The organism is Streptococcus zalophi (genome assembly GCF_016481285.1).
Taxonomy (GTDB): domain Bacteria; phylum Bacillota; class Bacilli; order Lactobacillales; family Streptococcaceae; genus Streptococcus; species Streptococcus zalophi.
In genome coordinates this window covers 1-82,499 of sequence record NZ_JAENBP010000007.1, presented here as the reverse complement: position 1 = coordinate 82,499, position 82,499 = coordinate 1, and the positions used below count along the sequence as shown (strand labels likewise).

The following is an 82,499-nucleotide window of genomic DNA, read 5'->3' as shown; positions in this document are numbered from 1 at the left end:
AAGTAGTTGGGGGTTGCCCCCTGTGAGATAGGGTAGTTGCTTAGCTAGTATCCGGCATAGCTCAGTTGGTAGTAGCGCATGACTGTTAATCATGATGTCGTAGGTTCGAGTCCTACTGCCGGAGTATCTCAACTAGCGTGAGCTAGTTTTTTTATTGTCTTTGTTTCTAGCTCGGTTGATTCTTCAATCTTTTTGTGATATTATTAGTTAGCAATGAAATTAACTGGTTAAGCATAAAGGAGAATTCTATGAAACATTTATCACAGAGTATTGATAAAGCGATTAATAAAATTTTATTATTTTCAGAGAATCAACATGAGTTATTACTTGGATCTTGTCAAAGTGATATTAAATTAACCAATACACAAGAGCATATTTTAATGCTTTTAGCAGATGAACAATTGACAAATTCTGATTTAGCCATTAGATTAAAGATTAGTCAAGCTGCAGTAACTAAGGCTATTAAAGGTTTGGTAAAACAAGGGATGTTAGCTTCTTCAAAAAATAAAGAAGATGCAAGAATTACCTATTTTGAGTTAACTGAGTTGGCTAAACCTATTGCAGTTGAACATCAGCTTCACCATAACAAGACGTTATCTTTTTATGACCATTTGTTAGAGGAATTTTCAGCAGATGAACAACTGGTGATTGAAAAATTTTTAGATCAGTTGTCTGACACATTAGAAAGAGAAAAATGAGATATATTACAGTTAAGAATTTGGCTTTTCAATATGATGCTGAGCCAGTTTTGGAGGATATTAATTATCATTTAGATAGTGGGGAATTTGTTACCTTAACTGGTGAAAATGGTGCTGCCAAATCAACATTGATTAAGGCTACCTTAGGTATTTTAAAACCAAAAATTGGTACAGTTGAGCTTTCTAAAGTTAATAAAGATGGCAAAAAACTGAGAATTGCCTATTTACCTCAACAAATTGCGAGTTTTAATGCTGGTTTTCCAAGTACTGTTTATGAATTTGTCAAATCAGGTCGCTACCCTAGGGAGGGTTGGTTTAGAAGACTTAATGCTCATGATGAAGAACATATTAAAGTCAGTTTAGAGTCAGTTGGCATGTGGGAAAATCGTCACAAAGCTATAGGTAGTTTGAGTGGTGGTCAAAAACAAAGAGCAGTGATTGCTAGAATGTTTGCTAGTGATCCAGATATTTTTATTTTAGACGAACCAACTACGGGAATGGATATAGGTACAGTTGAAACTTTTTATGAGCTGATGCACCATAGCTCGCATCAACACGGTAAAGCGGTGTTGATGATTACGCATGATCCTGAAGAAGTTAGAAAGTATTCGGATAGAAATATTCATCTCGTGAGAAATCAAAATTTACCTTGGCGTTGTTTTAACGTTCATAGTGATAATCAGGGGGTAGAACAAAATGCTTGAGATATTATCCTATGACTTTATGCAAAGAGCCTTTCTTGCTGTTATCGCCATCAGTATTTTTTCACCTATTTTGGGTATTTTTTTAATTCTTCGTCGTCAAAGTTTGATGAGTGATACACTAAGCCATGTTTCTTTGGCAGGTGTTGCCTTAGGTGTATTCATTGGTATTTCACCAACCTGGACAACTATTTTAGTGGTTAGTTTGGCAGCCATTGTTTTAGAATATTTGCGGACTGTTTATCGCCATTACATGGAAATCTCTACAGCTATTTTGATGTCTTTTGGTTTAGCTATTTCACTGATTATTATTAGTAAAGCTAATAATTCTAATGGTGTTGGTTTGGAACAATATTTGTTTGGTTCTATCATAACGATTACGGCAGAACAAGTTGTTGCATTATTTACCATTGCTTTAGTAGTTTTAATGTTAACCATCTTATTTATTAGACCAATGTATATTTTGACGTTTAATGAAGAGACAGCTTTTGTTGATGGTTTACCTGTTAGATTAATGTCAATTTGTTTTAATTTGGTTACAGGTGTGGCTATTTCTCTTATGATTCCAGCTGCTGGAGCCCTCTTAGTTTCAACGATTATGGTTTTACCAGCTAGTATTGCTATGAGAATTGGTAAGAGTTTTAAAGCAGTCATTACTTACGGGATTTTAATTGGTTTCTTTGGTATGGTACTTGGTATTTTTATTTCATTTTGGGCTAAAACTCCAGCGAGTGCAACCATTACCATTATCTTTATCATCATGTTTTTAGTGGTTAGTATTATTAGAGTCATTGCTAAACTTATAAGAAAATAATGAAAATAAAAACCAGTTTAAGGCTTTAACCTTAAGCTGGTTTTCTTATTTTGTTTTAGTAGGTTAGAACGAAGTATTTTTTCTTACCGCGTCTAATAACTGTTAGCTCACCATCAATTTTATCTACATCTGAAAGAATGTAATTGACGTCTTGTACTCTGTCACCATTGATATAAATGGCACCATTAGTAACGTCTTCACGTGCTTGACGTTTTGAGGTCACAACATTAGCTGTCACGAGTAAATCGACAATGTTTAGGTTGTCTTCTTTTGTCACGTGATAGTTTGGTACGTTATTTAGACCTTGTTTTAACTCGTTAGCTGATAGGTTCTTAATGTTCCCTGCAAAGAGTTGTTCGGTAATATTAATAGCTTTGTCAAAAGCTTCTTTACCATGAACAAGAGTTACTACTTCCTTAGCTAAGATTTTTTGAGCTAAACGTTTGTGTGGTTCTTGTTCAAATGCTACTCTAATCTCTTCAATTTCTTCAAGAGATAAGAAAGTAAAGATTTTAAGGAAACGAACAGCGTCATCATCCATTGTATTGACAAAGTATTGGTACATTTCGTATGGTGACGTTTTGTTGGCATCAAGCCAGATAGCATTGCCTTCTGACTTACCCAATTTTTTACCTGAAGAATCGGTAATTAAAGGAACAGTAATGACGTGACCTTGTTTGTTGGCTTTCCGTCTCAAAAGTTCTGTTCCAGCAGTCATGTTGCCCCATTGGTCACTCCCTCCAACTTGTAGAGTGACATTGTGAGTACGATTCAGTTCGTAGAAGTCATAGCCCTGCATGATTTGGTAGGCAAATTCGGTATAAGAAATCCCTGTTTCAATGCGTTTTTTAACGGATTCTTTACTCATCATGTAGTTGACGGTGAAGTATTTTCCAATATCTCTAAGAAAATCAATAAAACTGATAGATTGGAACCAGTCATAGTTATTGACCATTTCAGCTTTATTGTCACCATGTTCAAAATCTAGAAAGCGAGCTAGCTGTTTTTGAATACTCTGACTCCAATTTTCTACGGTTTCTTTGGTTTGAAGGCTTCTTTCACTATCTTTAAATGATGGATCACCAATCAATCCAGTCGCACCACCAACCAAGGCATAAGGTTTATGGCCTGCTAATTGCAAATGACGAATCACGATAATGGGAACCAAGTGCCCTAAATGAAGGCTATCGGCTGTTGGGTCATAACCAGAATAAAGAGCAAGGGGTCCTTCAGCTAGTTGTTTTTCTAAGGCTTCTTCATCAGTTGTTTGAAAAATCAAACCACGTTCTTTTAATTCTTTGAAAATAGTCATTATCTTACTCTCCATTATTTATAATCTTACTGGTCATTATAACAAAAAGAAGGGTTTCTATGCAAGTCTTGTTAAATTTTGTTATAATATGGGATGAGGTATTTTTATGAAACAATCAGATAAAGATAATTTAAAAGATATAATTACTAAAAAAACACAATCCTTAAAAAATAAAATGAGTGGCAAAAAAACTTCTAAATCTCCTCAATTAAGCATGATGGATATTGGCTCAGTTTTTCTTAGAACTTTGAAGTTGATGTCTGATTTTTTCTATGTTATCGTGCTGCTTTTTGCTTTCTTAGGTATGGGGATTGGTTTTGGCTATTTTGCAAGTCAAATTGATGATGTTGAGATTCCTGATAGAGAAACTTTAATTGCTGACGTCAGTAGCTTGACTAGTATTTCAAGGATGACTTTTTCAGATGATTCACTGATTTCAACCATTAACACCGATTTATTAAGAACACCTGTTGGTAGTGATGCTATTTCTGATAATATCAAAAATGCTATTATTGCTACTGAGGATGAAAATTTTATGACCCACAAAGGTGTGGTTCCTAAAGCAGTTTTTCGTGCGACTTTGACTTCTGTTTTAGGAGTAGGTGAAACAAGTGGTGGATCGACTTTGACACAACAATTACTAAAACAACAAGTGTTAGGTGATGATCCAACCTTTAAACGTAAAGCAAAAGAAATTATTTATGCCTTGTCACTTGAGCGTTATATGGATAAGGATGAAATATTAACGAAATATCTTAATGTGTCGCCGTTTGGTCGCAATAACAAAGGACAAAATATTGCAGGAATTGAAGAAGCTGCTCAAGGTATCTTTGGTGTTTCTGCCAAAGATTTAACCATCCCTCAGTCAGCTTTCTTAGCTGGTTTACCTCAAAGTCCTATTGTTTATTCTCCTTACACATCAACGGGTGAATTTAAAACAGAAGAAGATATGGCTATTGGTCTTAAAAGAGCTCAAAATGTTTTATACAGTATGTATCGAACAGGGCAACTATCAAAAGCAGATTATGAGAGTTACAAGGCTTATGATTTGAAACAAGATTTTAGACAGCCAGAAGCTATTATTGAGGACAATCATGATTATCTTTACTACACCGTATTAGCTGAAGCTAAAGATATTATGTATGATTATTTAGTTAAAAAAGATGGTGTTTCTGAACAGGACTTAAAAAATGATGACACTAAACAAGCCTATGAGGAAAAAGCTTTAAAAGCTATTCAACTTGGAGGCTATACTATCCAAACAACTATCAATAAAACAGTTCACAATGCCATGCAAGATGCTGCGAGAAATTATGGTGGGCTTTTAGATGATGGGACCGGCCAAGTTCAAATGGGAAATGTCCTCTTGGATAATAGAACGGGTGCTGTTATTGGTTTTATTGGTGGTCGTGATTATAATACCAATCAAAACAACCATGCTTTTGATACCTATAGATCACCAGGTTCAAGTATTAAGCCAATTCTTGCCTATGGTCCGGCTATTGATCAAGGATTGATGGGTAGTGCTAGTATTTTATCAAATTATCCAACAACCTTTTCAAGTGGTCAAAAGATTATGCATGGTGTCGATGAGGGAACAAGCATGGTAACCCTTCAAGAAGCTCTTAACACGTCTTGGAATATTCCAGCCTTTTGGACTTATCAAATGCTTCTTAGAGAAGGTGTTGACGTCAAAGGTTATATGGAAAAGATGGGTTACTCAATTCCTTATTATGATATAGAGAGCTTACCTTTAGGTGGTGGGATTGAAACTTCTGTTGTTCAACAAACAAATGCCTATCAAGCAATTGCTAATAATGGGGTTTTCCTCAAAGAGTACATTGTTTCAAAAATTACTGATGCAGATGGTAATGTGATTTATGAACATCAGCCAGAACCAATACAGGTATATTCTAAAGCAACTGCAAATATTATGACATCACTCCTACGTGGGCCGATCAGTTCAGGAACAACAACAACCTTTGCTTCAAGATTGAGTGGTTTAAATGGTAATCTTTTAGGAGTTGATTGGATTGGTAAAACAGGAACAACCAATGAAACGTCTGATGTTTGGTTAATGTTATCAACACCTTCGGTTTCTCTAGGTTCTTGGGCTGGACACGATGATAACAGTTCTTTAGCTGCCTTAACAGGATATAATAATCATGCTAATTATGTCGCTCATCTTGTGACAGCTATTAATAGTGCTGACCCTAATATTTTAGGATCAGCAGAGAAATTTACAATGGATCCTAGTGTTATTAGCGCCTCTGTTTTAAACTCGACAGGATTAAAACCTGGGTCTGTTTCTCTTAATGGTAGAACCATCAATGTGGGGGGTTCAACTACAACAAGTTTATGGGCTAAAAATGGTCCAGGGGTAACAACTTATAAATTTGCTATTGGTGGAACAGATAATGACTACGCTAAAGCTTGGGCAAAAATTGTCGATAGCAACCCTCAGCCAACACCAAAACCAAAAGAAGAAAAAACAACAAAAGAAGAAAAACCACAAACAGAAGAAGATGATAATGCTAATAATAATGGTAATGATAATGATAATCATGAGCCGTAATAAGTCATCTTATACCTATTAAAAAGTATAAAAAAACTTGCTTTTTAAAAGAAAATAGGGTAAAATGAGAAATGAATTTGTCGTCTGTTTTAGTTGAAATATTGTCCAACTAAGACTTACAGCAGTTAAATCACACTATTAGTCAGATTTAGCTGCTCTTTTTGTGCCCATTTTTAGGATTTTTATGAATTGTAATCTATTCTTAAATTTTCTAAAAATTCAAAAAGGACTATTATTTTGTTGACACTTGCTTGTTTAACAAGCCTATTAGAAAAAAGGAGTTGAAAACTTGGCAGGACATGAAGTTCAATACGGAAAACACCGTACACGTCGTAGCTTTTCAAGAATCAAAGAAGTTCTTGATTTACCAAATTTGATTGAAATTCAAACAGATTCATTTCAAGATTTTCTTGATCATGGGTTAAAGGAAGTTTTTGAGGATGTTCTTCCAGTATCTAACTTTACAGATACGATGGAACTAGAATTTTTAGGTTATGAAATTAAAGAGCCTAAATACACTTTAGAAGAGGCGCGTGCCCATGATGCTCACTATTCAGCGCCTATCTTTGTGACATTTCGCCTAGTCAATAAAGAAACTGGTGAAATCAAAACACAAGAGGTCTTCTTTGGCGATTTCCCGCTAATGACTGAAATGGGAACATTTATCATTAACGGAGCTGAAAGAATTATTGTTAGTCAGTTGGTCAGATCACCAGGTGTTTACTTTAATGATAAAGTTGATAAAAATGGTAAAGTTGGCTATGGTTCAACCGTTATTCCTAATCGCGGGGCATGGTTGGAACTCGAAACTGACTCAAAAGATATTGCCTACACTAGAATTGACCGTACACGTAAAATTCCATTTACAACACTGATTCGTGCGCTAGGATTCTCTGGCGATGATGAAATCATTGATATTTTTGGTGATGGGGATCTGGTTAGAAATACCATTGAAAAAGATATCCATAAAAATCCAAGCGACTCTAGAACAGATGAAGCCTTAAAAGAAATTTATGAGCGTCTTCGTCCGGGTGAACCAAAAACAGCAGAAAGCTCTCGTAGCCTTTTGATTGCCCGTTTCTTTGATTCACGTCGTTATGATTTAGCAGCTGTTGGTCGTTACAAAATCAATAAAAAATTAAATGTTAAAACACGTCTTTTAAATCAAACCATTGCAGAAAACTTAGTAGATGCTGAAACGGGAGAAATTCTTGTTGAAGCTGGAACTGTAATGACACGTGAAGTGATTGATAGCATTTCAGAGCATATCGATGGTGATTTAAATAAATTTGCCTATACACCAAACGACTATGCTGTTCTTGTTGAACCTGTTGTTCTGCAAAAATTTAAGGTTTACTCACCAATTGATCCAGATAGAGTTGTCACTATCGTTGGTAATGCTAATCCAGATGAAAAAATTAGAAATCTAACACCAGCTGATATTCTCGCTGAAATGAGTTATTTCTTAAACCTTTCAGAGGGTCTTGGGAAAGTAGATGATATTGACCACTTGGGTAATCGTCGTATCCGTGCCGTTGGTGAATTGTTAGCCAACCAGTTCCGTATCGGTTTAGCTCGTATGGAACGTAATGTGCGTGAACGTATGAGTGTTCAAGATAATGAAACTCTAACACCGCAACAAATTATTAATATCAGACCCGTTACAGCAGCAATCAAAGAATTCTTTGGTTCTTCTCAGTTATCACAATTCATGGACCAACATAATCCACTTTCTGAATTGTCACACAAACGTCGTCTATCAGCCCTTGGGCCTGGTGGTTTGACCCGTGACCGTGCTGGTTATGAAGTCCGTGACGTTCACTATACTCACTATGGTCGTATGTGTCCGATTGAAACACCTGAAGGACCAAACATTGGTTTGATCAACAACTTGTCATCTTATGGACATTTAAATAAATATGGTTTCATCCAAACACCATACCGTAAAGTTGACAAAGAAACAGGTGTGGTTACTCGTGACATTGAGTGGCTGACAGCTGATGAAGAAGATGAATACACTGTAGCACAAGCAAACTCTATTCTTAACGAAGATGGTACTTTTGCTGAGGAAATCGTTATGGGACGTCATCAAGGTAATAACCAAGAATTCCCAATAAGTGCTGTTGATTATGTAGATGTTTCTCCTAAACAGGTAGTTGCAGTTGCAACAGCGTGTATTCCTTTCCTTGAAAACAACGACTCAAACCGTGCCTTGATGGGTGCCAACATGCAACGTCAAGCTGTACCGTTAATCGATCCAAAAGCACCGCTTGTTGGAACAGGCATGGAATATCAAGCCGCTCATGATTCAGGAGCTGCTGTTATTGCACAAAATGATGGTAAAGTTATCTACTCTGATGCTGATAAAGTAGAAGTTCGTAGAGAAGATGGTGGTCTTGATGTTTATCAAATCACTAAATTCCGTCGTTCTAACTCAGGAACTGCTTATAACCAAAGAACCCTTGTAAAAGTTGGCGATGTCGTTGAAAAAGGAGACTTTATTGCTGATGGGCCATCAATGGAAAATGGTGAAATGGCCTTAGGCCAAAACCCAATTGTTGCCTACATGACATGGGAAGGTTACAACTTTGAGGATGCGGTTATCATGAGTGAGCGTTTGGTCAAAGATGATGTCTATACCTCAGTTCACTTAGAAGAATTTGAAAGTGAAACACGTGATACCAAATTAGGTGCAGAAGAAATCACGAGAGAAATTCCAAACGTTGGTGAAGAAGCTCTTAAAGATCTTGATGAGATGGGAGTTATCCGCATTGGTGCAGAAGTTAAAGAAGGTGACATTCTTGTTGGTAAGGTAACACCAAAAGGTGAAAAAGATTTATCTGCTGAAGAACGTCTCTTGCATGCCATTTTTGGTGATAAGTCTCGTGAAGTTCGTGACACCTCTCTTCGTGTCCCACACGGAGGAGATGGAGTTGTTCGCGATGTACGTATCTTTACACGTGCTAATGGTGATGAACTTCAATCTGGCGTTAATATGTTAGTTCGTGTTTATATCGCACAAAAACGTAAAGTTAAAGTCGGAGATAAAATGGCCGGACGCCACGGGAACAAAGGGGTTGTTTCTCGTATTGTGCCAGTAGAAGATATGCCTTACTTGCCAGATGGTACACCAGTTGATATCATGTTGAATCCTCTAGGGGTGCCGTCACGTATGAATATCGGTCAAGTTATGGAGCTTCACTTAGGTATGGCAGCTCGTACTCTGGGTGTTCATATGGCAACACCAGTCTTTGATGGTGCTACCGCAGAAGATTTGTGGGAAACTGTTAAAGAGGCTGGTATGGATAGCGATGCTAAGACAGTCCTTTATGATGGACGTACTGGTGAGCCTTTTGACAACCGTGTTTCTGTTGGTGTCATGTACATGATTAAACTTCACCACATGGTTGATGATAAATTACACGCACGTTCTGTTGGACCATACTCACTTGTTACCCAACAACCACTTGGTGGTAAAGCACAATTTGGTGGACAACGTTTCGGTGAGATGGAAGTTTGGGCCCTTGAAGCTTATGGTGCTTCACACGTCCTTCAAGAAATCTTGACCTACAAATCTGATGATGTGATTGGTCGTTTGAAAGCTTATGAAGCCATCACAAAGGGAAAACCTATTCCAAAACCAGGTGTTCCAGAATCATTCCGTGTCCTAGTCAAAGAGCTACAATCTCTTGGACTAGATATGAGAGTCCTTGATGAGGATGACAGAGAAGTTGAACTTCGTGATCTTGATGAAGGTGAAGATGATGATGTGATGCACGTTGATGATCTTGAAAAAGCACGTGAAAAACAAGCTCAAGAAGCAGCAGAATTTGCTAGCGAAGAAAAGAAAGTCAGTGACGAAACCTCACTAACTTAAACAATTATTAATCAATGAATATTATTCAATGTTAATATGATGAGAAGTAAAAAAGAAAGGTAATAACTAGTGGTTGACGTAAATCGTTTTAAAAGTATGCAAATCACATTAGCATCACCAAGTAAAGTCCGTTCATGGTCTTATGGTGAAGTTAAAAAACCTGAAACAATCAATTACCGTACCTTAAAACCAGAACGTGAAGGACTATTTGATGAGGTCATCTTTGGTCCTACAAAAGATTGGGAGTGTGCCTGTGGCAAATACAAGCGTATTCGTTACAAAGGGATTGTTTGTGATCGCTGTGGTGTTGAGGTCACTCGTGCCAAAGTGCGTCGTGAACGTATGGGGCATATTGAGTTAAAAGCTCCTGTATCACATATTTGGTATTTTAAAGGTATTCCAAGTCGTATGGGCTTGACACTTGATATGAGTCCACGTTCCTTAGAAGAAATTATTTATTTTGCTGCCTATGTTGTCATCGATCCAAAAGAGACACCATTAGAGCCTAAATCACTCTTGACAGAACGTGAATATCGTGAAAAATTACAAGAGTATGGACATGGTTCATTTATCGCAAAAATGGGTGCTGAAGCTATCCAAGATTTATTGAAACGTGTGGATCTTGATGCAGAAATTGCTGTCCTAAAAGAAGAATTAAAAACAGCATCTGGTCAAAAGCGTATCAAGGCTGTTCGTCGTTTAGATGTTCTTGATGCCTTTAATAAATCAGGTAATAAACCAGAGTGGATGATTTTAAATATCTTACCAGTCATCCCACCTGATCTTCGTCCAATGGTTCAATTGGATGGTGGTCGCTTTGCAGCCAGTGACTTAAATGACCTCTATCGCCGTGTTATCAACCGTAACAACCGTTTAGCACGTCTTTTAGAGCTTAATGCCCCTGGTATCATTGTTCAAAATGAAAAAAGAATGCTCCAAGAAGCTGTTGATGCTTTGATTGATAATGGTCGTCGTGGTCGTCCAATTACTGGACCAGGTAGTCGTCCATTGAAATCCCTAAGCCATATGCTTAAAGGGAAACAAGGGCGCTTCCGTCAAAACCTTCTTGGTAAACGTGTTGACTTCTCAGGACGTTCAGTTATCGCAGTTGGACCAACACTTAAAATGTATCAATGTGGTGTGCCTCGTGAAATGGCGATTGAATTATTCAAACCATTTGTGATGAGAGAAATCGTTGCCCGCGATTTGGTTCAAAACGTTAAAGCTGCTAAACGCTTAATCGAGCGTGGTGATGAACGTATCTGGGATATTCTTGAAGAAGTGATTAAAGAACACCCTGTTCTTCTTAACCGCGCACCTACCCTCCATAGACTTGGTATTCAAGCCTTTGAACCTGTTCTTATCGATGGTCGTGCCCTTAGACTTCACCCACTTGTTTGTGAGGCCTACAATGCCGACTTTGACGGAGACCAAATGGCAATTCACGTGCCTTTATCAGAAGAGGCACAAGCAGAAGCTCGTCTTTTGATGCTTGCAGCAGAACACATCCTTAATCCTAAGGATGGTAAACCAGTTGTTACCCCATCTCAAGATATGGTTCTTGGTAACTATTACTTGACCATGGAAGATGAAGGCAGAAAAGGCGAAGGCATGATCTTTAAAGATCGTGATGAAGCTGTTATGGCCCTTCAAAATGGTTATGTCCATCTTCATAGTCGTGTTGGGATTGCTGTTGATAGCATGACTGACAAGCCTTGGAGTGATAACCAAAAACATAAAATCATGGTAACAACAGTTGGTAAAATCTTATTTAACGATATTATGCCTGCTGACTTACCATATTTACAAGAACCTAACAATGTTAACTTATCAGAAGGAACACCTGATAAGTATTTCTTAGAACTTGGTGCAGATGTAAAAGAAACCATTAAAGCTCTTCCTTTAAATGAACCATTCAAGAAGAAAAATCTTGGAAATATCATTGCTGAAATCTTTAAACGTTTTAGAACAACAGAAACCTCTGCTTTCCTTGATAGATTAAAAGACTTAGGTTACTACCACTCAACCTTGGCTGGATTAACAGTAGGTATCTCTGATATTCCTGTTATCGATAATAAACAAGAGATTATTGATGCTGCCCATGCCAAAGTTGAATCAATTAATAAAGCCTTCCGTCGTGGTTTGATGACTGATGATGATCGTTATGAAGCAGTTACTACAACATGGCGTGAAGCGAAAGAAGCCTTAGAACGTCGTTTAATTGAAACACAAGATCCTAAGAACCCTATCGTTATGATGATGGACTCAGGAGCGCGTGGTAATATTTCAAACTTCTCTCAACTTGCGGGGATGCGTGGTTTGATGGCGGCACCTAACGGTCGTATCATGGAACTTCCAATTCTATCTAACTTCCGTGAAGGTCTCTCAGTACTTGAGATGTTCTTCTCAACACACGGTGCTAGAAAAGGGATGACCGATACAGCCCTTAAAACTGCTGACTCAGGTTACTTGACTCGTCGTCTTGTTGATGTTGCCCAAGATGTGATTATTCGCGAGGATGACTGTGGGACTGACCGTGGTTTGATTATCACTGCTATCACAGATGATAGAGAAGTGACTGAAACTCTTGAAGAACGCCTGCAAGGACGTTACTCTAAGAAATCTGTTAAACATCCTGAAACTGGTGAAATCTTAATCGGTGCAAATCAATTAATCACAGAAGACATTGCTGCTAAAATTGTTAATGCCGGTGTTGAGGAAGTGACTATTCGCTCAGTCTTTACATGTAATACTCGTCACGGTGTGTGTCGTCATTGTTATGGTATTAATCTAGCAACTGGTGATGCGGTTGAAGTTGGTGAAGCTGTTGGTACAATCGCTGCCCAATCAATCGGTGAGCCTGGTACTCAGTTAACCATGCGTACCTTCCATACAGGTGGTGTGGCTTCAAATACCGATATCACTCAAGGTTTACCACGTATTCAAGAAATCTTTGAAGCACGTAATCCTAAGGGTGAGGCTGTTATTACTGAAGTTAAGGGTGAAATTGTTGATATCGAAGAAGATGCTTCAACCCGCACCAAGAAAGTCTTTGTTAAAGGTGAAACTGGTGATGGAGAGTATGTTGTTCCGTTTACAGCTCGTCTAAAAGTTGCCATTGGTGATACTGTTCTTCGTGGACAAGCCTTAACAGAAGGGTCTATCCAACCTAAACACTTACTTGAAGTTCGTGATACTTTATCTGTTGAGACTTATCTCTTAGCAGAAGTTCAAAAAGTATACCGTAGCCAAGGGGTTGAAATCGGAGATAAACATATCGAGGTGATGGTTCGTCAAATGCTTCGTAAGGTTCGTATTATGGATCCAGGAGACACTGACTTATTACCTGGTACTTTGATGGATATTTCTGACTTTACAGATGCTAATAAGGAAATTGTAATCGCTGGTGGTATTCCTGCAACAAGCCGTCCTGTCTTAATGGGAATTACCAAAGCTTCCTTAGAAACCAATTCCTTCTTATCTGCCGCTTCCTTCCAAGAAACAACTCGTGTCTTAACAGATGCTGCTATCCGTGGTAAGAAAGACCATCTTCTTGGACTTAAAGAAAATGTTATTATTGGTAAGATTATTCCAGCTGGTACTGGTATGGCAAGATATCGTCATATTGAACCTCAAGCTATTAATGAAGTGGAAATAACAGAAAATATTACTAGTGAAGAAACAGTGGAAGTTACTGAATAATGAGAGAGATTCGCATTTTGCGAGTCTTTTTCATTACCCTTATGAGCAAATCCTTTCGTTAATCAGACACATTACTATATAATGTCTTTATAAGGAAGTGGAACTATGTATCAAGTAATTGAGATTTATGGCGATTTTGAACCGTGGTGGTTTTTAGAAGATTGGAAAGATGACATCGTATCAGAAACGACGTTTTCTACTTTTAAAGAAGCTCTCGCTTTTTATACAAAGAAGTGGGAAGAGTTTAAAAAGACTTTTCCAAGCTTCCAAAGTAGAAGTGATTTTATGGCAGCTTTTTGGGATGATGAAGAAAAGAGATGGTGTGTTGACTGTGATGAAGACCTTCAGCAATACCACTCGCTTTTATTATTAAAAGATGACCAAATAATACCTGAAACGCTTCATGATGAAAAATTTAATTTAGGTAATCAAGTAACAACACCGCCATCATGTTCTCTTAATTTTTAAGACAATAAGTCTGTTATTATTGTCTTATAAGTATTATTTATTATTAAAAACACCTATTCTTGTCGACAATTGACTAGAATAGGCTTTTTTATTGTCAAAAACTCATTCATTTTAACATTAGTCTTACGAATAACAAGATGAAGGGGAAGATAATGATACAAGAAATAGGAAAAAACATTATTAAACAAGCTGTTGAAAAACAGGCTCAGGATATCTATCTCATTCCTAAAAGTAACCAGTATGAGTTATACATGAGGATAAAAGATGATAGAAAATGGATAGCTTCTTATCCCTATGAAGAAATGGCGGGTTTGATTAGTCACTTTAAGTTTGTTTCAGGGATGAATGTTGGTGAAAAACGGCGCAGTCAACTTGGTGCTTGTGACTATCTTTATGCTGATAATGCCTCTATTTCATTAAGACTATCAAGTGTTAGTGATTATAAAGGGTTAGAAAGTCTAGTCATCCGCCTTTTATTTGAAAAGCAAGAAAATTTAGAGTTTTGGTTTGATGGTGACAAACAGATGCTTAAGGAAACGTATGTTCGAGGTCTTTATCTTTTTTCAGGACCAGTCGGAAGTGGCAAAACCACTCTCATGTATCATTTGATTAGAGAAAAATTTCCAGATAAACAAATCATGACGATTGAAGATCCGGTTGAGATGAAACAAGAAAACATGCTTCAACTTCAGATTAATAATAGTATTGAGATGACTTATGAACGTCTCATCAAATTATCACTAAGGCATAGACCCGATGTGTTAATTATTGGTGAAATTAGAGACACTGAGACTGCAAGAGCGGTTATTAGAGCTAGTCTTACGGGTGTTATCATTTTTTCAACCCTGCATGCTAAAAGTATTCCTGGGGTTTATCATCGTTTATTAGAATTGGGGATTACAAAAAAAGAATTAGCCAACACGCTTAATGGTGTTGCTTATCAAAGGCTAATAGCAGGAGGAGCGCTTATTGATTTTGCCAAAGAAAACTACCAAAACTATTCCCAAAATCAATGGAATAAACGGCTTAAAACACTTTTTACAGATGGACATATCACTAAGGAGCAAAAAGAAGCCGAAGAGATTATCACTTAAACAGCAAAAAAAGATTGTTCAATTATTTAACAATCTTTATGCGAGTGGCTTCACACTATCAGAGACCATTACTTTCTTGGAGCGAAGCCATATGTTAAAAAAGCCGATTACCAATCAAATGAAAGCAGGTTTACTTAGTGGATTAAGCCTATCACATATTTTTTCTTCGATTGGCTTTTCTGATAATGTTGTGACGCAAATAGCACTAGCTGATAGTCATGGCAACGTTCAAAAAAGTCTAAGTAAGATTGATGCTTATCTTGAAAATATTATTCTCGTAAAGAAAAAACTGATTGAAGTGGCCACTTATCCCATGGTATTACTGGGATTTATGATGTTAATCATGATGGGCCTCAAAAATTATATGTTGCTTGATGTTGAAAATGGTAATCTAGCAACCAGGATAATTTCACAGTTTCCAAACGTTTTCTTTGCTGTTTTACTTATCCTTATAGGATTAATCATTGTAGGTTATGGTCTGTCTCATCGTCTTGGGAAAATGAAACTTTATCGCTTTCTTAGTCGAATTCCTTTTTTAGGTGGTTTTATCCAGTGCTACTTAAGTGCCCTTTTTGCTCGTGAATGGGGAAATCTAATTGGTCAAGGCATTGAGCTTTCTGTTGTTGTCAAATTGATGCAAGAACAAAAATCACTATTGTTTCAAGAAATCGGTCAGGAACTAGAGAAAGCCTTGTTGTCTGGTATGACTTTTCATGAAAAAATAGCTAGCTATCCTTTTTTTGTCAAGGAACTCAGTTTAATTATTGAATATGGCCAAATCAAATCAAAGCTTGGACTAGAATTAGAGATTTATGCTCAGGAACTTTGGCGCTTATTTTTTAACAAGGTGACAAAAGCAACACAACTGATTCAACCGATTGTCTTTCTCTTTGTAGCTATCGTCATTGTGATGATTTATGCTGCTATGCTCTTACCTATTTATCAAACCTTGGAGGTTTAATTTATGAAAAAAACACTATTGACTGCTTTAAAAAAGAAAACTGTCAAAGCTTTTACATTAATTGAAATGTTAATGGTCTTATTCGTCATTTCGGTCTTGCTTCTACTTTTTGTTCCTAATTTGAATAAGCAAAAAGATAAAATTCAAGAGACAGGGAATGCCGCGATTGTTAAAATTGTTGAAAGTCAAGCAGATCTTTATGAGCTAGGGTCAAATGATACAGCTAGTATTTCCAAATTATTGGCTGATGGTAGCATCACAGAAAAACAAGAAGCAGGCTATAAGGAGTATTATGCTAATCACACAGAAGAAACCCAAAAAGTACCGAATTAAAGCTTTTACATTATTAGAAAGTCTACTGACACTTGCAACAACTAGTTTCTTGGTGCTTAGTTTATTTGCATCAGTATCAACGATTCTCACGCAAATGGAGGAACGATTGTTCTTTTTGAATCTTGAATATCTCTATCAAGACACGCAAAAGCTTAGCCTAGCCTCACAAAAAAAGAGAAGTATCACCTTTAATAATCAAACCGTTTCAACGAATAGAGCTGTTTTAAAGATACCTCAAAGTGTTCATTTAAAAGAAAATCTGATAATAACTTTTAATCAAGCTGGTGGTAATTCATCTTTGAAGAAAATTATCTTTGAAACTGACCATCAGACGATTAGATACCAATTGTATATAGGGAGTGGAAAATATAAAAAAGACATTGAAAGCCTACATTCTCCTTGAAAGTTTGATAGCTTTAGCCTTATTGGTGATGGTGACAACTGTTATTTTAGGAGAACTCAGTAAAGATAGTCAAAGAATCAAAGATAATATTAGACAAGAACAAGTTTTGAATGTGGCAAGTATGGCTGTTCAAACCCATCAAAGTGAACTGACGGTTGATGACGTAACCGTTAGTGTCAAAGAAAGCGGAAATAGTATAAGAGTCTTTCATGAGGGAGAGGAAGTGATGTCAGTTGCTGAAAAATAAGGTGAAAGCTTTTACACTGTTAGAATGTCTTGTTTCGCTTTTAGTCATTGCAGGGAGTTTGACTATTTATCAAGGACTCACAAAAAGCCTTAATAGTCATATCACTCACCTATCCACTCACGATGATGAAGAGTGGTTACTATTTTGTCAGCAATTGCGAAAAGAGTGGGAGGGTAGTCATTTTGAGAAGATAGAAAATCATAAATTATACCTCACTAAAAATCAGAAAACCTTAGCCTTTGGAAAGTACAAAAAAGATGATTTTAGAAAGACAAGTGCGAGTGGTCGTGGCTATCAGCCGATGATTTATCAAGTCAAAGAAGTGGCTATTGAAAAAAGAGAACAAATCGTCACCTTAAGACTAACTTTTAATGATGGGCAAGAAAGGAGTTTTGTCTATGCTTTTAAAGAAAAAAGTTAAGGCAGGTATTCTCATTTATGCGCTACTAATCTCGGCAATTTTTGCCATGCTTTTACAATTTTACTTAGGACGAATTGTTGCCAGTCAAAGACAACACCAAGCCCAAATCAGTCAAAGCCAGTCCTATCTCATGGCACAAATGACAGCTAGAATAGCCAGTAAAGATAAGGGTCAACTCATCTTTAAAGAAGGACAAACAAGCTATGAAAAAACAAAAGAGAACATCTCCATCCAAGTGCAACTAACGAATCAGCAGACTTTTTCCTACACTTTCTTGGCGCCCTCTTTAGAGAGTCATCAAAAAACGAAGTAAGCCACAAAAGGCTTTCTTTTCTTTTATCCTTATTTTTGATATGATTAGACAAGGAGGAAAATATGAATTTCGAGACTATTGAACAAGCCTTTCATCTTATCTGGGAGAACACTCAGGTGCTTTCAAATCAATTGAAGACAAGTCTTTATGATGCTTTAATTGAGCAAAATGGGTATTACATAGAAGGCAAAGAAGAAACACCAGCCATCAAAGAAAATAATAGCAAACTTCACCATTTATCTCTAAGTAAGGAAGAATGGCGCAAAACTTTTGAATACCTCTTTATCAAAATCAATCAATATGAAAAACTGCAGACCAACCACCAATTTACACCAGATGCTATTGGTTTTTTGATTTTGTTTTTAATGGAAACACTGACAGCTGATAAGCCATTAACGGTGATAGAAATGGGAAGTGGGACAGGTAATCTTGCTCAAACCATTGTCACTAATAGTGAGAAAGAACTCACTTACTTGGGAATAGAATTAGATGATTTATTAATCGATTTGGCAGCCAGTATCTCTGAAATTATCGATTCATCAGTGAGCTTTTTCCAAGCGGATGCCGTTCGTCCTCATATCTTAAAAGAAAGTGATGTGATTATCAGTGATTTACCAGTAGGCTATTATCCTAATGATGCTATTGCTTCAAGGTATCAAGTGGCAGCCAAAGAAGGTCATACCTATGCTCATCATTTGATGATGGAACAAGCTGTTAAATACCTTAAAGAAGATGGCGTTGCTATTTTTTTAGCACCCGTTAATCTTTTGACGAGTGAGCAGAGCGATTCTTTAAAACATTGGTTGGTGGATGCGGTGGATTTGTTAGGGGTCATCACCCTACCAGAAAATCTTTTTGGCAGTAAAGCAAATGCCAAATCACTCTTTCTCATGAAAAAGAATTCACACCAAAGCATTGAAACATTTGTTTACCCAATTTCGGATTTGCAAAACAAGGAAAATCTTGTTGATTTTATGGAAAATTTCAAAAAATGGGTTAAAGACCATTACAATTAAGCTAAATTTTGCTATAATGGAACAATAGAAAGAAAGGCTATATTGAGGTGAATTATGTCAAAAACTATTGCAATTAACGCTGGAAGTTCAAGTCTTAAGTGGCAACTTTATAGAATGCCTGAAGAAGAGGTATTGGCAAAAGGGGCTATCGAAAGAATTGGTAAATCAGATGCTATCTCTACTGTGAAATATGGAGATAATAAAGAAGAAGAGATTCTTGAAATTCTTGACCATACAGCAGCGGTTGAATTACTACTTGCTGATCTTAAAAAACATGGCATTATCCAAGAATTTGAAGAGATTACCGGCGTTGGCCATCGTGTTGTGGCTGGTGGAGAAGACTTTAGCGATTCTGTTATTTTAGATGATTCAGCGATTGAAAAAGTGGCTGAACTTGCTAAATTAGCACCTCTTCACAATGGGGCAGCTGCAGATGGGATGAGAGCTTTTAAGAAATTATTGCCAAACATCACAAGTGTAGCCGTTTTTGATACCGCTTATCACTCAAGCATGCCTGAGTTAGCTTACCGCTACCCAATTGCTGAAAAATACTACACAGACTACAAAGTTCGTAAATACGGAGCACACGGAACCAGTCATTTCTACGTTTCAAGAGAAGCAGCAAGACTTTTAGGTAAACCTGTTGAAGAGTTGAAAATCATTACGGCTCACATCGGAAACGGTGTTTCCATCACCGCTAACTTATATGGTAAGAGTGTTGATACTTCAATGGGCTTCACACCACTTGCTGGACCAATGATGGGAACACGTTCTGGTGATATCGACCCAGCCATCATTCCTTACTTGGTCAATGAAGTGCCAGAATTAAAAGATGCTGCAGCTGTTGTTAATATGCTTAACAAAGAGTCAGGTCTTGCTGGTGTTTCTGCCCTTTCAAATGACATGCGTGACATTGAAAATGCCAAAGAAAATGGTAATGAAAAAGCAACCCTTGCTTACGAGATGTTTGTTGATCGCATTAAGAAATTCATCGGTCAATACCTAGCTGTTTTAAACGGAGCAGATGCCATTGTCTTTACCGCTGGTATGGGTGAAAATGGCACAGAAATGCGCCAAGATATCATTGATGGCCTCTCATGGTTTGGTTTAGAACTTGACCCAGAAAAGAACGTCTTTGGCTATAAAGGTATTATTTCTAGCGAGAATTCTCGTGTGGCTATCTTGTCAGTACCAACTGATGAAGAATTGATGATTACACGTGATGTGGAACGCTTGAAAAATCAAAGCAAATAAGAAAATAAAAAGAAGTCGTTAGGGAACTAACGGCTTTTTTGATGATGTTAAAAAGCATAAATACCCGTATAAAACGCGCTTAAAAAGCTATTTTATGGATAATCATACTGTTTAAAGAGATAATTGACTTATTGGACGCTTCTCTTGAATCTAGATTGTACAACGGAATCTTTTCAAATGAAAAGCAAACAAATCTTGAAATATCATCAGAGAAAACGCTCTAAATATGATATAATATAAAAAAGTATAAAGATACGGAAAGAAGCAGTTATGTCCAAAACAACAAAGGAACTTGAAATTGAAAAGCGTTTGATTGAACAGCTCATCACTGGTGATAGTCAGTGGTCTTATCGTCCAGATTTAAGAACAGAAGATTCTCTTTGGGAGAATTTTTTTCAAAAACTGGAACAAAATAACCTGGCTATTCTTGGTGAGAACCTACTGACTGAACAAGAAAAAGAGCAAATCAAGGTGCAGTTGACCTTTACCAATTACTATGAGGCTGCTAAATGGCTGGCTGGGGAAAATGGTATCGCTAAGGTACAGGTGCAAAGAGAAGATGCGACGCTTGGTACCATTCGTTTAGCAGTCATTTGGCGTGATAATGTCGCTGGTGGGAAATCTTCTTATGAGGTGGTCAATCAAGTGGAAAGACCAAAGGTTAATCCTTCTGATAAAGATAGACGTCTTGATGTGACGCTACTCATCAATGGTCTTCCCATGATTCATATCGAGTTGAAAAATCATCAACATCCTTTCATGGATGCCTTTCATCAAATCAGAAAGTATGAACGAGAAAACAAACTCAAAGGCATTTATTCAAGTCTTCAAATGTTTGTCGTGTCTAATGTCACTGACACACGCTATATCGCTGCGGCCAAAGAAAGCAAACTCAACGACCAATTTTTAACCAAGTGGGTAGATACCGACAATCGACCTATCATCAATTTGTTTGACTTTGCTGATGAGGTGTTACGGATTCCCCGTGCCCATCAGATGGTGATGCAGTATTCAGTGATTGATGACGCCAAAAAGGCCTTAATCCTTTTAAGACCCTATCAAGTGCATGCGATTGAAGCGGTACAAGAAGCTAGCTATCAAGGCAAGTCTGGTTATGTCTGGCACACCACTGGTTCTGGTAAGACTTTGACCTCTTATAAGGTAGCAAGAAATTTACTGCAAATCAACTCTATCAATAAAACGATTTTTGTCGTGGATAGACGTGACCTTGACCAGCAAACGACCTCAAGCTTTTTATCCTATGCTCAAAACGACACAATTGCTATTGATGAGACGGATAATACTAAAGAATTGGTGCAACGGCTCTTTAGTGATGAAAAAACAGTTCTTGTCACCACTATCCAAAAACTAGAAGCCATGCAACGTAAGGTTGATGACGGGAAATATCAGCGTGAAGCTGAAAAGATTAGGAATTTACGAGTGGCTTTTGTTGTCGATGAGTGTCACAGGGCAGTTAGTCCTCTTGCTCAGAGAAAACTGGCGACCTTCTTTAAGCGATCTTTGTGGTATGGTTTTACAGGCACTCCTATTTTTAGTGAGAACAAGCGTCAGGCGCTGGGTGATTTACCACAAACAACCGAACAGCTTTATGGGGATAAACTCCATGAATATACGGTTAGAAATGCCATTCATGATAAGGCTGTTCTAGGCTTTAAAGTCGAGTATGTCAACACCATTCATAGTGATCAAATTGAGAGCGAAGACGATATTCTTGACCATTACTATGAAAATGAAGAGCACATGCTTCAGGTGATTGATTATATCATCAATAAATCAAGAAGCAAATTGGGTTTTCAAAAAGGTGTCGGAAAGACCTACAATGCGATTTTGACAGTCAAATCGATTACCATTGCTCAACACTATTATGATTTGATTCAAGCCGTTAAGCGTGGGGAGAAAAGCGTTCAGATTTCTAATCAGGTCAAAAAAGTTTTACCTGACTTTCCTAAGGTGGCCATCACCTACTCCGTCACAGAAAACGAAGAAAGTTCTATTGATCATCAAGAAAAGATGCAGGACTCGATTAGTGATTACAATCAAGAATTTGACACGCATTTTAGTCTGGCTGACTTACGAGGTTTTAACACTGATGTCAATAATCGCTTGGCGAGAAAACGTGATATCTATCAGCATCGCAGTGAACAGTTGGATTTGGTGATTGTGGTTAATCGCCTCTTAACTGGTTTTGATGCGCCTTGTCTGTCAACCCTCTTTATTGATAGACCGCCCATGTCGCCTCAAGATATCATCCAATCCTTTAGTCGCACCAATCGTATCTTTGATAGCAAAAAACACTATGGTCAGATTGTGACCTTCCAAAGACCAGAACACTACAAGGAAAGAGTGGATGATGCCATCAGACTCTACTCAAATAGTAAAGAAGGTAGTTCTGATATCCTGGCACCTGAGTGGAAAGACGCCAAAGCTACTTTTGATGAAAAATTAGCTATTTTTCAAGCAGAATTGACGGATAATCCTGATGTTGCAACAGACATTGAAGCAGCAAGTACTAGTTATCTGAAAACTTTTGCTAAAAACTACCAAGCCTTTGATAGAGCCTTTGCTGCCATTCAAGTATATTTTGAATATGATGAAGATAGTATTTACCAAGAAAAAAACTTGACCCAAGAGATTTTGGAAAACTACCAAGGCATTTATCAAAATGTCTTAGCAGAACTGAAACGTCGTGCCGACAATGGTGATGAGGATGAAGACGATGTTCTTGTTGATATCATGTATGAATTAGAGTCTGTCCACATCGATGAAATTAATTACGAGTACATCATTAGCCTTATCCAATCCTTCATCCCAGAAAGTGATGACGACACTAAAGAGATGACACCAAAAGAGATTGAAGCGATTGATGGCTATATCGACAATCTAGGAAAGACAAATAAAGGATTAGCTGATTTAATCTCGAACCTATGGTATCAAATCCAGATGGATCCAGAGAGCTATCGTGGTCAATCGGTTAACAATATCTTGCAACAAATGATTGATGAAGTGATTACAAAAGAAGTAACACAGCTGGCAAGAAAATGGTATATCGGTTTTGACGAGCTGATGTACTTGGTAGAACACTACCAAAAGGGCAAAAAACGCCAACTCGGAGAACAAGACCTCAACCAGAGTCAGCGCTATAAAGACTATCAAAATGAAGTCTCTGAACCACTCAACATCTTTAGCTATAAAAACGAAATCAGAAATGATTATATCAGACTGATAGAAGAGGTTATCGAGCCATTGAGAGTGGGGAGGTAGGCGAAAAGATTTATTAAAATATTCTTGGATAATAAAATTTGTAAGAAGGAAAATGTTTATGAAGGAAAAGACTTCTGTTTTTGAAATAAATGAAGAAATAAATGAAATAAAGTTGAATGAAGAAAAAATTTCTAATATTGATGAAATTTTCAAGAATATCATTGGAAATTCTTCTCAATTTTCTCATATAACAATTGATGCAAAAATACAGTCAGAAGATAGTATAGTACGAGAATATTTGAGCAACAAGGATGATTTTTTAATTAATAATTTTGCAGACAAATTACTTGATGCAGAAAAAGTAATGGATGGTAGTAAAAGGAAAAAAAGTATTACCACAGGATATTTGTTTATAAAACAAGAGAGCAATAAATTATCACTTTTAAAATTAGAAAAGACTTCTGTCGCAGATACTAATACTTTTAAACTGGTTGATCAACTTGGAACAGAAAAAAATTACTATAAAGCATGTATTATTAAAAATAAAGATTCTATTCAAGTTATTGATAAAAGTAGAAGAGTTGCAAATTATTGGATTAGAGATTTTCTAGGATTAGAAGAGATTAGGAATAATACAATAGATACTTCTGACCTAATAGATTTATTGGAAAATAAAGAATTATTTAGTGATGAAATAAAACAACATCCTACATTTAAAGAAATATTTCAAGCAACAAGAGATTATATATTTGATAATAATCGTTTTGAAAAAGATGAACTTATTCAAGTATTAAACAATAATAATTTAACGGATATAGACACTTCAGTTCCAAATTTTTCTGAAAATTTTTACAGTCAACAATCTTCCGTATTAAATTTCAGTTTTGATATTGATCCAAAAGTTTTAAAAGATAAATATAAGGCTGAGATTCAAATTTCAGAAGATACTTTTATAAAAACAAATAATTTTGAAAATTTAGTCAGAAGAAATGGTATCACATTTGATGGAAGTTTTATTCAATTACAAGTAGATGTAGATTTTCAAGAAGAAGTTAAAACTAAAATAGGTATAATTGAATGAATTATTTATGGCAAAATCACTCTATAAAGTTCAATAAAGATGATGATTACTGTGAATTTTTAAAAGAAAAGGGTTTTAAATTAGAGGAATCTAATGGTTTTAAAATACTTTATCCTTTACGTGATAGTATTGTATTTGTAGATGATTACATAGAAAAAAATTCTTTTTTTTCAATTATTAATTATATAAAAAAAATTGATTTTCTAAACCCAATTCAAGTAATTTTTAGTAGTAATCCCAAAAAGATTGAAAATTTAAATCTAAGTTCTGAAAATAATATTGTAAATAAAATTCTTGCGAAAAATAATATTATTTCTAAACATCAAATAAAAAAATTTTCTATTTTACTATTGAAAAAAATAAATGTTCAAACAAATAAGATAAAAAAACTTCGAAAAATATTTTTTCTTATACTTATTGCTAATAAAACTGAAGTAAGTGGAGATGGAGAATCAATTTCGTTTCATTTTTATCAAGATGGAATTAGTTTTAAGAAAAAATATGAACTAAAAGAAATGGATATTGATGATATTGATGCAATAGATCAAATCTATGATTGGATATTAGAAGATAGTTATAAAAATTCTTACATCCAGAAGATAGATATTATTAGAAATTTAGTATTAAGAAATAAACCAAATGATTTGCTTTTTGAAAAAACTTTTCTTTCAGCAAGTATTAGTGTTTTTCAAAGAATTGTGAAAAATGAAACATCTAAGTATTTTGAACAAGTCAATCGTTTAAAAGATGATTTTCTAATTATTTCAAAGTATGAAAATGATATTTACCAATCTCTACATTTAAAAATTCTAGGATGGTTATCAGCTTTGGGATTAACAATTTTTAATCAACTAAATAGCTATGACGGAAATAATATATTTGAACGTTTAATTTTGTCAAATTCTCAAAAAACAAAAATGATATTATTAATGCTACTCATTGGTTTATTGTATATCATGATTGTGTATATTAGTGAGGTCAGGAGAAGTAAAGTAGAATATCGGAGATTAAAAAAATTTTATACGGAAAATTTTATGTTTTTGGCTGAAGATTTTGATAACAAAGTTTCTTTTCCTAGGTTTAAACTATTTTACATATTATTTTTAGCGTTTTTAATGTTATCAACTACTCTGAGATTTTTTCTTATTGGTAAAACTTTTATAGTCTCTGAAATTTTTCTGATTTTAATTATCCTATTTATTGTATTATTAAAAGCAAATAATACTAAAGAAAATGGCATATCTGATAACTTTTAGATTTATTTATATTGTTCTTTTTGGAAGTACAAAAAAATTAAGAATAACTAAGAATTTGAATCATGTACTAAAAATAAGAAGTAAGTATGCTAGTTTTAAAACATTGTTATAGTTAAATTACAAAACCACTTGACACATACACCTAACAGGTGTATAATAGGTGTATAATAAATAGAGGAGGTTGAAGAACTGGTAAATTGGCAAAATAGAATCAAAATAGAATCAAAAGTAGATTAAAAATAGATCAAAAGTGAATTAAAAATAGAATCAAAATAGAATTAAAAGTAGATCAAAAGTGAATTAAAAATAGAATCAAAATAGAATTAAAAGTAGATCAAAAGTGAATTAAAAATAGAATCAAAATAGAATCAAAAGTAGATCAAAAGTGAATTAAAAATAGAATCAAAATAGAATTAAAAGTAGATCAAAAGTGAATTAAAAATAGAATCAAAATAGAATTAAAAGTAGATTAAAAATAGATCAAAATAGAATCAAAATAGAATCAAAATAGATCAAAAGTGAATTGAAGAAAATGAGGAATATAATGCCAAAGACAACCGCAAAAACAAGACTAAACGTGAATATTGATTCTGAATTGAAAAATGAAGTAGGCGATATTTTATCTGAAATTGGTCTTGATTATACTTCAGCAATCAATATTTATTTTAAAAAAATAAAAAAATTTAAAAAAATCCCTTTTGAACTAGGCTTGCAAGAAGAAACATATTCTATTGAAGAATTTTTAGGTGAGGACTGGAGAACAGGGTTAGAAGTAATAGGAGACGACTGGGAATGAAATATAACATTCACTTTAATGATCTTTCAATAGGCGATTTTAAAAGTTTAGATAATTCACAAGCATCTTTTGTAAGAAAAGCATTTCTGAAATTAGAACAAAAAGGAATGATGGTTGGAAAACACTTGAGTGGGGATCTTTCTGGATGTAAAAAACTGAAAAGTAAAAAAACAGGACTTAGAATAATTTTTAAGTTACATCCTAAAGATTCTCACACAATACTGATTATAGCAATTGGCAAGCGTGAGGATAAAGAAATATATAATGTTGCAGCAAGAAGATTGAAATAAAATCCAGTAGGCTCTAGCCTATTGGATTTTTTTTTAGTATGATAATATCATATTAAAAAAATTCATTTGACTATATTAGAAATATTATTTTCACAATAAAACGTAGAGGGTTAGACATATAAATTATGAAATTACGAAACGTTCAACTATAAAGAATCTGACTATTATTCTAGGTAAGGATAAAATGATAGAATTAACAGGTGAAAGAAAAATAGTATTTGTTCATAGTTTGGATTCAGATGGCTTAGCAAAAGAAATGCTTGATTAACCAGTTGTAAAATAAACACTAATCAACAAAAAAAGAAAGATAAATATGACAAAACAAACGATTCCTAAGATAAGATTTCGAGAATTTGATGATAAATGGGAAATAAAAAAAATAAAAGAAATTCTAAAAGAGAAAAATGAGAAAACCGTTGAGAATAATCAATACCCAATAATTTCTTCAACTACAAAAGGATTAATTTTGCAAAACGACTATTTTAATAGGCAAATTGCAAGCAAAGACAATGTAGGATATAAAATTATTAAAAAAAATGAATTAGTTTTTAGTCCTCAAAATATTTGGATGGGAAATCTTAATGTCAATTTTAAATTTGATATTGGAATATTGTCTCCTTCTTATAAAATATTTGAATTTATTAATACAGATGTTAATTTTCAGAGATACTATTTAAAAACACCTAAAATGTTATTCCAATATGAACAGAGTTCTGAACAAGGAGCAAGTATTGTAAGACGGAACTTGAATATGGATAATTTTTATAATATCCTTATTAATCTCCCTTCTCTCCCTGAACAAAAAGCCATTGGTTCTCTTTTTAACACGTTAGATAACCTATTAACCTCCTATAAGGACAATCTGTCTCACTATCAATCGTTTAAGGAAACCATGTTGTCGAAAATGTTTCCAAGAGATGGTCAAACAACACCTGAAATCCGTTTAGAGGGATTTGAAGGGAAGTGGGAGAAGAAAACTATTCAAGAAATGTCAGAAAGTATAGAATATGGAATTAATGCTCCTGCAAAAGAATTTGATGGAGAAAATAAGTATTTAAGAATAACAGATGTTGATGATGTTTCTAGAAAATTTTTAAAAAATAAGATTACTTCTCCAGATATTGATTTAAGTTTATTAGATAACTATCTACTTAAAAAAAATGATTTATTATTTGCTCGTACGGGAGCAAGTGTTGGAAAATCATATATCTATTCTGAGGAAGATGGAAAAGTATATTTTGCAGGTTTCTTAATTAGAGTAAGGATAAAGGAATCTTACGATGATAACTTTGTTTTTCAAAACACATTAACTGATAGATATAAGAGATATATAGAAATTACTTCTCAAAGATCAGGACAACCAGGCGTAAATGGAAAAGAATATGGAATGTTTAGCATTTTTGTTCCAGAATTTGAAGAACAAAAAATCATCGGTACTTTCTTTGCCAATTTAGACAACATCATCACCTCGTATCAAGACAAGATAGACAACTTAGAATTGCTTAAGAAAAAATTACTAAAAGACATGTTTGTCTAACTTATCAAAACATCATTAAAAACAATCAAGGAAATTAAAATGACTGAAAACATCAACTCTTCAAAAGATCTTTATCAAGCCTTGTGGAATTCGGCGGATATTTTGCGTTCCAAGATGGATGCCAATGACTACAAATCCTACTTGCTGGGGCTTATCTTTTACAAATATCTCTCTGATAAGCTACTTTTTCATGTGGCTGAGATGATGGGAGAACCCTCTGATAATCTGAGTGAGGCGTTGGAACTTTACCGCTCTCTCTACAACGATGACAGCAATAAAGAAGCTATGATTGAAGTGCTTATGCGTGAGGTGTCTTATGTGATGGAGCCTGATCTCACCTTTATCGCCCTTGTTGCCCAAATCCATGAGGAAACTTTCCAGTTGGAGAGTTTGGCACAAGGTTTTCGTAATATCGAGCAGGCAGATGAGCTCTTTGAAAATCTCTTTGAGGACATCGACCTCTACTCGAAAAAACTGGGCGCAACGCCTCAAAAGCAAAACCAAACCATCGCTAGTGTCATGAAAGCTTTGGCTAATATTGATATAGATAGTTATATTGGAGATATGCTTGGAGACGCTTATGAGTACCTTATCGGTCAGTTTGCGACGGATTCGGGAAAAAAAGCCGGTGAGTTTTATACGCCCCAACCGGTTGCCAAGCTGATGACGCAAATCGCCCTGCTTGGCCGTGAGGATAAAAAAGACTTCACCCTTTATGACCCAACAATGGGTTCTGGCTCCCTCCTCTTAAACGCTAAAAAGTACAGCCACCACCCAACAACCATTTCCTATTTTGGTCAGGAGTTAAATACAACAACCTATAACTTTGCTCGGATGAACATGATTTTGCACGGTGTTCCTGTCGGTCATCACCTCTTGAGTAATGCCGATACCCTTGATGAGGACTGGCCAACCCAAGAGCCTACCAACTTTGATGCCGTTTTGATGAATCCTCCATACTCTGCCAAGTGGAGCGCCAGTGATGGCTTCAAACAAGACCCACGTTTCTCACCTTTTGGTGCCCTAGCACCCAAGTCTAAGGCAGACTTTGCCTTTTTACTACACGGCTACTACCATCTCAAACAAGATGGTGGTATCATGGCAATTGTCCTACCACATGGTGTCTTGTTTAGAGGCAATGCCGAAGGTAAGATTAGAAAGCACCTGCTTGAAGAAGGAGCGATTGATACCGTGATTGGTCTGCCTGCCAATATCTTCTTTAATACCAGTATCCCAACCACTGTCATTATTTTGAAAAAGAATCGCACCATGCGCGATGTTTACTTTATTGATGCCTCGAAGGAGTTTGATAAGGGGAAAAATCAAAATATCATGACTGATGAGCATCTTGATAAGATACTAGAAGCCTATAAGAGCCGTGAAGATATTGATAAGTTTGCTCATCTAGCGACTTTTGAGGAGATTAAAGAGAACGACTTCAATCTCAATATCCCTCGTTATGTGGATACCTTTGAAGAAGAAGAAGTCACACCACTTGCTGAGATTGTTGCTAACATCAATCAAACCAATGCCAATATAGAACAGCAAAACAAAGACTTGATGACCATGCTTGGACAACTCAAAGGCACAACACCAGAAGCGCAGACAGAACTGGAAAACTTTTTAAAAGAGTTTAAGCTATAACAACTAACGGTTAGACTTTTTTGTCTAACCGTTTTTTTCAGTCTTAAAATCTTGACAAAACAGCGTCTAGCGATTATACTATAAATGTAAAGCGAACTATACATTTAATGTTGATAGAAAGAAAAGAGATGAAAACGAGAATTCAAGAGCTGAGAAAGGCGCAAAAGCTCAGTCAAGCGGAACTAGCGACGTCTTTGGATGTCACGCGCCAGACGATTATCTCTCTTGAGAGGGGGAGGTATACGGCATCGTTAGAATTGGCTTTTAAAATTGCCAAATTTTTTAATCGTTCCATTGAGGATATTTTTTTATTTGAGGAAGATGAGGACTAACAATGTTTTTAATCAGTTATTTTCTTTTTCAAAAGAAAACACGGAAAAAAGTGAAGCAGGTAATGTTTTGGCAGGCTTTGATAGGAATTTTACTGGGGATTGTCTTACTTTTTTTTCCAATCAACCAGCATCTATCAAATTTTTATCATAATTTTTGGTTTGGTTTTTCACTAGCTATTATCGTTGTCAGTCTCTATCAATGGTATGTGATTACCAATAAGAAAAGATTTGACGCTTTTTATGTCAAATTTGCTGATGAACGTCAATCCTATCTTCAAAATTTGGCAGCTCAAATCACTTATGTCATTGAAACGCTCTTGCTTATCGTTTTAGTTTTTTTACAGTCTTTTGCTCATTTCACAATTTCACTTCAATCACTACTCTTGGTTATCATTGCTATACATGTTTACGGATTTCTACTCATCAAATTATTATTAGAAAAATTACTTTAAGGGGTTATTATTAGAAAATGAATAAATTAAAATCAATTGCTTTTGGCATTCTTGTTTTGTTGCTTTGGACAGGGGTTCTTATTTTAGGACAGATACCGATTGGCTTTTTTGTCAGTATGAATCAACTAGTGAATAGTGATTTTGATCTTTTTCAGATTATCGTGACTGTTTTGATACAGTTGGCCACTATTTTTGCTTTTCTTTATTTTGCCATTAAAAAGCAGTTTATCTCGCTTAAGGAAAAACTATCACCCATCATAACTCTCCTTGTTGTTGCTATTGGTTATCCAGTGATATTGCTTGGTAGTATACTAGGTAGTCTTTTCATATCTGCTGATGGGCAGGCAACAACCGATAATCAGCAAATCATCCTTGATTTAATCAGTCGTGTCCCTATGGTTATCATGTTTGTCATGATTGTCCTTGCAGCACCTGTCATGGAAGAACTCTTGTTTAGAAAGTTCTTACCGCACTATCTTTTTAAAAATCGACCAACTCTTGGCTTAATCGTTGGTGGTATTTTGTTTGCACTATTTCATATGCCGACCAATCTTGGTAGTTTTATTATTTATGGACTGATGAGTACTGCTCTAACTTTTGTAGTTTATAAGACAAAGAGAATTGAATATAGTATTATTCTTCATTTTCTCAATAATCTGATTGCTTTTTTCTTAATTATGACGCAAATGGGTTAATCATTCTACGACAACAATAAAAAACATTTGAGATTGTCTCAAATGTTTTTTGTTTTCTTAGTAGCCTTTAATCGTATTGACCGTAGAGCGATCAAGGCCTTTAACGATGGCTTGCAAATAGGCTTGTGCTTCTAGAAAGTCATCCATAGCGTAAAGCGTTTGATGAGAGTGGATATAGCGGGCACAAACGCCAATGGTTGTAGACGGAATCCCGCCATTTTTGAGGTGAGCTGCTCCTGCATCTGTGCCTCCTTTTCCTGTGTAATACTGATATTTAATACCAGCAGACTCGGCAGTATCAAGGAGGAAATCACGCATGTCTTTGAGCATGATGTGTCCTGGATCGTAGAAGCGAATGAGAGTACCGTCACCGACTTTGCCTTGGTCACCATAAACATCACCTGCAGGTGAGCAGTCAACCGCAAAGAACAGTTCTGGGTCAAACTTAGTCGTTGAGACATGGGCACCGCGAAGACCCACTTCTTCTTGAACGTTAGCACCAGCAATCAAGGTATTTGACAATTTGGCATCTTTCAAGTTTTCAAGGAGTTCGGTCACCATTAAGACACCGTAACGATTGTCCCAAGCCTTACTGATGATGTTTTTTTGGTTGGCGGTAAGAATGGTTTCAGACGCTGGGACAATGATGTCACCAGGTGTGATGCCAAAGGCTTCTGCTTCTTTTTTATCCGTGAAGCCACCATCAAAGATAATGTCTGACACTTGAGGGAGGCTAGGGGTACTGCCTGCTCCTCTTAGGAGGTGTGGGGGCACTGAGCCAGAAATTAAAGGAATGGCTTGTCCACTTCTTGTGTAGAGGGTGAAGCGTTGTGAGCTAATCACAAGGGGATTCCAACCACCGATTGGAACGACACGTATGGTACCATCTGATTTAATCTCACTTACCATAAAACCAACTTCATCCATGTGAGCAGCCACCATTATGCGTGGAGCATCAGTTGCTTGACTGTTTTTGATACCAAAAATACCACCCAGACCATCTGTTTCTACGCTATCAACAAATGGTGTCATTTTTTGGCGTAAAAAGTCGCGAACAGTGTGTTCGTAGCCTGCAATACCGTCTAATTCTGTGACTTCTTTAATTTTATTAAATAAACTTGTCATATATACCTCATTTCTATAATTTCTATTATAACAAAAATTAAAAGCATTTTAAGCTTAAAAAATAAGAGAATTATGTTAGAATATAAGGTATGAATAAAAAGAAATTTTGGTTATCCACAGGCTTATTATTGGGGACACCAGCATTTTTAGGTATTGCCGCTTTTTTAGGCCATAAAAAACAAGTTAAGGATCAAAAAACGGAATCTGAGATTTTGGATGAAGTGCGCTCTTTTTTTGCTTCTTTTGGCGTGATTAAGGTGGTTTATATCAGTTCATTTAACCCTGCTAAAAAAGAAGCACAAGGGGGAGTTGTCTTTGATGATGAGATCACTTTTTTCTTTCATTATCTAGATGGCGATATTAATTATAAGGAGAGTGAACAATGATTATTCCAAAATCTTTAGAAGAAATAGCAGAACTAGTAGAAGGTCCAGACAAATTGGTCCTCTTTTTCACAGCCGGTTGGTGTGGTGATTGCCGTTTTATCCATCCTCAAATGCCAGAAATTGAAGCAGAAAATGACTCGTTTGTTTTTGTAGAGGTTGACCGTGACAAATACATGCCATTAGCTCAAAAATGGGATATTTTTGGTATTCCAAGTTTTGTTGTCACTCAAAATGGTAAAGAGTTGGGACGACTTGTTAATAAAGATCGTAAAACCAAAGATGAAATCAATCAATTTTTAGCAAGTTTAGGCTAAGGGGGAACTATGATTTTCACTTATAATAAAGAGCATGTTGGCGATGTCTTGATGGTTATTGTGGCTAATGATGAAGGAAAACGTGTCAGTTCTGAGAGAAAAGGACGTGTAGCGCGTGTCTTTTTACAAGATACTAAGGAAACAGTGGCATGGAATATTTTTGATGCCTCAGAAGTGACAGCGATTGAAGGTAGTGGCCACATCACACTTTCTGATGATCAAGTTGCTGCGTTTAATCAAGAAATAGCAAAAGCTGGTTTTTCTGAATCTTTAGAAAATCCTCAAGAACCAAGTTTTGTTGTTGGTGAAATTGTAGCTATGAAAGCTCATCCTGATAGTGACCACCTTAATATCTGCCAAGTGAAAGTTGCTGCAGATAAAGAGATTCAAATTGTTGCTGGTGCACCAAATGCTCGCGTTGGTCTTAAAACGATTGTTGCTCTACCAGGTGCAATGATGCCAAATGGCAGTCTTATCTTCTCAGGAAAACTAAGAGGTGAAGATAGCTTTGGGATGATGTGCTCACCACGAGAATTAGCCCTTCCTAATGCGCCACAAAAAAGAGGCATTATCGAGTTAGATGATAGTGCCATCGTTGGTGAAGCTTTTGATGTTAAAAAACACTGGCAGTAAAAAAGTATAAAAAGATAAGTAGAGAAGATGAAGTTCTTCTCTTTTCTTTTTTAAAGAATGGTAGGAACTAAAATGTCTCTTATTTTTCTCGTTCTATTTCGAATAAAGAGATAGGAGGACGATAAATGTACAATAAAGCAATAATGATTGGTCGACTAACGGCCACACCTGAACTGATTACCACACCCAATGAAAAAAGTGTCACAAGAGCGACTTTGGCTGTTGGCAGGCGCTTCAAAGGAAAAGATGGTGAAAGAGAGACTGATTTTATTTCAGTGGTTGTCTGGGGGAAACTAGCAGAAGTTCTTGTTAGCTACGGTACTAAAGGCAGTCTTATCGCTGTCGATGGTGAGTGGCGAACAAGAAAGTATGATAAAGACAAGGTAACACACTACGTTAGTGAACTCTTATGTTCTTCTTTCCAATTATTAGAAAGTAAAACCCAACGTGCCATGCGTGAAAACAATATTTCTAGTGACATTGCTGACCTGGTCTTGGATGAAGAAGAACTCCCTTTTTAAAATCACTAAAAAAGTAATCGTTGCGATTGCTTTTTTCTTGACTATTTTTGACCAAGTGATACAATAAGAGATGGAATTAGCACTCGATAGATAAGAGTGCTAACAAAATATTTGCGGAGGCATTATATGTTAAAACCATTAGGCGATCGTGTGGTCGTAAAAGTAATTGAAGAAAAAGAAAAAACAGTTGGTGGCTTTGTCATCGCAGGCGCTAGTCAAGAAAAAACAAAGACAGCAGAAGTTGTAGCTGTTGGTGATGGCGTGAGAACACTAAACGGTGAACTTGTTGCCCCTAGTGTTCAAGTTGGTCAAACCATCTTAATGGATAGTTTTTCTGGAACAGACGTTAAATATGACGAACAAGACTATATGATTATTCGTGAATCAGATATTTTAGCAATTGTAGAATAAGGAGAAATTCATGGCAAAGGATATTAAATTTTCAGCAGATGCGCGTGCTAGTATGGTACGTGGGGTTGATATTTTAGCAGATACCGTTAAAGTAACGCTTGGTCCTAAAGGACGCAATGTTGTTCTTGAAAAAGCGTTTGGTTCACCACTTATTACAAATGATGGTGTCACTATCGCTAAGGAAATTGAGTTAGACGATCATTTTGAAAACATGGGAGCAAAACTTGTTTCAGAAGTTGCTTCTAAGACTAATGATATTGCAGGAGATGGAACAACAACAGCGACTGTTTTAACCCAAGCAATTGTCCGTGAAGGGCTAAAAAACGTGACAGCAGGTGCTAATCCTATTGGTATTCGTCGTGGGATTGAATCAGCTGTTGCCGTTGCAGTAGAAGAACTACAAGCCATTTCTCAAGAAGTGAAAAATAAAGAAGCTATCGCTCAAGTAGCTGCAGTGTCATCTCGAAGCGAAAAAGTTGGTGAATACATCAGTGAAGCAATGGAACGTGTTGGTAAAGATGGTGTCATCACTATTGAAGAATCAAAAGGAATGGCCACAGAACTTGAAGTGGTTGAAGGAATGCAGTTTGATCGCGGTTATCTCTCACAATACATGGTGACTGACAACGAAAAAATGGTAGCAGACCTTGACAACCCATTCATTTTAATCACCGATAAGAAAATTTCAAACATTCAAGATATCTTACCGCTTCTTGAAGAAATCCTAAAAACAAGTCGTCCACTTCTTATCATTGCTGATGATGTTGACGGTGAAGCTCTTCCAACCCTTGTATTAAACAAGATTCGTGGAACCTTTAACGTGGTAGCGGTTAAGGCACCTGGTTTTGGTGATAGAAGAAAAGCTATGCTTGAAGACATCGCGATTTTAACAGGTGGTACTGTCATCACTGAAGATCTTGGTCTTGAATTAAAAGATGCGACGATGGAAGCTCTTGGTCAAGCAAGTAAAGTCTCTATTGATAAAGACAGCACCGTCATTGTTGAAGGGGCTGGTGACTCAAGCACTATCAGTAACCGTGTTAACATGATTAAATCTCAATTAGAAACAACAACGTCAGAGTTTGATCGTGAAAAATTACAAGAACGTCTAGCCAAGTTAGCTGGTGGTGTTGCTGTTGTTAAAGTCGGTGCCGCTACAGAAACTGAACTTAAAGAGATGAAGTTACGTATCGAAGATGCTCTCAATGCAACACGCGCCGCTGTTGAAGAAGGTATTGTCGCTGGTGGTGGTACTGCTCTTGTTAACATCATCGAAAAAGTCGCTGCTATCGAACTCACTGGTGATGAAAACACTGGACGTAACATTGTTCTTCGCGCGCTTGAAGAACCAGTTCGTCAAATTGCCTACAATGCTGGCTATGAAGGCTCAGTTGTCATTGACAAATTGAAAAACAGTCCTGTAGGTGTCGGCTTTAATGCTGCTAATGGTGAATGGGTTAATATGATTGAAGCAGGGATTATTGACCCTGTGAAAGTAACACGTTCAGCCCTTCAAAACGCTGCTAGTGTTGCAAGTCTTATCCTAACAACAGAAGCAGTTGTCGCTAACCAACCAGAACCAGCAAGCCCAGCCCCAGCAATGGATCCCTCAATGATGGGTGGCATGATGTAAAAATAAAAAAGAAACCCTTGTTTATCAAGGGTTTTTGCTTGTTTTGAAATCTTTTTTATAAAAAAAGGGGCAAAAAGGGGTTGTTTTTTCGAATAAACTAATGAAAGACACTAGATTTAAGTTGCCAAACTCAATTTTTAGGTAAAAAAGAAGAGTTTTTTACTAATATCATCACTTGGATTTTTCTTATAGCTTAAATTTGTTATAATGGGAATAAGTATGATAACATTAACAGTGTTATACTAAACAAAGGAGACGCAAATGGAAACTCTTAGAACGTTTCTCAAAAAGAAAAAGGTTAAAATTAGTTTACTCATCGCAAGTATCCTCATCTTTATACTAGGAGTGGCTGGATTTTCTTATTATTCCAAAGATGCCAGTATTGATAGATACATTACTGCTAGAGGTAAAGATGGTGATGTGTTTGAAAACATCAAACCTTATATCGTTTGGGCAGATGATAATACCATTATTTCGATGAATGATGCCAAATACACAACATTTACCAAGTTAGAAAACCAAGAAGAAAAAGATGCTTTAAAAAAAGAACTACAAGAAGCAGACGCATCAGCCAATCTCTATGTCAAAAGTGTTGGTAGTAAGTTTGGTATTTTCCCCGATTATAAGATAGCTGTCAAGCCTATGTCTCTGACCATTAAAACTAACGTTAATAAGATGGATATTTTATTAAATGATAAAAAAGTTGTTCAAAGTAACAGTGACGATTATAGTGTGACGCTAGATAAATTGCCGGTGGCAGATTACAAAGCGTCTATCAGTGGGTTTTATAAAGGGAAAAAAGTTGATATTAGTAAGAGCTATGATGGCGTTGAAAACACGATTGATTTGAGTGTGCGCTTTAAAACCTTCAAGGTAAAAAGCAACATCACAGCAGGTGAACTCTACTTCAGTGATAGACGAATTGGCAGTCTCAAAGATGGGGAGTTCGATGTTTCAGAATACCCTACATCTGATTCTGTAGACGTTTATGTCAAAAAGCAATTTCCTGATGGAGACTTGATATCAAATAAAGTTGCTATGAGTGATATTGCTGATAATGCTGTTGTTGAATTAAATAGCGACAAGGCTCTTGATGTTGAAAAAGCCGGTCAGGTTTTAGTGGAATCCTTTAATAAATTGCTCGTTTACTACAGTAGTGGTCAAGATGCCGCTGATATTGCTACCGTTTTTGAAAATGGTGCTAATAATGATTACTACAAATTGTTGAAAGACAGCATCAAAGCTAAAACGCAAACAGACCCAAGAAGAGCTTCAAGTTTGTCAATACCAGAGATTGTGATAAATAGTGTCACTCAAGTTGGCGTTGATAGTTATGCCCTTAACTATTCAACCACCTATGATTATTATTATGATGTATCAACGGATTCAAAAAATGGCACAACAGGACATCTCTATCAAAGCTTAATAGGTGAAGCTGTTATCAAGGTAACCAAAGATGGTATGATTTTTGCCAAAGGTGGTCATATTCCTCTAGCATTGGTGAGTGAGAATAACCAAGTGAAAAGACCAGGTATTTTCCCTAAACAACTCATCGGAATATGGCAAGTCAAAGATAAAGATTATACAGCAACGCTAACCTTTGCAGAAGATGGAACTGTTTCAAAGAAAACCGTCTTTAATGATAAAATCAAAAAAGATGAAATTGGAACAGCCAAAGTGGAAGAACTGATTGAGACGGGTGAAAACACCTACCGCTTTAAGTATGCTTCTGGTGCTGATGTTACTACCTTCACGATTTTACCAGGTTTAGGAGGTGTTAATATCGTCTATGATTATGGTATCATCATCAAGGAAAATGAGATTAATCTCGTTCTTTGGTCAGGTTCAAGAGACCAAGAAATTGATTATTCGCAAGGCTATATTAGTCCTAAGATGACTAAGATTAACTAAGTTATTAGACGAAACCCAAAAGGACTTGCCTAGGCAAGTCCTTTTTGAAAGGTTTCTGAGTCACTTTTAATACTAATTGTCTCTAGTGTTAAAGGATGTCTAAAATCCAGTTGATAGGCATGAAGCATTAAACGAGAATATGGCTGATTTGGATGATACAAGGGATCACCAACGATTGGATAGTGATGATGGGCGAGGTGAACTCTAATTTGATGGGTTCTTCCTGTTTCTAATTGACATCTAACAAGTGTTGTTTTGGGAAAATATTGAAGAGGTTCAACCGTTGTTAGAGCTGTTCGTCCATTTCGTTCATCAACCACTCGTTTTCGTCTATCGTGTCTATGGCGCCCTATTTTATCCTTAAACGTCATTCTTTTTTCAGGAAAATGATTGCAAACAAGTGCTAGATAGTCTCGTTTTATCTTTTTTTGTTCTAATAAACGGTTTAAAATAGGTAGGATAAAAGGATTTTTAGCAAACATGACAAGCCCACTCGTCTCCATGTCAAGACGATGAATAACATAACACGTTTGTCCTACAAAGGCAGAGACATGATTGAGAAGGGCTATTTCAGTAGGTTCATTACCATGAGTTTTCATTCCTTCAGGTTTATTGACAATAATGAGATGCTCGTCTTCATAAAGACAATCAACCAGCTCTTCTTGCCCAAAAGGAATCGTTTTTTCAGGATAATCCTCTTCATCAAACCATAAAAGAACGTGATCTTCTTTTTCAACCCATTCTTGCCAATGAACAGACTTGCCATTGACGAGAACATGTTTTTTCATTCGTAAAAAATGACGAATTTTCCTAGGGATTAAGCATTTTTCTTCTAACAGTTCTTTGACCGTCACTTTGCCATAGTGGTTTTTAAATGATATTTTCATAGTCATAGTTTTATTATACCATCTTCTAAGATTTTTCATAAGTAAGGTTAAGTGAAAAATGCTTCTTATCAAAAAAGAGTAGAAACAATTTTATTATGACGATTTTCCTAGAAATTGCTATAATGTGGGTATGACTATTTTAGATGTACTAAAGAAAAAATTTTTTCCAGAAGATGATAACGAATTAACCGATAAGGAAACGATAGAAGCCTCAACGACTGAAGAGGATGAGACATTAACAAGAACAGAGTCTTTTGAAAGGAGGAGCTCTTATCAACGTAGTAAACCAGTCTCGCAAAAAGAAGTAAAACCAAAAGGCTTTTTCCATCGCTTTCAATTATCACCCAATAATCCGATTAGAAAGTTTTGGCGTCGCTATAATCTTACAAAGATATTAGTAATTGTTATTTCAACGTTTGTATTACTGATTAGCGGTTATCTTTTCTATCTAGCAAAAACAGCTAATGTGTCTAACCTAGAAAGTGCTCTTAGAGCGACTACGGTGATTTATGACCGTGACGGTGAGTATGCTGGTGCTCTCTCTGGACAAAAAGGGAGTTATGTTGAACTTGATGCCATTAGTGACGATTTAGAGAATGCCGTTATTGCAACTGAAGATAGAAGTTTTTATGACAATAACGGGATTAATTTCCAAAGAACACTTCTGGCTGTTTTAACATTGGGCCGTTCAGGTGGTGGCTCTACCATTACTCAGCAACTGGCTAAAAATGCTTATCTGACACAAGACCAAACCATCAAACGTAAGGCGCGTGAATTTTTCCTTGCTCTTGAACTAACGAAAAAATACAGTAAAGATAACATCTTAACCATGTATCTCAATAATTCTTATTTTGGAAATGGAGTTTGGGGTGTCGAAGACGCCAGTCAAAAATATTTTGGCGTGTCTGCCAGTCAGCTGAGTCTTGATGAAGCAGCGACGCTTGCTGGCATGCTAAAAGGACCAGAAATTTATAATCCTTATTATTCGATAGAAAATGCAACCAATCGACGTAATACAGTTCTTCAAGCAATGGTTGATGCAGGAAAAATAGAACAAAGTGTTGCTGATGAGTATATGGCAGTTAACATGGAAAGTCGTCTTAGTGATACTTATACTGGTAAGGTTGACGATTATAGATACCCGTCTTATTTTGATGCTGTCATCAATGAAGCCATTGAAGAATACGGTTTAACTGAGAAGGACATCGTTAATAATGGTTATAAAATTTATACCGCCTTGGATCAAAACTATCAAATTGGGATGCAAGAAACTTTTAACAACGATGCACTTTTCCCTGTTTCTTATGAGGATGGAACGAGTGTTCAAGGTGCTAGTGTTGCCCTTGATCCTAAAGATGGTGGTGTGCGTGGACTTGTTGGTCGTGTTAACAGCTCAGAAGAAACAATTTTTAGAAGTTTTAATTATGCGACACAAGCCCAAAGAAGCCCCGCTTCAACCATTAAGCCTTTGATGGTTTACTCACCTGCTATTGCTTCAGGTTGGCAACCTGAAAGGGAATTACCAAATATGGTGCAAGATTTTGATGGTTATACCCCTCATAATTATGGTGGTTTTGAGTCGGAATCTGTGCCAATGTATCAAGCTTTAGCCAATTCTTATAATATTCCTGCTGTTTATACAGTTAAAGAATTAGGCATTAATAAGGCTTTCTCTTACGGTGAAAAATTTGGCTTGAATTTATCAAAAACTAAGAAAGAATTAGGGGTCGCACTTGGTTCAGGTGTATCAACAAACCCATTAGAAATGGCTCAGGCTTATGCTGCTTTTGCCAATAATGGTGTCATGCCAAAAGCTCATCTCATCACGAGAATTGAAACAGCCAGTGGCAAAGTTTTAAAAGAATTCAAAGAAAGTTCTACCAAGGTATTAAGTCAGTCTGAAACCAAAAAAATGACTAGTATGATGCTTGGAACCTTTTCAAATGGTACGGGTGTTAATGCTAATGTCTATGGCTATACATTAGCAGGAAAAACTGGGACAACAGAAGCTGACTTTAATCCTGATTTAGCAACAGACCAATGGGTTATCGGCTATACCCCAGACGTTGTCATCAGTCAATGGATTGGTTTTGATAAACCTGATGAAAGTCATTATCTGACTGACTCGAGTGCAGGAACCGCCTCGACTATTTTTAGTGTGCAGGCCAGCTATATCTTACCTTATACTGAAGGAACTAGCTTTAGTGAAAATAGTACCTATGAGGAAAATGGTATTTCTGCTGTGACCAATACAGAAATCGAAGAACAATCTCAAGGCATCATTGATAGCTTGCAAGAATCAGTTCAAGAAGCTGCAAAAAATATTAGAAGCGCTGTCGATGAGTCAGGAATTGTTGAGCGAATCCAAGACACTTGGCAAGATATCGTAGATTACTTCAGATAACTTGCATGAATGATGAAATAATGATAAAATGAATTTTACGGAGGCGTTATGGCTCAGAAAAAAGCAAGTCTAGCTTGTGTTGATTGTGGTTCTAGAAATTATTCAATCGCGATAAGTAGCACACCAAAAACGACAAGACTAGAGGTTAATAAATTTTGTAAACATTGTGGTCGCTATACACTACATAAAGAAACCAGATAAGGAGACTCTCGTGACGTTTATTAAGGGTATTTTCACATTATTAAAAGAAACAACGTGGCCTAATAGAAAACAACGTTGGCATGATTTCATTTCTATTTTAGAATACACAGCCTTTTTTGCACTAATCATATTTATTTTTGACCAACTTCTTTCTTTAGGAATTTTAGAGTTATTAAGTCGATTTTAGATTTGCAACCCTTTAGGCTTTTGTGATATAATGAGAGAAACAACAAACAAAAAGCCGATTTCGGCTTTTTTATTATGAAAGGAAGCGCTATGTTAGATAGTTTTGACAAAGGATGGTTTGTGTTACAAACTTATTCAGGATATGAAAATAAAGTAAAAGAAAATTTATTACAACGAGCACAAACTTACAACATGCTTGAAAACATTTTACGTGTTGAAATTCCAACACAGACTGTTAATGTAGAAAAAAATGGTCAAACCAAAGAAGTTGAAGAAAATCGTTTTCCAGGTTATGTCTTAGTAGAAATGGTCATGACGGATGAGGCTTGGTTTGTTGTTCGTAACACACCAAATGTCACAGGATTTGTAGGTTCTCATGGTAACCGTTCAAAACCAACACCACTACTTGAAGAAGAAATCAGAGCTATTTTAATTTCAATGGGGCAATCAGTAGATGTCATTGATACCAATATCAAAGAAGGAGATATGGTTCAAATTATTGACGGTGCCTTTATAGGTCAAGAAGGTCGTGTGGTTGAAATTGAAAATAACAAAGTTAAAATTATGCTTAATATGTTTGGAACAGAGACTGCAGCAGAATTAGAATTGTATCAAATTGCAGAACTTTAAGAGGACAATAGTCACTAATCAGTGACAAGAGAGTTAATCAAAAAAGAAAAGGATGACTAAGTCATCCTTTTTAGTGTTTTCCTTGATAAGTGATTAAGGTTCTATTGACGTTGTGGTGCCATAGCATTTAAAACATTATATTTCTTTTGAAGATAATAACGAATACCAAAAGAAATAGCAGCAATAATCAAAAGTCCTGCAAAAGACAGAGGAATATTAATACTTGCTGGTAAAAAGCTTGAAGAAGCTGAGACTACTAACCACAGAGCCATTGCTAGTGATAAAATTCCAATTGTTTTTAAAAAGCTTGGCCTTGTAGATTTTGGTTTTCCAACATGACGATAGATGCTGTGATAAACAGCATACATGGCACCCCCACCTCCGAAACCAATGAGGATGAGAGATACAATACCAGTTGTTGCCGCAGTGGGATTAACAAGATTCATGACAGCGTTGACAAAGGCCACGATGGCAATAAATAAGAGAGAGGTATCTAACCACATTAGCCATGGATTAGTATTTTTTTCAGCCAATTCTTTTTGCTTTTGAAGGGCTTGATTACTAAATTGGCTTGCCCAAACGGTTGGCGCACCAAGAAAGGTTCTGGCAGGAATACCTTTTTTTTGTTGTTCTAATATCTGAGGAATGATGTCTTCAAGAATCGTTTTGATTTCCTCATCATTTTTACCATCTTTAATCAGTTGGTTGGTAGCAATGTGAATAAATTCTTGATTTTTTTTAGTAAGGTTATTAAGCATTTGCATGTGTTTTTCTCCTGTTTTTGTTTATTAGAACCATTTTTTTCTGAAAAAATAAATGACAACGGATGCACTACCAATAGCAGCTAAGAAAACAATTATCCAAAAAGCTTGTGGTATGTCATTTAAAGGGAGATCGTTGTCTTTAAAGTTCATCCCATAGGCAGAAAAGACCACCGTTGGAATATCAAGTGCCATCGTCATCAAGGCAAGAGTTTTCATAATAGTATTTTGGTTGTTGGAAATAATTGAAGCTGTGGTTTCTGTCATAGCATTAAGGACATTTTCATAAATCCCCGCCATCTCAATCGCTTGCTGGGTTTCAATCAAGGTATCTTCAAGAAGGTCTTCGTCTTCAACATATTTTTTTAAGCTACTATTGTGACTAGCTAGTTTTTTAACAATTCGTTCGTTAAATTTTAAAGATGCTTTAAGATAGACAATAGATTTCTCAAGTTCCATCATGTCAATTAATTGTTCATTTCTTGTGGCTCGTTCTAGTCGTGCTTCAATACGATCTGATTGACGGTCAATTGTCCTTAGGGCTGATAGATAAAGCTCTGCGTTACGATATAAAATTTGAAAAACAAAGCGTGTTTTCATAAAGGTATTGAAGTTTTTAACACGTTTATTAAAGAAATTTTCAAAAAGTGTCAATTCTTCTAAACAAGTCGTAATAACAGCTGTTTTTGTAATAATAATTCCCAAAGGAATGGTAACGTAATAGGTTTTATTATTACGTTCTTCATAGGTTGGAACGTCAACTAAGATAAGAGTGTAGTCGTCTTCTACTGATACACGAGATGTTTCTTCCGCATCAAGAGGTGCGCGTAAATCAGCAACATCAATATTGAAGGTTTCAGCTATACTAACTGATTCTTCCTGGGAGGGGTTTACCAAATTAATCCAAGCGCCTGGCTCAAATGTTTGAATTTCTTCAAAATGTGTTGCTCGTGAAAGAAACATTTGTTTCATCAGTAGCCCTCCTTAATCTTTTCATGTATTGTACTATTATACTACAAAATATCGATTTTGTGGGTAACTGATTAATAGAAATTTTGTTATAATAAAGACAATGCGATTTAAACGCATTGTGAGATGAAAGAGAGTCAAATCATGCAAAACAAATTAATTATTCGAGGGGCACGGGCCCATAACTTAAAGAATATCGATGTTGAAATTCCAAGAGACAAATTTGTCGTGGTGACTGGTCTTTCGGGTTCTGGTAAATCTAGTCTAGCTTTTGATACCATCTATGCTGAAGGGCAAAGACGTTACGTGGAGAGTTTGTCTGCCTATGCTAGACAATTCCTTGGTAATATGGATAAACCTGATGTTGACTCTATTGATGGCCTTAGTCCGGCTATTTCGATTGACCAAAAAACAACCAGTAAAAATCCAAGATCGACAGTTGGAACAGTCACAGAAATCAATGATTATTTAAGGCTTCTCTATGCAAGAGTTGGAACACCTTATTGTAAAAATGGGCATGGGCCTATTAAGGCATCTTCTGTCGAAGAAATTGTTGATAAGGTCTTATCCTTACCTGAAAAGACGCGCATGCAAATTCTTGCTCCCGTGATTAGAGGAAAAAAAGGACAACACAAGACAGTCTTTAACCAGATTCAAAGAGACGGTTATGTGAGAGTAAGGGTTAATGGCGAAATTTATGATATTGATGATGTGCCCGAGTTATCAAAAAATAAAAAACATACTATTGAAGTGGTTGTCGATCGCTTAGTTAACAAAGAAGGGATTAGAAGTCGTTTATTTGATTCAGTTGAATCAGCGCTTCATTTTTCTGACGGCTATGTGGTTATTGATACGATGGATGGTAATGAGTTGCTCTTTTCAGAGCACTATGCCTGTGCCATTTGTGGTTTTACAGTACCAGAATTAGAGCCACGTCTCTTTTCATTTAATGCCCCATTTGGGTCTTGTTCGACATGTGATGGTTTGGGACACAAACTAATCGTTGATATGGATTTGGTTGTTCCAGATCCCCAAAAAAGTTTGAGAGAAGGGGCGATTGCTCCTTGGAACCCGATTTCATCAAACTATTATCCGCAAATGCTTGAACAAGCAATGACCCAGTTTGGTATCGATATGGATACACCATTTGAAGCTTTGTCAGAAGAGGACAAAGATATCATTTTAAATGGGTCAAATGGTCGTGAGTTTCATTTTCACTATGAAAATGAGTTTGGAGGAGTGCGTGATATTGATATTGCTTTTGAAGGTATTTTAACCAATATCAATCGTCGTTATCATGAAACCAATAGTGATTACACGAGAAATCAGATGCGTTCTTATATGAATGAACTGCCTTGCTCAGTTTGTCATGGCTATCGCTTAAATGATCAAGCCTTGTCAGTGAGAGTTGGGGGAGAAAGTGGTTATCATATTGGTGAATTATCCGACTTATCAATTGAAAATCATTTGGCTGTTCTACCAACCCTGCAGTTAGAAAATAATGAGGCGATGATTGCAAAGCCTATTCTCAAAGAAATCACTGATAGACTGACCTTTTTAAATAATGTTGGGCTTAATTACTTGACCTTGTCGCGTTCTGCTGGCACCTTATCGGGTGGTGAAAGTCAAAGGATTCGACTGGCCACTCAAATTGGCTCTAACCTAAGTGGTGTCTTGTATGTGCTTGATGAGCCTTCTATTGGTCTTCACCAAAGAGATAACGATCGTCTGATTGACAGCCTCAAAAAAATGCGGGATTTGGGTAACACCTTAATCGTGGTTGAACACGATGAAGACACGATGAGACAAGCTGATTGGCTGATTGATGTCGGACCAGGTGCTGGCGCATTTGGTGGTGAAATTGTTGCCTCAGGAACACCCAAACAAGTCGCTAAAAAGAGAAAATCAATTACAGGGCAATACCTTTCAGGAAAAAAGAAGATTCCAGTTCCTCACACAAGACGTTCAGGGAACGGTCAATTCATCGAAGTGACTGGTGCCAGTGAAAACAATTTAAAAAATATCTCTGTCAGATTTCCTTTAGGAAAATTCATTGCCGTAACAGGTGTTTCTGGTTCTGGGAAGTCCACTCTAGTTAATAGTATTCTCAAAAAAGCTATCGCTCAAAAATTAAATCGTCATTCTGATAAACCAGGAAAACACAAAACCATTTCGGGGATTTCACAAATCGAGCGCTTGATTGACATCAATCAAAGCCCGATAGGAAGAACACCAAGGTCCAACCCAGCCACTTATACTGGGGTATTTGACGATATTAGAGAATTATTTGCAAAAACCAATGAGGCAAAAATCAGAGGTTATAAAAAAGGACGTTTCAGCTTTAACGTTAAAGGTGGTCGTTGTGAGGCCTGCTCAGGTGATGGGATTATTAAGATTGAAATGCACTTTCTCCCAGATGTTTATGTGCCGTGTGAGGTCTGTCATGGCAAACGTTACAACAGTGAAACACTTGATATTCGCTACAAGGATAAAAATATTGCTGATGTCCTAGACATGACGGTTGATGATGCGGTTGATTTTTTTGCCAATATTCCTAAAATTGCTAGAAAAGTGAAAACTATTCAAGATGTAGGTCTAGGCTATATTACCCTAGGACAGCCAGCAACCACTCTATCAGGTGGTGAAGCACAACGGATGAAACTAGCTAGTGAATTACATAAGCGTTCAACCGGAAAGAGTTTTTATATTCTTGATGAACCAACGACTGGCCTTCATACCGACGATATCGCACGACTCTTAAAAGTTCTTGAACATTTTGTTGAAGAAGGAAACACTGTGTTAGTCATTGAACATAATCTTGATGTTATTAAAACAGCTGATCACATTATTGATTTAGGCCCAGAAGGTGGCGATGGTGGAGGTATCGTTATTGCAACAGGTACTCCAGAGGAAATTGCAACAGTTGCCTCTTCTTATACAGGCCATTATTTGAAGGAGAAATTATATGGAAGAGAGAGTTAAAAAACTGGAAGCCAAATTAGCACAAGCTAATATCGATGCTATTCTTGTGACTGGTCAAAAAAACATTTACTATTTAACTGGTTTTTGGGGATCTGCTGGGACAGTTTTTATCAGTCAAAATCATCGTCTCTTTTTGACGGATGCCAGATATGCTTTGATTGCTAAGCAAACGATTAAAGGCTTTGAGATTATTGAAACACGCTCGGCACTAACAGAAATCGTAAAAATAATTGAAGGTAGCAACATCAAGCAAATTGGGTTTGATAAGCAAGTTTCTTTTGCCTTTTACCAAACGATTAAAGAGCTTTTTTCAGCTTACGAGTTATTGCCCCTGACTAATTTCATTGAGGAATTACGTATTATCAAGGATGCTAGTGAAATTGCCTTGATTAGACAAGCTTGTCAGATTTCTGATCAAGCCTTTGTTGATGCCCTTGATTTTATCACACCTGGAAAAACAGAACTTGAAGTAGCCAACTTCCTTGATTTTCGGATGCGTGAACTAGGAGCTTCTGGGATATCTTTTGAAACTATTGTTGCCTCAGGCTATCGCTCCTCTATGCCACATGGTGTTGCTAGTCAAAAAGTCATTGAAACAGGAGAAACGCTAACACTTGACTTTGGCTGTATTTATCAGCACTATGTTAGTGATATGACAAGAACCATTCACATTGGTCAGGTGAGTGATGAAGAACGTGCCATTTATGACGTGGTTTATCAAAGCAATCAACAATTGATTAAAAAAGCAAAAGCAGGACTTAGCTATCAAGATTATGATGGTCTTGCTAGAGAGGTGATTACAAAAGCAGGCTATGGGCCATACTTTACCCATGGTATTGGTCATGGCATGGGCTTAGATGTGCATGAACTGCCTTTCTTTGGTAAAAGTGACAAGACATTAAAATCTGGTATGGTAATCACAGACGAGCCAGGTATATACCTTGAAGGGAAATATGGTGTTCGCATTGAAGATGATTTATTGATTACTGAAACAGGGTGTGAAGTGCTAACAAATGCTCCCAAAGAATTAATTATTTTGTAGGAGGAAAAATGATGGCAGAAAAACGTTTAACCTGGCAGGATTACTTTATGGCCAATGCTGAACTCATCTCAAAACGCTCTACTTGTGATAGAGCTTATGTTGGAGCTGTTTTGGTAAAAAACAATCGTATTATTGCAACTGGTTACAATGGTGGTGTCTCAGAAACATCAAATTGTAGTGAGGTCGGTCATCAAATGGAAGACGGTCATTGTATCAGGACTGTTCATGCTGAAATGAATGCTTTAATTCAGTGTGCTAAAGAAGGTATTTCAACTGATAATACAGAAATCTACGTCACTCATTTCCCTTGTATCAATTGCACCAAGGCTCTCTTACAGGCGGGTATAAAAAAAATTACTTATAAAACGCCTTACAATCCTCATGCTTTTGCTAAAGAATTAATGGCGCAAAAAGGTGTGCAGTATGTTGAACATGGTGTTCCCAAATTAACTTTGGGGGATGATACTAAAGAAAAATAGCAAAATAAAACGAATCAAAATGATTGCTAATAAAATATTGCCGTAAAAATTTGAGACAATAGCGATTTTATGATAGAATGAGATGATAAATATAATTAATAAGAGGTAAAAAAATGATTGAAGCAAGTAAGCTTAAAGCGGGAATGACATTTGAAACAGCTGATGGAAAATTGATTAAAGTATTAGAAGCTAGTCACCACAAACCAGGTAAGGGAAATACTATTATGCGTATGAAATTGCGTGATGTTCGTACTGGCTCAACTTTTGATACTAGCTATCGCCCAGAAGAAAAATTCGAGCAAGCGATTATTGAAACACATCCAGCACAATACCTATATCAAATGGATGGCACAGCTTACTTTATGGATACAGACAGCTACGATCAGTATGAAATCCCAGTAGCTAACATCGAAGAAGAATTGAAATATATTCTTGAAAATGCTGAAGTCAAAATCCAATTTTATGGAACAGAAGTGATTGGTGTGACAGTTCCTACAACAGTTGAGTTAACAGTTACTGAGACACAACCATCGATTAAAGGTGCAACAGTAACTGGCTCTGGAAAACCAGCAACATTAGAAACTGGTTTAGTGGTTAACGTTCCTGACTTTATTGAAGTTGGTCAAAAATTAATTATTAACACTGCCGAAGGGTCATACGTATCTCGTGCTTAATCCTATTAGGCAAAGAGAAGTGACAGATATTTGAAAGGACAAATCTATGACAAATGAATCAATTGGAGAAATCGTTATTTCTCCGCGCGTGCTTGAAGTGATTACAGGTATTGCTGCCACAAAAGTTGATGGTGTTCACTCCCTTCACAATAAAAAAGTAGCAGACACATTTAATAAAGCGCACAGAGGACGTGGTGTCTACCTTAAAACAGAAGAAACTGGTGATGTGATTGCTGATCTTTTTGTCTACCTGCAGTATGGTGTCAATGCACCAGCAGTGTCTATGGCTATACAAAAAGCTGTGAAAGATGCAATTTATGATATGGCAGAAATCACAATCTCTCAAGTCAATGTCCACATTGTTGGTATTGTCCCAGAAAAAGCACCAAAACCAGATATGAAGTCCTTATTTGATGAGGATTTTCTAGATGACTAATAGTATTAAAGATTCTAGAAGAGACTTGAGAGAACGTGCTTTCCAAGCTCTCTTTAGTTTAGAATATGGTGATAATATAGAAGATGCCATTTCTTTTATTTACACCTATGACCAAGAAAATAGTGAGACTGATGACCAACAAGTAATTCCTGACTATCTAATTGCTTTAGTTAAAGGAGTAGTTGACACCCAATCACAACTTGATCAGTTGATTGAAGAAAAATTAAAAGCAGGTTGGAGTCTCTTACGATTAACCAAAACGGATAAAATTATCCTACGTTTGGGTTTGTATGAAATACGCTTTTATGAGGATACTCCTGATAGGGTAGCCATTAACGAAGCCATTGAACTAGCCAAAAAGTATTCTGATGTCACATCAAGTAAATTTATCAATGGGCTTTTAAGCCAATTTATTACAGATAAGAAATAAAAAATGGTTAATACTTTTAAGTATTAACCATTTTCTTCTTCAAAATTAAAGTGATACTATAGTCTCTTCTTTTGCTTTTTACTAATTTGTGTTAAAATCATAAAAAAAGAGAAAGAAGGAAATGCTATGGCAGAACCATTATTTTTAGAATCCGTTATGCAAGAAAAAATATGGGGTGGTTCAAAATTAAGAGATATCTTTGGGTATGATATCCCTAGTGATAAAACAGGAGAATGCTGGGCTATTTCAGCTCATCCTAATGGTGTTTCAATGGTTAAAAATGGTCGCTATGCAGGTCAAAGACTTGACCATCTATATCAAAACACCCCGGACTTATTCGGTCAACCAAAAAGTCCTGTTTTTCCTCTACTAACCAAAATTCTTGATGCCAATGATTGGTTAAGTGTTCAGGTCCATCCAGATAATGAGTATGGTATGGCTCATGAAGGTGAGTTAGGAAAAACTGAATGTTGGTATATCATCTCAGCAGATGAAGGAGCAGAAATTATCTATGGTCATAATGCCAAAAGTAAAGAAGAGTTAGCTCAAATGATTGCTGATAAAAAATGGGATGATTTGTTGACTAAAATACCTGTTAAAGCAGGAGACTTTTTTCATGTTCCAAGTGGGACTATGCATGCGATTGGTAAAGGTATCATGATTTTAGAAACACAACAATCAAGTGATACGACTTATCGTGTGTATGATTTTGACCGTAAAGATAACAATGGTCAAAAAAGAGAACTGCATTTACAACAATCAATTGATGTTTTAACCATTGGAGAGCCTAAAAACAGTCATCCCATCACCTTAAAGACTAATCAATTAACATCAACACTTTTGGTGGATGATAAATTCTTTACTGTTTATAAATGGGAGATTGATGGTTCTGTGACTTTTAAGCAAGTAGCACCTTATTACTTGATTAGTGTACTATCAGGTAAGGGGAACCTTATAATTGATGAAGACAGTTACCCTATTCAAAAAGGTGATCATTTTATTTTACCTTATCCGGTTAAAGAATGGACATTTAGTGGAGAACAATTAGAAATCATTGCTAGCTATAGCAATGAAGAGGATTTGCCAAGTGAAAAAGCTTGATACCATTTTAAACTATTGTAATGATGAACGCCATTACCATAGGGGGAGCTATTATCGCCTAAAATCACACGGTGATAACATCTATAGTTTAACGATTTCAGTGCCAGGATTTTGTGGTGAAAACACACCTCATCCCATGCTGAAATTTAGTTACGATGGAAAAAAAGTAGATTTTATCTCTTATGTCGACTATGAAACAAATCCTATTAAGACCCTCTTTTTTGATGAGGAGAGTGAATTATTTTTTCAGAAGGAATTTGAACGCTTAGTTAATAATTTTTATGCTTTTTATTCTCATAAAACTGATAAAAAAACGGAGTTCTAGTGACTTCGTTTTTTTGATGTTATTCTTAGAAGTTCAATGAATTGAAATGAATCTGTTCATTACCTTCAATTCTTGAAATAGAGCAATTAATATGATAAAATAAACCGATAAGTGTATCGAAAGGAAAGATAATGGCAAATATTATACGTAAAATCATTGAAAATGATAGCGGTGAATTAAAAAGATTAGATAAAATAGCAAAAAAAGTTGAAAACTATGAAAATGAAATGGCGGCACTTTCTGATGAGGCATTAAAAGCTAAAACAGAAGAATTTAAAGAACGCTATCAAAAAGGAGAAACACTGGATGACTTGCTTCCAGAAGCCTTTGCGGTTGTTCGTGAAGCAGCAAAACGTGTTTTAGGTCTGTTTCCATATCATGTGCAAATTATGGGTGGTATTGTGCTACATCATGGGGATGTTGCTGAGATGAGAACAGGTGAAGGTAAAACTTTAACAGCAACCATGCCTGTTTACTTGAATGCTATCTCAGGAGAAGGTGTTCATGTAGTAACAGTTAATGAATATCTTTCAGCTCGTGATGCGACAGAAATGGGTGAATTATATAGCTGGTTAGGGCTATCGGTTGGAATCAACTTGGCAGCTAAGTCACCAGCTGAAAAACGTGAGGCTTATCTTTGTGATATTACCTACTCAACCAACTCAGAATTTGGCTTTGATTATCTAAGAGATAACATGGTTGTTCGTAAAGAAGCCATGGTTCAACGTCCACTAAATTATGCACTAGTTGATGAGGTTGATTCAGTTTTAATTGATGAGGCGAGAACACCACTTATTATTTCAGGTGCCGAAAGTTCTGAAACTAATAAATTATACGATTGGACTGATCGTTTCGTTAAAACTTTAACTGAGGATGACTATATTATTGATGTACCAACAAAGACCATTGGTTTATCAGACTCAGGAATCGATAAAGCAGAAGAATACTTCAAGTTAGAGAATCTTTATAATATTGAAAACGTAGCATTGACTCACTTTTTAGACAATGCACTTCGAGCTAACTTCATCATGACACTTGATATTGATTATGTGGTTAGCGAGAAAGAAGAAATTCTTATTGTTGACCAATTTACTGGTCGTACTATGGAAGGTCGTCGTTTCTCAGATGGTTTACACCAAGCTATTGAAGCTAAGGAAGGTGTGCCAATCCAAGATGAATCAAAAACTAGTGCCTCAATTACTTACCAAAATTTCTTCCGTATGTATAGAAAACTAGCTGGTATGACTGGTACTGGTAAGACTGAAGAAGATGAATTCCGTGAAATCTACAACATGCGCGTTATTCCTATTCCAACCAATCGTCCAATTGCTCGTATTGACCATTCTGACCTACTTTACCCAACACTAAATTCTAAATTTAGAGCGGTTGTTGCTGATGTTAAACAACGTTATGAAAATGAGCAACCTGTTCTTGTTGGTACAGTTGCCGTTGAAACAAGTGATTTGCTTTCGAAAATGCTTGTTGAAGCTGGTGTTCCACATGAAGTTTTAAATGCCAAAAACCATGCTAAAGAAGCTCAAATTATTATGAATGCTGGACAAAGAGGAGCAGTGACAATTGCCACCAACATGGCTGGTCGTGGTACCGACATTAAGCTTGGTGATGGTGTTAGAGAACGTGGTGGTCTTTGTGTTATTGGTACAGAACGTCATGAAAGTCGTCGTATCGATAATCAGCTACGTGGACGTTCTGGACGTCAGGGAGACCCAGGGGAATCACAATTCTATCTTTCACTAGAAGATGATTTGATGCGTCGTTTCGGTTCAGAAAGAATTAAAGCCTTCTTTGAACGAATGAATCTTGATGAAGAAGACACTGTGATTAAATCTCGAATGTTAACTAATCAAGTGGAGTCGGCTCAAAAACGTGTCGAAGGAAACAACTATGACACTCGTAAACAGGTCTTACAATACGACGATGTTATGCGTGAACAAAGAGAGATTATTTATGCGCAACGTTATGATGTCATCACAGCTAATCGTGACCTTGGTCCTGAGATTAAGGCAATGATTAAGCGGACGATTGATCGTACTGTTGATGGGCATAGTCGCAGTGATAGAAAACAAGCTTTAGAAGCTATTTTAACTTTTGCGCAAACAAATCTTCTACCTGAGGATTCTATTTCCCTATCAGATATTGAAAACCTAAGTGATGCTGATATTAAGAAAGAATTATTTGAGAGAGCTGAAAAAGTTTACGAACAACAAATTTCAAAATTACGTGATGAAGAAGCTGTTATTGAATTCCAAAAAGTGTTGTTACTAATGGTTGTTGATAACAAGTGGACGGATCATATTGATGCCTTAGATCAATTACGAAGTGCTGTTGGCTTAAGAGGATATGCTCAAAACAATCCAATCGTTGAGTATCAATCAGAAGGCTTTAAAATGTTCCAGGAAATGATTGGTGCTATTGAATTTGATGTCACAAGAACAATGATGAAAGCACAAATTCATGAGCAAGAGCGTGAAAAAGCTCCAACGCAAGCACGTACGACTGCTGTAGCTAATATCGCTGCCAAAAATTCAGATTTAGAAATGAAAGAAGATCTTTCTCAATATGACTTTTCTAATGTTGGTAGAAATGATAAATGTCCTTGTGGCTCAGGCAAAAAATTTAAAAATTGTCACGGACGTCAAAAAGCATAACACTTACTTTAGTAATGTTATATTAAAAAGATGGCAAAGATTCGCAACCTATCACTAGTGATGGGTGCGACTCTTTTTCATTAAAACTGGTTATCAGACATTAGAGGAGATTTTGACTAAGAATTAGTGAACGTCTATTGATGTTTTGGAGAAAAAAGATGGGAATCCACCAAAAAAGTGGCAAAATAGATATTAAAGCATTAAAAAAAACGACGACACTGACAGGGCCGTTTTTAAGAAAAAAACAAATAAGAGATAATGAATTAGCAAGTATCATTAAAGGTGAAGACCAACGTCTTTTATTGCTGATAGGACCGTGTTCGTCAGATAATGAAGAGGCTGTGTTAGAATATGCTAATCGCCTAGCAAAACTACAAGAAGAGGTCAAAGATAAACTCTTTATAGTGATGCGGGTGTATACCGCAAAACCAAGAACAAATGGAATGGGATACAAGGGACTGGTACATCAGCCTAACACCTTACAATTACCCGATCTTATTAACGGTATTAAAATGGTTAGGAAACTTCATTATCGCGTTATCACAGAAACAGGTCTAACAACGGCTGATGAGATGGTGTATACATCTAATTATCATTTGATTGATGATTTAGTCTCTTATCATGCGGTAGGGGCTAGGTCAGTTGAAGATCAGGAACACCGTTTTTTGGCTTCTGGTATTGATACACCAGTAGGAATGAAAAATCCTACTTCAGGTAACCTTAACGTGGTATTTAATGGCATTTATGCCGCTCAAAACAAGCAAAATTTTATCTATCATGATGCAGAAGTTGAAACAGATGGTAATCCTTTTGCTCATGTGATTTTAAGAGGAGCAATGAATGAGCATGGTGAAAACATCCCAAACTATTACTATGATTGCTTGTTAAAAGTGATTGCTGATTATAAAGAGATGCATTTGAGCAACCCCTTTGTGATTATTGATACCAATCACGATAATTCAGGAAAAGACTATCTAGAACAAATTAGAATTGTCCGCCAAACACTGATAAATCGCGATTGGAATGAAATGATTAAGCAATACGTTAGAGGTTTTATGATTGAATCCTATCTAGAAGATGGTCGCCAAGATAGACCAGAAGTATTTGGCAAATCGATAACAGACCCTTGTTTGGGTTGGGAAAAAACTGAGAAGTTAGTCGAAGAAATTTACCAAACATTAGCTGATTAAAGGTTTTAATGATGGTTAGAATGTAGAAGGTTACTATGATTGTAGGACATGGTATTGATTTACAAGATGTATCAGCCATTCAAAAAGTTTATGCTAAAAATAATTCTTTTTTAAAGCGGATTCTGACCAATCAGGAAGAAGCTGTTTTTCAGCAATTGAAAGGTAAGCGTCAAATAGAGTATTTGGCTGGTCGCTGGGCAGCAAAAGAAGCTTTTGCAAAGGCTTTAGGGACAGGTATTGGTAAGGTAACCTTTCAAGATATTGAAGTATTAAATAATGCTAAAGGAGCTCCCTATGTTTCTAAAGCTCCTTTTGACGGTAAGATATTTATTAGTATTTCTCACAGTGGTCACTTTGTGCAGGCTAGTGTGATTTTGGAGGATTAAGATGGTTTCTAGTATACATCGGCCAACGAGGGCTAAGATTAATTTACAAGCAATTAGTGATAATATTGAGACTATTAAAAGTCATCTCCCTCAAAAAACACAATTTTTTGCTGTGGTAAAAGCAAATGCCTATGGTCATGGTGCCGTTAATGTCGCCAAATCAATTGAAAATCAAGTAGATACCTTTTGTGTCTCTAATATTGATGAAGGTTTAGAACTGCGTCAATCAGGGGTGAAAAAACCTATCTTAGTGTTAGGTGCGATATTGCCTGATGAAATAAAAGTTGCTATTCAGTATGATCTGGTCGTGACCATTGCAAGTTTAGAGTGGCTTGAAATGGTGAAAAAAGAAGGACTGTCTTTATCTCAGCTATCCGTTCATATTAAAGTAGACTCAGGGATGGGGAGAATTGGTGTTAGAAGTCTTCAACAAGCCAATCAACTGATTAAAGGACTTAAAGAATATGGTGCAAGCATTGAAGGTATTTTTACTCATTTTGCAACAGCAGATGAAAAAGATGACAGTCAATATCAGCAACAACTAACTTTCTTTAAAGAATTAATCAACCAATTAGAAGACAAACCAGCAATTATTCACACCTCTAACTCAGCAGCCAGTCTATGGCATACAGATAGTATTATGACTGCTGTCAGGATAGGAATCGCACTTTATGGTCTTAACCCAAGTGGTGTTGATTTAACACTTCCCTATCCTTTAAAACCAGCCCTTCATCTAGAATCTGCTTTGGTCAATGTGAAAGAGATTAATAGTGGCGACTTGGTTGGTTATGGTGCTACTTATCAGGCTAAACAATCAGAATGGATAGGAACAGTTCCTATTGGATACGCAGATGGTTGGACTAGAGATATGCAAGGTTTTTCGGTTCTAGTTGACGGAGAATTTTGTGAGATTGTTGGACGTGTCTCAATGGATCAGATGACGATTCGTTTACCTAACTATTACCCGCTGGGAACAAAAGTCACTTTAATTGGTAGAGATGGTAACCAAACCATTACAGCAACTCAAGTAGCTCAACAAAGAAAAACAATTAATTATGAAGTTTTATGTCTACTTAGTGAGCGAATTCCTAGAGAATATGAGTGAAAATAAAGAAAAACTCTTGTATAATAGATGTACAAGAGTTTTGTTTTCACTAATAACAAAGAAGATGGAGGAAAGCCGTGGACTTAAATGATAACATTACCGTTCTTAAAGGATTGGGACCTAAATCCGCTGAAAAATTTAATGCCCTTGGTATTTTTTCCATAGAAGACCTTTTATTATACTTTCCTTTTAGGTATGAAAATTTTAAAAGTCGTTTGGTAGAAGAATTGGTAGATGGGGAAAAAGCAGTCATTACAGGAACAGTTGTTGCCCCACCAAATGTGCAGTACTATGGTTTCAAAAAAAATAGATTGCATTTTAAACTAAGACAAGGCGAAGCTGTTATTGCCGTTAATTTTTTTAATCAACCTTATTTACAAGACAAAATAACTGTTGGAAAAGCAACTGCTATTTTTGGTAAGTGGGACCAGTTAAAATCCTCTTTAACTGGAATGAAATTATTGGCTCAAGTTGATGATGACCTTCAACCTGTTTATCATGTGGCAAAAGGGATTTCTCAATATCAGCTTATTAAAATTATAAAAATAGCCTTTGAGTCAGGCTATGGGGACTTGATTAAAGAAAATTTGCCTGATGTTTTACTCAAGCGTTATCGCCTTTTAGGACGACAAAGAGCTGTTATGGCTATGCATTTTCCTAAAGACATTGAGGAATATAGACAAGCCCTAAGACGTATTAAGTTTGAAGAATTACTTTATTTCCAGATGCAGTTACAGGTATTGAAAAAAGAAAATAAATTAGAAACAAATGGCTTGAGTTTACCCATTAACCAAGAAAAAGTTAATCAAAAGATTAAAGAACTCCCTTTTCAATTAACAAAAGCTCAAGAAAAATCATTAACGGACATTTTAACTGATATGACCTCAGGCGCACACATGAATCGCCTTTTGCAAGGAGATGTGGGGTCTGGTAAAACAGTCATTGCCGGATTAGCTATGTACGCGGCTTTTACAGCTGGTTTTCAGTCAGCAATGATGGTACCTACAGAAATACTGGCTGAACAACATTTTCAAAGTTTATCACAACTATTCCCAGAAAACACTATTGCCCTGTTAACATCGGGAATGACTGTCGCTGCTAAAAAAGCATCGCTTAAAGCCATTGCTGATGGAAGTGTTGAGATGATTGTTGGCACGCATGCCTTGATTCAAGAAGCGGTCAATTATCATAAATTGGGACTGGTGATAACAGATGAACAGCACCGTTTTGGTGTTAAGCAACGTCGTCTTTTTCGTGAAAAAGGAAATAATCCTGATGTTTTAATGATGACAGCAACGCCTATTCCAAGAACTTTGGCGATTACTGCCTTTGGCGAGATGGATGTTTCCATTATCGATGAATTACCTGCCGGTAGAAAAAAAATTATTACCCGTTGGGTCAAACACGAACAATTACCAACCGTTTTAACTTGGCTGGAAAAAGAAATGGCTAAACAAGCACAAGTCTATGTTATCTCGCCCTTGATTGAAGAATCAGAAGCACTTGATTTAAAAAATGCTGTCAGTTTGTATGAGGAATTGGACCATCATTTTACTGGTAAAGCAAGAGTTGCTCTTTTACATGGTCGGATGAAAACTGCTGAAAAAGATGCCATTATGCAAGGGTTTAAAAAGCATCAAATAGATATTTTGGTATCAACAACAGTTATCGAAGTTGGGGTCAATGTTCCAAATGCCACCATCATGATAATTATGGATGCCGATCGTTTTGGGCTTAGTCAACTTCATCAGCTAAGAGGTCGTGTTGGTCGTGGGGAAAAGCAATCCTATGCCATTTTGGTTGCAAATCCTAAAACTCAATATGGTAAACAACGCATGACAATAATGACAGAGACAACAGATGGTTTCGTTCTTGCTGAGGAAGATTTAAAAATGAGAGGAGCAGGTGAAATTTTTGGCACAAGACAATCAGGACTTCCAGAATTTAAAACAGCAGATATTGTAGAAGATTATCATATCTTAGAAGAAGCCAGACAAGTCGCACAAACAATTGTGTCAAAAGACAACTGGGAAGAAAATCCAGACTGGTCTCTTTTAGCTATTAATCTCAAACCACAAGAAACATTTGATTAAAACAATTAACGATATAAAAGCAGTAAGTTATTAACTTACTGCTTTTATATTGCTTTATCATTTTATATTAACCTTCAATGTATTCTTTCAAGGCTTCTCCCGTTAAACCAGCATTAAGAGCAATTAATAATTTTAGTCTGGCTTTTTGAGCATTTAATTCTTTGACAAACATAACACCTGCTTGGGATAATTGAATACCGCCACCTTCATAATCATAGATAGCTTCAGCAATCCCATTAAAACAACGAGAAACAAGGACAACAGGCGTTCCACCTTTTATCAAATTTTCTAAAGCAATTGCAGCTTTGGGCGGCATATTTCCAGCACCAAATGCTTCTACGACAACACCATCAATACCGTCAGGTTGTAAGAGATTAATCAAATCATCTTCCATTCCTGCATAGGCTTTAATGATTGGAACAACACCAGAGATATGATGTAAATCAAAACGGACACGCGGATCAGCTGTTTTAAAGAAAAGAATATCGTCTTTCATCATAATACCAAGTGGACCATGTGTTGGTGTTTGAAAGGTTGAAACATTAGTGGTATGCGTTTTAGTGACATATTTGGCGGCATGAATTTCTTCATTCATCACCACCAAAACACCTTTGTCATAAGCTTTAGGATGGGCAGCAACTCTTAACGCACAAAGGTAATTATAAATACCGTCACTACCAAGTGCGTTAGAACTTCTCATGGCGCCAGTTAAGACAATGGGGATGTTTGGAATTGCCATGGTATCAAGGAAATAAGCCGTTTCTTCAAGAGTATCTGTTCCGTGAGTAATAACAACACCATCAAACTTTTTATCAGCTTCTTTAATGTGACGAAATAAAAGAAGCATGTGATCAACAGTGATATGAGGACTAGGAACATTTAAAACATTTTTAACCGATAGTTCAATATTATCAAGATTGACCTCAACACTCGCCATAGGATTATTATCGTTTGTGACAATGTGACCTGAACGATCACTATGCATAGCAATAGTTCCGCCTGTGTGGAGCACAAGAATTTTTTTCATAAGAATCTCAGCTTTCTAAAAAATATGCTATACTTATTTTAGCATAAAAACTGAACAGAGGGATTTTAATTGGCAATAAAAGCAGTTTGTTTTGATATTGATGGGACACTTTTAAATGATATTAAATCAGTCCAAAAATCAACCCATCAAGCAATAAAAGAAATGAAAAAACAAGGAATTGTTGTAGGACTAGCTACTGGGCGTGGTCCTGGTTTTGTTGACCCTTTTATGGATAATCTAGGGCTTGATTTTGCCATTACTTATAATGGGCAATATATTTTTACAAGAGATCGCATTTTATACCAAAATACCCTGCCAAAATCAGTAGTTTACAAGGTGATTAAGTACGCTTCTGATCAAAAAAAAGAGATTTCTCTAGGAACGGTCTCAGGATTAGTTGGTTCACAAATTATCAACATGGGAACAAGTCGTTTTGGTCAAATTGTCAGTCGTCTCATTCCTAAAAAAATGGCTAAAACGGTTGAAAAAAGTTTTAAACATTTGATTCGACGGTTTAAACCTCAAAATAGAGCTACTTTACTAACCATGATGCGTCAACCCATTTTTCAAGTGGTACTAGTAGCCAGTCAGCAAGAAACTAAAAAAATAGAAGATCGTTTCCCTCAATTAACTGTGACAAGAAGTAGTCCTTATTCTGCCGATCTCATCTCCAAAAATCAGTCTAAGTTAAAGGGTATTTCACTTGTTGGTGATTTTTTTGGATTTGATATTTCAGAAGTGATGGCTTTTGGGGACTCTGATAATGATATCGAAATGCTATCAGGCGTTGGTGTTGGCGTTGCTATGGGTAATGCTAAGGAATCAGTTAAAAAAATAGCTCACTATATTACGGATACTAATAATAACGATGGTATTTCTAAAGCTCTTGATCACTATGGTCTTGTTCATTTATATCCTAGTCAGACCTTTAAGAGTAAGGATGAAAATTTCAATAAAGTCAAGGATTTCCACCAGCTGATGGACGGGGAAACGCGTCAAGTCCCCAAAGCCTATAGTTTAGAACAGGCGAGCTATCGATCAGGCTTTAAAGTGGAAGAAATTGTCGAATTTCTTTATGCAACAAGCCAAGGTAATAATCAGGACTTTAAAAAAGCAGTGGTAGATTTACACACTGCGATAGATGATGCCACAAAAAAAGTCTCCCGAAAACCTTATGAGGGAGAAAGTATTGTTGGTCAAGTTGATGCCTTGACAGATCTACTTTATTTCACCTATGGTAGTTTCGTTCTCATGGGTGTTGATCCTAAACCATTTTTTGATACGGTTCATGGCGCTAACATGGGAAAAATTTTCCCAGATGGCAAAGCCCATTTTGACCCTGTGACGCATAAAATTTTAAAACCAGATAACTGGGAAGAACGTTTTGCACCTGAACCAGCTATCAAACGAGAACTTGATCGCCAAATTCAAAAGGCATTAAGAACAAAAATAGAGATTTCTGAATAGAAATCTCTATTTTTATTATTTTCTAACGATGAGAATATCAACAGCAGCGTGCCGCATAATATATTCAGAAGAAGAACCAATCAGTAATCTTTCAAAGGTGCTTAGACCAGTTGCACCTAGCATGATTAAGTCTACATTTTCTTTTTCTGGAATGTCAGTTGCTAAAAGTGTTTTTGGATTCCCAAATTCAATGATAGATTTTACATTTTCAAGTCCTTTTTCTTGAGCCAATTCTTTGTATTTTTTTAAAATACGATTCGCTTCGTTTTCTAATTGTTCAAAAACAAAACCATCTAAGGTAGCCACACTTTGAGTGGCACGTGTGTCAATGACGTGGGCTAAAATCAGTTCTGCCTTATCATTGATGGCAATTTGTATGCCTTTTTTCAAAGCTATTTCCGCTTGTGGTGAGCCATCGATACCAACTAAAATGCGTTTATATTGGTAAGTCATAGTAAAACACCTCCTTGTTTCTATCTCTATTATACAACTTTTAGTAAAAAAATAATAATAGTTTGAGAAGAGTTCTCTAAAGAGGTAAAAAATTATAACGACTGCCATTTTACTTTTTTAACAATTAGTTCTATAATACTTAACACGAGGTAAAAACTATGAAACGATATGAAAAATCATCTAAATTGGAGCACGTTGCTTACGATATTAGAGGTCCTGTTCTTGATGAAGCTAATCGCATGGTTGCTGATGGCAAGAAAATTTTGAGACTTAATACGGGAAATCCTGCCGAGTTTGGATTTACAGCACCAGATGAGGTGATTAGAGACCTTATCATGAATGCAAGAGATAGCGAAGGCTATTCTAATAGTAAAGGGATTTTTAGTGCCAGAAAAGCTATTATGCAATATTGTCAAACCAAAAATTTTCCAAATGTTGACATTGATGATATTTTTATCGGAAATGGTGTTAGTGAAATGATTACTATGTCCATGCAAGGGCTTCTTGACAATGGAGATGAAGTTTTAGTACCAATGCCTGATTATCCTTTGTGGACGGCTGCGGTTAGTTTGTCTGGTGGACATGCGGTTCATTATATTTGTGATGAACAATCAGAATGGTATCCAGATATGGAAGATATGAAGTCAAAAATCACGTCAAACACCAAAGCTATTGTTCTCATCAATCCCAATAACCCAACAGGTGCCCTATATCCAAAAGATATTTTAGAGGCGATTGTTGAATTGGCTCGTCAGCATGAACTAATCATTTTTTCTGATGAAATCTATGACCGCATGGTGATGGATGGGCTTAAACATATTCCGATTGCAAGTCTTGCTCCAGATGTTTTTGTGGTGACAATGAATGGTTTATCAAAATCGCATCGCATTGCTGGCTTTAGAGTAGGTTGGATGGTGCTTTCTGGGAGAAAAGACCATGTTAAAGGTTACATAGAAGGTTTAAACATGTTGTCAAACATGCGACTTTGTTCAAACGTTTTAGCACAGCAAGTTGTTCAAACATCACTAGGTGGTTATCAATCCGTTGATGAACTTTTACTACCAGGTGGTCGTATTTTTGAACAGCGTAATTTTATCACAAAAGCGATTAATGACATTCCTGGTCTATCAGCAGTCAAACCTAAAGCTGGTCTTTATATTTTCCCTAAAATAGACCAAAACATGTATGATATTAAAGATGATGAAAATTTTGTTTTAGAATTTTTAAAACAAGAAAAAGTACTCTTGGTGCATGGTCGAGGCTTCAACTGGAAAGATGCGGATCATTTTAGAGTGGTTTATTTACCAAGAGTAGAAGAATTAGCAGAATTACAAGAAAAAATGACACGTTTTCTTCATCAATATCGTCGTTAAGATGACATTGACAACTTTAAATATTGAAATAATAAAAAATTTTCTGACAATTGTTTGCAAATAAAATACCACTTTGATATAATAGTCATGATTACTATAGAAAGAGTGGATTATGGCTAACTTACTTACAAAAACAAGAAGAATGACCTCAATTTTGCAAAAAGCTATTGATCAACTGCAAGAAGAATTACCGTATAACACCACTGCAGCTCAGTTAGCTGATATTATTGACTGCAATGCCTGTATTATGAATGCAACTGGTCACATGCTTGGTTATGCGATGAAATATAGTACTAACAATGATCGAGTAGAAGAAATTTTTGAAGCACATCAATTTCCAGATTCATATGTTGAAGCAGTTAATCGCATTTTTGACACGGAGGCTAATTTACCAATCAGTAGTCCGTTAACTGTTTATCCAGTGGAATCAAAAGATATTTATCCTGATGGCTTAACCACACTAACACCAATTTATGGCGGTGGGATGAGACTTGGAACTCTCATTATCTGGAGAAACGACAAACCTTTTGAAGATGATGCTCTCGTTTTAAGTGAAATTGCATCAACTGTTGTAGGCGTTCAATTATTGAATTTACAAAATGAAAACTTAGAAGAAACCGTTAGAAAACAAACCGCTGTTAACATGGCTGTTAATACATTATCTTATTCAGAAATGAAAGCGATAAAAGCTATTTTAAGTGAATTGGATGGAGATGAAGGACGGTTGACAGCTTCTGTGATTGCTGATCGTATTGGTATTACAAGAAGTGTGATTGTTAATGCTCTTCGTAAGTTAGAAAGCGCCGGCATTATTGAAAGTCGTTCTCTTGGTATGAAAGGTACCTATCTTAAAGTGATTAATGATGGGATTTTTCAAAAAATAAAGGACCATAAATAAGATGACAAAAGCACTGATTTCGATTGATTACACTTATGATTTTGTGGCTGACGATGGGAAGTTAACGGCTGGAAAACCAGCTCAAGCCATTGAAGAAAGTATTACTCAAAAAACACAAGAAGCATATGATAATGGTGATTTTATTTTCTTTACCATTGATTGTCATACAACCGATGATGATTTTCATCCTGAAATGAAATTATTTCCGCCACATAATATCAAAGGGACATCAGGTCGATTTTTATATGGAAAACTAAATGATGTTTACGAAGACATTAAAGGATCATCTAAGGTTTTTTGGATGGATAAGCGTCATTACTCTGCTTTTTCTGGCACAGATCTTGACATTCGTCTTCGTGAAAGAAAAATTGATACTGTTGTGTTGACAGGTGTCTTAACTGATATTTGTGTTCTACATACCGCTATCGATGCTTATAACTTGGGTTATAAAATTGAAATTCCGAAATCTTGTGTGGCTAGTATTGATGTTAACAGTCATGAGTGGGCTTTAAATCATTTCGAGAATGTTTTAGGCGCTAAAATTGTTGATTAAAATATTTTGAAAAAAGAACACCTTAATCCTGTGTGATAAGGTGTTCTTTTATTATTTCATTAACAGGTCATTAACAGGTGAACGTCTGATTAGTATGAAGTTATTTTCAAAAAGAATTTAATGAGGAAACAAAAGACGAAGCGTTAGAAAATATGGTATAATTTTAACGATAGACTAAATGGAGGATAAGTAACGAATGAAAATTTCTGAAGAAGAAGTGCGTCACGTGGCTAAACTATCAAAATTAGCCTTTAGTGATGAAGACACAAAAGAATTTGCAACCACACTTTCAAAAATTGTTGATATGGTAGAACTGTTAAATGAAGTCGATACAACAGGTGTTGCTATTACAACGACTATGGCTGATACAGTCAATGTTATGCGTGAAGATGTTGCTATCAAGGGTTGGAATCGAGAGGAACTCTTTAAAAATGTACCAGAAACTGAAAATGGTTTGATAAAAGTACCTGCCATTATTGATGAAGGAGGAAATGCTTAATGTCTTTAAATCATAAAACAATCGATGAATTACATGACCTTCTTGTGTCAAAAGACATCTCAGCTCTTGAGTTAGCAAAAGAAACCCTTAAAGATATCTCAGAACGTGAAGAAAAGATTGGTAGTTTTATCACCATTTCTGAAGAAGATGCTCTAAAACAAGCTAAAGCTATTGATGAAAAGGGGATTGATTCCCATAATGTCATGAGTGGTATTCCTTTAGCGGTTAAAGATAATATTTCAACAAAAGGTATTCTAACAACAGCAGCATCAAAAATGCTTTATAATTATACCCCTATTTTTGATGCCACAAGTGTTGAAAAACTTTATGCCAATGATATGGTTGTTATCGGTAAAACCAATATGGATGAGTTTGCCATGGGTGGTTCAACTGAAAATTCTTACTTCAAGACCACGAAAAATGCTTGGGACACAACGAAAGTACCTGGTGGTTCATCAGGTGGCTCTGCAACTGCAGTTGCCTCAGGACAAGTGCGCCTATCCTTAGGATCTGATACAGGCGGTTCTATCCGTCAACCAGCTTCCTTTAATGGTATTGTTGGTATGAAACCAACTTATGGCCGTGTGTCTCGTTTTGGATTGATTGCCTTTGGTAGTTCACTTGATCAGATTGGTCCTTTTTCACAAACTGTTAAGGAAAATGCACAGCTATTAAATGTTATTTCAGGTTTTGATGACAAGGATTCTACTTCAGCTAAACAGTCTGTTTCTGATTTCACTAGTAAAATCGGTCAAAGTATTAAAGGAATGAAGATTGCTCTTCCTAAAGAATATATGGGAGAAGGCATTAACCCTGCTGTTAAAGACAATATTTTAAAAGCAGCAAAACATTTAGAGAGCCTAGGAGCTATCATTGAAGAAGTGAGTTTGCCACATAGTAAGTATGGCGTAGCTGTTTATTATATCATTGCTTCTTCAGAAGCTTCTTCAAATCTGCAACGTTTTGATGGCATTCGTTATGGTTTTAGAACAGAAAACTATAATAACCTTGAAGATGTTTATATCAATACCAGAAGTGAAGGCTTTGGTGACGAGGTGAAACGCCGTATTATGCTAGGAACCTTTAGCTTATCATCAGGTTATTATGATGCCTACTTTAAAAAAGCTGGTCAAGTAAGGACCTTAATTATCAATGATTTTAATCAAGTCTTTGCTGATTATGATTTAATTCTTGGTCCAACTGCTCCAGATGTGGCTTATGGTCTTGGGACACAAAGTCATGATCCTGTTGCTATGTATTTGGCTGATTTGTTGACCATTCCAGTTAACCTTGCTGGCCTTCCTGCTATTTCTATTCCATCAGGTTTTGTTGAAGGCTTGCCTGTTGGTTTACAACTAATAGGACCAAAATACAGTGAAGAAGTAATCTATCAAGTAGCTCAAGCCTTTGAAGCAACAACCGACTACCATAAACAACAACCGATTATTTTTGGAGGTGACAAGTAATGAATTTTGAAACAGTTATTGGACTTGAAGTCCATGTGGAATTAAAAACAAATTCAAAAATTTTCTCACCTGCTCCAGCTCATTTTGGTGAGGACCCAAATACCAATACTAATATTGTCGACTGGGCCTTCCCGGGTGTTCTGCCGGTAATGAATAAGGGTGTGATTGATTATGGGATTAAAGCAGCTCTTGCGCTGAATATGGACATCCATCAAAGAATGCATTTTGACCGTAAAAATTATTTTTACCCAGATAACCCAAAAGCTTACCAAATTTCTCAATTTGATGAACCCATAGGCTACAATGGCTCTATTGAGATTGCACTTGAAGATGGCACGAAAAAAACCATTCGTATTGAACGTGCTCACCTAGAAGAAGATGCAGGTAAAAATACCCATGGCAGTGGTGGTTATTCATATGTGGACATCAATCGCCAAGGCGTGCCTTTGATTGAGATTGTTTCAGAAGCAGACATGAGAAGTCCTGAAGAAGCTTACGCTTATTTGACTGCATTGAAAGAAATCATTCAATACACTGGTATTTCTGACGTCAAAATGGAAGAAGGCTCAATGCGTGTGGACGCTAACATTTCTTTACGTCCTTATGGTCAAGAAGCTTTTGGAACGAAGACTGAGCTCAAGAATTTAAACTCCTTTAACTTTGTACGTCGTGGTCTTCAATACGAAGTGGAACGCCAAGCAAAAATTCTTCGCTCAGGTGGTCAAATTCAACAAGAAACTCGTCGTTATGATGAAGCAACTGGTGAAACCATTCTGATGCGTGTCAAAGAAGGTTCAAGTGACTATCGTTACTTCCCAGAACCAGATCTTCCCATTTTTGAAATTGAAGACAGCTGGATTGAAGCGGTTCGATCTAGCTTACCGGAATTTCCAAAACAACGCCGTGAAAAATACACAACACAATTTGGTTTATCAGCTTATGATGCCATGCAATTAACAGCAACAAAAGCCGTTTCAGACTTTTTTGAAAAAGCTGTTTCTATCGGAGGCGATGCCAAACTTGTTTCTAACTGGCTCCAAGGTGAAGTGGCACAATATCTAAATACCACTAGTCAGACGATTAAGGATATTTCTTTAACACCAGAAAATCTTGTGGAGATGCTTAGCTTAATTGCTGATGGCACTATTTCTTCTAAAATTGCAAAGAAAGTCTTTATCCATCTTGCTAAAAATGGTGGCAGTGCTAGAGAGTATGTTGAATCAGCTGGACTTGTCCAAATTTCAAGTCCTGAGCAACTTATTCCAATCATTAAAGATGTTTTCGCTAATAATGAAAAAGCCATTAATGACTATAAAGCAGGTAATAAAAATGCTGCTAAGTCATTAATTGGGCAATTAATGAAAGCAACAAAAGGGCAAGCCAACCCACAAGTGGCACAACAATTGTTAAATGAAGAATTAGGTAAGCTTTAACGATAAAAAAGATTGAAAGCCTTATTAGCTTTCAATCTTTTTTAAAATAGTCAAATTTTTACTTGTGAAACCGTTTTACAATCGTTATAATAGTAATAAGATACAGAAAGGATTTAAAAATGAAAAAATTAAAATTTTTATTATTGTTACCACTACTCATTATTATTGTGGCTTGTTCGAAAAATCCTCAAGATGAATTTATCACACGTTATAATAATAATCTAAAACAAGAAGAAACAAGTTTTGTATTTAGTGTCAAAATTAAGGATGTTAAATTGGCAAATAATAGTACAGAGATGTCTGAGTTGAAAGACTTAAAAAACAAAGCATTCATCTTTGATGTTTCTCAATCAACAAAAGATAAAATCTTTTCAATTTCTTCTGACTTATCTGAATTCAACCCTTCTTTTCCTATGTTAGATATCGTTGGAACTAATGATGATTTTTACGTTAATGCTGAACTTTGGGGAATGTTTTCTGGTATAGAAAGTGATAAAATCAAAGGTCGTTATATCAATGTAGCTGACTTTAGTGAGGACTATGATTCTGTTTTTGATGAAGCAGAAGATTCAACAGGTTGGACGGATAGTTTTAAAGAGATTGATGCCAAATATTTTAAAATGGATGGTGATGTAGCTGTCTTGACCATTAAAATGTCGGAATTATTAGACATGGTTAAAACCATGGCAGAAGATGAGACAGCTAATACTTATCTTAACATGATGAATGCTTACCTTAAAGAGAGCAGTTCAGTTACTTATCGTATTGAAAAAGATGGTAGTGCTAACATGACCATTGATCTAAAAATGGCTCCAGGTTTAGATTATGGGATAGAGTCTGTAACGATTGAGATGATTTCAAAAAAAGTAGACTATATAGCTCCTAAAATACCAGAGGATTCAAAATTAATTAGCTTTGATGAATTACAGATGATATCATCAGAAGTTGCTCAATCAGATTTAACTGATGAAGAATTTCAAGAATTGTACAATCAATTTAAAAATAATCTTTCTACTTATTCTAAAGAAGAACTAAGAAAAGTATTAGAAATTTATCAACCGTTTCTAACAGAAGAACAGTATAAAGAAATGGAAGCTTTAGTTGCAACAGCTGCCTGATAAATAAGCATCACCACCGTATTAGTTAGTGGTGATGTTTTTGATTGTCTTTAATGGCTAAATATTTGAGAAAAGATAGATTTTTAAGATAATTTGGTGTAAACTTTTTATGTATTAATGTTTGCTATATTTAAAAAGGATTATTAAAATGGAAAAGACAATTATTTCGGCAAAACAAAAATCTCAATTTAACTTAGGATGGTTGACAGGACCATTAGTAGGCTTTTTGTTGCTAACTTTAGCAGAGACCATAAGTTTTATAGTAATAGTTCCCTTTTTTCCTTATCAAATACCACCTTTAGAGGTGCAATTGTTTTCATTTATTTCTATCTCTTTAGTCGTTATTGTTTGGGGAAAATTTGTTGAAAAAAGTCCATGGCAGGGACTTGGTTTTACAAAAATAAAAGCCTTTCAATCTTTTCTTAAAGGCTGGGGGATTGGAATAGCAATGATATTGACTTGCGTTTTTTTGATGTTTCTTTTTGGTGTTATCAGCTTTGTAGGATTTCAATTATCACCAAATCTTGTTTTTCAATTTATTATCTTAATGTTTGCTTGGACTATCCAAGCTAGTGGAGAAGAAATTCTTACTAGAGGTTGGTTATTTAGTTCAGTGTCTGCTAGATACCAAGTATTATTAGGAATAATAGTATCATCTTTATTTTTTACCCTCTTACATCTAGGTAATGATCATTTATCAGTGATTCCTGTTTTTGATTTATTTTTATTTGGTGTGTTAGCTGCCTTATATACGTTAAAAACTAATAATATTTGGGGGATTAGTGGCATTCATGCTGCATGGAATTGTTTTCAAGGTAGTTTTTTCAATTTTAATGTTAGTGGAACAGCAGCCTCAGAAAGTTTTATCAAAGTTAGTGTGAATGGACCTGCTTGGTTGTCTGGCGGTGACTTTGGTATTGAAGGAAGTATTTTTAGTATTCTTGTTCAACTGATTATTATTATCTGGTTGATTTATGATTTAAAGAAAAATGACTATTTTTCTTTCTTCAGTAAATAAAAGCTAATCCTTTAGTAATACTAATAACAAGAAGGTGTTTTTTTACCTAAATTATGTTAGAATAAGAGTACTATATATTTGTGGAGAGAGATGTGAGTATAGAAGATTATATACCGACCTTTGCGGTCGAAGCTGTCTATGATTTAAGGCCTGATAATCTGAGAGATCAGGGGATTCGTGCTGTTTTAGTTGACTTGGATAATACCTTGATCGCTTGGAATAATCCTGATGGTACTGCAGAACTACGTGCTTGGTTAGATGAAATGACTATTGCTGATATTCCGGTAGTGGTTGTTTCTAACAATAAATATGACCGAGTTGAGCGTGCCGTTGATAAATTTGGTGTTGACTTTGTTAGTCGCGCCATGAAACCTTTTGCTAGAGGGATCAATATTGCTATTGAAAGGTATGGTTTTGATCGCAATGAAGTTGTTATGGTAGGTGATCAGTTAATGACTGATATTAGGGCTGCTCACAGAGCTGGTATCAGATCGATTTTGGTGAAACCACTTGTCACCTCCGACGCCTGGAACACAAAAATTAATCGTATGAGAGAACGTCGTGTACTTGCAAAAATTGAAAAGAAATATGGCAAAATCGACTATAAAAAAGGAATTTAAGTGAAAGATTTGTATTGTATTGGTTGTGGTGCCAAAATTCAAACCACTGATAAAGACAAAATAGGGTATACCCCATTGTCAACACTAGAAAAAAATCAAGAAACAGGTGATATTTATTGTCAGAGGTGTTTTCGACTCAGACATTATAACGATATTCAAGATGTTCAATTGTCTGATGATGATTTTTTGAAACTACTCCATGAAGTGGGTGACAGTAACGCCTTAATTGTCAATGTTGTTGATATTTTTGATTTTAATGGCTCTGTTATCCCTGGTTTATCAAGATTTGTCGCTAATAACGATATTTTACTAGTTGGCAATAAAAAAGATATCTTACCAAAATCTGTCAAAGATGCTAAAGTGACTCAATGGTTGATGGAAAGAGCTCATGAAGAAGGTCTTCGACCTAAAGATGTTGTTTTAACCAGCGCCCAAAATCGTCAAGCTATCAAAGAATTAATTCAGAAAATTGATCAATTAAGAAAAGGTAGAGATGTTTATGTCGTTGGTGTCACTAATGTTGGAAAATCAACCTTAATCAATGCCATTATTCAAGAACTTACCGGTAGCCAAAATGTGATTACCACTTCGCGTTTTCCTGGAACGACTTTAGATAAAATTGAAATTCCTTTAGAAGATGGGCATTACCTTTTTGACACTCCTGGAATTATCCATCGTCATCAAATGGCTCATTATTTATCGAAAAAAGATTTGAAATACGTGAGTCCTAAAAAGGAAATTAAACCTAAAACTTACCAACTTAATCAAGAACAAACTATTTTCATGGCTGGCTTAGCCAGATTTGATTTTTTAGAAGGGGATAAACAAGGCTTTACCATTTTTGTTGATAACAACCTGCCTCTTCATCGAACAAAGTTAGAAGGTGCTGATGGTTTTTATCAAAAACATCTTGGACAACTATTAAGTCCTCCAAAACATGACCAAATAAAGACATTCCCAAAGTTAGTCAAACATGAGTTTGTCATTACAGAGAAAATGGATTTAGTCTTTTCAGGTCTTGGTTGGATTCGTATTAAAGAAAAAGCTAGAGTGGCAGCATGGGCACCAGAAGGTGTCTCAGTTGTTTTACGTCGAGCAGTAGTATAAGAGGAAAATATGACATTAACAAGTAAACAACGTGCATTTTTAAAAAGTCAAGCACATTCTTTAAAACCCATTATTCAAATTGGGAAAAATGGCTTAAATAACCCAATTAAAACAAGTGTTCGAAATGCACTAGACGCGCGTGAATTAATCAAAGTAACTCTGCTACAAAATACCGATGAGGACATTCATGAGGTAGCAGAAATATTAGAAGATGAAATCGGTGTAGAGACTGTTTTAAAAATCGGCCGTATCTTGATTTTATATAAAGAGTCAACTCGAAAAGAGAATCGCAAAATTTCTGAAAAAGTAAAAGCACTTTAAAGTTGTTCGGAGGCATAAATGGCAATTGAACTTTTAACACCATTTACAAAAGTAGAATTAGACGTAGAAACAAAGACCAACAATCGGCCACAAATTGGTATTTTAGGAGGTAATTTTAATCCCGTCCACAATGCCCACCTGATTGTTGCCGATCAAGTTCGTCAGCAACTTGGTCTTGACCAAGTTTTACTAATGCCTGAATATAAACCCCCACATGTTGATACAAAAACAACTATTGACGAGAAACACCGTCTTAAAATGCTTGAGTTAGCGATTGAAGGTGTTAAGGGGTTAGCAATTGAAACCATTGAACTTGAAAGAAAAGGTATCAGCTACACTTATGACACAATGGTAGAATTGATAAAAAAAAATCCAGAGGTGGACTATTATTTTATTATTGGTGCTGATATGGTGGATTATCTGCCAAAATGGCATAAAATTGATGACTTAATTCAAATGGTTCAATTTGTTGGTGTTCAACGTCCTAAGTATAAATCAGGAACTAGTTACCCAGTCATCTGGGTTGATGTCCCATTAATGGATATTTCATCTAGTATGATTCGTGATTTTATCAAAAAAGAGAGAGATCCTAATTTTCTACTACCTAAAGCAGTGTTAGATTATATTAAAAAAGAAGGATTATATCATGACTTATCGTAACTATCTTAATATGAGTCGTGACCAACTCATAAAAAAACTAGAGCAAGTAGTAACAAAAGAGCGTTTAAAACATATGATAGGTGTAGAAGAAACCAGCATCCGTTTAGCACGTCTAAATCATTATGATGCTGAAAAGGCAGGTTTAGCCGGTCTTCTTCATGATTATGCAAAGAACTTGTCTGATGCTGAATTTATCCATCTCATTGATAAGTATCAATTAGATGAGAGCTTGAAACAATGGAACAATAATATTTGGCATGGATTGGTTGGCACCTACAAAATTCAAGAAGACTTGGGTTTGACCGATAAAGAGATTCTTCAAGCGATTAAATACCATACAACAGGTTCTAGTCAGATGTCTCTTCTTGATAAAATTGTTTATGTTGCTGATTATATCGAACCCAATCGTGATTTCCCAGGTGTTGATGAAGCAAGAAAATTAGCAGAGAGCTCCTTGGATAAGGCGGTTGCTTATGAAACGGCTCAAACGATTAGTTACCTTGTTAAAAAAAGAATTCCAATTCATCCCCGAACGATTCAAACCTACAATGCCTATATTCATCATTTAAACGAAGACTGATGACTTTGTTGTGTGATAATGATAACCTAGAAAAAGAGGAACAAACGTGTTAGAAAAAGAATTACTACAAACAATCCTATCAGCAGCCGATGAAAAAAGAGCTGAAGATATCATGGTTTTAAACCTACAAGAATTAACAAGTATGACTGATTACTTTGTTATTATGAGTGCCACTAATAGTAGACAACTAGAAGCTATTTCAGACAATATTCGTGAAAAAGTGAAGCTTTCTGGACAAGACAGTAGTCATGTTGAAGGCGATGCTAAAGCTGGTTGGGTGTTACTTGATTTAAACAGTGTCATCGTCCATATCTTTTCAGAAGAAGAACGTGCTCACTATAATTTAGAAAAATTATGGCATGAAGCACCACTAATAGCCTTAGAAGACATTATAAACTAATTAACCTTGTTCCTAGGAACAGGTTTTTTCTGATGGTAGTGATAGACCGAATTAAAAGAAAGATGAAAAAAATGATTAATTATGAAATGTTTGCAAGGATTTATGATAGTGTGATGGATGACTCTCTCTATCAAAAATGGACTGATTTTAGCCTTCGCCACTTACCCAGTGCTAAAGACAAAAAAAAGTTATTAGAACTGGCTTGTGGAACAGGTCTTCAATCGATTTACTTTGTTGAAGCTGGCTTTGATGTGACTGGGCTAGATTTAAGTGCTGAAATGCTAGATATTGCCAAAAAGAGACGCGATTCAAAAAATCTTGATATTACTTTTATTAAAGGGGATATGAGAGACTTATCTCAGCTGCCAAAATTTAATATGGTCACTTGCTACTCAGACTCGATTTGTTATTTACAAGATGAGGTAGACGTTGGCGATGTTTTTAAAGAGGTTTATAACATATTAGAACATGACGGTGTTTTTATTTTCGATGTTCACTCCACTTTTCAAACAGACCAAGTTTTTCCAGGTTACAGTTATCATGAAAATGCTGAAGACTTTGCTTTTCTTTGGGATACCTACGCTGATGAGGCGCCTCATTCTGTTGTTCATGAACTCACTTTTTTTGTTAAGGATAAAACAGGTGACTTCAAACGTTTTGATGAAATACATGAAGAAAGAACCTATGAGATACTAACCTATGATATTTTACTAGAGCAGGCTGGGTTTAAAAATGTCGAGGTTTATGCTGATTTTGAGGATAAAAAACCAGAAGAAACTTCAAAACGCTGGTTTTTTGTGGCAAGAAAATGACGATTACAGGTATTGTTGCCGAATTTAATCCTTTTCATTACGGTCATCGCTACTTATTAGAACAAATCTCTGGTTTGAAAATTGTTGCCATGTCTGGTAATTTTATGCAAAGAGGAGAGCCTGCTATTGTTGATAAGTGGTCAAGAGCACAAATGGCTATTGAAAACGGAGCAGATATCGTTGTTGAATTGCCCTTTTTAGTGAGTGTTCAATCCGCCGATTATTTTGCAAAAGGCGCTCTTTCTATTTTAAACGCGTTAGGGATTGAGGAACTTGCCTTTGGAACGGAAGAAAATGGTCATTATCAACAGTTACTAGAAGATTATCGTAATAACCAAGAGGAGATGGAAGACTTTTTAAAGAGTCAATCACACTTAACATCTTATCCAGAAAAAGCTCAAAAAATGTGGCAACATTTTTCAGGCATAACATTTTCTGGACAAACCCCTAATCATATTTTGGCGCTGTCTTATGTTAAGGCAATTGCGCCTTATGACATTAAGATAAGACCTGTTAAAAGACTGGGTGCAGATTTTCACTCTCTTGATAAAACAGCCTCGATAGTGTCAGCAACAGCCATCAGACATCATATAAAAGATAAAGTGTTTTTAAAACAATCAACACCGGCTTGGCAAAACATACTAAAAGAGCCACATGTGTTGTGGGATGATTATTTTCATCTACTTAAATATCATATTTTATCCCATCAGGATTTGACTGAGATTTATCAAGTCAATGAAGAAATGGCTAGTCGGATTAAAACAGTAATAACAAAAGTTGATAATATAGAGGAATTGGTTAACCAAGTGGTAACGAAACGCTATACTAAAGCGCGTGTCAGAAGGCTATTAACCTATATTTTAGTCAATGCAAAAGATAGTCCGCTACCTGAGAAAATCCATGTTCTTGGTTTTAGTCAAAAGGGTCAGGGTTATTTATCTCAACTTAAAAACAAAGAAATACTTATGACGAAAATTGGTAAAGAACCTTGGGATTCCATGACTCAAAAAGCAGATACTATTTATCAAATGGGAAATAAAAAAATCACTCAACAAACCTATGGTCGAATTCCTTTCATGGGAAAATAACCGACAAAAGTTTATATAATGAAAAGTACAATAAATCATGAAGTCTTTTTATCGTGAGAACTTTTGTGGTATAATAATAAGGCAAAAAAATAAAAGGAGATTACTAATGGGACGTAAATGGGCTAATATTGTTGCCAAAAAAACAGCAAAAGATGGCGCAAATTCAAAAATATATGCTAAATTTGGTGTAGAAATCTATGTAGCAGCCAAACAAGGAGAGCCAGACCCAGAATCAAATTCAGCACTAAAATTTGTTTTAGAACGTGCCAAACAAGCGCAAGTACCAAAACATGTTATTGACAAAGCTATTGATAAGGCAAAAGGAAATACAGATGAAACCTTTGTTGAAGGTCGTTATGAAGGTTTTGGACCAAATGGTTCAATGATTATTGTTGATACTTTAACATCAAATGTTAATCGTACAGCTGCTAACATTAGATCTGCCTTTGGCAAAAACGGTGGGAATATGGGAGCTAGTGGTGCTGTTTCTTACATGTTTGACAAAAAAGGTGTCATTGTTTTTGAAGGAACAGATGCTGAACATATTTTTGAAGTGTTATTAGAATCTGATGTTGATGTTGAAGATGTTGAAGCAGAAGACGGTAGTATTACTGTTTATACAGCTCCTACAGATTTACATAAAGGAATGGAAGCTCTTCAAGCAGAAGGCATCACAGAATTCCAAGTAACAGAGCTTGAGATGATCCCACAATCAGAAGTAACTTTATCTGAAGAAGATTTAGAAATTGTTGAAAAACTAATTGATGTTTTAGAATCAGATGATGATGTTCAAAAAGTTTATCACAATGTAGAAGGCTTATAATTCAAATAAAAATAATGTTTACCCTTGAAATTAATGGTATTGTCTTGCCTATTTGTTCTTATTCTGATATAGTAAGAATGAATTTAATAGTATGGAGGAAATTATGAATTATACAATAATTTTGTTATTTGTTTTTTTTATGGGAATTACCTTTTTCATGCAACGCCAACAAAAAAAGCAAATGCAAAAACGTTTAGATGAACTCAAAACCATGTCCAAAGGTGACGAAGTTGTGACAATTGGTGGTATGTTTGCTATTGTTGATGAAGTGGATACTGATAACAACAAAGTTGTTCTTGATGCTGAAGGTGTCTACCTCACTTATGAATTAACATCAATTAAGCGAATTGTTTCTAGAGCAAATGAACCAGCGGTTTCTGTTGAAGACGCTAAGGAAAGTGCTGTTGAATCAGCCATTGAAGAATAAAAGAGTAAAAATTTCCTCCTCAAAAGGAAATTTTTATTTTTTCTCAGAGAGAAATGATTAGAAACTGCTATAAAACTGAAAAATATGGTAAAATAGCAATAGTATTTCAATGATTAGGATAAAATAATGTTTGATTTTTTAAAAAATAGTAAACCAACGGCACTAGAAACAATTCCAAAGCATATTGGCATTATCATGGATGGTAATGGTAGATGGGCTAAAAAAAGAATGCAACCTCGTGTGTTTGGGCACAAAGCAGGTATGGATGCCCTTCAAGACATTACATTAATGTCATCTGAAATAGGTGTCAAAGTATTGACTGTTTATGCGTTTTCAACTGAAAACTGGTCGCGACCTGAAGACGAAGTCTCATTTATCATGAAGTTGCCCGTGGATTTTTTTGACAAATATGTTCCAAAATTACACGAGAATAATGTCAAAATTCAAATGATGGGAGAAAGAAATCGTCTCCCAGAAGACACATTAAAAGCTTTAGATGATGCCTGTCAATTGACTAAAAACAACACAGGATTAATTCTTAATTTTGCTCTTAATTATGGTGGCCGTGCCGAGTTAACCTTAGCAATAAGAGAAATTTCAAAAAAAGTTAGTCAAGGTGAAATAAAGCCTGAAGAAATCACTGAAGAAGTGATTGCCAATCATCTAATGACGTCAGACTTACCTGATTTATATCAAAATCCTGATCTTATTATTAGAACAAGTGGTGAAATAAGACTTAGTAATTTTTTACCTTGGCAATCTGCTTATAGTGAATTTTATTTCACACCGGTTTTTTGGCCTGATTTTAATCAAGAAGAATATACTAAGGCACTAGAAGAATACAGTCACCGCCAAAGACGATTTGGGAAAGTGTAAGAAAGGGAAAGTATGCAAAAAAGAATTATTTTTGGATTAATAGCATTACTTATTTTTATGCCATTATTATTTGTAGGAGGGATAGCTTTCCAGCTATTTATCGGTCTGTTATCAATGCTTGGTGTTTCAGAACTTCTTAGGATGAAAGGATTAGAAGTTTTTTCATTTGAAGGTGTTCTAGCAATGCTAGGGGCTTTTGTATTAACTGTTCCTATCGGTAACTACCTGAGTTTTTTACCAATTGATGCTAATTTTTCTTTGTTTAGCATCATTACATTCATTTTACTTGCTGGCATTGTTTTAAATTATCCTGTTTATACTTTTGATGATGCGGTATTTCCAATAGCTTCTAGTTTATACGTTGGTATTGGCTTTCAAAACCTTATCATCGCTCAACAATCCGGTTTTAACAAAGTATTGTTAGCCTTGTTGATTGTCTGGGCAACTGATATAGGTGCTTATTTCATTGGTATGCGTTATGGACAAAGGAAATTATTACCGTCTGTTTCACCGAATAAAACGATTGAAGGTAGTCTTGGAGGAATCGTATTTGCTCTTGTTGTTGCCGGTGTATTTATGGCATTTGATGCTTCTTTATATGCTCCCTATTCTTTCTTAGTAATGATTTTATTGGTTGCTTTATTTAGTATAGCTGGCCAATTTGGTGATTTGATAGAAAGTGCCATTAAACGTCACTTTGGTGTTAAAGATTCTGGTAGACTTATTCCAGGACATGGTGGTGTTCTTGATCGATTTGATAGTATGTTGCTTGTATTGCCTTTAATGCATTTTTTAGGTTTATTTTAAAATGGAGAAAATAAAATGACTGGTATCTTAACATTTATTTTTATTTTTGGTGTCATTGTAGTTATCCATGAATATGGTCATCTCTACTTTGCCAAAAAATCAGGCATTCTTGTAAGAGAATTTTCTATTGGTATGGGACCAAAAATTTTTGCTCATCGTGGTAAAGATGGCACTACCTACACTATTCGTCTCTTGCCTTTGGGAGGTTATGTTCGTATGGCAGGTTGGGGAGATGATAAAACAGATATTAAAACTGGCACTTTAGCGAGTTTAGAGTTTAACGACTCCTCAGAAGTCACACGAATTAACCTTTCAAATCGTTCTGTCTCTTCTACGAGTCTTCCTATGAATATTGTGTCTTATGATTTAGAAGATAAGTTGGAAATCGCTGGGTTAGTTCTTGAAGAGACAAAGACGTTTAAGGTTAACCACAATGCAACCATTATTGAAGAAGATGGAACAGAAGTGTTAATCGCACCAAAAGATGTCCAATACCAAAATGCTAGTATTCCAGGACGGATGATGACTAATTTTGCTGGTCCAATGAATAATTTTATTCTTGGAATTGTTGTTTTTGTCCTTTTAGCCTTTGTACAAGGTGGTGTACCAGATGAAACGACTAATCGTGTACAAGTGATGCCTAATGGACCGCTAGCTCAAGCTGGTGTTGTCGAAAATAGTCAAATTTTAGCCATTGAAGGAAAAACAATCTCCAATTGGCAAGAGTTAACACAAGGTGTCGATGAAGCTACCAAAGACTTAAAAGAAGGCGAAGCTATTAGTTTGGTTGTTAAAAATGATGGTGAAGAAAAAATAGTTTCTGTGGTCCCAGAAAAACAAAACAACACCTATTTTATTGGTGTAACTAGAAGTTTAAAAACTAGTTTTACTGATAAGCTATTTGGTGGTTTTCAAATGGCTTATACGTCAGCCTTTGCTATTTTAAATGGACTTAAAAATCTTATTTTCCATCCTGATATTAACAAACTAGGTGGCCCTGTTGCCATTTATCAATTAAGTAACCAAGCAGCAGCTTCAGGATTTTCTGATATTCTCTACCTAATGGCTATGTTATCAATGAATCTTGGTATCCTAAATTTAGTGCCAATTCCTGCCTTAGATGGTGGTAAAATAGTGATGAATATTATTGAAGCTATTAGAAGAAAACCTCTTAAACAAGAGACTGAAATGTATATCACTCTAGCAGGTGTTGTATTTATGGTGATTCTAATGATTTCAGTTACCTGGAATGATATCCTAAGAACATTCTTTTAATCTAAAAACATACGGAGATAAATAATGAAACAAAGTAAAATGTTAATCCCAACTCTTAGGGAAATGCCAAGTGATGCCCAAGTTATCAGTCACGCACTGATGCTTAGAGCTGGTTATGTGCGACAAGTATCATCAGGAATATATTCTTATTTACCGCTTGCTAACCGTTTAATTGAAAAGTTAAAAAATATCATGCGTGAAGAGTTTGAAAAAATTGGTGCAGTCGAAATGTTGACACCAGCATTACTAACCGCTGATTTATGGAAGGAATCAGGACGTTTTGAAACCTATGGTCCGGATTTATACCAACTTAAAAATAGAGAACAATCAGAGTTTATTTTAGGCCCTACTCACGAAGAAACCTTTACTGCCTTAATTCGAGATTCTATAAAATCATATAAACAATTACCGTTGAACCTTTATCAAATTCAATCTAAATATAGAGACGAAAAACGTCCAAGAAATGGTTTATTACGCACACGTGAATTTATCATGAAAGATGGGTATAGTTTTCATGCTGATTATGATAGTTTAGATGTCACTTATGCTGATTATAAAAAAGCCTATGAAAGAATCTTTAAACGCATTGAACTAGATTTTAAGGGCATTATTGGTGATGGTGGGGCTATGGGTGGTAAAGATAGTCAAGAATTTATGGCTATCACACCAGATAGAACTGATCTTGAGAGATGGTTAATCTTAGATAAAACAATCGCAAAGATTGATGATATCCCAGAAGAAGTTTTGGAAGCTATTAAAAAAGAATTGACTTCTTGGTTAATTTCAGGTGAAGATACTATTGTTTATTCAACAGAATCAGGTTATGCTGCCAATCTTGAAATGGCAAGTAGTCAATTTAAACCAACATCAAAAGTGATTTCTATGCAAGAACTTGAAAAAGTTGCAACACCTAATAGTAAAACAATTGAAGAAGTGGCTTCATTTTTTCAAGTGGATACTAAAGAAACCATTAAAACGCTACTTTATTTAGCTGATAAAGAACCAGTTGCCGTTCTTTTGGTCGGTGATGATCAAGTAAATGAAGTCAAATTAAAAAATTATCTAGGTGCTAATTTCTTGGAGCCAGCTTCAGAAAGTGATAGTAAAGCCTTATTAAATGTTTCTTTTGGATCATTAGGACCTGTTGGATTACCAAGTGAGATTAAAATCATTGCTGATCTCAATATCCAAAATAGTAAAAATGCTATTGCAGGCGCTAATGAAGACGGGTACCATTTGAAAAATGTTAATCCTGGAAGAGATTTCACTGCTGAATATATTGATTTGAGAGAAGTGAAGGAAGGTGAGGTCTCGCCTGATGGTTTGGGTACTCTAAAGTTTGCTAGAGGTATCGAAATTGGACACATCTTCAAACTAGGGACAAGGTATTCTGAAAGCATGGGAGCTACCATTCTAAACGAACAAGGAAGCAGCCAACCTATCATAATGGGCTCATACGGTATAGGTGTCAGTCGAATTTTATCAGCTGTCATGGAACAACATGCTCGCATTTTTGTAACAAAAACACCAAAAGGTGATTATCGCTATTCCTGGGGAGTTAATTTTCCTAAAGAATTAGCACCCTATGATATTCACCTCATTACTGTTAATGTTAAAGATGACAATGCAGTTGCGTTAACCAATAAAATTGAAATGCTATTAATGGATGCTAAATATAGTGTTTTAACAGATGATCGTAACGAAAGAGTAGGATCGAAATTTTCAGACAGTGATTTAATTGGTTTACCAATTAGAATTACAGTAGGAAAAAAAGCTTCAGAAGGCATTATAGAAGTCAAAATGAAATCAAGTGGTGATACTATAGAAGTGAGCGAATCAAATTTATTAGAAACCCTTGAAATATTATCTAATATGAACAAAGCATAATTTTAAAATTCTTCTCACCAAGCCTACTTGGTGAGAATTTTTTATAAAAAGAGAAAAAAAGGTATTGACAAAGCTTAGTTGAGGTGCTAGAATATAATAGTTGTCTCGAAAGAGCATGACCTTTGAAAACTGA

80 protein-coding genes and 1 tRNA gene are annotated in these 82,499 nt (G+C 35.9%); 74 read left to right on the top strand and 7 right to left on the bottom strand.

The genetic code is table 11. From position 1 onward, the window contains the following. Positions 1 to 50: 50 nt before the first annotated feature. From JHK64_RS06160 to JHK64_RS06145, 4 genes are all read left to right on the top strand, one after another. Positions 51 to 124: transfer RNA gene (locus tag JHK64_RS06160), tRNA-Asn, on the top strand. Positions 125 to 248: 124 nt separating this feature from the next. Next, positions 249 to 698 (top strand): zinc-dependent MarR family transcriptional regulator, encoded by a 450-nt coding sequence (locus JHK64_RS06155; protein ID WP_199568128.1) that lies wholly within the window; start codon positions 249 to 251, stop codon positions 696 to 698. Next, a complete protein-coding gene (locus tag JHK64_RS06150) occupies positions 695 to 1,402 on the top strand; it encodes a metal ABC transporter ATP-binding protein (RefSeq protein ID WP_199568127.1) in 708 nt (235 codons plus the stop codon). The genes JHK64_RS06155 and JHK64_RS06150 overlap by 4 nt, the downstream gene beginning before the upstream one ends. Further along, positions 1,395 to 2,213 carry a metal ABC transporter permease gene (locus JHK64_RS06145; protein ID WP_199568126.1) on the top strand — a complete coding sequence of 273 codons (819 nt, stop codon included), beginning with the start codon at positions 1,395 to 1,397 and terminating at the stop codon, positions 2,211 to 2,213. The genes JHK64_RS06150 and JHK64_RS06145 overlap by 8 nt, the downstream gene beginning before the upstream one ends. 55 nt (positions 2,214 to 2,268) lie before the next feature. Here JHK64_RS06145 and tyrS read toward each other — a convergent pair whose 3' ends face one another. Beyond that, complete coding sequence (gene tyrS, locus JHK64_RS06140; RefSeq protein WP_199568125.1) at positions 2,269 to 3,525, bottom strand: tyrosine--tRNA ligase; 1,257 nt, start codon at positions 3,523 to 3,525, stop codon at positions 2,269 to 2,271. A gap of 175 nt (positions 3,526 to 3,700) precedes the next feature. Here tyrS and pbp1b point away from each other — a divergent pair, with 175 nt between their 5' ends. From pbp1b to JHK64_RS06025, 23 genes are all read left to right on the top strand, one after another. Beyond that, entirely contained in the window at positions 3,701 to 6,100 is a 2,400-nt protein-coding gene (gene pbp1b / locus JHK64_RS06135) for a penicillin-binding protein PBP1B (RefSeq protein WP_246450925.1), read from the top strand. A 289-nt stretch (positions 6,101 to 6,389) separates the two neighbouring features. Beyond that, positions 6,390 to 9,977, top strand: a complete 3,588-nt coding sequence (gene rpoB / locus JHK64_RS06130) for a DNA-directed RNA polymerase subunit beta (RefSeq protein WP_199568123.1) — start codon at positions 6,390 to 6,392, stop codon at positions 9,975 to 9,977. 69 nt (positions 9,978 to 10,046) lie between these two features. After that, positions 10,047 to 13,679, top strand: a complete 3,633-nt coding sequence (gene rpoC / locus JHK64_RS06125) for a DNA-directed RNA polymerase subunit beta' (protein WP_199568122.1) — start codon at positions 10,047 to 10,049, stop codon at positions 13,677 to 13,679. Positions 13,680 to 13,784: 105 nt separating this feature from the next. Next, positions 13,785 to 14,147, top strand: a complete 363-nt coding sequence (locus JHK64_RS06120) for a DUF1033 family protein (protein WP_199568121.1) — start codon at positions 13,785 to 13,787, stop codon at positions 14,145 to 14,147. Positions 14,148 to 14,299: 152 nt separating this feature from the next. Next, positions 14,300 to 15,241, top strand: a complete 942-nt coding sequence (comGA, locus tag JHK64_RS06115; RefSeq protein ID WP_199568120.1) for a competence type IV pilus ATPase ComGA — start codon at positions 14,300 to 14,302, stop codon at positions 15,239 to 15,241. After that, complete coding sequence (gene comGB, locus JHK64_RS06110) at positions 15,123 to 16,202, top strand: competence type IV pilus assembly protein ComGB (RefSeq protein WP_425507306.1); 1,080 nt, start codon at positions 15,123 to 15,125, stop codon at positions 16,200 to 16,202. Before comGA ends, comGB begins: the two co-directional genes overlap by 119 nt. Before the next feature lie 18 nt (positions 16,203 to 16,220). Beyond that, positions 16,221 to 16,535 (top strand): competence type IV pilus major pilin ComGC, encoded by a 315-nt coding sequence (gene comGC / locus JHK64_RS06105; RefSeq protein WP_281402397.1) that lies wholly within the window; start codon positions 16,221 to 16,223, stop codon positions 16,533 to 16,535. Then, positions 16,495 to 16,938, top strand: coding sequence for a competence type IV pilus minor pilin ComGD (gene comGD, locus JHK64_RS06100; RefSeq protein WP_199568118.1), 444 nt, complete (start codon positions 16,495 to 16,497; stop codon positions 16,936 to 16,938). The genes comGC and comGD overlap by 41 nt, the downstream gene beginning before the upstream one ends. Next, positions 16,916 to 17,185, top strand: a complete 270-nt coding sequence (comGE, locus tag JHK64_RS06095; RefSeq protein WP_246450924.1) for a competence type IV pilus minor pilin ComGE — start codon at positions 16,916 to 16,918, stop codon at positions 17,183 to 17,185. Before comGD ends, comGE begins: the two co-directional genes overlap by 23 nt. Further along, positions 17,172 to 17,606: a competence type IV pilus minor pilin ComGF gene (gene comGF / locus JHK64_RS06090; RefSeq protein WP_199568117.1), complete on the top strand. Its 435-nt coding sequence runs from the start codon at positions 17,172 to 17,174 to the stop codon at positions 17,604 to 17,606. Before comGE ends, comGF begins: the two co-directional genes overlap by 14 nt. After that, positions 17,584 to 17,919, top strand: a complete 336-nt coding sequence (gene comGG / locus JHK64_RS06085) for a competence type IV pilus minor pilin ComGG (RefSeq protein WP_199568116.1) — start codon at positions 17,584 to 17,586, stop codon at positions 17,917 to 17,919. Before comGF ends, comGG begins: the two co-directional genes overlap by 23 nt. Before the next feature lie 62 nt (positions 17,920 to 17,981). Further along, a complete protein-coding gene (locus JHK64_RS06080; RefSeq protein WP_199568115.1) occupies positions 17,982 to 18,935 on the top strand; it encodes a class I SAM-dependent methyltransferase in 954 nt (317 codons plus the stop codon). Between the two features lie 54 nt (positions 18,936 to 18,989). Next, positions 18,990 to 20,189: an acetate kinase gene (locus tag JHK64_RS06075; RefSeq protein WP_199568114.1), complete on the top strand. Its 1,200-nt coding sequence runs from the start codon at positions 18,990 to 18,992 to the stop codon at positions 20,187 to 20,189. 270 nt (positions 20,190 to 20,459) lie between these two features. Further along, positions 20,460 to 23,471, top strand: a complete 3,012-nt coding sequence (locus JHK64_RS06070) for a type I restriction endonuclease subunit R, EcoR124 family (protein ID WP_199568113.1) — start codon at positions 20,460 to 20,462, stop codon at positions 23,469 to 23,471. 58 nt (positions 23,472 to 23,529) lie between these two features. Then, on the top strand, positions 23,530 to 24,492 hold the full coding sequence (locus JHK64_RS06065; protein ID WP_199568112.1) for a hypothetical protein: 963 nt from the start codon (positions 23,530 to 23,532) through the stop codon (positions 24,490 to 24,492). Further along, positions 24,489 to 25,748: a hypothetical protein gene (locus JHK64_RS06060; protein WP_199568111.1), complete on the top strand. Its 1,260-nt coding sequence runs from the start codon at positions 24,489 to 24,491 to the stop codon at positions 25,746 to 25,748. Before JHK64_RS06065 ends, JHK64_RS06060 begins: the two co-directional genes overlap by 4 nt. Before the next feature lie 544 nt (positions 25,749 to 26,292). Continuing rightward, positions 26,293 to 26,544 (top strand): type II toxin-antitoxin system RelB/DinJ family antitoxin, encoded by a 252-nt coding sequence (locus JHK64_RS06055; protein ID WP_199568110.1) that lies wholly within the window; start codon positions 26,293 to 26,295, stop codon positions 26,542 to 26,544. After that, the gene (locus JHK64_RS06050; RefSeq protein WP_199568109.1) at positions 26,541 to 26,834 is read left to right on the top strand and encodes a type II toxin-antitoxin system RelE family toxin; all 294 of its coding nucleotides are present in this window, start codon (positions 26,541 to 26,543) and stop codon (positions 26,832 to 26,834) included. Before JHK64_RS06055 ends, JHK64_RS06050 begins: the two co-directional genes overlap by 4 nt. A 313-nt stretch (positions 26,835 to 27,147) precedes the next feature. Then, positions 27,148 to 28,371, top strand: coding sequence for a restriction endonuclease subunit S (locus JHK64_RS06045; protein WP_199568108.1), 1,224 nt, complete (start codon positions 27,148 to 27,150; stop codon positions 28,369 to 28,371). A gap of 39 nt (positions 28,372 to 28,410) precedes the next feature. Continuing rightward, on the top strand, positions 28,411 to 30,015 hold the full coding sequence (locus JHK64_RS06040; RefSeq protein ID WP_199568107.1) for a type I restriction-modification system subunit M: 1,605 nt from the start codon (positions 28,411 to 28,413) through the stop codon (positions 30,013 to 30,015). Between the two features lie 128 nt (positions 30,016 to 30,143). Next, the gene (locus JHK64_RS06035; protein WP_199568106.1) at positions 30,144 to 30,347 is read left to right on the top strand and encodes a helix-turn-helix transcriptional regulator; all 204 of its coding nucleotides are present in this window, start codon (positions 30,144 to 30,146) and stop codon (positions 30,345 to 30,347) included. A gap of 2 nt (positions 30,348 to 30,349) precedes the next feature. After that, positions 30,350 to 30,799 (top strand): hypothetical protein, encoded by a 450-nt coding sequence (locus JHK64_RS06030; RefSeq protein ID WP_199568105.1) that lies wholly within the window; start codon positions 30,350 to 30,352, stop codon positions 30,797 to 30,799. Positions 30,800 to 30,816: 17 nt separating this feature from the next. Next, positions 30,817 to 31,494, top strand: coding sequence for a CPBP family intramembrane glutamic endopeptidase (locus JHK64_RS06025; protein WP_199568104.1), 678 nt, complete (start codon positions 30,817 to 30,819; stop codon positions 31,492 to 31,494). 57 nt (positions 31,495 to 31,551) lie between these two features. On the opposite strand, the gene pepA is transcribed toward JHK64_RS06025, so the two are convergent. Next, positions 31,552 to 32,619 (bottom strand): glutamyl aminopeptidase, encoded by a 1,068-nt coding sequence (gene pepA, locus JHK64_RS06020; RefSeq protein WP_199568103.1) that lies wholly within the window; start codon positions 32,617 to 32,619, stop codon positions 31,552 to 31,554. Between the two features lie 89 nt (positions 32,620 to 32,708). Here pepA and JHK64_RS06015 point away from each other — a divergent pair, with 89 nt between their 5' ends. The 7 genes from JHK64_RS06015 (at position 32,709) to JHK64_RS05985 (ending at position 38,428) form a co-directional block, all read left to right on the top strand. Next, positions 32,709 to 33,005, top strand: coding sequence for a DUF4651 domain-containing protein (locus tag JHK64_RS06015; protein ID WP_199568102.1), 297 nt, complete (start codon positions 32,709 to 32,711; stop codon positions 33,003 to 33,005). Then, entirely contained in the window at positions 33,002 to 33,319 is a 318-nt protein-coding gene (locus JHK64_RS06010; RefSeq protein WP_199568101.1) for a thioredoxin family protein, read from the top strand. The genes JHK64_RS06015 and JHK64_RS06010 overlap by 4 nt, the downstream gene beginning before the upstream one ends. Positions 33,320 to 33,328: 9 nt before the next feature. Further along, positions 33,329 to 33,952 (top strand): YtpR family tRNA-binding protein, encoded by a 624-nt coding sequence (ytpR, locus tag JHK64_RS06005; protein WP_199568100.1) that lies wholly within the window; start codon positions 33,329 to 33,331, stop codon positions 33,950 to 33,952. A 125-nt stretch (positions 33,953 to 34,077) separates the two neighbouring features. Then, positions 34,078 to 34,473 carry a single-stranded DNA-binding protein gene (locus tag JHK64_RS06000; protein WP_199568099.1) on the top strand — a complete coding sequence of 132 codons (396 nt, stop codon included), beginning with the start codon at positions 34,078 to 34,080 and terminating at the stop codon, positions 34,471 to 34,473. Between the two features lie 126 nt (positions 34,474 to 34,599). Further along, positions 34,600 to 34,884, top strand: a complete 285-nt coding sequence (groES, locus tag JHK64_RS05995) for a co-chaperone GroES (protein ID WP_199568098.1) — start codon at positions 34,600 to 34,602, stop codon at positions 34,882 to 34,884. Between the two features lie 10 nt (positions 34,885 to 34,894). Beyond that, a complete protein-coding gene (gene groL, locus JHK64_RS05990) occupies positions 34,895 to 36,517 on the top strand; it encodes a chaperonin GroEL (protein ID WP_199568097.1) in 1,623 nt (540 codons plus the stop codon). Positions 36,518 to 36,778: 261 nt separating this feature from the next. After that, positions 36,779 to 38,428 (top strand): zinc ribbon domain-containing protein, encoded by a 1,650-nt coding sequence (locus JHK64_RS05985; RefSeq protein WP_199568096.1) that lies wholly within the window; start codon positions 36,779 to 36,781, stop codon positions 38,426 to 38,428. Positions 38,429 to 38,457: 29 nt separating this feature from the next. Here JHK64_RS05985 and JHK64_RS05980 read toward each other — a convergent pair whose 3' ends face one another. Beyond that, the gene (locus tag JHK64_RS05980; protein WP_199568095.1) at positions 38,458 to 39,321 is read right to left on the bottom strand and encodes an RluA family pseudouridine synthase; all 864 of its coding nucleotides are present in this window, start codon (positions 39,319 to 39,321) and stop codon (positions 38,458 to 38,460) included. A gap of 124 nt (positions 39,322 to 39,445) precedes the next feature. On the opposite strand from JHK64_RS05980, the gene pbp2a reads away from it, so the two are divergent. The 4 genes from pbp2a to nusG all read left to right on the top strand — a co-directional run bounded on the left by pbp2a (position 39,446) and on the right by nusG (position 42,736). Then, positions 39,446 to 41,719 (top strand): penicillin-binding protein PBP2A, encoded by a 2,274-nt coding sequence (gene pbp2a, locus JHK64_RS05975; protein WP_199568094.1) that lies wholly within the window; start codon positions 39,446 to 39,448, stop codon positions 41,717 to 41,719. 48 nt (positions 41,720 to 41,767) lie between these two features. Next, complete coding sequence (gene rpmG, locus JHK64_RS05970; protein ID WP_199568093.1) at positions 41,768 to 41,920, top strand: 50S ribosomal protein L33; 153 nt, start codon at positions 41,768 to 41,770, stop codon at positions 41,918 to 41,920. A gap of 10 nt (positions 41,921 to 41,930) precedes the next feature. After that, the gene (gene secE, locus JHK64_RS05965; protein WP_199568092.1) at positions 41,931 to 42,107 is read left to right on the top strand and encodes a preprotein translocase subunit SecE; all 177 of its coding nucleotides are present in this window, start codon (positions 41,931 to 41,933) and stop codon (positions 42,105 to 42,107) included. 89 nt (positions 42,108 to 42,196) lie between these two features. Then, positions 42,197 to 42,736 (top strand): transcription termination/antitermination protein NusG, encoded by a 540-nt coding sequence (gene nusG / locus JHK64_RS05960; protein ID WP_199568091.1) that lies wholly within the window; start codon positions 42,197 to 42,199, stop codon positions 42,734 to 42,736. A gap of 101 nt (positions 42,737 to 42,837) precedes the next feature. On the opposite strand, the gene JHK64_RS05955 is transcribed toward nusG, so the two are convergent. Then, the gene (locus tag JHK64_RS05955; protein WP_199568090.1) at positions 42,838 to 43,500 is read right to left on the bottom strand and encodes a DUF1129 domain-containing protein; all 663 of its coding nucleotides are present in this window, start codon (positions 43,498 to 43,500) and stop codon (positions 42,838 to 42,840) included. Between the two features lie 24 nt (positions 43,501 to 43,524). Then, entirely contained in the window at positions 43,525 to 44,469 is a 945-nt protein-coding gene (locus tag JHK64_RS05950; RefSeq protein ID WP_199568089.1) for a magnesium transporter CorA family protein, read from the bottom strand. 141 nt (positions 44,470 to 44,610) lie between these two features. Between JHK64_RS05950 and uvrA the strand changes: the two genes are divergently transcribed. From uvrA to recG, 13 genes are all read left to right on the top strand, one after another. Next, a complete protein-coding gene (gene uvrA / locus JHK64_RS05945) occupies positions 44,611 to 47,448 on the top strand; it encodes an excinuclease ABC subunit UvrA (RefSeq protein ID WP_199568088.1) in 2,838 nt (945 codons plus the stop codon). Then, a complete protein-coding gene (locus JHK64_RS05940; protein WP_199568087.1) occupies positions 47,432 to 48,490 on the top strand; it encodes a M24 family metallopeptidase in 1,059 nt (352 codons plus the stop codon). Before uvrA ends, JHK64_RS05940 begins: the two co-directional genes overlap by 17 nt. 11 nt (positions 48,491 to 48,501) lie before the next feature. After that, entirely contained in the window at positions 48,502 to 48,969 is a 468-nt protein-coding gene (locus JHK64_RS05935; RefSeq protein WP_199568086.1) for a deoxycytidylate deaminase, read from the top strand. A gap of 113 nt (positions 48,970 to 49,082) precedes the next feature. Further along, positions 49,083 to 49,643 (top strand): elongation factor P, encoded by a 561-nt coding sequence (gene efp, locus JHK64_RS05930; protein ID WP_199568085.1) that lies wholly within the window; start codon positions 49,083 to 49,085, stop codon positions 49,641 to 49,643. A 46-nt stretch (positions 49,644 to 49,689) separates the two neighbouring features. Next, positions 49,690 to 50,079: an Asp23/Gls24 family envelope stress response protein gene (locus tag JHK64_RS05925; RefSeq protein WP_199568084.1), complete on the top strand. Its 390-nt coding sequence runs from the start codon at positions 49,690 to 49,692 to the stop codon at positions 50,077 to 50,079. After that, positions 50,072 to 50,509, top strand: a complete 438-nt coding sequence (gene nusB / locus JHK64_RS05920; RefSeq protein ID WP_199568083.1) for a transcription antitermination factor NusB — start codon at positions 50,072 to 50,074, stop codon at positions 50,507 to 50,509. The genes JHK64_RS05925 and nusB overlap by 8 nt, the downstream gene beginning before the upstream one ends. A gap of 126 nt (positions 50,510 to 50,635) precedes the next feature. Further along, positions 50,636 to 51,610 carry a mannose-6-phosphate isomerase, class I gene (gene manA, locus JHK64_RS05915; RefSeq protein ID WP_199568082.1) on the top strand — a complete coding sequence of 325 codons (975 nt, stop codon included), beginning with the start codon at positions 50,636 to 50,638 and terminating at the stop codon, positions 51,608 to 51,610. Continuing rightward, entirely contained in the window at positions 51,597 to 51,935 is a 339-nt protein-coding gene (locus tag JHK64_RS05910; protein WP_199568081.1) for a hypothetical protein, read from the top strand. The genes manA and JHK64_RS05910 overlap by 14 nt, the downstream gene beginning before the upstream one ends. A 131-nt stretch (positions 51,936 to 52,066) precedes the next feature. Continuing rightward, a complete protein-coding gene (gene secA / locus JHK64_RS05905) occupies positions 52,067 to 54,604 on the top strand; it encodes a preprotein translocase subunit SecA (RefSeq protein ID WP_199568080.1) in 2,538 nt (845 codons plus the stop codon). 158 nt (positions 54,605 to 54,762) lie between these two features. Further along, on the top strand, positions 54,763 to 55,794 hold the full coding sequence (locus JHK64_RS05900) for a 3-deoxy-7-phosphoheptulonate synthase (protein WP_199568079.1): 1,032 nt from the start codon (positions 54,763 to 54,765) through the stop codon (positions 55,792 to 55,794). 35 nt (positions 55,795 to 55,829) lie between these two features. Continuing rightward, positions 55,830 to 56,180, top strand: a complete 351-nt coding sequence (gene acpS, locus JHK64_RS05895) for a holo-ACP synthase (protein WP_199568078.1) — start codon at positions 55,830 to 55,832, stop codon at positions 56,178 to 56,180. Position 56,181: 1 nt separating this feature from the next. Next, positions 56,182 to 57,285 carry an alanine racemase gene (alr, locus tag JHK64_RS05890; protein WP_199568077.1) on the top strand — a complete coding sequence of 368 codons (1,104 nt, stop codon included), beginning with the start codon at positions 56,182 to 56,184 and terminating at the stop codon, positions 57,283 to 57,285. A 77-nt stretch (positions 57,286 to 57,362) separates the two neighbouring features. Beyond that, positions 57,363 to 59,378: an ATP-dependent DNA helicase RecG gene (gene recG / locus JHK64_RS05885; RefSeq protein WP_199568076.1), complete on the top strand. Its 2,016-nt coding sequence runs from the start codon at positions 57,363 to 57,365 to the stop codon at positions 59,376 to 59,378. 67 nt (positions 59,379 to 59,445) lie between these two features. Here recG and JHK64_RS05880 read toward each other — a convergent pair whose 3' ends face one another. Beyond that, a complete protein-coding gene (locus JHK64_RS05880; protein WP_199568075.1) occupies positions 59,446 to 60,405 on the bottom strand; it encodes an asparaginase in 960 nt (319 codons plus the stop codon). Between the two features lie 69 nt (positions 60,406 to 60,474). Between JHK64_RS05880 and JHK64_RS05875 the strand changes: the two genes are divergently transcribed. After that, on the top strand, positions 60,475 to 61,872 hold the full coding sequence (locus JHK64_RS05875) for a Cof-type HAD-IIB family hydrolase (RefSeq protein ID WP_199568074.1): 1,398 nt from the start codon (positions 60,475 to 60,477) through the stop codon (positions 61,870 to 61,872). Positions 61,873 to 61,887: 15 nt separating this feature from the next. Here the strand turns inward: JHK64_RS05875 and JHK64_RS05870 are convergent, their stop codons facing one another. Further along, positions 61,888 to 62,325, bottom strand: a complete 438-nt coding sequence (locus JHK64_RS05870; protein WP_199568073.1) for a universal stress protein — start codon at positions 62,323 to 62,325, stop codon at positions 61,888 to 61,890. A 158-nt stretch (positions 62,326 to 62,483) separates the two neighbouring features. Here JHK64_RS05870 and JHK64_RS05865 point away from each other — a divergent pair, with 158 nt between their 5' ends. The 22 genes from JHK64_RS05865 to JHK64_RS05760 all read left to right on the top strand — a co-directional run bounded on the left by JHK64_RS05865 (position 62,484) and on the right by JHK64_RS05760 (position 82,366). Next, the gene (locus JHK64_RS05865; RefSeq protein ID WP_199568072.1) at positions 62,484 to 63,698 is read left to right on the top strand and encodes a pyridoxal phosphate-dependent aminotransferase; all 1,215 of its coding nucleotides are present in this window, start codon (positions 62,484 to 62,486) and stop codon (positions 63,696 to 63,698) included. A gap of 112 nt (positions 63,699 to 63,810) precedes the next feature. Beyond that, a complete protein-coding gene (codY, locus tag JHK64_RS05860) occupies positions 63,811 to 64,596 on the top strand; it encodes a GTP-sensing pleiotropic transcriptional regulator CodY (RefSeq protein ID WP_199568071.1) in 786 nt (261 codons plus the stop codon). Position 64,597: 1 nt separating this feature from the next. Next, entirely contained in the window at positions 64,598 to 65,149 is a 552-nt protein-coding gene (locus JHK64_RS05855) for a cysteine hydrolase family protein (protein WP_199568070.1), read from the top strand. 196 nt (positions 65,150 to 65,345) lie between these two features. Continuing rightward, positions 65,346 to 65,648, top strand: a complete 303-nt coding sequence (gene gatC / locus JHK64_RS05850) for an Asp-tRNA(Asn)/Glu-tRNA(Gln) amidotransferase subunit GatC (RefSeq protein WP_199568069.1) — start codon at positions 65,346 to 65,348, stop codon at positions 65,646 to 65,648. Then, entirely contained in the window at positions 65,648 to 67,114 is a 1,467-nt protein-coding gene (gene gatA, locus JHK64_RS05845) for an Asp-tRNA(Asn)/Glu-tRNA(Gln) amidotransferase subunit GatA (RefSeq protein ID WP_199568068.1), read from the top strand. The genes gatC and gatA overlap by 1 nt, the downstream gene beginning before the upstream one ends. After that, on the top strand, positions 67,114 to 68,547 hold the full coding sequence (gene gatB, locus JHK64_RS05840) for an Asp-tRNA(Asn)/Glu-tRNA(Gln) amidotransferase subunit GatB (protein ID WP_199568067.1): 1,434 nt from the start codon (positions 67,114 to 67,116) through the stop codon (positions 68,545 to 68,547). The genes gatA and gatB overlap by 1 nt, the downstream gene beginning before the upstream one ends. Before the next feature lie 119 nt (positions 68,548 to 68,666). After that, positions 68,667 to 69,665, top strand: a complete 999-nt coding sequence (locus tag JHK64_RS05835; RefSeq protein WP_199568066.1) for a hypothetical protein — start codon at positions 68,667 to 68,669, stop codon at positions 69,663 to 69,665. Between the two features lie 148 nt (positions 69,666 to 69,813). Continuing rightward, entirely contained in the window at positions 69,814 to 70,683 is an 870-nt protein-coding gene (locus JHK64_RS05830) for a CPBP family intramembrane glutamic endopeptidase (protein WP_199568065.1), read from the top strand. Positions 70,684 to 70,775: 92 nt separating this feature from the next. Continuing rightward, on the top strand, positions 70,776 to 71,303 hold the full coding sequence (locus JHK64_RS05825) for a YqeG family HAD IIIA-type phosphatase (protein ID WP_199568064.1): 528 nt from the start codon (positions 70,776 to 70,778) through the stop codon (positions 71,301 to 71,303). Further along, positions 71,304 to 72,410: a ribosome biogenesis GTPase YqeH gene (yqeH, locus tag JHK64_RS05820; RefSeq protein WP_199568063.1), complete on the top strand. Its 1,107-nt coding sequence runs from the start codon at positions 71,304 to 71,306 to the stop codon at positions 72,408 to 72,410. A 9-nt stretch (positions 72,411 to 72,419) separates the two neighbouring features. Then, complete coding sequence (yhbY, locus tag JHK64_RS05815) at positions 72,420 to 72,731, top strand: ribosome assembly RNA-binding protein YhbY (RefSeq protein WP_199568062.1); 312 nt, start codon at positions 72,420 to 72,422, stop codon at positions 72,729 to 72,731. Between the two features lie 18 nt (positions 72,732 to 72,749). Further along, positions 72,750 to 73,391 (top strand): nicotinate-nucleotide adenylyltransferase, encoded by a 642-nt coding sequence (locus tag JHK64_RS05810; protein WP_199568061.1) that lies wholly within the window; start codon positions 72,750 to 72,752, stop codon positions 73,389 to 73,391. Beyond that, positions 73,378 to 73,971 carry a bis(5'-nucleosyl)-tetraphosphatase (symmetrical) YqeK gene (yqeK, locus tag JHK64_RS05805; protein WP_199568060.1) on the top strand — a complete coding sequence of 198 codons (594 nt, stop codon included), beginning with the start codon at positions 73,378 to 73,380 and terminating at the stop codon, positions 73,969 to 73,971. The genes JHK64_RS05810 and yqeK overlap by 14 nt, the downstream gene beginning before the upstream one ends. Before the next feature lie 46 nt (positions 73,972 to 74,017). After that, complete coding sequence (gene rsfS / locus JHK64_RS05800) at positions 74,018 to 74,371, top strand: ribosome silencing factor (protein ID WP_199568059.1); 354 nt, start codon at positions 74,018 to 74,020, stop codon at positions 74,369 to 74,371. Between the two features lie 71 nt (positions 74,372 to 74,442). Continuing rightward, complete coding sequence (locus JHK64_RS05795) at positions 74,443 to 75,183, top strand: class I SAM-dependent DNA methyltransferase (RefSeq protein ID WP_199568058.1); 741 nt, start codon at positions 74,443 to 74,445, stop codon at positions 75,181 to 75,183. Beyond that, positions 75,180 to 76,271: a nucleotidyltransferase gene (locus JHK64_RS05790; RefSeq protein ID WP_199568057.1), complete on the top strand. Its 1,092-nt coding sequence runs from the start codon at positions 75,180 to 75,182 to the stop codon at positions 76,269 to 76,271. Before JHK64_RS05795 ends, JHK64_RS05790 begins: the two co-directional genes overlap by 4 nt. A 106-nt stretch (positions 76,272 to 76,377) precedes the next feature. Next, a complete protein-coding gene (locus tag JHK64_RS05785; protein WP_199568056.1) occupies positions 76,378 to 77,094 on the top strand; it encodes a YebC/PmpR family DNA-binding transcriptional regulator in 717 nt (238 codons plus the stop codon). A gap of 103 nt (positions 77,095 to 77,197) precedes the next feature. Further along, on the top strand, positions 77,198 to 77,521 hold the full coding sequence (gene yajC, locus JHK64_RS05780) for a preprotein translocase subunit YajC (protein WP_199568055.1): 324 nt from the start codon (positions 77,198 to 77,200) through the stop codon (positions 77,519 to 77,521). Between the two features lie 126 nt (positions 77,522 to 77,647). Next, positions 77,648 to 78,397 carry an undecaprenyl pyrophosphate synthase gene (gene uppS, locus JHK64_RS05775; protein WP_199568054.1) on the top strand — a complete coding sequence of 250 codons (750 nt, stop codon included), beginning with the start codon at positions 77,648 to 77,650 and terminating at the stop codon, positions 78,395 to 78,397. Positions 78,398 to 78,409: 12 nt separating this feature from the next. Then, positions 78,410 to 79,204, top strand: a complete 795-nt coding sequence (locus JHK64_RS05770; RefSeq protein WP_199568053.1) for a phosphatidate cytidylyltransferase — start codon at positions 78,410 to 78,412, stop codon at positions 79,202 to 79,204. Positions 79,205 to 79,219: 15 nt separating this feature from the next. Beyond that, on the top strand, positions 79,220 to 80,479 hold the full coding sequence (gene rseP / locus JHK64_RS05765; RefSeq protein WP_199568052.1) for an RIP metalloprotease RseP: 1,260 nt from the start codon (positions 79,220 to 79,222) through the stop codon (positions 80,477 to 80,479). Between the two features lie 24 nt (positions 80,480 to 80,503). Further along, the gene (locus tag JHK64_RS05760) at positions 80,504 to 82,366 is read left to right on the top strand and encodes a proline--tRNA ligase (protein WP_199568051.1); all 1,863 of its coding nucleotides are present in this window, start codon (positions 80,504 to 80,506) and stop codon (positions 82,364 to 82,366) included. Positions 82,367 to 82,499: the final 133 nt, after the last annotated feature.

Excerpts from the sequence above, each read along its gene's own strand:
- JHK64_RS05985 (WP_199568096.1), top strand. The coding sequence starts at position 36,779 with ATGGAAACTCTTAGAACGTTTCTCAAAAAGAAAAAGGTTAAAATTAGT.
- uvrA (WP_199568088.1), top strand. The coding sequence starts at position 44,611 with ATGCAAAACAAATTAATTATTCGAGGGGCACGGGCCCATAACTTAAAG.
- JHK64_RS05790 (WP_199568057.1), top strand. The coding sequence starts at position 75,180 with ATGACGATTACAGGTATTGTTGCCGAATTTAATCCTTTTCATTACGGT.
- JHK64_RS06120 (WP_199568121.1), top strand. The coding sequence starts at position 13,785 with ATGTATCAAGTAATTGAGATTTATGGCGATTTTGAACCGTGGTGGTTT.
- JHK64_RS06055 (WP_199568110.1), top strand. The coding sequence starts at position 26,293 with ATGCCAAAGACAACCGCAAAAACAAGACTAAACGTGAATATTGATTCT.
- JHK64_RS05950 (WP_199568089.1), bottom strand. The coding sequence starts at position 44,469 with ATGAAACAAATGTTTCTTTCACGAGCAACACATTTTGAAGAAATTCAA.
- JHK64_RS05810 (WP_199568061.1), top strand. The coding sequence starts at position 72,750 with ATGGCAATTGAACTTTTAACACCATTTACAAAAGTAGAATTAGACGTA.
- JHK64_RS05865 (WP_199568072.1), top strand. The coding sequence starts at position 62,484 with ATGAAACGATATGAAAAATCATCTAAATTGGAGCACGTTGCTTACGAT.
- JHK64_RS05935 (WP_199568086.1), top strand. The coding sequence starts at position 48,502 with ATGGCAGAAAAACGTTTAACCTGGCAGGATTACTTTATGGCCAATGCT.
- groES (WP_199568098.1), top strand. The coding sequence starts at position 34,600 with ATGTTAAAACCATTAGGCGATCGTGTGGTCGTAAAAGTAATTGAAGAA.
- JHK64_RS06045 (WP_199568108.1), top strand. The coding sequence starts at position 27,148 with ATGACAAAACAAACGATTCCTAAGATAAGATTTCGAGAATTTGATGAT.
- gatB (WP_199568067.1), top strand. The coding sequence starts at position 67,114 with ATGAATTTTGAAACAGTTATTGGACTTGAAGTCCATGTGGAATTAAAA.
- JHK64_RS05900 (WP_199568079.1), top strand. The coding sequence starts at position 54,763 with ATGGGAATCCACCAAAAAAGTGGCAAAATAGATATTAAAGCATTAAAA.
- tyrS (WP_199568125.1), bottom strand. The coding sequence starts at position 3,525 with ATGACTATTTTCAAAGAATTAAAAGAACGTGGTTTGATTTTTCAAACA.
- JHK64_RS05980 (WP_199568095.1), bottom strand. The coding sequence starts at position 39,321 with ATGACTATGAAAATATCATTTAAAAACCACTATGGCAAAGTGACGGTC.
- JHK64_RS06070 (WP_199568113.1), top strand. The coding sequence starts at position 20,460 with ATGTCCAAAACAACAAAGGAACTTGAAATTGAAAAGCGTTTGATTGAA.
- comGD (WP_199568118.1), top strand. The coding sequence starts at position 16,495 with ATGCTAATCACACAGAAGAAACCCAAAAAGTACCGAATTAAAGCTTTT.
- ytpR (WP_199568100.1), top strand. The coding sequence starts at position 33,329 with ATGATTTTCACTTATAATAAAGAGCATGTTGGCGATGTCTTGATGGTT.
- JHK64_RS05880 (WP_199568075.1), bottom strand. The coding sequence starts at position 60,405 with ATGAAAAAAATTCTTGTGCTCCACACAGGCGGAACTATTGCTATGCAT.
- JHK64_RS06000 (WP_199568099.1), top strand. The coding sequence starts at position 34,078 with ATGTACAATAAAGCAATAATGATTGGTCGACTAACGGCCACACCTGAA.
- JHK64_RS05855 (WP_199568070.1), top strand. The coding sequence starts at position 64,598 with ATGACAAAAGCACTGATTTCGATTGATTACACTTATGATTTTGTGGCT.
- JHK64_RS05785 (WP_199568056.1), top strand. The coding sequence starts at position 76,378 with ATGGGACGTAAATGGGCTAATATTGTTGCCAAAAAAACAGCAAAAGAT.
- JHK64_RS05835 (WP_199568066.1), top strand. The coding sequence starts at position 68,667 with ATGAAAAAATTAAAATTTTTATTATTGTTACCACTACTCATTATTATT.
- gatA (WP_199568068.1), top strand. The coding sequence starts at position 65,648 with ATGTCTTTAAATCATAAAACAATCGATGAATTACATGACCTTCTTGTG.
- efp (WP_199568085.1), top strand. The coding sequence starts at position 49,083 with ATGATTGAAGCAAGTAAGCTTAAAGCGGGAATGACATTTGAAACAGCT.
- yqeK (WP_199568060.1), top strand. The coding sequence starts at position 73,378 with ATGACTTATCGTAACTATCTTAATATGAGTCGTGACCAACTCATAAAA.
- JHK64_RS05955 (WP_199568090.1), bottom strand. The coding sequence starts at position 43,500 with ATGCAAATGCTTAATAACCTTACTAAAAAAAATCAAGAATTTATTCAC.
- comGG (WP_199568116.1), top strand. The coding sequence starts at position 17,584 with ATGCTTTTAAAGAAAAAAGTTAAGGCAGGTATTCTCATTTATGCGCTA.
- JHK64_RS05870 (WP_199568073.1), bottom strand. The coding sequence starts at position 62,325 with ATGACTTACCAATATAAACGCATTTTAGTTGGTATCGATGGCTCACCA.
- JHK64_RS06155 (WP_199568128.1), top strand. The coding sequence starts at position 249 with ATGAAACATTTATCACAGAGTATTGATAAAGCGATTAATAAAATTTTA.
- JHK64_RS06060 (WP_199568111.1), top strand. The coding sequence starts at position 24,489 with ATGAATTATTTATGGCAAAATCACTCTATAAAGTTCAATAAAGATGAT.
- yhbY (WP_199568062.1), top strand. The coding sequence starts at position 72,420 with ATGACATTAACAAGTAAACAACGTGCATTTTTAAAAAGTCAAGCACAT.
- JHK64_RS06010 (WP_199568101.1), top strand. The coding sequence starts at position 33,002 with ATGATTATTCCAAAATCTTTAGAAGAAATAGCAGAACTAGTAGAAGGT.
- JHK64_RS06050 (WP_199568109.1), top strand. The coding sequence starts at position 26,541 with ATGAAATATAACATTCACTTTAATGATCTTTCAATAGGCGATTTTAAA.
- uppS (WP_199568054.1), top strand. The coding sequence starts at position 77,648 with ATGTTTGATTTTTTAAAAAATAGTAAACCAACGGCACTAGAAACAATT.
- rseP (WP_199568052.1), top strand. The coding sequence starts at position 79,220 with ATGACTGGTATCTTAACATTTATTTTTATTTTTGGTGTCATTGTAGTT.
- JHK64_RS05770 (WP_199568053.1), top strand. The coding sequence starts at position 78,410 with ATGCAAAAAAGAATTATTTTTGGATTAATAGCATTACTTATTTTTATG.
- JHK64_RS06150 (WP_199568127.1), top strand. The coding sequence starts at position 695 with ATGAGATATATTACAGTTAAGAATTTGGCTTTTCAATATGATGCTGAG.
- nusG (WP_199568091.1), top strand. The coding sequence starts at position 42,197 with ATGTTAGATAGTTTTGACAAAGGATGGTTTGTGTTACAAACTTATTCA.
- JHK64_RS05830 (WP_199568065.1), top strand. The coding sequence starts at position 69,814 with ATGGAAAAGACAATTATTTCGGCAAAACAAAAATCTCAATTTAACTTA.
- pepA (WP_199568103.1), bottom strand. The coding sequence starts at position 32,619 with ATGACAAGTTTATTTAATAAAATTAAAGAAGTCACAGAATTAGACGGT.
- JHK64_RS06030 (WP_199568105.1), top strand. The coding sequence starts at position 30,350 with ATGTTTTTAATCAGTTATTTTCTTTTTCAAAAGAAAACACGGAAAAAA.
- JHK64_RS05795 (WP_199568058.1), top strand. The coding sequence starts at position 74,443 with ATGATTAATTATGAAATGTTTGCAAGGATTTATGATAGTGTGATGGAT.
- nusB (WP_199568083.1), top strand. The coding sequence starts at position 50,072 with ATGACTAATAGTATTAAAGATTCTAGAAGAGACTTGAGAGAACGTGCT.
- JHK64_RS05925 (WP_199568084.1), top strand. The coding sequence starts at position 49,690 with ATGACAAATGAATCAATTGGAGAAATCGTTATTTCTCCGCGCGTGCTT.
- yajC (WP_199568055.1), top strand. The coding sequence starts at position 77,198 with ATGAATTATACAATAATTTTGTTATTTGTTTTTTTTATGGGAATTACC.
- manA (WP_199568082.1), top strand. The coding sequence starts at position 50,636 with ATGGCAGAACCATTATTTTTAGAATCCGTTATGCAAGAAAAAATATGG.
- pbp1b (WP_246450925.1), top strand. The coding sequence starts at position 3,701 with ATGAGTGGCAAAAAAACTTCTAAATCTCCTCAATTAAGCATGATGGAT.
- JHK64_RS06080 (WP_199568115.1), top strand. The coding sequence starts at position 17,982 with ATGAATTTCGAGACTATTGAACAAGCCTTTCATCTTATCTGGGAGAAC.
- secA (WP_199568080.1), top strand. The coding sequence starts at position 52,067 with ATGGCAAATATTATACGTAAAATCATTGAAAATGATAGCGGTGAATTA.
- JHK64_RS05940 (WP_199568087.1), top strand. The coding sequence starts at position 47,432 with ATGGAAGAGAGAGTTAAAAAACTGGAAGCCAAATTAGCACAAGCTAAT.
- JHK64_RS06065 (WP_199568112.1), top strand. The coding sequence starts at position 23,530 with ATGAAGGAAAAGACTTCTGTTTTTGAAATAAATGAAGAAATAAATGAA.
- JHK64_RS06025 (WP_199568104.1), top strand. The coding sequence starts at position 30,817 with ATGAATAAATTAAAATCAATTGCTTTTGGCATTCTTGTTTTGTTGCTT.
- JHK64_RS05760 (WP_199568051.1), top strand. The coding sequence starts at position 80,504 with ATGAAACAAAGTAAAATGTTAATCCCAACTCTTAGGGAAATGCCAAGT.
- codY (WP_199568071.1), top strand. The coding sequence starts at position 63,811 with ATGGCTAACTTACTTACAAAAACAAGAAGAATGACCTCAATTTTGCAA.
- JHK64_RS06040 (WP_199568107.1), top strand. The coding sequence starts at position 28,411 with ATGACTGAAAACATCAACTCTTCAAAAGATCTTTATCAAGCCTTGTGG.
- gatC (WP_199568069.1), top strand. The coding sequence starts at position 65,346 with ATGAAAATTTCTGAAGAAGAAGTGCGTCACGTGGCTAAACTATCAAAA.
- comGA (WP_199568120.1), top strand. The coding sequence starts at position 14,300 with ATGATACAAGAAATAGGAAAAAACATTATTAAACAAGCTGTTGAAAAA.
- groL (WP_199568097.1), top strand. The coding sequence starts at position 34,895 with ATGGCAAAGGATATTAAATTTTCAGCAGATGCGCGTGCTAGTATGGTA.
- JHK64_RS06015 (WP_199568102.1), top strand. The coding sequence starts at position 32,709 with ATGAATAAAAAGAAATTTTGGTTATCCACAGGCTTATTATTGGGGACA.
- rpmG (WP_199568093.1), top strand. The coding sequence starts at position 41,768 with ATGGCTCAGAAAAAAGCAAGTCTAGCTTGTGTTGATTGTGGTTCTAGA.
- JHK64_RS06075 (WP_199568114.1), top strand. The coding sequence starts at position 18,990 with ATGTCAAAAACTATTGCAATTAACGCTGGAAGTTCAAGTCTTAAGTGG.
- alr (WP_199568077.1), top strand. The coding sequence starts at position 56,182 with ATGGTTTCTAGTATACATCGGCCAACGAGGGCTAAGATTAATTTACAA.
- JHK64_RS06145 (WP_199568126.1), top strand. The coding sequence starts at position 1,395 with ATGCTTGAGATATTATCCTATGACTTTATGCAAAGAGCCTTTCTTGCT.
- pbp2a (WP_199568094.1), top strand. The coding sequence starts at position 39,446 with ATGACTATTTTAGATGTACTAAAGAAAAAATTTTTTCCAGAAGATGAT.
- JHK64_RS06035 (WP_199568106.1), top strand. The coding sequence starts at position 30,144 with ATGAAAACGAGAATTCAAGAGCTGAGAAAGGCGCAAAAGCTCAGTCAA.
- acpS (WP_199568078.1), top strand. The coding sequence starts at position 55,830 with ATGATTGTAGGACATGGTATTGATTTACAAGATGTATCAGCCATTCAA.